The organism is Mesorhizobium sp. WSM4976, assembly GCF_029625685.1.
Classification (GTDB): domain Bacteria; phylum Pseudomonadota; class Alphaproteobacteria; order Rhizobiales; family Rhizobiaceae; genus Mesorhizobium.
In genome coordinates this window covers 1-110,347 of the sequence record NZ_JARTVT010000014.1, presented here as the reverse complement: position 1 = coordinate 110,347, position 110,347 = coordinate 1, and the positions used below count along the sequence as shown (strand labels likewise).

Annotated in this window: 125 protein-coding genes (1 of these 125 cut by a window edge); 94 read left to right on the top strand and 31 right to left on the bottom strand. The window is 63.5% G+C overall.

Going from position 1 to position 110,347, the window contains the following annotated elements; translation table 11 throughout:
- Positions 1-550: the 3' portion of a DNA methyltransferase gene (locus tag P9272_RS18560; protein WP_278161646.1), read on the top strand. It extends 158 nt beyond the left edge of the window; 550 of the gene's 708 nt are visible here — the last part of the coding sequence; the start codon falls outside the window, past its left edge; its stop codon occupies positions 548-550.
- 5 nt (positions 551-555) lie between these two features.
- Here P9272_RS18560 and P9272_RS18555 read toward each other — a convergent pair whose 3' ends face one another.
- Complete coding sequence (locus P9272_RS18555; RefSeq protein ID WP_278161707.1) at positions 556-768, bottom strand: DUF982 domain-containing protein; 213 nt, start codon at positions 766-768, stop codon at positions 556-558.
- 206 nt (positions 769-974) lie between these two features.
- Here P9272_RS18555 and P9272_RS18550 point away from each other — a divergent pair, with 206 nt between their 5' ends.
- The 24 genes from P9272_RS18550 (at position 975) to P9272_RS18435 (ending at position 25,468) form a co-directional block, all read left to right on the top strand.
- Positions 975-2,216, top strand: coding sequence for a P4 alpha zinc-binding domain-containing protein (locus P9272_RS18550; RefSeq protein ID WP_278161645.1), 1,242 nt, complete (start codon positions 975-977; stop codon positions 2,214-2,216).
- On the top strand, positions 2,213-3,958 hold the full coding sequence (locus tag P9272_RS18545) for a phage/plasmid primase, P4 family (protein ID WP_278161644.1): 1,746 nt from the start codon (positions 2,213-2,215) through the stop codon (positions 3,956-3,958). Before P9272_RS18550 ends, P9272_RS18545 begins: the two co-directional genes overlap by 4 nt.
- 314 nt (positions 3,959-4,272) lie before the next feature.
- Positions 4,273-5,109 (top strand): hypothetical protein, encoded by an 837-nt coding sequence (locus P9272_RS18540; RefSeq protein ID WP_278161643.1) that lies wholly within the window; start codon positions 4,273-4,275, stop codon positions 5,107-5,109.
- A gap of 96 nt (positions 5,110-5,205) precedes the next feature.
- On the top strand, positions 5,206-5,802 hold the full coding sequence (locus P9272_RS18535) for a phage tail protein (RefSeq protein WP_278161642.1): 597 nt from the start codon (positions 5,206-5,208) through the stop codon (positions 5,800-5,802).
- A gap of 173 nt (positions 5,803-5,975) precedes the next feature.
- Entirely contained in the window at positions 5,976-6,614 is a 639-nt protein-coding gene (locus P9272_RS18530) for a hypothetical protein (protein ID WP_278161641.1), read from the top strand.
- On the top strand, positions 6,611-8,725 hold the full coding sequence (locus P9272_RS18525) for a terminase gpA endonuclease subunit (protein ID WP_278161640.1): 2,115 nt from the start codon (positions 6,611-6,613) through the stop codon (positions 8,723-8,725). Before P9272_RS18530 ends, P9272_RS18525 begins: the two co-directional genes overlap by 4 nt.
- Positions 8,722-10,338 carry a phage portal protein gene (locus P9272_RS18520; RefSeq protein WP_278161639.1) on the top strand — a complete coding sequence of 539 codons (1,617 nt, stop codon included), beginning with the start codon at positions 8,722-8,724 and terminating at the stop codon, positions 10,336-10,338. The genes P9272_RS18525 and P9272_RS18520 overlap by 4 nt, the downstream gene beginning before the upstream one ends.
- A complete protein-coding gene (locus P9272_RS18515) occupies positions 10,338-10,610 on the top strand; it encodes a hypothetical protein (RefSeq protein ID WP_278161638.1) in 273 nt (90 codons plus the stop codon). Before P9272_RS18520 ends, P9272_RS18515 begins: the two co-directional genes overlap by 1 nt.
- Before the next feature lie 7 nt (positions 10,611-10,617).
- Positions 10,618-11,931, top strand: a complete 1,314-nt coding sequence (locus P9272_RS18510; protein ID WP_278161637.1) for a S49 family peptidase — start codon at positions 10,618-10,620, stop codon at positions 11,929-11,931.
- A 3-nt stretch (positions 11,932-11,934) separates the two neighbouring features.
- On the top strand, positions 11,935-12,324 hold the full coding sequence (locus P9272_RS18505) for a head decoration protein (protein ID WP_278161636.1): 390 nt from the start codon (positions 11,935-11,937) through the stop codon (positions 12,322-12,324).
- Between the two features lie 83 nt (positions 12,325-12,407).
- Positions 12,408-13,424 carry a major capsid protein gene (locus P9272_RS18500; RefSeq protein WP_278161635.1) on the top strand — a complete coding sequence of 339 codons (1,017 nt, stop codon included), beginning with the start codon at positions 12,408-12,410 and terminating at the stop codon, positions 13,422-13,424.
- Positions 13,425-13,523: 99 nt separating this feature from the next.
- Positions 13,524-13,892 carry a hypothetical protein gene (locus P9272_RS18495; RefSeq protein ID WP_278161634.1) on the top strand — a complete coding sequence of 123 codons (369 nt, stop codon included), beginning with the start codon at positions 13,524-13,526 and terminating at the stop codon, positions 13,890-13,892.
- A gap of 111 nt (positions 13,893-14,003) precedes the next feature.
- Positions 14,004-14,321: a hypothetical protein gene (locus P9272_RS18490; RefSeq protein WP_278161633.1), complete on the top strand. Its 318-nt coding sequence runs from the start codon at positions 14,004-14,006 to the stop codon at positions 14,319-14,321.
- A gap of 47 nt (positions 14,322-14,368) precedes the next feature.
- On the top strand, positions 14,369-14,749 hold the full coding sequence (locus tag P9272_RS18485) for a hypothetical protein (protein ID WP_278161632.1): 381 nt from the start codon (positions 14,369-14,371) through the stop codon (positions 14,747-14,749).
- A 406-nt stretch (positions 14,750-15,155) separates the two neighbouring features.
- Positions 15,156-15,977 carry a hypothetical protein gene (locus P9272_RS18480; protein ID WP_278161631.1) on the top strand — a complete coding sequence of 274 codons (822 nt, stop codon included), beginning with the start codon at positions 15,156-15,158 and terminating at the stop codon, positions 15,975-15,977.
- Between the two features lie 99 nt (positions 15,978-16,076).
- Positions 16,077-16,625 carry a phage baseplate assembly protein V gene (locus tag P9272_RS18475; RefSeq protein ID WP_278161630.1) on the top strand — a complete coding sequence of 183 codons (549 nt, stop codon included), beginning with the start codon at positions 16,077-16,079 and terminating at the stop codon, positions 16,623-16,625.
- A 134-nt stretch (positions 16,626-16,759) separates the two neighbouring features.
- Entirely contained in the window at positions 16,760-17,605 is an 846-nt protein-coding gene (locus P9272_RS18470; RefSeq protein ID WP_278161629.1) for a methyltransferase domain-containing protein, read from the top strand.
- A 99-nt stretch (positions 17,606-17,704) separates the two neighbouring features.
- Positions 17,705-17,890: a hypothetical protein gene (locus P9272_RS18465; RefSeq protein WP_278161628.1), complete on the top strand. Its 186-nt coding sequence runs from the start codon at positions 17,705-17,707 to the stop codon at positions 17,888-17,890.
- On the top strand, positions 17,887-18,279 hold the full coding sequence (locus P9272_RS18460) for a GPW/gp25 family protein (protein ID WP_278161627.1): 393 nt from the start codon (positions 17,887-17,889) through the stop codon (positions 18,277-18,279). The genes P9272_RS18465 and P9272_RS18460 overlap by 4 nt, the downstream gene beginning before the upstream one ends.
- 92 nt (positions 18,280-18,371) lie before the next feature.
- The gene (locus P9272_RS18455; RefSeq protein WP_278161626.1) at positions 18,372-19,235 is read left to right on the top strand and encodes a baseplate J/gp47 family protein; all 864 of its coding nucleotides are present in this window, start codon (positions 18,372-18,374) and stop codon (positions 19,233-19,235) included.
- A 130-nt stretch (positions 19,236-19,365) separates the two neighbouring features.
- Entirely contained in the window at positions 19,366-20,493 is a 1,128-nt protein-coding gene (locus P9272_RS18450) for a phage tail protein (RefSeq protein WP_278161625.1), read from the top strand.
- A gap of 39 nt (positions 20,494-20,532) precedes the next feature.
- Positions 20,533-23,781 (top strand): DUF4815 domain-containing protein, encoded by a 3,249-nt coding sequence (locus P9272_RS18445; RefSeq protein ID WP_278161624.1) that lies wholly within the window; start codon positions 20,533-20,535, stop codon positions 23,779-23,781.
- Positions 23,782-23,798: 17 nt separating this feature from the next.
- Positions 23,799-25,094, top strand: a complete 1,296-nt coding sequence (locus tag P9272_RS18440; protein WP_278161623.1) for a hypothetical protein — start codon at positions 23,799-23,801, stop codon at positions 25,092-25,094.
- On the top strand, positions 25,091-25,468 hold the full coding sequence (locus tag P9272_RS18435) for a hypothetical protein (RefSeq protein ID WP_278161622.1): 378 nt from the start codon (positions 25,091-25,093) through the stop codon (positions 25,466-25,468). The genes P9272_RS18440 and P9272_RS18435 overlap by 4 nt, the downstream gene beginning before the upstream one ends.
- Here P9272_RS18435 and P9272_RS18430 read toward each other — a convergent pair.
- A complete protein-coding gene (locus P9272_RS18430) occupies positions 25,458-26,039 on the bottom strand; it encodes a CatB-related O-acetyltransferase (RefSeq protein ID WP_278161621.1) in 582 nt (193 codons plus the stop codon). The two genes, P9272_RS18435 and P9272_RS18430, sit on opposite strands and share 11 nt — an antisense overlap.
- A 139-nt stretch (positions 26,040-26,178) precedes the next feature.
- On the opposite strand from P9272_RS18430, the gene P9272_RS18425 reads away from it, so the two are divergent.
- The 6 genes from P9272_RS18425 (at position 26,179) to P9272_RS18400 (ending at position 32,054) form a co-directional block, all read left to right on the top strand.
- Positions 26,179-27,711 carry a phage tail protein gene (locus P9272_RS18425; protein WP_278161620.1) on the top strand — a complete coding sequence of 511 codons (1,533 nt, stop codon included), beginning with the start codon at positions 26,179-26,181 and terminating at the stop codon, positions 27,709-27,711.
- A 68-nt stretch (positions 27,712-27,779) separates the two neighbouring features.
- Positions 27,780-28,313 (top strand): phage major tail tube protein, encoded by a 534-nt coding sequence (locus P9272_RS18420; RefSeq protein ID WP_278161619.1) that lies wholly within the window; start codon positions 27,780-27,782, stop codon positions 28,311-28,313.
- Positions 28,314-28,342: 29 nt separating this feature from the next.
- Positions 28,343-28,729, top strand: coding sequence for a phage tail assembly protein (locus tag P9272_RS18415; RefSeq protein ID WP_278161618.1), 387 nt, complete (start codon positions 28,343-28,345; stop codon positions 28,727-28,729).
- Positions 28,729-30,681 (top strand): phage tail tape measure protein, encoded by a 1,953-nt coding sequence (locus P9272_RS18410; RefSeq protein ID WP_278161617.1) that lies wholly within the window; start codon positions 28,729-28,731, stop codon positions 30,679-30,681. Before P9272_RS18415 ends, P9272_RS18410 begins: the two co-directional genes overlap by 1 nt.
- A 75-nt stretch (positions 30,682-30,756) precedes the next feature.
- Positions 30,757-31,515: a hypothetical protein gene (locus P9272_RS18405; protein ID WP_278161616.1), complete on the top strand. Its 759-nt coding sequence runs from the start codon at positions 30,757-30,759 to the stop codon at positions 31,513-31,515.
- A gap of 116 nt (positions 31,516-31,631) precedes the next feature.
- Positions 31,632-32,054 carry a phage tail protein gene (locus tag P9272_RS18400; protein ID WP_278161615.1) on the top strand — a complete coding sequence of 141 codons (423 nt, stop codon included), beginning with the start codon at positions 31,632-31,634 and terminating at the stop codon, positions 32,052-32,054.
- Between the two features lie 25 nt (positions 32,055-32,079).
- On the opposite strand, the gene P9272_RS18395 is transcribed toward P9272_RS18400, so the two are convergent.
- On the bottom strand, positions 32,080-32,436 hold the full coding sequence (locus P9272_RS18395) for a VOC family protein (protein WP_278161614.1): 357 nt from the start codon (positions 32,434-32,436) through the stop codon (positions 32,080-32,082).
- An 86-nt stretch (positions 32,437-32,522) separates the two neighbouring features.
- Between P9272_RS18395 and P9272_RS18390 the strand changes: the two genes are divergently transcribed.
- Positions 32,523-32,753, top strand: coding sequence for a tail protein X (locus P9272_RS18390; protein ID WP_278161613.1), 231 nt, complete (start codon positions 32,523-32,525; stop codon positions 32,751-32,753).
- Positions 32,750-33,766 carry a contractile injection system protein, VgrG/Pvc8 family gene (locus tag P9272_RS18385; protein ID WP_278161612.1) on the top strand — a complete coding sequence of 339 codons (1,017 nt, stop codon included), beginning with the start codon at positions 32,750-32,752 and terminating at the stop codon, positions 33,764-33,766. The genes P9272_RS18390 and P9272_RS18385 overlap by 4 nt, the downstream gene beginning before the upstream one ends.
- On the opposite strand, the gene P9272_RS18380 is transcribed toward P9272_RS18385, so the two are convergent.
- On the bottom strand, positions 33,763-34,008 hold the full coding sequence (locus tag P9272_RS18380) for a hypothetical protein (RefSeq protein ID WP_278161611.1): 246 nt from the start codon (positions 34,006-34,008) through the stop codon (positions 33,763-33,765). The genes P9272_RS18385 and P9272_RS18380 overlap by 4 nt on opposite strands.
- Before the next feature lie 74 nt (positions 34,009-34,082).
- On the opposite strand from P9272_RS18380, the gene P9272_RS18375 reads away from it, so the two are divergent.
- The 4 genes from P9272_RS18375 (at position 34,083) to P9272_RS18360 (ending at position 35,878) form a co-directional block, all read left to right on the top strand.
- Positions 34,083-34,931 carry a glycoside hydrolase family 108 protein gene (locus P9272_RS18375; RefSeq protein ID WP_278161610.1) on the top strand — a complete coding sequence of 283 codons (849 nt, stop codon included), beginning with the start codon at positions 34,083-34,085 and terminating at the stop codon, positions 34,929-34,931.
- Positions 34,932-35,047: 116 nt separating this feature from the next.
- Positions 35,048-35,341 (top strand): hypothetical protein, encoded by a 294-nt coding sequence (locus P9272_RS18370; protein WP_278161609.1) that lies wholly within the window; start codon positions 35,048-35,050, stop codon positions 35,339-35,341.
- Positions 35,313-35,492: a hypothetical protein gene (locus P9272_RS18365; RefSeq protein ID WP_278161608.1), complete on the top strand. Its 180-nt coding sequence runs from the start codon at positions 35,313-35,315 to the stop codon at positions 35,490-35,492. The genes P9272_RS18370 and P9272_RS18365 overlap by 29 nt, the downstream gene beginning before the upstream one ends.
- Positions 35,493-35,512: 20 nt before the next feature.
- Positions 35,513-35,878, top strand: a complete 366-nt coding sequence (locus P9272_RS18360) for a hypothetical protein (protein ID WP_278161607.1) — start codon at positions 35,513-35,515, stop codon at positions 35,876-35,878.
- A 13-nt stretch (positions 35,879-35,891) separates the two neighbouring features.
- On the opposite strand, the gene P9272_RS18355 is transcribed toward P9272_RS18360, so the two are convergent.
- Together P9272_RS18355 and P9272_RS18350 are read right to left on the bottom strand one after the other, a co-directional pair.
- A complete protein-coding gene (locus P9272_RS18355) occupies positions 35,892-36,176 on the bottom strand; it encodes a hypothetical protein (RefSeq protein WP_278161606.1) in 285 nt (94 codons plus the stop codon).
- Positions 36,177-36,806: 630 nt separating this feature from the next.
- Positions 36,807-37,118, bottom strand: a complete 312-nt coding sequence (locus P9272_RS18350) for a hypothetical protein (RefSeq protein ID WP_278161605.1) — start codon at positions 37,116-37,118, stop codon at positions 36,807-36,809.
- Positions 37,119-37,385: 267 nt separating this feature from the next.
- On the opposite strand from P9272_RS18350, the gene P9272_RS18345 reads away from it, so the two are divergent.
- The gene (locus P9272_RS18345; RefSeq protein ID WP_278161604.1) at positions 37,386-37,568 is read left to right on the top strand and encodes a hypothetical protein; all 183 of its coding nucleotides are present in this window, start codon (positions 37,386-37,388) and stop codon (positions 37,566-37,568) included.
- A gap of 164 nt (positions 37,569-37,732) precedes the next feature.
- Here P9272_RS18345 and P9272_RS18340 read toward each other — a convergent pair whose 3' ends face one another.
- Together P9272_RS18340 and P9272_RS18335 are read right to left on the bottom strand one after the other, a co-directional pair.
- Positions 37,733-37,936 carry a hypothetical protein gene (locus P9272_RS18340; protein WP_278161603.1) on the bottom strand — a complete coding sequence of 68 codons (204 nt, stop codon included), beginning with the start codon at positions 37,934-37,936 and terminating at the stop codon, positions 37,733-37,735.
- Positions 37,937-37,955: 19 nt separating this feature from the next.
- Positions 37,956-38,144, bottom strand: coding sequence for a DUF3606 domain-containing protein (locus tag P9272_RS18335; RefSeq protein WP_278161706.1), 189 nt, complete (start codon positions 38,142-38,144; stop codon positions 37,956-37,958).
- 123 nt (positions 38,145-38,267) lie between these two features.
- On the opposite strand from P9272_RS18335, the gene P9272_RS18330 reads away from it, so the two are divergent.
- The 6 genes from P9272_RS18330 to P9272_RS18305 all read left to right on the top strand — a co-directional run bounded on the left by P9272_RS18330 (position 38,268) and on the right by P9272_RS18305 (position 41,822).
- The gene (locus tag P9272_RS18330) at positions 38,268-39,140 is read left to right on the top strand and encodes an ATP-dependent DNA ligase (protein WP_278161602.1); all 873 of its coding nucleotides are present in this window, start codon (positions 38,268-38,270) and stop codon (positions 39,138-39,140) included.
- A gap of 109 nt (positions 39,141-39,249) precedes the next feature.
- Positions 39,250-40,257, top strand: a complete 1,008-nt coding sequence (locus tag P9272_RS18325) for an HWE histidine kinase domain-containing protein (protein WP_347404056.1) — start codon at positions 39,250-39,252, stop codon at positions 40,255-40,257.
- Positions 40,258-40,264: 7 nt separating this feature from the next.
- Entirely contained in the window at positions 40,265-40,642 is a 378-nt protein-coding gene (locus tag P9272_RS18320; protein WP_278161601.1) for a response regulator, read from the top strand.
- Between the two features lie 238 nt (positions 40,643-40,880).
- Complete coding sequence (locus P9272_RS18315) at positions 40,881-41,174, top strand: hypothetical protein (protein WP_278161600.1); 294 nt, start codon at positions 40,881-40,883, stop codon at positions 41,172-41,174.
- Positions 41,171-41,587 carry a hypothetical protein gene (locus tag P9272_RS18310; protein WP_278161599.1) on the top strand — a complete coding sequence of 139 codons (417 nt, stop codon included), beginning with the start codon at positions 41,171-41,173 and terminating at the stop codon, positions 41,585-41,587. Before P9272_RS18315 ends, P9272_RS18310 begins: the two co-directional genes overlap by 4 nt.
- The gene (locus tag P9272_RS18305) at positions 41,580-41,822 is read left to right on the top strand and encodes a hypothetical protein (protein ID WP_278161598.1); all 243 of its coding nucleotides are present in this window, start codon (positions 41,580-41,582) and stop codon (positions 41,820-41,822) included. Before P9272_RS18310 ends, P9272_RS18305 begins: the two co-directional genes overlap by 8 nt.
- 340 nt (positions 41,823-42,162) lie before the next feature.
- Here P9272_RS18305 and P9272_RS18300 read toward each other — a convergent pair whose 3' ends face one another.
- Positions 42,163-43,095, bottom strand: coding sequence for a YbhN family protein (locus P9272_RS18300; RefSeq protein WP_278161597.1), 933 nt, complete (start codon positions 43,093-43,095; stop codon positions 42,163-42,165).
- Between the two features lie 256 nt (positions 43,096-43,351).
- Between P9272_RS18300 and P9272_RS18295 the strand changes: the two genes are divergently transcribed.
- Positions 43,352-44,746, top strand: a complete 1,395-nt coding sequence (locus P9272_RS18295; RefSeq protein WP_128260448.1) for a Ppx/GppA phosphatase family protein — start codon at positions 43,352-43,354, stop codon at positions 44,744-44,746.
- Positions 44,743-45,456: an RlmE family RNA methyltransferase gene (locus tag P9272_RS18290; RefSeq protein ID WP_278161596.1), complete on the top strand. Its 714-nt coding sequence runs from the start codon at positions 44,743-44,745 to the stop codon at positions 45,454-45,456. Before P9272_RS18295 ends, P9272_RS18290 begins: the two co-directional genes overlap by 4 nt.
- A 66-nt stretch (positions 45,457-45,522) precedes the next feature.
- Here the strand turns inward: P9272_RS18290 and P9272_RS18285 are convergent, their stop codons facing one another.
- Positions 45,523-46,944 (bottom strand): MFS transporter, encoded by a 1,422-nt coding sequence (locus tag P9272_RS18285; RefSeq protein WP_128260446.1) that lies wholly within the window; start codon positions 46,942-46,944, stop codon positions 45,523-45,525.
- A gap of 207 nt (positions 46,945-47,151) precedes the next feature.
- On the opposite strand from P9272_RS18285, the gene P9272_RS18280 reads away from it, so the two are divergent.
- The 5 genes from P9272_RS18280 (at position 47,152) to P9272_RS18260 (ending at position 50,510) form a co-directional block, all read left to right on the top strand.
- Positions 47,152-47,397, top strand: a complete 246-nt coding sequence (locus tag P9272_RS18280) for a type II toxin-antitoxin system prevent-host-death family antitoxin (RefSeq protein ID WP_128260445.1) — start codon at positions 47,152-47,154, stop codon at positions 47,395-47,397.
- Positions 47,394-47,843 carry a PIN domain-containing protein gene (locus P9272_RS18275; protein WP_278161595.1) on the top strand — a complete coding sequence of 150 codons (450 nt, stop codon included), beginning with the start codon at positions 47,394-47,396 and terminating at the stop codon, positions 47,841-47,843. The genes P9272_RS18280 and P9272_RS18275 overlap by 4 nt, the downstream gene beginning before the upstream one ends.
- Before the next feature lie 140 nt (positions 47,844-47,983).
- Positions 47,984-49,486, top strand: a complete 1,503-nt coding sequence (gene guaB / locus P9272_RS18270) for an IMP dehydrogenase (protein WP_278161594.1) — start codon at positions 47,984-47,986, stop codon at positions 49,484-49,486.
- Positions 49,487-49,532: 46 nt separating this feature from the next.
- Entirely contained in the window at positions 49,533-50,081 is a 549-nt protein-coding gene (locus tag P9272_RS18265) for a hypothetical protein (RefSeq protein WP_278161593.1), read from the top strand.
- Positions 50,082-50,090: 9 nt separating this feature from the next.
- Complete coding sequence (locus P9272_RS18260) at positions 50,091-50,510, top strand: MAPEG family protein (protein ID WP_278161592.1); 420 nt, start codon at positions 50,091-50,093, stop codon at positions 50,508-50,510.
- Positions 50,511-50,552: 42 nt separating this feature from the next.
- On the opposite strand, the gene rnd is transcribed toward P9272_RS18260, so the two are convergent.
- Positions 50,553-51,704 carry a ribonuclease D gene (gene rnd / locus P9272_RS18255; RefSeq protein ID WP_278161591.1) on the bottom strand — a complete coding sequence of 384 codons (1,152 nt, stop codon included), beginning with the start codon at positions 51,702-51,704 and terminating at the stop codon, positions 50,553-50,555.
- A gap of 387 nt (positions 51,705-52,091) precedes the next feature.
- Here rnd and aspS point away from each other — a divergent pair, with 387 nt between their 5' ends.
- Positions 52,092-53,888, top strand: coding sequence for an aspartate--tRNA ligase (aspS, locus tag P9272_RS18250; RefSeq protein WP_278161590.1), 1,797 nt, complete (start codon positions 52,092-52,094; stop codon positions 53,886-53,888).
- Positions 53,889-53,977: 89 nt separating this feature from the next.
- Here the strand turns inward: aspS and P9272_RS18245 are convergent, their stop codons facing one another.
- Positions 53,978-55,168 (bottom strand): hypothetical protein, encoded by a 1,191-nt coding sequence (locus P9272_RS18245; protein ID WP_278161589.1) that lies wholly within the window; start codon positions 55,166-55,168, stop codon positions 53,978-53,980.
- Positions 55,169-55,192: 24 nt separating this feature from the next.
- Positions 55,193-55,495, bottom strand: a complete 303-nt coding sequence (locus P9272_RS18240; RefSeq protein ID WP_128260438.1) for a hypothetical protein — start codon at positions 55,493-55,495, stop codon at positions 55,193-55,195.
- A 79-nt stretch (positions 55,496-55,574) separates the two neighbouring features.
- Between P9272_RS18240 and parC the strand changes: the two genes are divergently transcribed.
- Together parC and P9272_RS18230 are read left to right on the top strand one after the other, a co-directional pair.
- Positions 55,575-57,830 carry a DNA topoisomerase IV subunit A gene (parC, locus tag P9272_RS18235; RefSeq protein ID WP_278161588.1) on the top strand — a complete coding sequence of 752 codons (2,256 nt, stop codon included), beginning with the start codon at positions 55,575-55,577 and terminating at the stop codon, positions 57,828-57,830.
- Positions 57,831-58,116: 286 nt separating this feature from the next.
- Positions 58,117-59,316 (top strand): AI-2E family transporter, encoded by a 1,200-nt coding sequence (locus P9272_RS18230; RefSeq protein WP_278161587.1) that lies wholly within the window; start codon positions 58,117-58,119, stop codon positions 59,314-59,316.
- Here the strand turns inward: P9272_RS18230 and P9272_RS18225 are convergent.
- The 4 genes from P9272_RS18225 to P9272_RS18210 all read right to left on the bottom strand — a co-directional run bounded on the left by P9272_RS18225 (position 59,304) and on the right by P9272_RS18210 (position 62,494).
- Entirely contained in the window at positions 59,304-60,200 is an 897-nt protein-coding gene (locus P9272_RS18225) for a DMT family transporter (RefSeq protein ID WP_278161586.1), read from the bottom strand. The genes P9272_RS18230 and P9272_RS18225 overlap by 13 nt on opposite strands.
- 126 nt (positions 60,201-60,326) lie before the next feature.
- Positions 60,327-61,091 (bottom strand): arginyltransferase, encoded by a 765-nt coding sequence (locus tag P9272_RS18220; protein WP_278161585.1) that lies wholly within the window; start codon positions 61,089-61,091, stop codon positions 60,327-60,329.
- 148 nt (positions 61,092-61,239) lie between these two features.
- Positions 61,240-61,710, bottom strand: coding sequence for an RDD family protein (locus tag P9272_RS18215; protein WP_278161584.1), 471 nt, complete (start codon positions 61,708-61,710; stop codon positions 61,240-61,242).
- A gap of 106 nt (positions 61,711-61,816) precedes the next feature.
- On the bottom strand, positions 61,817-62,494 hold the full coding sequence (locus P9272_RS18210; protein ID WP_128260432.1) for an isoprenylcysteine carboxylmethyltransferase family protein: 678 nt from the start codon (positions 62,492-62,494) through the stop codon (positions 61,817-61,819).
- A gap of 201 nt (positions 62,495-62,695) precedes the next feature.
- Here P9272_RS18210 and sthA point away from each other — a divergent pair, with 201 nt between their 5' ends.
- Entirely contained in the window at positions 62,696-64,084 is a 1,389-nt protein-coding gene (sthA, locus tag P9272_RS18205; protein ID WP_128260431.1) for a Si-specific NAD(P)(+) transhydrogenase, read from the top strand.
- Positions 64,085-64,152: 68 nt separating this feature from the next.
- Here the strand turns inward: sthA and P9272_RS18200 are convergent, their stop codons facing one another.
- Positions 64,153-64,752: an alpha/beta hydrolase gene (locus tag P9272_RS18200; RefSeq protein ID WP_278161703.1), complete on the bottom strand. Its 600-nt coding sequence runs from the start codon at positions 64,750-64,752 to the stop codon at positions 64,153-64,155.
- 265 nt (positions 64,753-65,017) lie between these two features.
- Here P9272_RS18200 and opgC point away from each other — a divergent pair, with 265 nt between their 5' ends.
- Positions 65,018-66,232, top strand: coding sequence for an OpgC domain-containing protein (gene opgC / locus P9272_RS18195; protein WP_278161581.1), 1,215 nt, complete (start codon positions 65,018-65,020; stop codon positions 66,230-66,232).
- A 130-nt stretch (positions 66,233-66,362) separates the two neighbouring features.
- On the opposite strand, the gene P9272_RS18190 is transcribed toward opgC, so the two are convergent.
- Positions 66,363-67,442 carry a LacI family DNA-binding transcriptional regulator gene (locus P9272_RS18190; protein ID WP_278161580.1) on the bottom strand — a complete coding sequence of 360 codons (1,080 nt, stop codon included), beginning with the start codon at positions 67,440-67,442 and terminating at the stop codon, positions 66,363-66,365.
- A gap of 174 nt (positions 67,443-67,616) precedes the next feature.
- Here P9272_RS18190 and P9272_RS18185 point away from each other — a divergent pair, with 174 nt between their 5' ends.
- A complete protein-coding gene (locus P9272_RS18185; RefSeq protein ID WP_278161579.1) occupies positions 67,617-67,760 on the top strand; it encodes a hypothetical protein in 144 nt (47 codons plus the stop codon).
- Between the two features lie 61 nt (positions 67,761-67,821).
- Positions 67,822-67,959, top strand: coding sequence for a hypothetical protein (locus P9272_RS18180; protein ID WP_278161578.1), 138 nt, complete (start codon positions 67,822-67,824; stop codon positions 67,957-67,959).
- 14 nt (positions 67,960-67,973) lie between these two features.
- On the opposite strand, the gene P9272_RS18175 is transcribed toward P9272_RS18180, so the two are convergent.
- A complete protein-coding gene (locus P9272_RS18175; protein ID WP_128260427.1) occupies positions 67,974-68,348 on the bottom strand; it encodes a DUF423 domain-containing protein in 375 nt (124 codons plus the stop codon).
- A gap of 35 nt (positions 68,349-68,383) precedes the next feature.
- Complete coding sequence (locus tag P9272_RS18170; RefSeq protein ID WP_278161577.1) at positions 68,384-69,631, bottom strand: MFS transporter; 1,248 nt, start codon at positions 69,629-69,631, stop codon at positions 68,384-68,386.
- A gap of 115 nt (positions 69,632-69,746) precedes the next feature.
- Here P9272_RS18170 and P9272_RS18165 point away from each other — a divergent pair, with 115 nt between their 5' ends.
- Positions 69,747-70,412 carry a GntR family transcriptional regulator gene (locus P9272_RS18165; RefSeq protein WP_128260425.1) on the top strand — a complete coding sequence of 222 codons (666 nt, stop codon included), beginning with the start codon at positions 69,747-69,749 and terminating at the stop codon, positions 70,410-70,412.
- A 115-nt stretch (positions 70,413-70,527) separates the two neighbouring features.
- Positions 70,528-71,499, top strand: a complete 972-nt coding sequence (locus tag P9272_RS18160) for a glycosyl transferase family 90 (protein WP_128260424.1) — start codon at positions 70,528-70,530, stop codon at positions 71,497-71,499.
- 13 nt (positions 71,500-71,512) lie between these two features.
- Here P9272_RS18160 and P9272_RS18155 read toward each other — a convergent pair whose 3' ends face one another.
- Positions 71,513-72,556, bottom strand: a complete 1,044-nt coding sequence (locus tag P9272_RS18155) for an aldo/keto reductase (RefSeq protein WP_278161576.1) — start codon at positions 72,554-72,556, stop codon at positions 71,513-71,515.
- A gap of 266 nt (positions 72,557-72,822) precedes the next feature.
- Between P9272_RS18155 and ppk2 the strand changes: the two genes are divergently transcribed.
- Positions 72,823-73,743: a polyphosphate kinase 2 gene (ppk2, locus tag P9272_RS18150; RefSeq protein ID WP_278161574.1), complete on the top strand. Its 921-nt coding sequence runs from the start codon at positions 72,823-72,825 to the stop codon at positions 73,741-73,743.
- A gap of 38 nt (positions 73,744-73,781) precedes the next feature.
- Here the strand turns inward: ppk2 and P9272_RS18145 are convergent, their stop codons facing one another.
- The 3 genes from P9272_RS18145 to P9272_RS18135 all read right to left on the bottom strand — a co-directional run bounded on the left by P9272_RS18145 (position 73,782) and on the right by P9272_RS18135 (position 76,697).
- On the bottom strand, positions 73,782-74,426 hold the full coding sequence (locus P9272_RS18145; protein ID WP_278161573.1) for a dihydrofolate reductase family protein: 645 nt from the start codon (positions 74,424-74,426) through the stop codon (positions 73,782-73,784).
- A gap of 196 nt (positions 74,427-74,622) precedes the next feature.
- Positions 74,623-75,654 (bottom strand): porphobilinogen synthase, encoded by a 1,032-nt coding sequence (gene hemB / locus P9272_RS18140; protein WP_128260420.1) that lies wholly within the window; start codon positions 75,652-75,654, stop codon positions 74,623-74,625.
- Positions 75,655-75,884: 230 nt separating this feature from the next.
- Positions 75,885-76,697 (bottom strand): DUF2066 domain-containing protein, encoded by an 813-nt coding sequence (locus tag P9272_RS18135; RefSeq protein ID WP_278161572.1) that lies wholly within the window; start codon positions 76,695-76,697, stop codon positions 75,885-75,887.
- A 176-nt stretch (positions 76,698-76,873) separates the two neighbouring features.
- On the opposite strand from P9272_RS18135, the gene P9272_RS18130 reads away from it, so the two are divergent.
- The 15 genes from P9272_RS18130 to P9272_RS18060 all read left to right on the top strand — a co-directional run bounded on the left by P9272_RS18130 (position 76,874) and on the right by P9272_RS18060 (position 89,973).
- Positions 76,874-77,917 (top strand): enoyl-CoA hydratase/isomerase family protein, encoded by a 1,044-nt coding sequence (locus P9272_RS18130; RefSeq protein ID WP_278161571.1) that lies wholly within the window; start codon positions 76,874-76,876, stop codon positions 77,915-77,917.
- Positions 77,914-78,336, top strand: coding sequence for a DUF6163 family protein (locus P9272_RS18125; protein WP_278161570.1), 423 nt, complete (start codon positions 77,914-77,916; stop codon positions 78,334-78,336). Before P9272_RS18130 ends, P9272_RS18125 begins: the two co-directional genes overlap by 4 nt.
- Before the next feature lie 251 nt (positions 78,337-78,587).
- Positions 78,588-79,103 (top strand): MarR family winged helix-turn-helix transcriptional regulator, encoded by a 516-nt coding sequence (locus P9272_RS18120; RefSeq protein WP_040983294.1) that lies wholly within the window; start codon positions 78,588-78,590, stop codon positions 79,101-79,103.
- A 480-nt stretch (positions 79,104-79,583) separates the two neighbouring features.
- Complete coding sequence (locus P9272_RS18115; RefSeq protein WP_128260416.1) at positions 79,584-80,837, top strand: L,D-transpeptidase family protein; 1,254 nt, start codon at positions 79,584-79,586, stop codon at positions 80,835-80,837.
- A gap of 77 nt (positions 80,838-80,914) precedes the next feature.
- Positions 80,915-82,555, top strand: coding sequence for a Na+/H+ antiporter (locus P9272_RS18110; protein ID WP_278161569.1), 1,641 nt, complete (start codon positions 80,915-80,917; stop codon positions 82,553-82,555).
- A 126-nt stretch (positions 82,556-82,681) separates the two neighbouring features.
- The gene (glyA, locus tag P9272_RS18105) at positions 82,682-83,995 is read left to right on the top strand and encodes a serine hydroxymethyltransferase (protein WP_278161568.1); all 1,314 of its coding nucleotides are present in this window, start codon (positions 82,682-82,684) and stop codon (positions 83,993-83,995) included.
- A gap of 96 nt (positions 83,996-84,091) precedes the next feature.
- Positions 84,092-84,682 carry a hypothetical protein gene (locus tag P9272_RS18100; RefSeq protein WP_278161567.1) on the top strand — a complete coding sequence of 197 codons (591 nt, stop codon included), beginning with the start codon at positions 84,092-84,094 and terminating at the stop codon, positions 84,680-84,682.
- A 114-nt stretch (positions 84,683-84,796) separates the two neighbouring features.
- Complete coding sequence (gene nrdR, locus P9272_RS18095) at positions 84,797-85,276, top strand: transcriptional regulator NrdR (protein ID WP_127300410.1); 480 nt, start codon at positions 84,797-84,799, stop codon at positions 85,274-85,276.
- A gap of 2 nt (positions 85,277-85,278) precedes the next feature.
- Positions 85,279-86,406 carry a bifunctional diaminohydroxyphosphoribosylaminopyrimidine deaminase/5-amino-6-(5-phosphoribosylamino)uracil reductase RibD gene (gene ribD / locus P9272_RS18090; protein WP_278161566.1) on the top strand — a complete coding sequence of 376 codons (1,128 nt, stop codon included), beginning with the start codon at positions 85,279-85,281 and terminating at the stop codon, positions 86,404-86,406.
- A 61-nt stretch (positions 86,407-86,467) separates the two neighbouring features.
- Positions 86,468-87,085 carry a riboflavin synthase gene (locus tag P9272_RS18085; RefSeq protein ID WP_278161565.1) on the top strand — a complete coding sequence of 206 codons (618 nt, stop codon included), beginning with the start codon at positions 86,468-86,470 and terminating at the stop codon, positions 87,083-87,085.
- Between the two features lie 70 nt (positions 87,086-87,155).
- Complete coding sequence (locus P9272_RS18080) at positions 87,156-87,416, top strand: ribbon-helix-helix domain-containing protein (RefSeq protein WP_128260411.1); 261 nt, start codon at positions 87,156-87,158, stop codon at positions 87,414-87,416.
- Positions 87,416-87,691, top strand: coding sequence for a type II toxin-antitoxin system RelE/ParE family toxin (locus P9272_RS18075; RefSeq protein ID WP_278161564.1), 276 nt, complete (start codon positions 87,416-87,418; stop codon positions 87,689-87,691). Before P9272_RS18080 ends, P9272_RS18075 begins: the two co-directional genes overlap by 1 nt.
- 79 nt (positions 87,692-87,770) lie before the next feature.
- Positions 87,771-88,265, top strand: a complete 495-nt coding sequence (locus tag P9272_RS18070; protein WP_278161563.1) for a 6,7-dimethyl-8-ribityllumazine synthase — start codon at positions 87,771-87,773, stop codon at positions 88,263-88,265.
- Positions 88,262-88,756: a transcription antitermination factor NusB gene (nusB, locus tag P9272_RS18065; RefSeq protein ID WP_128260408.1), complete on the top strand. Its 495-nt coding sequence runs from the start codon at positions 88,262-88,264 to the stop codon at positions 88,754-88,756. The genes P9272_RS18070 and nusB overlap by 4 nt, the downstream gene beginning before the upstream one ends.
- Positions 88,753-89,973: an MFS transporter gene (locus tag P9272_RS18060; RefSeq protein ID WP_278161562.1), complete on the top strand. Its 1,221-nt coding sequence runs from the start codon at positions 88,753-88,755 to the stop codon at positions 89,971-89,973. Before nusB ends, P9272_RS18060 begins: the two co-directional genes overlap by 4 nt.
- Before the next feature lie 46 nt (positions 89,974-90,019).
- Here P9272_RS18060 and P9272_RS18055 read toward each other — a convergent pair whose 3' ends face one another.
- Positions 90,020-90,592 (bottom strand): NADPH-dependent FMN reductase, encoded by a 573-nt coding sequence (locus P9272_RS18055; RefSeq protein ID WP_278161560.1) that lies wholly within the window; start codon positions 90,590-90,592, stop codon positions 90,020-90,022.
- Positions 90,593-90,835: 243 nt separating this feature from the next.
- Between P9272_RS18055 and P9272_RS18050 the strand changes: the two genes are divergently transcribed.
- Genes P9272_RS18050 through P9272_RS18035 form a run of 4 tightly spaced genes read left to right on the top strand, consistent with a single transcriptional unit; the run spans position 90,836 to position 94,631 of the window.
- On the top strand, positions 90,836-91,747 hold the full coding sequence (locus P9272_RS18050; RefSeq protein ID WP_278161559.1) for an ABC transporter substrate-binding protein: 912 nt from the start codon (positions 90,836-90,838) through the stop codon (positions 91,745-91,747).
- Between the two features lie 36 nt (positions 91,748-91,783).
- Positions 91,784-92,950, top strand: coding sequence for an ABC transporter permease (locus P9272_RS18045; RefSeq protein ID WP_278161558.1), 1,167 nt, complete (start codon positions 91,784-91,786; stop codon positions 92,948-92,950).
- Positions 92,947-93,885: an ABC transporter ATP-binding protein gene (locus P9272_RS18040; protein WP_278161557.1), complete on the top strand. Its 939-nt coding sequence runs from the start codon at positions 92,947-92,949 to the stop codon at positions 93,883-93,885. Before P9272_RS18045 ends, P9272_RS18040 begins: the two co-directional genes overlap by 4 nt.
- Positions 93,882-94,631 carry an ABC transporter permease gene (locus P9272_RS18035; protein ID WP_278161556.1) on the top strand — a complete coding sequence of 250 codons (750 nt, stop codon included), beginning with the start codon at positions 93,882-93,884 and terminating at the stop codon, positions 94,629-94,631. Before P9272_RS18040 ends, P9272_RS18035 begins: the two co-directional genes overlap by 4 nt.
- Positions 94,632-94,678: 47 nt before the next feature.
- On the opposite strand, the gene P9272_RS18030 is transcribed toward P9272_RS18035, so the two are convergent.
- Positions 94,679-94,837, bottom strand: coding sequence for a hypothetical protein (locus P9272_RS18030; RefSeq protein WP_278161555.1), 159 nt, complete (start codon positions 94,835-94,837; stop codon positions 94,679-94,681).
- A 60-nt stretch (positions 94,838-94,897) separates the two neighbouring features.
- Here P9272_RS18030 and P9272_RS18025 point away from each other — a divergent pair, with 60 nt between their 5' ends.
- Positions 94,898-97,039: a sodium-translocating pyrophosphatase gene (locus P9272_RS18025; protein ID WP_128260402.1), complete on the top strand. Its 2,142-nt coding sequence runs from the start codon at positions 94,898-94,900 to the stop codon at positions 97,037-97,039.
- 222 nt (positions 97,040-97,261) lie between these two features.
- Here P9272_RS18025 and P9272_RS18020 read toward each other — a convergent pair whose 3' ends face one another.
- Positions 97,262-97,783 (bottom strand): outer membrane protein assembly factor BamE, encoded by a 522-nt coding sequence (locus P9272_RS18020; RefSeq protein WP_128260401.1) that lies wholly within the window; start codon positions 97,781-97,783, stop codon positions 97,262-97,264.
- Positions 97,784-97,900: 117 nt separating this feature from the next.
- Here P9272_RS18020 and P9272_RS18015 point away from each other — a divergent pair, with 117 nt between their 5' ends.
- The 7 genes from P9272_RS18015 (at position 97,901) to P9272_RS17985 (ending at position 102,683) form a co-directional block, all read left to right on the top strand.
- Positions 97,901-98,458: a ubiquinol-cytochrome C chaperone family protein gene (locus P9272_RS18015; RefSeq protein ID WP_278161554.1), complete on the top strand. Its 558-nt coding sequence runs from the start codon at positions 97,901-97,903 to the stop codon at positions 98,456-98,458.
- Entirely contained in the window at positions 98,455-99,003 is a 549-nt protein-coding gene (locus tag P9272_RS18010; protein ID WP_278161553.1) for a DUF177 domain-containing protein, read from the top strand. Before P9272_RS18015 ends, P9272_RS18010 begins: the two co-directional genes overlap by 4 nt.
- A gap of 130 nt (positions 99,004-99,133) precedes the next feature.
- A complete protein-coding gene (plsX, locus tag P9272_RS18005) occupies positions 99,134-100,204 on the top strand; it encodes a phosphate acyltransferase PlsX (RefSeq protein ID WP_278161552.1) in 1,071 nt (356 codons plus the stop codon).
- Positions 100,205-100,213: 9 nt separating this feature from the next.
- Positions 100,214-101,185 (top strand): beta-ketoacyl-ACP synthase III, encoded by a 972-nt coding sequence (locus tag P9272_RS18000; protein WP_278161551.1) that lies wholly within the window; start codon positions 100,214-100,216, stop codon positions 101,183-101,185.
- 105 nt (positions 101,186-101,290) lie between these two features.
- Positions 101,291-101,614, top strand: coding sequence for an integration host factor subunit alpha (locus tag P9272_RS17995; protein WP_128260451.1), 324 nt, complete (start codon positions 101,291-101,293; stop codon positions 101,612-101,614).
- Between the two features lie 132 nt (positions 101,615-101,746).
- On the top strand, positions 101,747-102,286 hold the full coding sequence (locus tag P9272_RS17990; RefSeq protein WP_042640150.1) for a MerR family transcriptional regulator: 540 nt from the start codon (positions 101,747-101,749) through the stop codon (positions 102,284-102,286).
- A gap of 94 nt (positions 102,287-102,380) precedes the next feature.
- Entirely contained in the window at positions 102,381-102,683 is a 303-nt protein-coding gene (locus P9272_RS17985) for a hypothetical protein (protein ID WP_278161550.1), read from the top strand.
- 66 nt (positions 102,684-102,749) lie between these two features.
- Here the strand turns inward: P9272_RS17985 and P9272_RS17980 are convergent, their stop codons facing one another.
- The 3 genes from P9272_RS17980 to P9272_RS17970 all read right to left on the bottom strand — a co-directional run bounded on the left by P9272_RS17980 (position 102,750) and on the right by P9272_RS17970 (position 104,903).
- Complete coding sequence (locus tag P9272_RS17980) at positions 102,750-103,751, bottom strand: ATP-grasp fold amidoligase family protein (protein WP_278161549.1); 1,002 nt, start codon at positions 103,749-103,751, stop codon at positions 102,750-102,752.
- Between the two features lie 118 nt (positions 103,752-103,869).
- Complete coding sequence (locus P9272_RS17975) at positions 103,870-104,073, bottom strand: hypothetical protein (RefSeq protein ID WP_278161548.1); 204 nt, start codon at positions 104,071-104,073, stop codon at positions 103,870-103,872.
- A gap of 221 nt (positions 104,074-104,294) precedes the next feature.
- A complete protein-coding gene (locus P9272_RS17970; protein WP_278161547.1) occupies positions 104,295-104,903 on the bottom strand; it encodes a hypothetical protein in 609 nt (202 codons plus the stop codon).
- A gap of 296 nt (positions 104,904-105,199) precedes the next feature.
- Between P9272_RS17970 and P9272_RS17965 the strand changes: the two genes are divergently transcribed.
- From P9272_RS17965 to P9272_RS17940, 6 genes are all read left to right on the top strand, one after another.
- Positions 105,200-105,466, top strand: coding sequence for a helix-turn-helix transcriptional regulator (locus P9272_RS17965; RefSeq protein WP_128260393.1), 267 nt, complete (start codon positions 105,200-105,202; stop codon positions 105,464-105,466).
- A 153-nt stretch (positions 105,467-105,619) separates the two neighbouring features.
- Positions 105,620-106,078, top strand: a complete 459-nt coding sequence (locus P9272_RS17960) for a YbaK/EbsC family protein (protein ID WP_128260392.1) — start codon at positions 105,620-105,622, stop codon at positions 106,076-106,078.
- Positions 106,079-106,323: 245 nt separating this feature from the next.
- Positions 106,324-107,652 carry an NAD(P)H-dependent oxidoreductase gene (locus P9272_RS17955; protein ID WP_278161546.1) on the top strand — a complete coding sequence of 443 codons (1,329 nt, stop codon included), beginning with the start codon at positions 106,324-106,326 and terminating at the stop codon, positions 107,650-107,652.
- A 2-nt stretch (positions 107,653-107,654) separates the two neighbouring features.
- Positions 107,655-108,683, top strand: coding sequence for a thiamine pyrophosphate-dependent dehydrogenase E1 component subunit alpha (locus tag P9272_RS17950; protein WP_278161545.1), 1,029 nt, complete (start codon positions 107,655-107,657; stop codon positions 108,681-108,683).
- Positions 108,683-109,681, top strand: a complete 999-nt coding sequence (locus tag P9272_RS17945; protein WP_128260389.1) for an alpha-ketoacid dehydrogenase subunit beta — start codon at positions 108,683-108,685, stop codon at positions 109,679-109,681. The genes P9272_RS17950 and P9272_RS17945 overlap by 1 nt, the downstream gene beginning before the upstream one ends.
- 3 nt (positions 109,682-109,684) lie before the next feature.
- A partial coding sequence (locus P9272_RS17940; RefSeq protein WP_278161544.1) for an E3 binding domain-containing protein occupies positions 109,685-110,347 on the top strand: 663 nt, incomplete at its 3' end.

Genomic DNA, 110,347 nt, shown 5'->3' with positions numbered 1-110,347 from the left:
CAAATACGCGTCCAAATTTAACGGGGTGACCATCCGGGGCGATGACGCCCAGTTTGATCCGTCTCCGTGGCTCGCGGCAGCGCGGACAGTAGTGCTGTTCGGAGCCAATCATTTCGCAGACCGCCTCCCATCTTCGCCAAAATGGCTTGTCTGGGACAAACGCAGGGGGCTGACGCGCAATGATTTCGCTGATTGCGAAATGGCTTGGACAAACCAGAAGGGCTTCGCCCGTCTGATCAATCATTATTGGAACGGCATGATGAGGGACAGCGAGCGTGGGGTGCCGCGAGTTCATCCCACGCAAAAGCCAATAGCCGTGATGGAGTGGGTTCTACAGGAAACGACGAAGCCGGGTGAAAGCGTGCTGGACCCATATATGGGCTCGGGCTCGACTGGAATTGCATGCCTCAAGTTGGGGAGGAAGTTTACCGGTATCGAAATTGACGCTGGGTACTTCGAAATCGCTTGCGACCGCATTCGCAAAGCGCACGCGCCGCCGGACATGTTCGCGGACCGTCCCCCTGAACCTCGGCAGGAGACGCTGCTTTGACCCGCTCAGCAGATCTCGAAGATTCCGCCTTTCCGCACAGCCTCAAGTTGTCGCGTTACCGCGATATGCGCCATCCTCGCCCAGCTTTCAAAGGCAGCTCGGGCGTCCTCCACGGGCGTGCGTCCATCATAGGCAGCGCAACATGCTTCGCTGGCGGCGCGGTGCAGCTTGCAACGGCGTTGCAGCGGCCACTCCTCAAGGAACTCGATCGCGTCCATCGCGCAGCAGATTTCTCTCGCTCCGAATTCATCGTCCACCACGAGCGGTGGGTCAAACTGGTCAGCCATAGCTTCCTCCGCCCGGCTGCTTCAACGCGGCCAGAGAGCAAAAATTCACGAATTGTCGAAGGGCGCCTGTGGCGCTGTGGTGAAGATATCGGGACGGCCGCCGAAAGCTTCAAGACGTTGTCCGAGCAGGGGCAGAAATGATGGAAAGCCCTGTTGCCCTCTTCGTTGATGATGCGCGCGCTGTGTCGATCGAGGATGCAGCCAAGAGGCTCGGTCTGAAGTTCAGCGGGAGCCGGTACGAGCACCCGCAGCCATGCCCCCATTGCGGCGGCACTGACACTTTCGCCTTCAACACCGCGAAAAACAAATGGAATTGCCGCGCCGGCGGCGCCGGCGGCAATGACGGCATCGGCATGGTGGCGCATTGCGAGGGTCTGGATCTGCATCGCCGCGCTCATTTCCTGGAGGCCTGCTCGATCGTTCTCGGCCGGCCGATACCTGACGAGGCGGAACAGGAAAGCGCGGAAGAACGGAGCCAAAGGCTGAGGCGGATCGAGGAGCGCCGGCGACAAAACGAAACGCAGGCTGCCGGTAAAGGAACTCAGCTTCAGTTCCGCGAGCGGGAACGGCAAAGGGCGCGCGCGATTTACGACGCGGCAGCGCCAGTCGGCAGATACGGACGGCAGGTGGCCGACTATCTCGCCGCGCGGGGCTGCGGAGCGATCGGGTCGTCGCGATGGCTTCGCTATGCCTCCCGTCTTGCCTATTGGCATGGCCAGGACGCGCGAGAGCGTCCGGTCGCCCTTCATGCCGGGCCGGCGATGATCGCGCCGTTCATCGACCGTTCGCGTGTTGCGATCGGCTGCCACATCACCTGGCTCGATCTTGCCTGCGCGCCGAAATTCCGGCCGCAACTCGTCGACCCTGCTAGCGGCGAGCTGCTGCCGTCGAAGAAAATGCGCGGCTCGAAGAAGGGCGGATTGATCCCGCTGTTCGGCGATCCGTCGGCGCGGCGATGGGTCGGCGGCGAGGGGATCGAGAACGGCGCTGCCTTTGCCTGCTGGGAGAACTGGCGGCCCGACACGTTCTATTTCGCCGCCGGCGACCTCGGCAATCTGGCAGGCCCGGCTGACGCAGCCTCGCGCTTCGCGCATCCGACGCTGAAGAAACCCGACGCGAAGGGCGTGTTGCGGCCGGTCATGGTGGCGGGGCCTGTGCCTCGATCCGACCCGGGTGCGGAAGACGCCATGTGGGTCGGCGATCACGTCGAGGAGCTGGTGCTGCTTGCCGATGCCGATTCCGAACGCGTGATGACGGCGGCTGCCATGGCCCGAGCCCGCGCCAGGCATGCGCGGCCGGGCAGGGCAGTCCCGATCGTCTGGCCGCGCCCCGGTTGCGATTTCGCCGCGATGGCGGCTCGGGCAGCGAGGGTCGCGTGAGCCGGAAGAAATCCGGGATGCCCGAGGAGGTCGCCGCCGTGCTTGCGGAAGCGACAATGCAGGCGCGCGCCGCTGGGTTGGAGCCGGATGACGGCGAGCCTGGCACGGCGCCACGCAAAGGCAGCAAGGTGGACCTGGAGGTCGTCAAGGCCTGCGCGGCTCTCGACCATTCCGACACCGACAACGCCGAAAGGCTGCTGGCCCATTTCGGCGAGGACCTGCTGGTGCGCGCACAGTCCAAGGCGCGGCGGGCGGCCTTTGCCGTCTGGACCGGCACGCATTGGGATATCGAGACCGGCGAGCCGCGCGCCTTGGCGATCGCGCAGAATGTCGGCGGCCGCATCGCGCTCGAGGTCGATTTCATCGAGCCGACCGAGGCGGAGCGGCATGCGATCGAGAGCGGGCTAAAAGCCTGCAAGATCGCCGAGGAAGAGCGCACGCCCGCGCAAAAGCGCCTGGCGAAGCTGGCGGAGGCCGCGCAGGCCAATGTCGCCCGTCGGGTCAGCCGCCGCATGACCCATGCCGTGTCGTCGAAGAACAAGGCCAAGCTCGAAGCCATGCTTGCCTGCGCGGCGCCGCACATCCAGCGCGGCCCGGACGAGTTCAATGCCGACCCGCTCAAGGTCGCGCTGGCAAGTCACACGCTCTGCTTCCGCCGCACCCGCAGGCGCGTCCGCAATCCCGCCTATGACGATCCCGACGACAATCGCGAGCACGTGCCCGAATTCATCGAGGTTCCCGACGCCGAGCTGAAAGTGTTGGAAGGGCATCGCCGCCAGGACATGATCACGCAGCGCGTGCCGGTGGAATACGACCCGAGTGCCACATGCCCGAAATGGGATGAGTTCGTGCGCGACAAGCTGCCGATCGACGCCGTGCGCCGCATGGTCCAGGTTGCCTCCGGCCTGGGGCTCGTCGGGCTTACGGTGCAGAAGCTGTTCTTCCACTACGGCAAGGGCGCCAACGGCAAATCAGTCTACATGGAAACGCTTTGTCGGTTGCTGGGCGAGGTCGCGGTCACGCTGCCTTCGGAATCCTTCATCGGCGAGGGCAAGGCCGGCGGCGCGGCCAATCCCGACATGGCGCGGCTCTATGGCCGGCGTTTCCTGCGCGTGAAAGAGCTGCCCGAGGGCGAAGATCTGCGCGAGAACCTGGTCAAGGACCTGACCGGCGGCGAGCACTTCACGGTGCGCGACCTGTTCGAGGGCTATTTCGATTTCCGGCCGGTCTTCACGGGTCACATGTCCGGCAACGGCTATCCGCGCATATCGGGCACCGACAACGGCATCTGGCGACGCATGGCCGTCATCCACTGGTCGAAGATCATCGCCGAGGCCGACCAGCGCGAGTTCGAGGAGGTGGTCTCGGAATTCGTGCCTGAATATCCGGGCATCCTGAACTGGCTGATCGAAGGCGTGCTGATCTTCCTTCGCGAGGGGCTTGTCATCCCCGACGCCGTGCGGCTGAAGACGCAGGAGTATCGCGACGAGATGGACCGCACATCTGCGTTTTGCGCGCGCTGCGTGGTGCCAGATCCGGCGGCCGAGCTGACCGCCAAGCAGTTCTACCAGGCCTATGTCGACTTCACCGTGGACGAGGGCGGCAAGCCGATCTCGCTGACAGCGTTCGGGCTGATCATGAAGAAGAAATATGAGCGGGTGGATGGGCGCATCGTCGTCTACCGCGGCGTGCGCCTGGTCGACGTGCCGGCGTCGCGCTTGCCCGATCAGGAGGGGCGATGAGCCCCGTACCCCTCCAGAACGTCGGTAAGTCTGCGCGGTGGCGGGAGTTGCGGGAGTTCGCGACACGGCGCGATACCCCGATCAGCGGCGATAAAGGGAACAAAAACATTGCCTTGCGGGAGTCTGCACCAGTTTCTGCGCACGTAATGGGCGAAGAGCGGGGCAACGGGGAGCGGAAGCTTATGCAAAGCCTCCCAAAAACTGTCGCTGGTGTCGCGTCCACGCCCAACTCTCTGGAATCGCTCGCTTCGAGCTTGGCTCTGACTACCGCCTGACTCTCTCAGAACCATCGCGAACTGCTGCAGGAAGAAGACATGAAGACGGTAACGATTGATGAGCTGCTGACCTGGGCCTTCGTGCATGAATTGCCGAAAGGCGGCGGCGTGGAAGGACTGGACAATCCGCATTCGGCCTGGCGGTCTTTGCAGGCCTCGTCTTGGGGCAAGATCACCGGCTTTGGCGAGCTTGGCGCGCTGGTCGATGGCGGCCGCAAGGACTATGAGAACTTCTGGCTCGAGCAGGGCGAACCGCATGAGGATGCGGTGACCGTTGGCCGTGCGGTGGCAGCGCTGGCCGGTTGCGAGGTCTTGATCCCGGCCGGGTGGAATGCTTTGGCCGATTGGCCCGATACCCAGGGGCTGGCGGAACTCCATGTGGCGAGGGCGGTCGACCGCTACGGCAGACGGTCGCGCGAGCAGCGCGGCGAGGGGATTGTCTCGCTGATCGTCGGCACGGCGATCCTCGGCCGCGAACCGGACTGGGCGGCAGAGCCGTCGAAGATGCGCTTGACTGAACGTGCCGGTCGGCCGGCTTGGTTCGTCATGAAGACGGTGACCGACGAGAACGGCCAGACTTTCGACATCGAGGTGCATGGCTATGACGAACGCGCCAAGCGGCCGGTCAACGGCGCCTACCGGAAGTACGAGTTCTCCACCGACCCGGGCGGCGACATCATGGGCAGGCTCGACTACCAGATCTGGGTCGCGGCGCTGCGGCGGCTCGAGAGCGAGCTTGCCACGCAGTTGACCGCGCATCGGCTGGTGTTTTCCGATCGCTCCATGACGCCTTGGCTGGATATAGACAGGCCGGGCGTCTGGCTCTCTGCGCAGGCCGCCTCGCTCCACGTGAAAAAAACTGCCTCTGTCCGTTGACGCGCGGCAGAAACTTGACTTAGACCTGATCACGGTAAGAAAGAACTGGCCCCGGCGCTTCTCGCGACCGGGGCTTTTCATTTTCGGAGCGCGAGCGTGGCCGGCCTGCTGGAGATCAGGTGGGCCGACCTGTCCGGGCTGGAGCGGCTGGACAACGCGCTTGGCCGCTTGAGCGACCTGCAGCGCAGCGAAGTGCTGCGGCGCGCCGTCAATCATGTGGGAGACAGGCTGCGCACCAAGCTGACGCGCACGCTGTCGAAGCAGACCGGGCTGCCTTATCGGACCATCCGCAGGGCCATCAAGGTCGAGCGCCCCACATACGGCAAGCTTGCCTATGTCATGCGGACGCAGGGCGGCGACGTCTCGCTCAAATACTTCAAGCCCCGTGAGACGCGGGCAGGGGTGAGCGCCTCGCCATTCGGCAAGCGCCGGCTGTTCGCCGGCGATTTCACCAAAGCAGGGCGCTTCCCAAATCGTGTCACTGCCAACGGCTTGGGCGGCCACGTCTACGCCCCAGACAGGTCCTCGACCAAGTGGGGCAGGTCTGTTTCGTTCGTAAACTCGGGCGTCGTCATCCCTGCCGAGATGGTCAAGGGCGATACGGCGCAAGAGTTCACGTCGTTCGCCAACACTGAGCTGCCGCCTCGGGTCATGCAAGAGATCAGCTTCATGCTGCCCGGCTTCTTCGACTGATCGGGGCAGGACCGCCCGCCTCGACCTTGACTTTTAGGGACCGTATGCCGGACTCGGGCTCGGACGGGCAAACCGGCCCCTGAATTTTCGCCAGTAGACGGGTTGGAAACCGGTACACGCACGATGCGTGCTGCACGCGTGCTGCACGCACGGGTCAAAAATCGGAAAATCTCATGATGGAGGGAGCCGAGACCGGCGACGCCGGCGAGTGGATATCCATTACCGAAGCTGCGGCTCGGCTGACCGAGGCGGGCGACTTTGTCGAGCGTTCGACGCTGTCGCGCTATATCAAGCAGCACGCTGAAGCGCTGCCGACCCGGCAGGATGGTAAGTCGAACCTGGTCGAGTTCGGCGCGTTGCGTCAGCATCGATCGGAAAACATCCGGCTGAAGCCCGCGTCGGCTCGCCAAAACCTTCCAGCCCGGCTCCAGCCTGGCAAGCTGTCGCCGCGGTTCGCCGGTACCCAGTCGGACGGCTTGGCGCGCAAAGCGCAAGCCGATGCCGAGATGCGCGAGATGGATCTCGCGCTTCGCCGCGGCGAGTTGACGCCAACGTCGGAAGTCGACCGTGCCGGGCGCGACGCTGTGGCGCTAATGCAGAGCGCCTTCGAGCGGGCCGTCGAGGCCGAGGCGGCCACGCTCAACGTGCGCTACGGCTGGGAAGAGCGGCTGGTGCGCATCGCGCTGAAGGCATTCACGGCGAAAGGTCTCGAGGTGTTCCACCGCGAGATGCTCAAGCTGATCGACCAGCACGATCGCGAGACGCTCACGGATGCCGATCCTTCGACGGATCGGCCTGGCAGCTTGCAATGAGCTATCACGACACGCGGCTGCACTTTCCGGAGACGCCGCGAGGATCCGCGATCCTCTTCACGGCGCTCGCCGCGGCAAGCAAGCCGGTCGACGCGCTGACGATCAGCGAATGGGCCGACCGTTACCGCAAGGTGTCGGCGGAATCGGGATCGCCGTGGCCGGGCGATTTCCGCACCGACCGCGTGCCGTATCTGAGGGAGCCGCAGGACTGCCTGCATCCCGACCATCCGGCACGCCGCGTCACGGCCCGATGGGCGGCGCAGCTCGGTAAGTCGACCGCGATCGAGAACTGGTTCGGCTACACCGTCGACCAGGCGCCCGGTTCGATGATGATCGTGCTGCCGACGCTCGAAGAGGCGACCAAGTTCAACCGCGTCAAGCTGCAGCCGACGATCGACGCCAGCCCGCGCATCGCGCACAAGGTGGCGCCGGTGTCGAGCCGCGACGAGCAGGGCTCGACGACGGCATTCAAGCGTTACGCCGGCGGCTTCTGCCAGATCGTCAATGCAGGCTCTTCCAAGGGCCTGCAGATGGTGTCGATCAAGAACCTCGCCATGGACGAGGTCACCGGCTATCCGCGCGACGTCGACGGGCGCGGCAGCCCGCGCGACCAGGCGCGTGCCCGCCAGAAGATGTATGGCGACCTGGCCAAGGAATGGCAGGGCTCGACGCCCGGCATCGTCGGCGAATGCGTCATCAGCGCCGACTTCGAGGCCGGCGACCAGCGTTGCTATTACGTGCCGTGCCCGCACTGCGACGTGTTCCAGGCGCTGGCCTTCGAGCAGATGCGCGGGCCGGAGCCGGAACGCGGCCTGTCGGCGCATCTCGCCTGCCAGTCCTGCGCCGAGCCGATCGTCGACGGCCACAAGCACGACATGCTGGCGCGCGGCCGGTGGATCGCGACCCGTGTGCATGAGGGCGAGCCGCCTGTGCCGGCGCTGATCCCGGCGGCCGGGCTGGCGGACTGGATTTGCCCGCCCTGCGAGGGCCGCTGCCGCGACTGGCAGCCGAGCTACCATCTCTGGGCCGCCTATGCACCACGTGAGCGCTTCGGCGACATCTGGGCTCGCTGGAAGGACGCCGAGGGCGACACGACCAAGCTGCGCACCTTCATGCAGCAGGATCTCGCCGAGCCCTACGATCCGGGCGGCGTCGCCGTCGAATGGGAAAAGATCGTCGAGGCGGCGAAAGCGCACCGATACCCGATGCGGGCGATCCCGGCTGAAGCCGGGCTCGTGATCTCCGCCGCCGACGTCCAGAGCTACGGCATCAAGTGGACGGTGCTCGCGTTCGGTCCTGGCGACCAGTCCTGGCTGGTTGACCGCGAAGTGTTCGTCGGCGCGCCCGACCAGGTCGACGATGCCTGGATCGCGCTAGCCGACGCGCTGGGCCGGACCTACAAGACTGCCGGCGGCGGCGAAAAGGGCATCGATCTATCCGGGGTCGATTCGGGCTTCGCCACCGAGCGGGTCTACCGCTTCTGCGCCTCGAGGCCGAATTGCTTCGCGCTTGACGGCCGCCACGCTGCCGGCCTGCCGTGGCTGGGCACGCCGGTCAAGAAGGACATTCGCGATCAGCGCAAGCGCATCATCGCCAAGGTGATGCTCTATCCGGTCGGCCTCTATGACGTGAAGACCGCGGTGATGGCGGGGCTCGCCAACTTCGTGCTGGGGCCGGACAAGGCGGGAGCCTGGCCGCGCGGCACGCTGCACCTGACCGGCGATCTCTGCGACGAGGAATTCGCCAAGGAGCTGACCGCCGAGCGTCTGGTCGATCCGGACGAGGAAGCCCGCGCCACCGTCGGGCGTCGAGCCCGCAACCTGATCAGCCCGAAGGCGGCGCGGGAATGGAAGAAGATCCTCGGCCGCGCCAACGACTGGTTCGACGCCACCGTCTACGCCTTCGCGATCGGCTGGCACCTTCGCCACAAGCGCCGGCTCAACGCGGTGCGCTGGGCGGAGCTCCTGCTCGACGTGCACGGCAAGCCCGCCGAGCCTGACCTCTTCGAGGCGGCTGACGCCGGACCGTTCCAGAAGAAAACCAAACCAGGCGATCCGGACCGCGAAGCGCGGCGGGAAGCGCGCAGAAAGAAATGGGCCAGCCGCCAATGACCGGAACAGCGACGGAAAAGCCGCGCATCCGCGTTCCGGCCGGGCGCGCCGTCGCCGACATTGCTCGCCCGCGTTCGCATTCGGGATACCTGCGCGACACGCGCTCCGGCATCATCATGGCGCGCGGCGCGACGCTGACCGAGCATCGCGAGCAGGTCCGGGCCGTGTGGCGCCGCGCGGCAGCTCTTGTCGGCGACATCGTGCAGAATTCCGGTCGCCTCCGTGGCGCCGTCGACCAGGTGCTGGCGGACACGGTCGGCGAGGAGCTCGTGCTCACCCCGAAGCCGAAGCTCGCCAAGCTCGGCTATTCCGACCAGGAGACAGTCGAGTTCGTCGCAATGGTCAAGGATTGGTGGAAGCGGCGCGCCTGGAACCCGCGCGAATGCGATTTCCGCGGCAAGTTCATCATGCCGCAGCAGGTCGACATGGCGATCCGCTCCGACATCGTCTTCGGCGAAGCCATCGCGTTGCTCGAATATTGGCCCAAGGCCCTGCGCCGTCGCTATGGCGTCGTCAGCGGCACCAAGGTGCTCATGATGTCGCCGGCGACGCTGGTGCAGGACACCAACTCGCTCGAAGGGCTCTATCAAGGGGTCATTCACGACGAGAACGGCCGTCCAGTCACCTATCGCTTCCGCGAGAATCGCGACGGCATGATCGTCAAGAAGGATTATCGCGCCTTCGATCGGGAGGGCCGCCCGAACGTCGTGCATGTGTTCGATCCCGCCGAGCCGACCGACGTGCGCGGCATCTCTCGTCTCGCCGCGGCGATGCGCCGGTACCTTCAGCATGACACGCTGGTCGATACAACGATCCAGATGGGCATTCTGCAGACGACCATGGCGTTCGCCCTGACGAGCCCGAACCCGTCGAAGGACGCTTTCGAGGCGCTCGCCGCGATCGACGACGATGACTTCAGCGAAAGCTACATGGACTATTTCCATGGCGCGCTGGAAAGGGCGGAGAAGTCCAAGATCTCGATCTCGGGCGACCCCCAGATTTCGCAGCTCGGCCCGGGCGAGAAGCTCGAGCTGCTTTCGACGGGTGTGCCCGGGCCGCAGTTCCTGCCGGTCTCGGCCGAGCTGTCGCGCGATCTCGCCAGGGCGCTCGGCATCACCTATGGCGGCCTGACCATGGACAACACCTCGGCGACCTATTCGTCGGTGAACATGGACAACGCCTCGATCTGGCCGATCGTCACGCGCCGCCGAAGCCGCACCGCGGCGCCCATCTGCCAGGCCTATTACGAGGCCGGCCTCGACGAGGAGATCGGCGAGGGCCGCATCCCATTCAAGGGTGGCTACGAGGCCTTCAATGCCAACCGCGAGGATGTCCTGTGGACGCTGTGGAACGGCCCGGCCAAGCCCACCGCCGATGATGGAAAGTCCGCCAAGGCGGCGACCGAGCGTCTCATCAACGGCACCGGCACCTTCGAGGACGAATGCGCCGCGCGCGGGTTCGATCCGGAAGAGGTTTTTGAGAGCCGGGTACGCTGGCACAAGCGGTTCGTCGAGGCCGGCTTGCCGTCGCCCTTCGTTGCCCAGAACAAGGGTGGAGGCGGCGGCGATGCCGCAACGGAAGACACCCCGCCAGTGAAGCGGCAGAACGCCTGATGCCGACCATGGTCACCATCAACGGCGTCGCCGTCGACGCAGAGGATCCGTGCGCGCTCTACCAGGCGCTTTACGCGGTCAAGCTGGGCATCCTGGCCGGCGAGCATGTCGAGGAGCTGCAAATCCAGTCGCCGGTCACCCGCGAGCTGATGCGCGTTTCCTCGACCAGCATGGCCGCGCTCGACCAGGAGCTGATGCGGCTTTCACAGGCCTGCGCGGCCAAGACTGGCGGCCGGGTCCGCTACGCGAAGCGTATCCGCTTCACCTGCTGAGGTTGCCATGTCCTTGCTGCTCCATCTTGCCGACCGGGTGTTGAACCGGCCGCTTCTGATCACGCGCGACAAGGCCGAGGTCGTTCTGTCGGTGCTTGCCGGACGCATCGGCGTCAACGCGCCCGAGGCCTCCCGCTTCGAGGGCGCCTCGGTTGTCGAAGACGACAATGGAGCTCGGCGTGCCGTCCCATACCGTGTGACGCGGGAGGGCGTCGGCATCATCACCGTCACCGGCTCCCTGGTGAACCGCGGCGCGTGGGTCGGAGCGAATTCCGGCCTGACCTCCTATGAAGGCATCGGCTTTCAGCTCAAGTCGGCGCTTGAGGACCCTGCCGTCCGTTCGGTCATTCTCGACATGCACTCGCCCGGCGGGGAAGCAGTCGGCGCGTTTGAAACGGCCGCGCTGGTCCGCGATCTCGCCGCAAAGAAGCGCACCGTCGCCGTCGTCAACGGAATGGCGGCATCGGCCATGTATGCCATCGGTTCGGGCGCCACCGAGATCGTCACGACGGAGACCGGCATATCCGGCTCGATCGGCGTCGTGCTCCTCCATGCCGATTTCAGCCGCCAGCTCGATCGGGAAGGCGTCACGCCGACGCTGATCCATGCCGGCGCCCACAAGGTCGACGGCAATCCTTTCGAGCCGCTGTCCGACGCGGTGCGCGAGGATCTGCAGGCCGAGGTCGATGCCTTCTATGAGAGCTTCCTGGCCACCGTCGCCAAGGGCCGCGGCAAGCGGCTCACCGCCGATGCCGCCCGCAAAACGGAAGCCCGCACCTTCATCGGCCAGGCGGCCGTGGATGCCGGCATCGCCGACCGTGCCGGCTCGTTCGAATCGGTCCTCGCGGACCTGACCCGCGCCCCTGGGCGCTCCACCTCGCAACCAAGGAGAACTTCCATGAGCGAGAAAACCGGCGCGCCCGCAGCCGAAGATGATGCGGGCATTCCGAAGGCCGATCACGACGTGGCGGTGAAATCCGCGCGCGCCGAGGGTCGCGCCGAAGGCGAGGCCGCCGGCGCCAAGACGGCCACCGACCGGCTCGTCGCGGCGCTGTCCACCGATGGCGTCAAGGGCGATGCCGCCCGCATGACCGCCGCGCTCGACCTGGCGCAGAAGTCGCCCGGCATGTCGGGCGAGGACGTCGCCGCCTTCGTCTCGGCGAATGTCCAGCCCGCCAAGCCTGCCGCCGCATCCTACGAGGATCGCCGGCTGGCGGCGGCTGGCCTCGCCCAGCCGGGCCGCTCCGAGCAGCGGGGCGATAAGCCCGCAAGTCTCAACCCGGACGCGATCTACAAGTCGCGTGCCAAGCAGGAGGGCTGATCCATGCTGGACATCAAGACCATGGGCCCGCGCAATCTGGCCTTCGTCCTTTCCGAGCAGGAAGGGAACGGAGAAATCTCACGCGAGGTCGTCACGATCCTTTCCGGCGCCGGCAAGCTCGATCCGGGCTCGGTGCTCGGTCAGGTCACGGCTTCCAAGAAGTACATCCTGTCGCCGAACGCCCAGGTGGTCGGCAAGGAAGGCGCGGAGACGGCCTCGGCCATCCTTGCCTACGAGGTGGACGCCACCAGCGCCGACGCCGAGGCCGTCGTCATCAAGCGGATCGCCGCGGTCAAGAAGCCGATGCTGATCTTCGACGCAACCGTCAACGACGACACCAAGAAGGCCGCGAAGCTCGCGCAGCTCGCCGCCGTCGACATCATCGCTCGCTGAGCATCCCGCTCGGCTTCAACCCAACCGCATTCTTGCGAACACCGGGCCCGCACGCCCGGTCGCAAATGCTTCAGGAGGCCTAAATGGCTGGAGAAATGGCAGACATCTGGGACGGTGATGGCTTCACCGTCGAATCGCTCACGGCGGCGATCAACAACCAGCCGTATCGCCCGGGACAGGTCTCGGCGTCAGGCATCTTCGAGGAAGACGGGGTCACCACGACCCGCATTTCGATCGAGCAGCGCGACGGCAAGCTCTCGCTGGTCGAGCCGACCAAGCGCGGCGCCGCCGGCGAAACAGTCGATGATGACGACCGCTCGCTGGTCCCGTTCGACATCGACCACTTCCAGCGCGACGATTCCGTCCTGGCCGACGAGGTGCAGAACGTTCGTCAGTTCGGCACGACCGATCAGCTCGAGACTGTCGAAGCGCGCGTCGTCAAAAAGGGCGCCCGTCATGCCCAGGACCTGACGATGACGCTCGAGCATCTGCGTGTCGGCGCGTTGAAGGGCATCGTCACCTCGAAGAGCGGCAAGACCCTCATCGATCTCTACAATCGCTTCGGCATTGCCGTTCCGGCGGCGGTATCGCTCGAGCTCGATGTCGATACCACCAAGGTCGGATCGCTCTGGCAGGATGTCGTCTACTCGATCGAGGACGATCTCGACGAGCCTTACAGCGGCATCCACGTCTTCACGGGTCGTGACTTCCACAAGGCTCTGTGGACGCACAAGTCGGTTACCGAGACGTTCTTGTACCATGGCGGCGCCGCCGTGCTGCGCCAGGACGTGCCGGACGTGTTCCAGTTCGGCGGCGCGACCTGGGAGCGTTACCGCACCGGAGCGAAGGCGACGGCCGATCTCGGGGCGCCCTACATCGCTGCGAATGAGGCCCGCGTGGTCGTGAAGGGCGTCCCTCAGCTCTTCATCACCCGCTTCGCGCCGGCGGACTACGAGGAGACCGTCAACACCGTCGGCTTGCCCTTCTACATGAAGCAGGAGCCCAAGCGCTTCAACAAGGGCCGCGACATCCAGGTGCAGATGAACCCGATCAACCTGTGCACCAAGCCCAAGGTGCTGCGCAAGCTGACGCTGACCTGATCGGTCCGACCGAAACGGAAACCGGCGCCGCATCGGCGCCGGCTCCCGTCCGGCAAGTCCTCTCGGGAGGGCTTCCCAGACAGGAGCAGGAGAACCAGCATGAGCAAGTCAATTTGGATCGCCTTCAGGAATGGCGGCATCATCCCCGCCGCGGTCGCGGGCGGAAAAGAGAAGAAGGTCGGCCCGCATGAGCCGGTCGAGGTGCCGGAAAGCTATGGCCAGCATCTGATCGACGACCGCTTCGCGTACAAAGCCGAAAAGCCGGCCGCCACCAAGCCGGCGAAGGACCAGGTTGGCAGGGGTGCCAGGCAGGATGCCGGCAAGGCCGCGCGCGCCGCCGAACTGACGGGCACCATCGACGACCTGAAGAAGGCGGTTGAGGCTGCCTCCGATCTTGAGGCCAAGACCAAGCTCTCTGCGGAGCTCGCCGCTGCCGAAGACGAGCTCGCGGAGATCGGCGCAGGGTAAGTTCCACCCCGATAAAGGGCGCCCTCGCTATGCAGCGATCTGGAATTGTGAGGAGGTCCATGCCATTTTTGAAGGAATGGCACTGGTGGTTGTATAAAAGGCGGCGAGACAATGAAATATGAATGGGCTGATAATCCTCACTTGGTCCTGCCGATAACTGTTTGTTTCATAGTGTTGCTGCCGAGTTTTCTAGCTGCTTTTATCTCACTTTTGAGTATAATATTGCGCACCGATTTTTACGGCTCGATAGATGAACAAAATCTCCCCTGGAGCGAGCGCCTCGGGCGCCGCAACACCAGAGTATATTCTGAGTTCTTCTCACCGCGATTCCGCACGGCGCGCCGAATCTTTGCATATGGTGTCATCGGCTATCTCGTCGCCTTCAGCGCAATGGCGCTTATAGTCACTTTTTTTGGCCATCCGTCCTGATCCGCACTCAAGCTGACTGCTACGGATGAGCCTGACCGGAGCCTTTCATGGACATTCGTGCAGCCCGTTCGCGCCTTGTCCATGAGACGCGTTCCCGCCTCGGCGACCTGATCACCATCCGTGCCAAGCTACGGGGCGAGATGTCGGTTGCCGACGACCCGTCCCGGCAGGCCATGGTCGACCTCAAGGGCCGGTTCGACATCAGCCCCGACCTCGAATTCCTTGGCGGCCACGATCGCGGCATGGCGCCGATCCGGTTTGCCGGGCGGCTGTGCACGATCTCGATCCCCCGGGGCGACATGGCATGGCTGCCCAGGGCCGGCGACCAGTGCGAGGTCACCACGCGCCCGGCCGAGCCGATCTATGCGATCGAGCGCGTCGTCGACGACGCGGCTGAGATAATCGTGTTCTACCTTTCCGTGCTTTAGCTTGTCGTTTCAGTGTCGGAAAATTGAGGACAGCGATGCTTGTCCAGACTCACCCGAGCGGTTTGAGGGTAGCTTTCAGAAGCTGCATAAGGTATTATGCCTCTTTCCATAAATTATTAGAGGCGATCCGTGCCCCTTCCGATGTTTCTTTTTGCTTTCACGCCAGTTTTGATATTTATATATTTTAGCCTTTCGGACATAAGAAAAAATAGATGGCGAAATGAGAAAAGGCGATATCTTCTATACCTCTACCTGGCGATGCACATTGCCATAGTAATAGGGATAATCGTATTCTTTTTTGAATTATACATCAAAGCGTGACGACACGCCGTAGCGAGGGCACGCCAGCTTCTTTGTCCGTTAATTCGGGAACGTCGCAACCTCACTCGCGCCAAGGCCTGAGAACATGAGCCTCGTCAACGCCATGCTGCGCATGCTGGCCGTCCAGGCGTTGCGCGGCAATACGATCGCCGCAGACGGTGTCACCGACTCCTCGATCGAGGCGCTGTCCTCAATCATGAGCGACCGGCAGGCGCCGGTCATCCTGATGCGGATCGACGAAGCCAAGTACAGCGGGCAGAACGAGGGCTTCTTCGTCACGTCCGGCACGGTGACCTTCGCGCTCGACCTGATCGTCGCCAGCGCCGTCGCCTACCAGACCACGGACGGCCAGACGGTCAGCCAGATCGAAATCGCGGCCACGGATGCCGGCCTCGAATTCTCGCTCGACATGCTCGACCGCCAGTGGCGGCGCGTGCTGTCCGATCCGACCAACGCTTTCGCAGAATGCTTTCGGGGCCTAATCGCGGCCTATGGCCCGGTGAAGGCCGCGCGCGGCGTCGACCCGGAAGGCGGCCGCAAGCACGCCATCCGCATGGTCGAGATCGAGATCGAGCCGGTCTGCGATCCGGCGCCGGGCGCGCCGTTGCCGGCCGTCATCGACGCCGCGCTGACCAAGCTTGCGACCGTCGCGGACTATCAGGCGGCGGTTGCCATCATGCGCGCTGAGCTTGGCAAGGGTGCCGATCTCACGAGCTGGCAGAAAGTGCAGTCGACCCTGATGACCACGGCGGCGGTGCCCGGCATTTTGGGCGTGGCGCCTCCGGACGCGCTCCCTGGCCTCGTCGAGGCCGTCGATTTCGACAATGTCGGCACGGTGATCAACGGTGCCGAGACCGAGCTGACGGAAGACGTCCTGCCCGATCCCGATCTTGGCGGGTCCGCCTGATGCGCGACACCTCGGCCGAAGGCCGCAAGCCCGACCGGGCGTCGCGCCCCATGGCGCGCCCTGCCGGAGGGCCAGCGAGCGAAGCGAGCGGAGCGGCCCGTGAGGCATGATGCAGAGCTTGTGAAGGTCATTCTCGGCCTTCAGGCCGATATCGCCGCGCTCAAGCGCATGGTTGCCGGCAATCTGCGGTTCGGCACAGTGAAGAAGGTCGATCACGACGCCAAGCGGGCGCAGCTCCTGCTGTCCGGTTCCAACGGCCGCGAATTCCTCTCGCCGTTGCGGCCGTGGGTGGAGATCGCCGGCGATGAGAAATCATGGCGTCCGCCGACCGACGGCCAGCAGATGATGCTGGTCGCACCGCATGGCGACATGCGCCAGGCCGTTCTGTTGCCGCTCACCTTTTCGGATCAGAACGCCGCGCCGTCTTCCGATCCGAGCACGCGGATCCTGTCGAAATTCGGCGGCGCCTCCATGCTGTTCGACGGCGGCGGCGACCGGGCCGAGCTGTCGGCCTCGCGCGTCGACCTCGGCGCCGCCGAGGGGAAAAAGGTCGCCCGCGTCGGCGATCATGTCCACGTCATGTCGGGCTCCTCGACCGGCTTCTGGCCGATCGTCGAGGGGTCCTCGAAAGTCTTCGCGGCGGACTAGATCGCGTCTGAAGACCGGCGCGATTGAGGACCGGAGGCCACATCGTGCTTTTGTGGTCTTATGATGGTCCAGGGCTGACAGGCATGGTAGTTCGTGGCTCGAGCCACGGGCCAGCTCACGAGAGGAACAGCGCCATGATCACGGATCAGGGGCAAAAAGTGTCGGCTCTCTGGTCCAGGCTGGCCGTTACCGCAGACGGAGCGTTTGCTTTTCTTAAGGACAGAGGCATTGCACCCGACACGGCCCAGGCCGATGACCTCCATGCAATCGACATGATCCACATGGGTGGAGTCGCTGCCACCGACAAGCTTGCGGCTTTGGCCGGGATCACTGCAGGACAGCATGTCCTGGACGTTGGCAGCGGGGTGGGCGGCCCCGCGCGGCGACTGGCCAGCCGCTTTGGAGCGGATGTCTGCGGGATCGAGCTTAGTGAGGCTCTTCACGGCACAGGTGAAACCCTAACCCGGCTCGTCGGCCTGGCGGGTTCTGTGCGCCACGTTCGTGGCAACGCCTTATCTTTCCCCTTCGAGGATGCGATCTTCGATGCAGTCATCATGCAGCACGTGGCCATGCAGATCGACGAAAAGGACCGGCTGTTTGCCGAACTCGCCCGGGTCATAAAACCTGGTGGATGCCTCGCGCTGCATGAACTTTTTTCGGGCGCGGGCAAAATCCACTACCCGCTGCCCTGGGCGACCGAGCCCTCCATGTCGGCGCTGGAACCGATCGATGCCTGCACCAGCCGGCTCGCTGGTCTTGGTTTCACGGTCGGTCCGTTCACCGACGAGAGCGAGGAGGGGCGTCTCTATCACGCGTCCAACGTCGCTGCGTACGATCGTGCCTTGGCTGCGGATGAGGGGGCGCTCGGGCTTACCGTAGACGCCACCAAGGTTCGGCGGGCGGCCTCCGCTGCGATGGAGCACAATCTTGCAAGCGGATCGATCAAGGTTGGCCTGCTAGTCGCCCGGAGGGTTGCCTGAAGGCCAGGTCAGCGAGTCGACCTAGCTATGCCTGCTGCCGTGATCGAGTGGGGCGCAGCCGAGACTTGCCCTTTTCAGAAGCAACCCCAGGAGGCCTGCATGAAGCTCGTAGTCACCCGTCGCGCGCCGCACCTCGGCGCGGACGGAGCAATTGTCGAGATGACGCCATCGCAAGCCGCCTACGAACGCATGCGCGGGCACGTCGTTGAGTTGGCGGAGCTGAAGGATGGTCCAGAGGAATCGGCGCTGGAGCAGCCTCGCAAGCGCGGCAGGAAGCACTCTTGACCCAGTTTGGCATGGACCGCTCGACCGGCTTGCGCCAGAGCGGCTGGGACAATGTCACCCAGGCGATCGAGATCCTGCTGACCACGCGCTACTTCGAGCGCGTCCTGCGGGAATATGTCGGCAGCCCGGTGCCTGCATTGCTCGGCGAACTGGCGAATGTGCAGACCGTCATCCGATTCCAGTGGTCAGTCGCGGCCGTGATCCTGCTCTTCGAGCCGCGCTTCACGCCGACGCGCATCTCGCCGCTGACGCTCGACCGCACCGGCGCGTCCGACTGGGTCATCGAAGGCCTCTACCGCCCGCGCGCCCATCTCGGTGACATGACCCCGGCCGGAACCGTCTCGCTGCGCCTGGGCCAGGCTGGCGGCCAAATGATCGTAACGGGGTAGTTCGGGCGAAGCCCGCAAGCCCGACCGGGCGTCGCGGCTCGTGCCGCGCCCGCCGGAGCCGCGTTCGCGGCGTGAGGCAAACAGGAAACACGATGCTCGATCTGTCCACGCTCGAGGGCTTGCCGCCGCCGCAGGCCATCACCGTCACTTCGGAAGCAGATGCGCTTGCCGCGATCAAGGCCGTGTTCGTCGACCTGGCGACCAGCTATGGGCTCGACGTTTCGGGCATCATCGATCTGGAGGGCGAGCCGGGCAATATCCAGCTGCAGGTCGGCGCATTCAGAGAGGTCTTCTATCGGGCGGCCATCAACGACGGCGTCAAAACGAACCTTCTGGCCTTCGCTGCCGGCGCCGATCTCGACCATCTCGCCGCCTTCTATGATGTCATCCGCCTTGCCGGCGAGACGGATGCGCGGCTGCGCGCCCGCACCGTGGTCGCTATATCCGGACGCTCGACCGCAGGTTCCGAGGACTGGTACAAGAGCGCCGCCTTTCGAGCGAGCATCCGCGTCAAGGACGTCGCCGTCTACCGCGTGGGCACCGGCCCGGATATCCGCCTCGCGGTTCTCGCAACAGACAATTTCGGCGAGCCCGATGCGGCCTTGCTGGCGGCCGTCGACGCCGAGGTGCAGAAGAGCAGCGTCCGCGTGATTTCCGACCGCGTCACCGTCGTCTCCGCCACGAGCGCCACGGTGAACGTTGCGGCCGACATCTGGCTCCTGCCGACGACGCCGATGACCGTCTTCGACAGCCTCGAAACCCTCTTGCGCCAGGCGCTCGCCGACGAGGGCGGCCTCGGCTTCAACCTCACGCGCTCCTGGCTGGTCTCGAAGCTCCAGGTGCCCGGCGTGCAGAAGGTGTCGCTGACCGCTCCCGTCGCCGACACGATCGTGGATGACGGCGCCGCCGCGAAGCTCGGCACCGTGGCGCTGACCTACAAGGGCCGCGACCGGTGACCATCCAGCGCCAAAGGCTTCGGATGGCCGGGCGAAGCCCGCAAGGCCGACCGGCCGTCGGGCATGTTTGCCCGCCTCGCCGGAGGGCCAGCCGCGCCAGCGGCGGTGCGGCCCGTGAGGCAGGCAGACTATGAGCGATCGGCAGAACCTGCTGCCGCAGAACGCGACGGGCTTCGAGCGCGCGCTGTCGGAATCGCTCGACCGGCTGCCGGAGCTGCAGCCCGGCTTCGACGAGCTGCGCGGCTTCAAGGCGGCACCCGTGCAGCCTTCGATCCTGCCCTGGCTCGTGGTCGAATATGGGCTTGGCGGCATCACGCAATATCTGCCGGACCTCGCCTCGGTCATCGAATACGGGCTGCGCTGGCAGCGGGTGAAGGGCACGCCGCAGGGCGTCGCCGAAAGCCTGACATGGGTCGGCTACGCCTTCTCGACCTTCTACGAAGCGCCGCTGCGCCGCACGCGCTGGCACCTCTACGAGCTCGAGCTCGACCGCTTCCGCGACGGCGAGGATAACCTCGCCACGATCGAGGCCGTCGTTCGCCTGTCCGACCCTGTGCGTTCGGAATTCTACCGCGCCTGGAACGGATACAACGTTCGGGAGCATGATTGGTCCTGGTCCAGATGGGGCGACGGCATCTGGGGCGACAATTCCGGCGTCTTCTTGTCAGCCGGAGGCGTGAAATGGTCGTTCGGTCGCACCTTCGACGCCGGCTTTCACGAGCTCACCGAGGCCGAGCTGGCCGCGCTTGGCGCATGGGTCGAGCCGGTCGAACGCGGATCGATCAGTTGGGGTCCGTTCCCCTGGAACACGCCAGGGCTACAATGGGTCTCGGACGCGGCAGCATCTCGCGCGCAGATCATCGCGACCGCCCTGCTGGCTAAGACCTGCTGGGTCGGCGTCTATCGCCAGGACGGCTCGCCGATCGGCTTCCGCAAGGCGCGGGTCTACCGGCCGGTGAGCGCGCTCTTCGGCGGCTACTATCAGGCCGCCGGCCAAGGCTGGGTCGTCGCCGATGCCCCGGGCGCGAACATCTATGTCGAAGCCCTCATGGATTTCGCCGAGGGCGACGGCGAGACCATCCATTCATGGAGCGTCACGCTCGGCGGCGCGCCGGTCGGCGCGCATCCGGCCGGGATCATGTGGCTGCCGGGCGCTGGCGTCGCCGGCGGCGCCATCGTCGGCGGCTTCGATATTGCGCCGGCACTCCTCGGCAAGACCTCGCGCGAACGTTTCCGCGCAATTCTGAAAATCGCCTGACGCGCCCCGCGCGCACCTTCTTCTGAAAACAGAGGCAACATGGCTTACGAGCACAAGTCCGCGCTGTCGGGCGCATACGATCGCTCGGTCGCGTTTCCCCTTTGGGATAGCGTGCTGACGCGCGAGGGCAAGATCGGCCAGGCGGCCGAGATGTTCGAAGCGCAGCAGATCCTGCAGAGGAAGATCCGCTCGATCGGCAATCTCGTCGCGCGCGATGGCGATCGCGTCGAGGGCGCCGACATCATCATCGACGCCGAGGCCGGCACCGTCACGCTGACGGCCGGCCGGCTCTACATCAACGGCCGCGTGCTTGATGCGCCCGCCGCCGTGCTGACCGACGTTCCCATGGCCGGCGCGGTGCATATCGGCGTTCGGCTGATCGAGACCTATGTGACCGAACTGGAGGAGCCCGCGCTCTACGGCCTGATGCCTGGCTCGCTGTCGGAAGGCGAAGCGGGTGCCGCCCGCATCGTCCAGACGCTTTCCTGGGGCTTCTCCGGCGACGCGGGCGCGGGCGACCTCTATTCGGTCTACCTGCTCAAGGAGGGCGTCGCGATCGACCAGACGCCGCCGCCGAACCTGACCGGCGTCAACGCGCAGCTCGCGCTCTACGACTTCGACGCCAACGGCAACTATGTCATCGGCGACAAGGACTGCCTGGTCACCGCGCTCGGCAAGAACGGCACCGACCATGTCTTCTCGATCGCCGAGGGCGTGGCCAACATCAAGGGCCAGAAGCGCACCCGATATGCGGCGCTGCGCCACCGCGAGACGGAAACCTTCGACCTCTTCCGCATCCCGACCGAGGTGCACACCTTCGGCGCCAACCCCACCATCGTAACGCTCAATCATGGGCCGGTCGCCACCATCCGCGAAGTCCTGGTCGAGAAGGAAGTGACCGAAACTGTCGTGCGCGGCGGCGCGCCGAACGGCTCCGACGCGCTGGTGAATACCGGGGTGACAGCCATCCTCGAGGTGAAGCAGGGCGCCACGACCTATGCCACGCCGGCGGATTACACCAAGGCCGGCGACCTGGTGTCCTGGGCAGCCGGCGGCGCCGAGCCGGCGACCGGGTCGAGCTACACCGTCAAATACCGCTATCTCGGCATCGTCTCGCCGACCGACATCACGGCGACGAGTATCACCGTTGCAGGCGGCGTCAATGGCGGGCAAATCCAGGTCGATTACGATTTCAAGCTGCCCCGCGTCGACGTGCTCGGCATGGATAGCGACGGCAACTCGGTCTACCTGAAGGGCGTTTCGAGCCGCACCAACGCCCTGCCGCCGACGGTGCCGGCCGACGTGCTGCCGCTGGCGCTTATCGAGAACAACTGGACCGGCACGCCCGACGTGACCGACGTGCGTGTCCGCGCCTACACGATGGCGAAGATCGATCGCATGTACAACAGCCTGGTCGACGCGCTGGATCTGATCGCGCTGGAAAGGCTGCAGCGCGACATCGACAGCCGCGAGCCGATCTCGAAGAATGGCGTCTTCGTCGACCCCTTCACCTCCGACCGCTACCGCGATGAGGGCGAGCCGCAGACTGCAGCCGTATTCGGCGGGCTGTTGCGTCTCGCCATCGACCCGACGTTCCACCCGATCAACCTGCCGGGCGTCACGCTGCTCAACTGGACCGAAGCGGTCGCGGTCGAGCAGGCGCTTGCAACCCGCTGCACGAAGATCAACCCGTACATGAACTTCACGCCCCTGCCGGCGTCGATGACGATCAACCCGCCGGTCGACTACTGGACCGAGAGCGCCACCGAATGGGCGTCGGACAGCGCCGCCGCTCTGTCATCGCCCGTCGTCGTCACCACGACGCGGTCGACCAGCGGGCGCACCACGACCACCACGACGACGATGCAAAGGGAAACGATCCAGAGCTCGACACGCGAGGAGACGCTGGCCTATCTGCGGCAGATCTCGCTGCAGTTCACGATCAAGGGCTTCGGCGCTGGCGAGAACCTCACCAAGCTCGACTTCGACGGCATCGATGTCAATCCCGGCGGGCTGTCGGCCAATGGCGCCGGCCAGATCATCGGCAATTTCATGATCCCGGCCAACGTGCCTGCGGGCTCGAAGGGGCTCGTCGCCGAGGGCCAGGGCGGCTCGAAGGCCGCGGCCATCTTCGTCGGCCAGGGCACGATCGACATCGAGACGCTGCGCCGTGTCGTCACCACTACCGTCCAGCAGACGTCGGTCACCGCTCCACGAGAGACCGGCGGGTCTGGCGGCGGAGGTGGCGGCAATGGCGGCAGCCGGTCCGACCCGCTAGCGCAGACTTTCACCTTGACCGAAAGCCGGCATATTGCCGGCGTCAATCTCAAGGTCTGCCTCGTTGGCGACCCGGACAATCCGATCGTGCTCGAGCTGGTCGAGGTCGAGAACGGCATCCCCACGGTCAATGTGATCGCGCAGGCCTTCTACGACATGAACGGCGCGATCATCGGCCAATGGACCGAGATCCGCTTCCCCTATCCGGTCTGGCTGCCGGCCGGCGTCGAATACGCCTTCGTCGTCAAGACGAATGACGGCAACCATTCGATCAAGACTGCGAAGCTCGGCGATTTCGATGCCGAGCTTCAGCAGCCGGTGGCCGCGCAGCCTTACTCGGTCGGCGTCATGCTCTCGTCGTCCAATGCCGTGACCTGGACGCCGCACCAGGATGAGGACATCTGCTTCCAACTGATCGCCGCCAAGTTCGCGGCGACCACCAAGACGGTCAATGTCGGCACCTTCGCCGTCACCAACATGAGCGACCTCCTGATCCGCGCCGACGTCGAACTGCCGACCGCGGCTGCGGGCATGCACTTCGAGGTCCAGCTCGATGACGGCTCGGTCACGCTGCTCAATCCTGGCCAGGCATGGGAGCTGCAGACCTTCTACACCGGCAATGTCCAGGTCCGGGCGGTGCTTTCCGGCTCGGCGAAGGTCTCTCCGGTGCTGTTCCCGGTGATCCTTGCGATCGAGGGCGAATTGCGAACGACCGGCACCTATGTGACCCGGGCCTTCGACATGGGCACCGGCGTCGACATCCTGTCCTACCTGAAGACGAAGATCCCGACCGGCGCCACCATCGCCATGCACGCGGACGCGGCCAACGATGCATGGACGGCGATGCCGCAACTGACGCAGACACCGCTTCAGGACGCTGGCTGGATCGAGCGGAAGTACAACGTCCTCGGCTTGAACGCCAATCCGGTCGGCCGCATCCGGATCACGCTCACCGGCACGCCGGCGGCGCGCCCTATGGCCTATGACTTCCGCGCGATCTCGACCCCGTAACCCTTGCCAGGACCGCCATGCCCGTTGAAAACACCACGCCGAACCGGGGCTACCAGCTTCCGTTCGGCAGCAACAACCTCGAGGACGATGTCCTGCGGCTGATCGCGGCCTACTCCGCGATCGATGTCGACATCGCCGGTCTGCTCGTTTCTGTCGCTCAGCGCGCTCTGCTGGTCCATGGCCATGTCATCGCCGACACGACCGGACTTCAGGCGGCGCTCGACGCAAAGCAGGACGAGAGCGAGAAGGGCGGCGCTAACGGCTACGCTTCGCTCGGCTCGGATGGCAAGGTGCCGGCCGCGCAGTTGCCGTCGGCGCTCTTCGGCTCGCTCAACTATCAGGGCGACTGGAACGCCAACACCAACACCCCGACCATCCCGGCGGCCGCCACTGGGAACAAGGGTTGGTACTATATGGTGTCCGTCGCCGGCGCGACGAGCGTCGGCGGCATCACCGACTGGAAGGTCGGCGATTGGGCGGTCTCCGATGGCACCAAATGGGTCAAGATCGACAACACCGACGCCGTCGCGTCGGTGGCCGGCCTCACCGGACCGATCACCGCCGCTGCCCTGAAGACGGCCTTGGCGATTGCCGTCGCCGACATCACAGACGCCTCCGCGAATGGCCGATCGCTGATTGCGGCGGCCAACTACGCCGCGATGAAGACGCTGCTCGGCATCACGGCGGCGGACATCACTAACGCGTCGGCCAACGGACGCTCGCTGATCACCGCAGCCGACTACGCGGCGATGCGGACCCTTCTCGGGCTGGCAGCGGCAGCAGCCACGGCGACCGCCAACACGCTTGCGCAGCGCGACGCATCGGGCGATATCGTCAGCCGCCTGTTCCGCTCGGAGTATGCCGTGACCGGCGGCACGGCCTATTTCTGCGGTCAGAATGCGCTCGGCTCCGGCGCCGACAACTACATTCGGCCCATGACCCCCGCGCAGGCGGCGGCGCTGCTCGCCTCTTCGCTGAAGCTTCAACTCTTCTACGAGAGCGCGCAGCAGACATGGACTAACGGCGGCACCCTGACCTTGGCACATGGTTTAGGCGTCAAGCCAAAGATGTACCATGCATATGCAACCTGTATAGCTGCAGACGGTGGCTATTCCGTGGGTGATGAAATTCTTCTTGCCACATGGGCTTCTGATGCCGCCGATGGTCGTGGTGTGAGTTTACGACCTGACGCGACAAACATTACGGTCTATATGGGCGCAAATGGTCTCATAATGGTATCTTCCACCGGCGGATATAACTACAAGTCCAACCCTGCGTCGACTTGGAAGCTCATCATAAGGGCATGGGCATGACAAAGTTCTTCGTCGACAGAAACGGTTTCTATCTAGGAGGATTCGATGGCGCCGAACCCCCGGAAGGCGCGATCGAGGTGCTGGAAGCGCCCGAGGATGCCCGCCAGATCTGGCGGGATGGAGTCTGGGGCGCGCCGCAAATCTCTCCGCCCGATTCGGTCTCGGCGCGACAGTTCAAGCTGCAACTCCTCTATGCCGGTCTCTTGGATGAGGTCGAGGGATGGATTGCCGGACAGGCGACGGCAGTCCAGATCGCCTACGGCAACAGTGGCTCGTTCGTGCGCCAGTCTCCGATGATGCAGGCCGGATTTGCGTCGCTCGGCTTTACGTCTAAGCAGATCGATGAGTTCTTTGTGGCGGCGGCTATGCTTTGAAATGAGCGGCGATAAAGGCGTCGATCGGGCCAGTCAAAGTTTCGGCTTCTCGCTTGACCGTCTCAACGTCCCAGTCCCACCACCGGATCGTCATTAGCTTCGAGATGGTGCCTTCGTCAAAGCGATACCTGACCACGCGAGCTGGGTTGCCGGCCACAACGGCGTAGGGTGGGATGTCCTTGGTTACGACGGCATGTGCACCGATGACTGCACCGTCACTGATCGTCACGCCCGGTAAAATCGCAGCGTTCCTTCCGATCCAAACGTCGTTACCGACCCGGATGCCTCGACGTTTACCGAGACTCGCATCCGGTGACGGTTGCTTGAGAACGCAAAAATGTATCGGGAAGGAAGTCGCGCAGTCGTGGACGTGTCCACTCTTGCAGTAGAATTGAACGCCACTGGCGATCGAGCAATAGGACCCAACTACTAGCGGAGCGTCTTGTGAGGCCATCCATACGCTTTCCGTGTTAACCCCATATGTGTAACGGCCTACGGTGGCAAAATCTGGCAACTTCAACTGCATGCCGAATAGGCGGTTCTTTCTTAGCCATTGAGAAAGTTTCGACATTTGCTTCCGATACAAGTTCTCTGAACAGTATAAAATCCCTTAGCCGATAGCTACCTTAATGGCTAGAGCGATCGGCAAACAGCCCGCGGTCAGCGGGCTTTTTTATGCCCGCACTTCGCAACCCACAGGAGAGACTGTCATGACCGACCCCGTCTTCGGGATCACCATCCGTCGCGACGCCAACGAGGCGGCCGTGCCGTCCAATGCGCTGATGAGCGTCGTCGGCATCTGCATGCCCTTCGCCAAGGCCGCAACGGCCACGCAGGAAGCCTTCGACGCGGCGTTTCCCGTCGGCGTCGCCGTCCGCATGAACTCCAACGACACGACCAAGCTGGCGCTCTGCGACCCCGATTCGCTCTTCATCGACGCCGTCGAGGGGATCAACGCGCAGCTCGGCCCCTACCAGGTCGCCGCGCAGATGGTCGTCAACCGCGTCGCCGAGGGCGCCGACATCGCGGCCACCATCGCCAACATCGTCGGTTCGTCGGTCAACGGCACCGGCATCAACGCCTTCGTCAATGCCGGCGCCGATCTCGGCGTCTATCCGCGCCTCATCCTGACGCCTGGCTATACAACCCAGCAGTTCGGGGCGCTGACCGGGCTGGCGCTCACCACGCAGGGCACCAACATGACGGCCGCGCCCGACGTCGCCTTCACCGGCGGCGGCACCGACCCGAACAAGGTTCTGCCGACCGCGCATGCCGTCATGGGCACCGGGCCCGACGCGCAGAAGGTGGCCTCGCTGGTCATCGACAGCCCCGGCGCCTATCTCTCGGCGCCGCTCAACGTGACCTTCTCCGGTGGCGGCGCCGATGCCGGCAAGGTGCTGCCGACCGCGACCGCGACGGTCGAGGAGCTCGCCAACGCCGTCTGCGCGGCGTTGCCCGAGGTGCTGAACAAGATCCTAGCCGTGGCGATCGTCGACGGGCCGAACGGGCTCACCGCCTTCACCCAGTGGCGCGAGACCCTCTCGTCCGACCGCCTGATCCCGGTCACGCCCGGCGTCAAGCGCATCGACAAGGACGGCGATATCGTGACACGCCCGGCCGCGCCCCGCATCGCCGGCGTCGCCGTGCGCCGCGATTACGAGAATGACGGCCGGCCATTCCGCTCCTGGGCCAACCAGGCGCTTTATGGCATCGTCGGCCCCGAGCAGAACTATCGCTTCTCGCTCACCGACGGCTCGACCGAGGGGCAGGAGATACTCGCCGCCCAGGGCGGCATCATTGTGCGCGGCGACAGCGGCGACGACTTCGCCATCGCCGATGGCGGCTTCGTCTATATCGGTACCGACAATCTGTCGGCGCAGACGATCTGGCAGCAGTATCACAAGGTGCGCGGCCGCGACTTCATCGAGCTCACCTGCTTGCGCACGCTTCGCCAGTTCCTGGGTAAGTTCAACCTGACGACCCAGACCATCCAGTCGGTCGTCAACACCGTGCATGACATCCTCGCCAAGGCGGAAGCCAATGGCGACATCCTCGGCTTCAAGGTGCGCTTCGATCCGGAGCTCAACAACGCGCAGGATCTGCGCGCCGGCCATATCTATATCGACGCGCAATTCGAGGAAGCGCCGGTGTTCCGCCGCCTGACCATGACCAGCCGGCCTTATGCGCCCGCCCTGCAGGCGACGATTGACGAGCTAGTCGCCAGGCAGAACCTCATCTCCTGATCGCGTCGGCGCCTTGCGCGCCGGCTCGCCTCTTCATCCCAACTCCCGCCTGAAAAGGAACGCCAGCCATGGCCGAAAAACTGCTGCTGCTCGAACAGGTCAACCTCTTCGTCGGCGACCAGGACCCGGAAGATTCGAACCACATCAAGCTGCAGTCGCTGGGCTTGCCCACGCTGGAGCAGGTGACCGTCAACCATCTCGGCGGTGGGGCGCCCGGCGAGGTGGAATGGGGCATGAATGCCATCAAGGCGCTGCAGCCGACCTTCAAGCTCGCCGGCTTCGCCGAGTCGAGCTACCGCGCCATGGGCGTCGGCACCAACCAGCCGCTGAACTTCACCGGCTACGGCGTCCTGAAGAACAAGCAGACCGGCGACGCTTTCCAGGCGAAGACGGTCATTCGCGGCATCGTCAGCCGGATCGCACCGGATGCCTTCGACCGCTCCTCGGCCTTCGGCCACGATCACCAGATCGGCGAGGTGACCCACTACGAGCTCTCGGTCGACAACGAGGAATGGTTCTACTGGGACTATTTCACGACCCGCCGCCGGCAGTTCGGCGTTGACGAGTTGACCCGGGCCCGCGTGCTGCTGGGCATTGAATGATGCCGCCGAAGAACGCGATAGAGGACTTCATGACGGGCGCCGACGAAGCGCCCGTCACGGCCGCCGACGAAGCGCCCGTCACGGCCGCCGAGCCGCCGCCGGCAGAGGCCGCCATCGAGGAGTGGGAAGTCTCGCTCGACCTGACCGATGCCGATTACCGCTATCTCACGCTGCGGCGCGCCATCACGCGCGGCGGCGGGAAGATCGCGCGGATCAGGATGCGGCCGGCCATGCTCGAGGATATCGACGACTGGTCGAATGCCGAGATCAGCAATCGCGAGCTGCTGGCGCGGCTATGCGATCTTCCGCCCGCCGTGCTGAAGAAGCTCGCCTGGGACGACGCGGAAGCCTTGATGGAGATGTTCCACCAGGTCGTGCCGGAATTCGTCTTTGCCGCCGTAAAGGATGATGCCTGATGGCCAAGATGTCGGCGGAGCTGATCGTCAGCCTGCTCGATCGCGTGTCGGGCCCGGCCGCGAAGGCGCGCACCAGCTTGACCGCCCTGCAGCGTGCCGAGCGCGACGTATACCTTGCGCGCAACAACACACGGCTGACGCGCACCCAGGTCGCCGAGGAGCGGCTGCTGGCGGTGCAGGATGCCGAACGGCAGAAGCGGCTGGCGCAATGGGCGACCTTCGGCAAAGTCGCCGGCGTTGCCACCGCCGCTGCCGGTTATGTCGCGATCCGCACGGCGCGCGACTATGCGCAGCTCGAGCGCACGATCGGCCGCATCGTCATCAATGCCGACAAGCCGGCGACCGCGATCAGGCCGACGATCGCCGTGCTGCAGGAACTTGCCGATAAATCGAAGATGCCCTTCGACAATGTCGTGCAGGGGCTTGAGACGCTTATTGCTTCCGGCCGGTCGCTTGAGGACGGCCTCGCATTCCTGCCGACTGTCGCCCGCACCGCGCAGGCATCCGGCGCCGAGATTTCCGATATCGCGCTCACAGCCGATGCGCTCTCCAATTCGCTTGGCATAACCGCCGACAAGATGCAGGAGGCCTTTGACATCCTCGCCGCCGAAGGCAAGGCCGGCAAATTCGAGCTGCGGGACATGGCGGCGGAACTGCCGGCAATCACGCCCGCTTTCGCCGCGCTCGGTTACAAGGGCACGGAAGGCCTGAAGCAGCTTGCCGCGATGCTGGAGATCGTGCGCAACCAGACAGGATCCTCGTCCGAGGCAGCGACAAACTTTTCGAACATCCTGCAGAAGGCCTATGGCAACGAAGTCGCCAAGAACTTCAAGAAGTACCATATCGACATCCGCCGCGAGATGGACCAGACGCGGAAGGAGGGCGGCAACGTCATCATGACGCTGGTCGAAGCGACGCAGAAAGCCCTCAAGGGCGACCTTTCGAAGCTGCCGCTGATCTTCACCGACATCCAGATGCAGCAAGGCATGCGGGCGCTGCTCACGCAGTTGCCGGAATTGGAGCAACACCTTGCGGCGCTCAAAAATGTCTCCGGTACCGTAGCTAGCGACTTTGCCCAGATCACGGGAGATTCCGAGGGCAACTGGCAGCAGTTGATCAACAACATCCAGAAGACGGCGACAGCGCTTGGCGACCTGTCGGGCAGGGCGCTCAACCCTACCCTTGAGAAGGTCAATAGCCGCCTGGACGACATGATGGCGGTCGACAAAGGCTACGAGGCTTTGCGCGGCAGCGGCCGTGATCCACTGGCCTATGCCGCCGAATTCAAGGAACGCTTCAACAAGCAGCATCCTGAACTCGGCATGTTCGATCGCTTCACCGGCGCCTCGGCCGAGAAGGCTTTTCGCGATGCCCTGGCGCAGCTCGGCCGCGGTGAGATCAAGAGCGTCTTCGACGCGCTGCAGACGAAGATCCTCGAGGATCGCCAAACGCGAGAGTCCAACGCCGGGATGTCGACGGCGAGCGCTCCTGTGCCAACGCCTCGGCCTAAGAGCTGGGCGGAAATGACGCCCCAAGAGCGGCAGTATCAGATTTACGCCCAGGGTCGGCATGCGCCGGCCAAGGGCGGTCAGGCCTATGTGCCGCCCGCGCCGGGCAATCCCGGCATCGGCCCGAACGTCGCCGGCTTCGACGCCGACGAATTCGAGCGCCGACTGCAGTCCGGCGGCGCCGACGCCGGCAACAAGATCGCCGAAGGGGGCACGCAGGCCGGCCAGAATGCCGCGCAGACATTCACGTCCGGCGTGGCCGGGGCCGGGTCGTCGTTCGGCAAGAGCGCCGCGGCGGCCTTTATCGCCGGCGTCAGCGGCTTCCTCTCTTCCGCCAAGGCGGACCTGATGCGGCCGGTCGGCTCGCTGGGTGGCAGGACGACCGGCCAGCAGGTGCAGTCCGATACACGCGGACAGGCGATCGACTTTGGAGGGCCGCGCTGATGGACCGAGAACCCGCTCTGTCAAGCGGAGGTTAAGGCTTTAAGCATATTCGAGAGATGCGGGAGAAGCGAAAACTTGAAGCGCCGTTGGGAACTTAGGTACGAAGACAACCACTGGGCGGCTGCTGCTTCTGCCACTATTGTCGCCGTGCTCTCTGCGTTCATTTACGCCTTCTTCTCTCAAGCGGACCCTGGGTTTGCAACGTCGTTTTCAAGCGCTTTTTTGCTCAGTGCCGATCTCGGAAAGTGCTCTTCGTCATTCTCCGCGATCGTTATGGCGCAGATCGTCTATTCCATCGTTGTCACTTTGCTTTTGGTGTCTATTGCTGGAAGGTGCGTGTTTGGTGCGATCACAGATGCCGGAAGCCGAAAGTCGTTCTTATGGATCGCTGTCGGGGCGCTGCTTTTCGGTGGGTTCCTCATCGGGATTGCAACGGCCGAAAACGGATGGTGGTTCTCCGGAAGCCGCAGATCAATCAATAGGGCGCTTTCGTTTCAACAAGCATGCTTGAACAGCCATCAAATTCTCTATCCGCAGCTCTATCTCATGAGTATCTGGCTTGCCGGGATAACCTGGATGGCTTTACTGATGCTACTCACGCTCACGCGGAAAGCGGCATATCACCGTGAGTACGAAGACTTGCCCAGGGATCCGCAGCTTCGGGAAGAAATCCTCAGAATTCGAGCGAAGTATCCTCCCATTCACTTGACGAAAGCGAAGAAGATCCTCGGCATGGTAGGCATAGTTATAGTTATTGGATGCTGCCTCGTCGGTCTGGCGCATGGTCTTTACAAAGCAGGTATCGCATTCGAGCTGTTGGCCTTGGGACGCTAAGCAAGGCATTGCGCTATCGAAAACGCGGCACCGGTTCCGGCGCATCTGCCTTCCGCAGATGGTTAACTCGACTGCAGATCGCTTCGATCACCACAAATGGACATTAAGAGGCATCCATGCTGATGAAAGTCGGGTTGGTCGAGTTCGACTTGGCCTTCAACATCGACACACATTCGCGCGAGACCACGCACGACTATGCGGAAAAGCCAGTGGTCGGCGCGATGCCGCCCCTTGAGGATGTTGGCGTCGGGTCGGAAACGCTCACCGTCTCCGGTCGCCTGATCCCGTCGAAGCTTGGTGGGCTGGGCACGTTGAACATCCTGCGCAATGCCCAGCTCGCCGGCAAGCCGCAACTGGTGACCCGTGGCGATGGCAGCGTCTTCGGCTTCTACGTCGTGCAATCGGTCAACGACGAGCACACCTTCCTCGATCGCGACGGCGTCGGCCAAGTCATCGACATCACCGTCAAGCTGCAGAAGTCGGCCGCTCCAGCGCCGGCTGATTTCTTTGCCTCGCTGTTCACTCTGCTCGCAGGGTAGATTGGAACGTTGCCTATAGACCGATCTATGTGTGAAAAGGCCGCGACGGTGGCTCTGCAAGAGTGATAAGGTTGCCGTCAGGGTCTGTGACTTGCGCGATCTTCCCATAGTCACCCTGCTTTTCCCCGACGATGCTCACGCCAATTTCTTCGAGCGATCGGCGGGCTTGGTCCATTTTCGGCACCACAACCGTCATCCTTCCGGAGCCTGCATGCTCCTCGTCATGGAAGATCTGGATGTTGGCGCTGGCGACACCGCGCCACTGGATTAGACCATCCATGGGACGATCGTCAGGCCTTCTTTCGAAGAGTTGAGTGTAGAACTGCTCCGCGCGATCCATGTTTGCCGTCGCAAGCGCGGCATAGATTGCTTGAATGTGCATTCGCTGTCTCCCTTCTCGCCGCTCAATGAGCAAGGGAGCGGTCTTGTTCCAAGATCCCCGGTATCCCCCCCCGAAAGGCTCCGATCATGACAGAGACTGTCACCGTGAAGACGGAAGGCACGACGCTGTCCGCGCTGCTCGCCCGTCACTACCGCAAGGTCTATGCGGGCGTGATCGCAAAGACCTATGCCCTCAACCAGGACCTGTCGCAAAGCGGTCCATATCTGCCGGTCGGCCGCGTCATCACGGTGATGGCGCCGGCGGAAATGCAGGCGGAGGTCGCCGCGGCCAGGCCGGTGGTTGATCTGTTCGCATGAGAAAGGGCCACTTCCGCGTCGTCATCGGCGGGCAGGACGTCACCTCGCGCTTCGTACCGCTGCTGATCTCGCTGTCGATCACCAAGAGCGGCACCGAAGCGACGCAGTCGGCGAGCTTCACGCTTGACGACAAGGAGTCGACGGTGCGGTTTCCGAAGACCGGCACGCCGGTATCGATCGAACTCGGCTGGCAGGGGGGCGCGATGCGGACCTTCGAGGGCGAGGTCGACACGTGCGACTGGTCGACCGACAGAGGATCCGGCAGCGTCCTTTCCATCACCGCACGCTCGGCCAGTCTGAAGGGCAAGGTCAAACAACCGGCCGACCGGCACTGGGAAAAGAAGACGCTCGGCCAGGTGCTGCAGGACGCCGCGCAAGATGTAGGCCTGTCGATCAAGGTGCATCCGTCGCTGGCCAGCCGGCAGTTGGAATACGAGGCGCAGGACAATGAAAGCTTCTTCGCCTTCGCCGACCGGCTGGCGCGCGAGCATGGCGCGACCTTCGCCATCAAGGGGACGCAGGCGGGCTTCGTGCCGCGCAACGCCAGCGTCTCGGCGACCGGCCAGCCGCTGCCGACTGTTCGTATCACCCGCGGCATGGTGATTTCGGCGAGCGGCCTGACGCCAGTGACCGACCGGCCGCGCTTCAAGAAGAAGAAGGGCCGCTGGTACGACATAAAGAAGGCCAAGCAGATCATCGAAGAGGTCGAAACCGGCGACGATGTCGAGCCGGAAGACGTGCTGCGCTTCATGGAGCCGGACGAGACGGCGGCTAGGACCCGCGCCGATTCCGATCGCGTCGACGGCGCGCGCTCGAAGGGCGCCGGCTCGATCATCATCGAAGGCGAGCCGACCGCCGAGCCGGAAGGCACGGCGATCATTGAGCTGCGGCCCGGCGTCGACGGCAGCTACACCATCGCCTCGATCGCGGACACGCTCGACCGCGGCAGCGGCTACACCACGCAGATCTCGCTCGGCAACCCGCAGGGCTCGGCCGGGGCTGACAGCCGCTAGGTCGAGAGCAGTCTCACCCTCGTCAGGCGCATGCGCGCCAGTCTTCGTGCCGAACTGTGGAATGCCTCCCGCTCGGCTTCGATCAGGAATTCAAGCGTCATCAGGTCGAGCAGGAATTCATCCACGGCTTGAGCCAGTTCGTGCGACTTGCCTTTGATTTGACCAAGCAGCGCGCGCGCCTCCGCGACCAGGTTGGCGCCGCCGGCGTCGATCAGCTGCTCAAGCTTGCTGAAGCAATCCAAATCTGAAGTTCCCCCTGCCGCGGCCCTCAATCGCCGACGAGCCGGAAAGTTCCCCAAGCAAAAGGAAAATTTACATGACCGCATCTCGCGAGCAGGAATCGCTCGCCCGCGTGCTCGCGCATGAGGGCGGCTACAGCAATCATCCCGATGACCCTGGCGGCGCCACCATGAAAGGCGTGACCCAGCGCGTCTATGACGCCTATCGCAAGAGCAAGGGGCTGGCGCTCCGCTCGGTGAAGAGCATCACCAGCCAGGAACTCTTCGAAATATACGACCGCCAGTATTGGGACGCCGTGAAGGGCGACCAGCTCCCCGCTGGGATCGACTATGTGGTTTTCGACGGGGCGGTGAACTCCGGGCCGAAGCAGTCGATCATGTGGCTGCAGCGCGCCCTCGGTCCGCTCTATCAGGGCCGTGTGGACGGTGTAATCGGTCTCGGCACTATCGCCGCAGTTCAGGCATGCAACAACCATGACGCCCTGATCGACCGCATCTGCGACCAGCGCCTCGCCTTCCTGCAGCACCTGAAGGGCTGGAAGACGTTCGGTCGCGGCTGGTCTTCGCGCGTGGCCGAGGTTCGCTCGATCGGTCAGGCCTGGGCCACCGGCGCGATGCCGCAAATGGCGAACTTCGTCGACGGTGGTCAGGCCAAGGCCTTCGTCGAAGATGCAACGACTGCCCCCTCGACCGCGCCGGCCGACGCGGCGGCTGGTGGCGGGGTCGCCGGCATCGGGCTTTCGGGCACGCTGGCCGAGCTGCAGAGCCAGCTTTCGCCGTTCTCATACACCAGCGAGTGGATCGGCAAGGTCGTCGCAGTCCTCGCTTTGGTCAGTGCCATCTTGGCGATCGGCGGCCTCGCCTATGGCCGGTACGCCCGCCGCAAGGCCGCACGCCTTGCCATCGCCACCGGCACGGCGGGCTGACCCATGGAGAACCTGAAGGCAGTTCTCACCCTGGTCATCGAGCAGGCGGTGCCGGTCCTCGCCGGGTTCGCGGCCGGGGTGCCCGTGGGCATGGCGATCATCTGGTGGGTTTTCCTGTGAGCCTGCTCATCACCTTCATTGCCGGCCGACTTGGCGTCACGCGCCTGATGGGCGGTCTGATCGCTTGGGGCGCAATCGCGCTCGTCGTCTCGGGCGCGGCGCTCGGGGCCTACCAACTCATCAAGCACAAGGGCGCCGACGAGCTGCGCGCCAGGATCGAAAAGGAGAACCAGCATGCGATCAACGAGGGCATTGATGCTCGCCTGTCTTTTGACGACTGCATCGACGCTGGCGGCGTGTACGACTTCCGCCGTCAGCGGTGTGCCAGCCCTGCGCTCGGCCCTCGGTAACAGCCTGGCCGGCGCGCAGGGCAAGACGCTGGCCGACCAGAACAGGATCGACCGGACCATGGCGCCCGGCTGCGCCATCGGTCTCTACACGCCGGCCGAATGCGACCGGCACACCAAGGCAAGCGCGGCTCGCCGCGGCGAACTGAACTAGCCGGGGTGAGGACAGGCCGGATGACGGACTTCAATTCGAACGTCGTGTTCCTGATCGCCGTCATCGGCGCCGTGGGCGGGCTGTGGTGGCGCATCGAGGCGGCGATCAAGGCCGCGCGCGACGAGGTCAAGAAGGATGCGCGCGATGCGCATTTCCGCGCCGACACGGCGATGGCCGCGATCTCCCTGCTGACCGAGCAGCTCGCCGCGCACAAGCTCCACGTTGCAGAGACCTACATCACAAAGGCTGGCCTTCGTGAATTCCGTGACGAGGTGATGACCGGTGTTCGCGACCTGAAAGGGAGCGTGTCGACACTGCACGAGCGCATGGACCGCTTCATCGAAGGCGACAAGATGGCCAGGCGACGGTCACCCGAATCACAATGACATCGCCGCTGGCTCAAGCCGACGGGGTTTTTGTTTCGCGCTCGCGTGGAATATAGAAGGCCTCTCCTGATGGGACCTTTGCGACGAACTGGAGAGTGAACAAAAGCCGATCTTGGTCATCGGTCACGTTCATGATCCACGGGGTCATATGCTCCCAGAAATGCTGCTTGCTGTCGTTTATCATCTCGCCGGCAGCCCGCACCGCCTCCTGCCGCGCGGCGTCCAGATCGGGGAGGTCGACCCCTTGATCATCGGGGTTGAATTCGCCGTTGTCGACATGGAAATGGAAAATGGGCATATCGCTGTCCCTACTGAACAACGGGACAACTCTCGGCCCGGCACTTTGTTTCGCAGTGGTGCCGTCTCGTCATCGCCAATGCAGCTTGATGTAGCAAAGTGGAACACTTTGCACGCCGCCGAGTTATCTGTGCAGCGGTCGGCCCTCCGGGGGTGTTAGCCGCTGGACTGGAAAAAGTCGCAGGGAGCCCGTCGCTTACGCTTATTAGCTGCGACGGGCTTTTCTTTAGCGAGAACTAAAATTGTTAGTGCGTGACCGGGGCTTAAGGCGCATGATAGCTATCTGCCCCGGGTGAAACCGGGGTAAGGGCCCGGCCTGTCCCTGAAGTCCCCCGACTCACCCCGCAGGCCGGGTATCGTGTGTCTGCTAATTCAGCCTGGATCCAGCGGCGCACCCGCCCTAGTCAACAATCAGAGATGTCACGGGTCAATTTTGTCCCGTTTGAGGGATCAACCGGGGGATACCCATGAAGAAGACTTATGAGAAGCCAACTCTCCACAAGCGCGATCGCCTTGGGGCCATCGCAGCACAGGTGATCATTGTTTCTGGCCCTGTCGGGTAGACCTTAGCGCCTGGCAGCACATCAAGCCCGCGGGCTCCGGCCGGCGGGCTTTTTGCATCCCAAAGGCACTAATTTGCCTTGTTAGCCAATGGTCTCTTCCTCTTGGGTGCAACGTAGCTCGTCACAAGGCGCACAGCGCTCGCCTTGACTGTGATGCCAAGATCCTTGCCCCCAACCGTTACAGTGTCGTCGTCGACGCGTGTGACCTCGCCCGTTAGCTCGATCTTCTGCCCGCTGCTGATGTGTGGCGTCCGATCAACGATCGAATGCGGTTGACCATAGGAGGGGATCAATACAGCGACCCTGTCCTCCGTCACCCGCTTGCGAATCGTTGCGGTGATCGCAACCCTGTCTCCGACCTTGATGCTGCCCTTCGCCATATAGCGAGTCTGGGGCGGCTCATCGGTCAGTCAAGCTTGTTCTAATGTACATAAAATTGTCTGCAACCAGGCTCTCGGTTCAGCGTTAATATCGGCGAACCCTCAGGGGTGTAGCCGCTCCCACAGGTAGATCGCAGGAGCCCGTTGCCAATCTCTCCCGAGTGGCAGCGGGCTTTCCATTTCGGACTCGAAGCGACAGCCGGTACGCGGTATAATTTCGCCGTGGCGCGGGAATTGTTTTCGCCCTGCGCTTTTGAGGGTAGTCCCATGGCGAAATCACACTTAACAGCAATGGATGTCGAAATCATTCGATCAGCGTTCCGCAACGAAGTCCACGACAAGAAGCTGCCGGAAAGCGAGTGGCGGCAACTGGCCGCTGACCTGATCGAGACCTACACCGGCAATAAGGTGGTTGATCCACAGATGCTCGAATGGATCATGCGGAAATAGCCGGGAGCGGCACGGCCGGCAGAGCGCTCAAGCCGGGACATGGGCCATAATGGCCGTTTACCTGCTCCTTGCTCTCAGGACACCTCGCGGGCAATACTCCTCGATCGTCGCGCGGATTAGGCGCAGGGCGGCGCGGCAGTCCGGATCGTTTATTCGGCTGCCGCTCATTTCGAGAAATCCCGCGCCACGGGCTCAGCCGCGCTGAACTCCGAGATGCTGCTCGCCTGTTCGTCGATCACTCGGAACCAGTGCTCCTGCAAAGCTCTCGTAGAGACGGGCGCGGCAGCGACAAGCTCCACTGCCTTTAGCGGCTCTTCGGCGTCAACAATTTGCGATGAGACGACTTCTTCGCCGTAAAGCTCTTCCACCTGGTATCGGGGCATTCCCTCACCTTTGTCCGAGGGCCTTCGCCGCGCGCTCGAGAGTGGCCCGATCATTGCCGTGCTTTTTGATCAGTTCGCGAACCTGTTGGGCCGTCAGCCCAACCTTCTGGGCGAAATACTCCACCTCATAGTCCTCGTCGGCCGAGACCCTGTCCCGGTCTCGGAAGTCCCGCTTGCTCTTGTCATCTGCCATGGTGTGCTCCTCCTGAATGTTGAAGAACATTGATGACGCCTTGAAAGTTCCCGCTTTCTTTAGCCACCGCTAACGGAACCGAAAGAACGCTGCGCTATTGAATCGCCGTTCGGGGATGTGTGCATGCGTAGGGACGGCGTCAGGCTCAGCTTCATCAAGCCGATGGAGCCGGAGCGATTCGACAATCCGCCGGCCGGCGCCGAGTGGTGCCACGAAATCAAATTCGACGGCTACCGGACGCAGGTGATCAAGGATGCCGATGGCATCCGCCTCTACACCAAGAGCGGCATCGACTGGACGGCAAAATACCGGCCGCTCGCCGCTGAAGCCGAGAAGCTGAACGCGGAAAGCTTCATCATCGAGGGCGAGGCGATCGTGCTCAATGAGAGGGGTCTGTCTGACTTCCACGCGCTCCGCTCGGCCATCACGCGCAGGCCGCAAGATCTCTATCTCGTCGCCTTCGACCTTCTCCACCTCAACGGCCACGACTTGCGTGATATTCCGCTCAAGGACCGGCGCGAGGTGCTGCAGGCGCTTGTTCCGGCCGGCGGGCGCATCCAGTTCAACGAGGCGCTGCCTGGCACGGGCGACACCGTCTACCATCTTGCTTGCGAGGCAAACCTCGAAGGCATCGTCTCGAAGCGGCTGGACAGCGTCTATCGCAGCGGCCCGACGACGATCTGGCGCAAGATCAAATGCTTCGACGAAAAGGTGATGGAGATCATCGGCGTGCAGCGCGAGCGCGGCAAGCCGGCGATGGTGCTGATGGCCGACAAGGGCCGCTACATGGGCGGCGCCTTCGTGACGTTCAAGGCGGAAAAGCGCCAGGCTCTGTGGGATCGCGTACAAGGGAAGGCTGGCGCACCGCCGCCGAAAGGGCTCGCCAAAGAGAAGGCCGAGTGGCTCAAGCCGGGTCTGGTGGGGCGGGTCAGGTTCCTCAAGGGCGAGGAGAGGCTCCGCCACGCGTCGCTAAAGGACTTTTGGTATGAGCCCTAAAGGCAACGCCGCGCCACAAGGCGGTCGGGAAGGCCATCGCCTTGCCGGCGTCAGGGTTGTGGATTGACCCGCTGCCTAATACCGTAGGTCATCTTGTCTGGGCGTAACCATGGTGAACTTGGAAGACCTCTACCGGATATTGCGGACAGGCCATGTGCAGGCACAGGGGATCGTGGATACGGTCCCTGTTCCTTTGCTGGTGCTCGACGGCGCACTCTGCGTCCAGAGCGCCAACCGTGCGTTCTTCCGAACATTCAAAGTCCGGCGCGACGATACTATAGGGAAGCGTATCTACGATCTGGGAGATGGTCAGTGGGATATTCCCGAACTGCGTCGCCTGCTCACGGACGTGATCCCGAAGAGCGCCGCTGTTATCGACTACAAGGTGGAGCACGATTTCCCCGGCATCGGGCGGCGGACCATGCTGGTTACGGCTCGCACCATCAATCAGGAAGACGACGGCACCATCATGTTGCTGTCGCTGGTCGATGCCACTGAACGAACCCGCAGAGAGGCCGAGTTTGAAGTTCTCTTCGGCGAGCTTCGCCATCGGATGAAAAACCTGCTCGGACTGGTCAGGGCACTCGCCAACCAGACCAAGGCTGAAGGCGTGTCGGGGGAGGCATATCGAGACGCGTTCCTTGGCCGGCTTACGGCCGTGGTGGACGCGAATGACCAAGGGTTTGTCGGCGGCGGCGATGGCGACCTCGCCGCGCTGGTAGCACATGCGCTCGAACCGTTCACGGTCAGCCCCAACGCTGTAAAGATCGACAACGGACCTCCTGTTAAACTGGATAGCAAGAGATTGATGTCTCTCGGGCTTGCGCTACATGAGCTGTCGACGAATGCTCTCAAATACGGGGCACTGTCGAAAGCAGGCGGACAGATCCACGTCCACTGGGAGGTTGAGGAAGCAGAGCCCCGGCTCCTCCGGCTCACGTGGACTGAAACCGGAGGCCCCAGAGTGACCCCGCCGGTTTCGACCGGCTTCGGGACCCAGTTGATCCAGTTCGCCATAGCATACGACCAAGGGGGCAAGGTGGAACCTACCTACGCGCCCACCGGTTTAAAGGTACGGATGATCCTTCCGCTCACGAGGGTGAGCCAAGCAGATTGAACTCCGGGTGCACAAGACGGTCCTCATCGTGGAAGATGAATTTCTGATCGCGATGGACCTCAAATCCATACTCGAACGGCAGGGCTGGCGTGTGATTGGGCCAGTTGCGTCCGTAGCGGCAGCTTCCCGGCTGTTGGAACGCGAACTGCCCTCTGTCGCATTGCTCGACGTAAATGTGGGCAATGAACTGGTCACCCCAGTGGCGGAAAAGTTGAGCAGCCTCAATGTGCCATTCGCCGTGGCGAGTGCTTATGACCGGCCGGAGCTTGTCGGCGGGGTCGTTCTAGCGGGTGCGCCAAATGTCGGGAAGCCTACCCCGGAGCGGCGCCTTCTGGAAGTGTTGACGAAGTTGCTGGAACCTCACGCCCTGCGGCCGCGTACCTAAAGGTAATGCTCGCCCTCTGCCCGGTGTTGAAAGCAGAACCAGTGGGGCGCCTGCGTCGGCTTGGCAAAGCCCCAGCCGGCATCCTTGCCGCAACCGGCGTGTTCGCAGACATGGCCGAGGACTGCTACGCGCTCGCGCGGTCGGGTGGCCTCAGAAGGGCGTGTTGGCTCGTCGCTCATGGCGAAAAGATTCCATAAACCGGCTTGACGGACAAGGAATTTGTTCTCATTTCGTTCTCATGGCGCACGAGAAGGTCGATACGCTGGGCAAGGCGACCCGGCACAATTTGCTGCTGAAGGTGGAGTGCGCCTGCGGCAACGTGCGCTACTGCCGGTCGGCCGACCTGATGATGGTCTATGGCGGCGGCGCCGACCCTTTCAAGCTGAAGTTCGACTGCAGCCGCTGCAGGCCCGACATCAAGCTGACGCTGCTCGAGCTGCACCCCGACCACCTGCCGAGGAAGCTCGTCATCCACAAGCCGACGAAAGTCGACGGCAAGATCGTGTGGCACACCGAGCGGTTCCGGCCATGAAGGAGCGCTTTGAGGTCGAGGCTACCGAGAACGGCTACCGGGTGCTCGACCCGGCCGGAAAGGTTGTCGCCACCGTCGAGCGAAGGCCGCAGGCCTTTGAATTCGTCCGCGACCGCGGCGGCCGCGTCCACCTGCAATGGGCAAGGACAGTGATCGGCAAGCAATCTTACCCGCGCGATTTTTCAGCAATGCACACCGGCTTTGGGGCCGGTCGCATCATGACCGTGATCAGCGGGGACCAGCGCGGCCGCTGGGCCTGGTTCGTGAATGGACGGGATCCCGATACCGGCCGTACTGGAGGTTTTTCAGGACGCGAAGACACCAAGGAGCAGGCCGTTGCTCAGCTCGAGGTCTCCTATACCGAATTCATCGCCAATGCCGACAGATATGGAGCTGACAAACGTCATGGCTGAGATCGCGACTGTTCTGCAGAAGTTGCTCGCCGACAACCCAGGCCCGGTCTCGATCGCCGCAGGCATGGCCGCGCTGCGTGCGATCGGAATGGATGAGACGGACGGAGACCTGCAATCGACCGTGGGCACGTTCGCGGCCGAACGGGGCAGGGCGATCAGGTTCGATCGCTGGGCGACCCGGGCGCCTTTAAACAATCCCGTCAAAGGCGGAAAGATCACTCCGAACGCGCTCTGAAAGTTAGACAATTCAGCCGCTAACGCCTTGATATTCTACAAGCGGTTAGACAGGAGATGCAGGTCTAAATATTTGAAAATAAACGGATAGAGGAGGAGTCAGAGTCCGTGGGTCTACCGTTAACCTATTCCCCAGCAGGCGCGTCTGGTATCGCGCTAGCCAAGCGGCTCATGTGCCGCGAGCGCTGCCTTGTAGCCGCCATCGGAAAATAGTCAAGCCCGCAGCTGAGTTCAATCGCAGGCTTTTTTGAGCCTTTGTCGGATGCATGTCGTTCGACCAAAATCCGTCTGCGCTTTTGGGCGACATGGATTGGCTCTCTTGCTGAGACGGAGGTAGGGGTTCAACTGCTCCCCTTGCTGTACTGCGAATGCTCGAAATACAGCACTAGGCAGAGGCCGATCAGAAGCGGAATGATGAGATAGAACAGGCGGAACACCAGAAGCGCGGCGAGCACGCCCACGGGATCCATGTCGGAAAGGCCGGTGAGGAAGACGACCTCGAAGACGCCAAGCGCGCCCGGCGCATGCGACAGGAGCCCGATCGAGAACGAGACCATGAACACGCCGAGCACGACAAAATAGCCGGGATTGCCGGCCTCCGGCAGGGCGAAATAGATGATCGCAGCGGCGGCCAGCAGCTCGACCGGCCCGACCAGCAACTGTCGCGCCACGATCGGCAGCGCCGGGTAGTGGAGCTGGAAGCTGCCGATCTTCAGCGGTCTCAGCCGAAGCCAGCTGCCGAAGGCATAGGCGCCGACGAGGATGAGCATGGCGAGCCCCGCGGCGAAGGCGGCGCCGTGATGCGGCGCGCCGCTGAAGCGATCGATGATCTGCGGTTCGAACAGCAGAACGAGGCCGCCGAGGAAAACGCTGGAGAGGATGAAGGTGAACCAGCAGATCGCCACCAGCACTCCGACCTCCTGGCCAGTCAGTCCGCGCGTGGCGTAAGCGCGATAGCGGATCACCGCGCCGGAAAACACCGAGCCGCCGATATTGTGCGACACCGCGTAGGTGGTGAAGGAGCACAACGTGACGAACAGCCACGATACTTTTTTGCCGATATGCAGCAGCGCTATGTGGTCGTAACCGGCGAGCGAGGCATAGGCGACGACCGAGCTCATCGCCGCCAGCACCCAGTCGCGCGGAGGGATGGCGGCGATGCCGATCCAGACATCGTTCAACGAAATACCGCGCAGTTCGTGGATGAGCAGCCACAGTGAAAACGCGACGGCTGCGATGCCTATGACCGGCCAGAAATAGCGCCTCCAATTCATGGCGTCGTCATCATGCGTTGCAGCTCATTGATTTGATATTGCCATCGCCCAACCCCTTCGAACCCGCATTTGAGACATGCCTGATTGAAGCCGGCTATTCAACCGGCAAGACATTGCCCCAACGTGATGCTGCCAAATTTAGAGCCTCGCACTCTTGGTGATTGCGAACGGCACTGCTACTCTGTTGCCAACTTGAAACAGATCGAGGTGCCTGCTGCGTCCGTTCCCGGTTCGCGCGGCGCCGGAAGGAACTGAAGTGGAAGACCACGATACCGGCGCGGGCGCGTCGGCAGTGGGCATGTCCGGGGCATCGCCGGCGCAGTCGGCGAGCCCGCACCCGGTGCGATTCAGCCGCCATGCGGGTTCGCACCAGAGACATGCCGACCCCCGACGCACCGGCCCCAAACATGCCGGCCCCAAAGATGCCGGCCAGAGACAAACTGGCGCAAGTCAGGCCGATCAGCATGCCGATCAGCCGAAAGGCAAGACGCGAAAGCGCCGCAAGCGCAAGCGCGGTCGCAAGGTGTTCGCGCGTGACGAGAACGGCGCCGTGCAGCCTGCCGCGCCCGCCAGCACGACGGCAAGCCAGCCTCAGAGCCCGCCCTTGCAGGCTGAGCGAAGGCCGCCGCCCCAATCTCCGCCACGTCCGCCCCAGCAGGAATTGCCTGTCTTCGCCGCGCTCGACCTGGGCACCAACAATTGCCGGTTGCTGGTCGCGGTGCCTGGACGTCACGGCCAATTCCGGGTCATCGACGCTTTCTCGCGCATCGTCAGGCTAGGCGAGGGGCTGACGGCCAGCGGCCGGCTCGGCCAGGCGGCGATGGATCGTGCTGTCGAGGCGCTGAAGATCTGCGGCGAGAAGCTGCGCAACCGCAAGATCAGGAAAGCCAGGCTGATCGCCACCGAGGCCTGCCGTTCGGCAGCCAATGGCGTCGAGTTCCTGGATCGCGTCGAGCGCGAGGCCGGGCTGAAGCTCGAGATCATCGACCGCCAGACCGAGGCGCGCCTTGCCGTCTCCGGCTGCGGCTCGCTGGTTGAGCGCGATACGCAGGGCGTGGTGCTGTTCGACATTGGCGGCGGCTCGTCCGAAATAGCGCTGATCGACTTGACGGGACGGCGTTCTCCACGGCTCGCAAACCACATCGTCTCTTGGACGTCGCTGCCCGTCGGCGTCGTCTCGCTCGCCGAGCGCTTCGGCGGCCGCACTGTCACGCGCGAGACCTTTGCCGCCATGGTCGACGACGTTGCGGCGCGGCTGAAGGCCTTCGACGGCCGCGACCGGCTCGCGCATGTGCTGGCCAGCCCCAACTTCCATCTGCTTGGCACCTCCGGCACGGTGACGACGCTGGCCGGCGTGCATCTCGATCTCGAGCGCTACGACCGCCGCCGCGTCGATGGGCTGTGGATGGACCGCGACAGCGTCGATCGCATGATCGAGCGGCTGATCGGCTGGGATTTCCAGCAGCGTTGCGCCAACCCTTGCATCGGCGCCGACCGCGCCGACCTCGTGCTCGGCGGCTGCGCCATTCTCGAGGCGATCCGTGGCGTGTGGCCGTCCGAGCGGCTGCGTGTCGCCGACCGCGGCTTGCGCGAGGGAATCCTGAGCGAATTGATGGCCGATGACGGCGTTTGGCGTGGCGGCCGATCGTGAGCAAGAAGCCTGAAAAGTCGGGTTCGGGAAGCATTCGCGTTCTCAAGACCCGGATCAAGAAAAAGAGCGGCCTGAAGGAATCCTCGCGCCGCTGGCTCGAGCGCCACATGAACGATCCTTATGTGCAGCGCTCCAAGGCGGACGGGTATCGCTCCCGCGCGGCCTACAAGCTGATCGAGATCGACGATAAGCATCATCTGCTGAAGCCCGGCATGAAGGTCATCGACCTGGGTGCCGCCCCCGGCGGCTGGTGCCAGGTGGCGGCAGCGCGGACGAAGTCAACAGCCGAGAGTCCGCATGTCGTCGGCATCGACTATCTCGAAATGGATGCCGTTCCGGGCGCCGTCATCCTGCAGATGGATTTCCTCGACCCCGATGCGCCGCGGAGGCTTGCCGAGGCGCTGGGCGGCCGGCCGGATGTGGTGCTGTCCGATATGGCGGCGCCGACCACCGGCCACCGCCGCACCGATCATCTGCGCACCATGCATCTGTGCGAAGTCGCAGCCGATTTCGCGCTGCACGTGCTCAGGCCCGGGGGGCATTTCCTCGCCAAAACCTTCCAGGGCGGCGCCGAGAACGAGCTCTTGTCATTGCTGAAGCAGAATTTTCGGTCCGTCCATCATGTGAAGCCGCCGGCCTCGCGCGATGAATCGGTGGAGCTTTACCTGCTGGCCAAGGAGTTCAAGGGTCCCGGGACCTCGTCACTCTAGGGTCTGCGCTCCGTTTCGCGTCGCTCCGCCCTAAAATGACGATGTTACGGGAGAGCGCACCGCGCTCTACTTCCCTGCCGTGCCCACCGATTCCAGCGTCTTCGGCGTGATCAGCCGGCCGTGTCCCGAGACGGCATTGCCGGCCTCCGGCGCGAGCCGCATGAAGGTGATCGATGAGGCCGCCGAGACGGCCGCTACGATGAAAAAGGCGATGTGGAAGTCGCTCAAGGTCAGTGGCCCGCCATGGATGGAGGTCGACACTTCGAGGATGCCGCCGGCCAGCGCCACGCCCATGGCGATCGACAATTGCTGGAAGACCGCCGTGATCGGTGTCGCCTTGCTGGTGTCGGCGGGCGTGATCTCGGCATAGGAGAGCGCGTTGACGCCGGTGAAGAACATCGAGCGGATGAAGCCGCCGACCAAAAGGATAGCCAGCATCAGCGTGTAGGGCGTGTCGGGCGTGAACAGGCCGTAGATGGCGATCGAGACGGCTGCAATCAGCGAGCCCCAGATCAGCACGCGGCGGAAGCCGGCGAGCCGGAAGAGCAGCGCCGTCGCGAACTTCATGCCGATGGCGCCGATGGCCGAGACGAAGGTGATCATGCCCGACTGGAACGGTGTCAGCCCGAAACCGATCTGGAACATCAGCGGCAGAAGGAACGGGACCGCGCCGATGCCGATGCGAAACAGCGAGCCGCCGAGCACCGAGGATCGGAAGACCTGGTTGCGGAATAGCTCCAGCGCCAGCAGCGGGTTCTTGGCGCGGCGGGCGTGGATGAGATAGAGCACCCCGGAGAGCACTCCGACCGCCACCGTGATGAATCCGGCCATCGGCGGCAGCGCCGGCAGGCTGACGACGGAAAGGCCGAAGACGACGCCGGACGCCGCGAGACCGCTGAGCACAAATCCGGGGAAATCGAGCGGCGGTGTCTCCGCAGGCTCGGTCTCGGGCAAGAACCGCGTGGCGAGCCAGATGCCCAGCAGCCCGATCGGTACGTTGATCAGAAAGATCCAGTGCCAGGTCAGATAGGTGGTGATGAAGCCGCCGATCGGCGGGCCGACCAGGGGGCCGACCAGCGCAGGCACGGTCAGCCAGGACATCGCCGCGACCAGCTCGCTTTTTGGCGTGGCGCGCACCAGCACCAGTCGGCCGACCGGCGTCATCATCGCGCCGCCTATGCCTTGCAGGAAGCGCGACACCACGAAAGCCGGCAGCGAATTGGAAAACGCGCAGGCGACAGAGCCGGCAATGAAGACGCCGATAGCGGAGCGAAACACGGTCTTGGCCCCGAACCGGTCCGCCATCCAGCCGCTGATCGGAATGAAGATCGCCAACGACACCAGATAGGCCGTCAGCGCCAGTTTCAGCGCGATCGGACTGGTGTGGATGTCGATCGCGATCGCCGGCAGCGACGTGGCGATTACGGTCGAATCCATGTTCTCCATGAAAAGTGCGACCGCTAGGATGAGCGGGATGATGCGGTTCAAGGGAACGCCCTGATTGTCTTCGCGAATCTGCAGCCTGGCTTGGGGGCGAGCCGGCAAGCTCGGGCGGTTATCACGCCTTGGCCCGGGTGTCGCATTAAATTGCTGTCACTTTTACGCGAACGCACCGCTGTTGGTCATTGCTACTGCTTGCCGAGAGTGATGCTGATCATTATTGTAGTGTATATAACTACAATCTAGGCGCAAGTCGTGGATGAAGCCGTTTCTGCTGCCGACGCCAATCGCAAGTTTTCCCTCATTCTTCGCGGCGTGCGGGATGGCCAGAGCTATGTCGTGACCAGTCATGGCCGGCCTGTGGCTCGGATTGTGCCCGCCGAGAAGAGCGAAGGCGTGGCTTCCCGCTCGCGGGCGTCCCTGCTGTCGCGTCTCAGGCGCCAGCCTGTTGTTGACGCGGAAAAATGGACCCGCGACGAACTTTATGAGGACGACCGGTGAAGGTCGCAATCGACACCAATGTTCTTGCCTACGCGGAAGGTGTGAACGACGCGGAAAAACGCGAGGTCGTCCTCGAACTGCTGGCTAACGTTCCGCAAGAGGGGACGGTCATTCCTGTTCAGGCTCTTGGCGAATTGTTCAATGTGTTGGTGCGCAAGGCAGGTCGATCGCATCCAGAAGCCCGGGACGCACTTTTGAACTGGCGCGATGCGTTCCCGGTTGCCCGAACGACGCCCGAGGCGATGATGATGGCCGTAGACTTGGCCGCCGACCATCGCTTCGGTATTTGGGATGCCGTCATTCTGTCCACAGCCTCGCTATCGGCTTGCCGGTTACTCTTGTCGGAGGACCTGCAGCATGGCTTCACTTGGGGCGGCGTCACCATCGTCAATCCCTTTGTGTCACCGCGCCACGAGTTGCTCCACGATCTGCTGGGCACCAAATAGGAAGCATGTGCGCCGCGCAACGACCGGCTTTTCTTCCGTCCCGGGACGTGTTACCAGCCACCGCCAATCCTGAAAGGGAAGATGAGAGTCGGCGCTGGCCAATCGGTTCAGCGCCTTTTCCGCATTCAAAAGGACTGGCCATGGGAAAAATCATCGAAACGTCCACCGGCGCGCTGGCGCTGACCTTCGACGACGTGCTCCTGCAGCCCGGCCATTCCGAGGTGATGCCGGGCGAAACCGACATCCGCACCCGCATTGCCGGCGATATCGACCTCAACGTGCCGATCCTGTCTGCGGCCATGGATACCGTCACCGAGGCCCGGCTGGCGATCGCCATGGCGCAGGCCGGCGGCATCGGCGTCATCCACCGCAATCTGACGCCCGCCGAGCAGGCCGAGCAGGTCCGGCAGGTCAAGAAATTCGAATCCGGCATGGTGGTGAACCCGGTCACCATCGGTCCGGACGCCACGCTTGCCGACGCGCTGGCGCTGATGCGCTCCAACAGCATTTCCGGCATTCCGGTGGTCGAGAATGGCGGCACCGGCGGCCACACGGTCGGCCGCCTGGTTGGTATCCTCACCAACCGCGACGTGCGCTTCGCCTCGGATCCGGCGCAGAAGGTCTATGAGTTGATGACCCGTGAGAACCTGATCACGGTCAAGGAGAATGTCGACCAGGACGAGGCCAAGCGCCTGCTGCACAAGCACCGAATCGAGAAGCTGGTGGTGGTCGACCGGAAGGGCAACTGCGTCGGCCTGATCACCGTCAAGGACATCGAAAAGTCGCAGCTCAATCCGCATGCCACCAAGGACGCGCAGGGCCGCCTGCGCGCCGCCGCCGCCACCAGCGTCGGCGATGATGGTTTCGAGCGCGCCGAGCGTCTGATCGACGCCGGGGTCGACCTGCTTGTCATCGACACCGCGCATGGCCATTCGCAGCGCGTGCTGGACGCGGTGGCGCGGGCCAAGAAGCTGTCCAACTCCGTGCGCATCCTGGCCGGCAACGTCGCCACCGCCGACGGCACAAAGGCGCTGATCGACGCCGGCGCCGACGCCGTCAAGGTGGGCATCGGCCCGGGCTCGATCTGCACCACGCGAATCGTGGCCGGTGTCGGCGTCCCGCAATTGTCGGCGATCATGTCGGCGGTCGAGACGGCCAGCAAGGCCGGCGTGAGCGTCATTGCCGATGGCGGCATCAAATATTCGGGCGATCTGGCCAAGGCGCTCGCCGCAGGCGCGAGCGCTGCCATGATCGGCTCGCTGCTTGCCGGCACCGACGAGAGCCCGGGCGAGGTCTATCTGCACCAGGGCCGCTCCTTCAAGGCTTACCGCGGCATGGGCTCGGTCGGAGCGATGGCGCGTGGTTCGGCCGATCGCTATTTCCAGGCGGAGGTCCGCGATACGTTGAAACTGGTTCCGGAAGGCATTGAAGGGCAGGTTCCCTACAAAGGACCTGTGGCTGGCGTTCTGCACCAGCTTGCGGGCGGCCTGAAAGCCGCTATGGGTTATGTGGGTGGACGTGACCTTGCAGACTTCCGCGAGCGCGCCACCTTTGTGCGCATATCCAATGCCGGACTTCGTGAAAGCCACGCCCATGACGTCACGATCACCCGCGAAAGCCCCAATTACCCGGGCGGAATTTGATCGGGAGGCCGACCAGTCCGACCGACAGGGGGGACTGTGGCGTGATTTGAGCGTGGCGGTGCTGCGGCTGTCGCGGCACGCGGCGGCACTTTCCATCGCCTCGATTGCGCTTTTCCTGGTCATGACGGCGCTGGAGTTCCTCTATTTCCAGCGCTTGAGCGGCGGCTTGGCCTCGCTCGACATCCGCGTCGCCGGCTTCACCCCCGACGAAGGCATGGCCTGGCTGACCGCGCTTGGCCGGCGCGGCGGCGAGATCATCATCGTCTGGCACTGTTTGACCTTCGATCTCTTGTTCCCGGCGCTGCTGTCGCTGACGCTCGTCAGCCTCATCCTCGTCTTCGGTCGCCGGCTCAGCACGTTCCGTGCCATGCCGGCGCAAGTGCAGGCATTGTTCTCGCTGGTGCTGGTGCTTCCTTATGCGGTCGCCGACTACGTCCAGAATTTCACCGTGGCGCGCTTGCTGTCCGATTTCCAGTCGGCCAATCCCGATTCGCTGGCCTTCGCCTCCTCGCTGACCGTCACCAAATTCGCGCTGCTGGCGATCCCGGTCTTCGTCATCGCCGTATTTGCGGTGGCCGGCCAGCGGCGGCGCTGAGGGCGGCAGATGCGCCAGACGACGATCTTCTGGCCGATGCTGGCGCATGTGCTGTTGGTCTACATCGTCTATCTTGTGATGCTGAAGCGGCGCTATGAGGCTGTGAAATCGGGTGAGGCCAAGGTCAGCCAGTACAAGGTCCGCTCGACCGAGCCGGCCTCGAGCGTCACCGTCGCCAACAATCTGATCAATCAGTTCGAACTGCCCGTTCTCTTTCACGTGCTCTGCCTGGCGATGTTCGTCACCAACGGCGTGAACTATCTGACTCTCGCGCTGATGTGGCTGTTCATAGTCACGCGCTATGTCCACGCCTTCGTGCATCTCGGCAGAAACTACTTGCTGCACCGCAGCCGCGCATTCTTCCTCGGCGCGGGCATCCTTTTCGTCGCCTGGATCTGGTTCGCGCTGCACCTGCTGGGCGGGGTGTGATGCGCTCTTTCCTTTCTTCTGCAAGGGGAGAAGGAAGAGGCTCTACAGATCGAACACCGCGATCCTGCGCTTGTCGAACTTGATGCCGATCTCGCCGCGCACCAGCCTCAGCGCCTGGTCGCCGAAAACGGCGCGGCGCCAGCCTTGCAGTGCCGGCACGTCGGCTTCGTCGCCTTCGGCCGCTATGCGGTCGATATCGTCGCTGGAGGCAAGCACCTTGGTGGCGACGCCTTCCCTCTCGGCGACGATCCTGAGCAGCACCTTGAGCAGCTCCGCGGCCGCGTTCGATCCTTCCGGCGGCTGCACGCTCTTCGGCAGTTTCGGCATCGCCTCCTTGGGCAAGGCAAGGGCGGCATTGACCGCGCCGAGCAGCGCGCTTGCCGTGGCGGAGCGTTCCCAGCCTTTCGGGGTAGTGCGCAGCTTGCCGAGAGCTGCTGCATCGCGCGGCGCCTGTTGCGCGATCTCGTAGATCGCATCGTCCTTGAGCACGCGGCCCCGCGGCACGTCACGCTCGCGCGCCTCGCGCTCGCGCCAGGCGGCCACCGCCTGCACGATCGCCAGCTCCTGCGGCTTGCGCAGCCGCATCTTCAGCCGCTTCCAGGCATCCTCGGGATGCGGATCATACGTCTCGCGCGAGGTGAGGATATCCATCTCCTCGTTCAGCCAATGCGCGCGGTCCTCGCGCTTCAGCTCGGCGCTGAGATGCTGGTAGACCTTGATCAGATGGGTGACGTCGGCAAGCGCGTATTCGAGCTGCTTGTCGGAGAGTGGCCGGTGGCGCCAGTCGGTGAAGCGCGAGGACTTGTCCAAGCGCGCTCCCGTGACCTTCTGGACGAGTTGGTCATAGGAAACGCTGTCGCCGAAGCCGCAGACCATAGCCGCCACTTGGGTGTCGAATACCGGATGCGGCACGAGATTGCCGAGATGGACGATGATTTCGATGTCCTGGCGCGCCGCGTGGAAGACCTTCAGCACCGCCTCGTTGGCCATCAGCCGGAAAAACGGCTTCAGGTCGATGCCGGGCGCCAACGGATCGATAAGCGCCTCAATCCCAGGCGAGGCGATCTGGATCAGGCAGAGGATTGGCCAGAAGGTCGTCTCGCGGATGAATTCGGTATCGACGGTGACGAATTCCGACTTTTCGAACGCCGCGAGAACGCTCTCGAGTTCTTCTTGTGTGGTGATGACGCGCATCAAATCGCTTTGGCACAATATTAGGCCTCTTTCAATTTCAGCCGCGCGCGCTTTCGTCAAGCGCCGCAACGCCGCCGGGCACCGCTAACTTTCGCGAAAGCGCAATTCCGTTGGAAGGGCAGGGCGGTTCGGGCCTAGCCAGCCGGCGCCTCCGCCACGACGCTGTATCGCATGGCGACTGCCGATGCGATCCGCCATCTCGTGGTGGAAAAGACCGCCCCTCCCGCCATACTCGCCGATTTCCAAAGCCAGGGCGCGCAAATCCACTTTGCCTGAGCAGCCGAAGCGCGCCTGTGTGACCGCTTGCCTTGACAAAGCCGGCCTCTCATGCGCTTTTCGCGCCAATTTTCGAGCCGGGCTGGTGCCCGCAATTTCCGGACTTTACCCATGACCACGCATCGTTACCGCAGCCACACCTGTGCCCAGTTGAGAAAGAGCGACGTCGGCAATTCCGTCCGCCTGTCGGGCTGGGTGCATCGCGTGCGCGACCATGGCGGGCTGCTCTTCATCGACTTGCGCGACCATTACGGCCTGACCCAGATCGTCGCCGATCCGGATTCGCCGGCTTTCAAGGTGGCCGAGACCGTGCGCGGCGAATGGGTGATCCGCGTCGACGGCGAGGTGAAGGCGCGGCTGCCGGAGACGGTGAACGCCAACCTGCCGACTGGCGAGATCGAGATTTTCGCGCGCGAGATCGAGGTGCTGTCGGCCGCCAAGGAACTGCCGCTGCCGGTATTCGGCGAGCCGGAGTACCCGGAAGACATCCGTTTGAAATACCGCTTCCTCGACCTGCGCCGCGAGACGCTGCACCGGAATATCGTGGCGCGCACGAAGATCATCGCCGAGATGCGCAAGCGCATGGGCGAGGTCGGTTTCACCGAGTTCTCGACGCCGATCCTCACGGCCTCGTCGCCAGAAGGCGCACGCGACTTCCTTGTGCCGTCGCGTATCCATCCCGGCACCTTCTACGCGCTGCCGCAGGCGCCGCAGCAGTACAAGCAGCTGATCATGGTCTCCGGCTTCGACCGCTATTTCCAGATCGCGCCTTGCTTCCGCGACGAGGATCCGCGCGCCGACCGGCTGCCCGGCGAATTCTACCAGCTCGACCTGGAGATGAGCTTCGTCGAGCAGGACGATGTGCTCTCCACCATGGAGCCGGTGCTTCGCGGTGTCTTCGAGACGTTTGCCAACAGCAAGCCGGTGACCCAGGAGTTCCGCCGTATTCCGTACGACGAGGCGATGCGCACCTACGGCACTGACAAGCCGGACCTGCGCAACCCGATCGAGATGCAGGCGGTCTCGGATCAGTTCCGCGACTCCGGCTTTAAGGTGTTCGCCAACATTCTGGCGAACGATCCGAAAGCCGAAGTCTGGGCCATTCCGGCCAGGACCGGCGGCAGCCGCGCGTTCTGCGACCGCATGAACTCCTGGGCGCAAGGCGAGGGGCAGCCCGGCCTGGGCTACATCTTCTGGCGCAAGGAAGGTGAAAAACTCGAAGGCGCCGGTCCGATCGCCAAGAACATCGGCGAGGAACGCACGGAGGCGATCCGCCAGCAGCTCGGCCTTGCCGATGGCGATGCCGCCTTCTTCGTCGCCGGCGACCCGAAGAAGTTCGTCACCTTCGCGGGTGCCGCGCGCACCCGCGCCGGCGAGGAACTGAACCTTGTCGACCGCGAGCGCTTCGAGCTCTGCTGGATAGTCGACTTCCCGTTCTTCGAATGGAACGAGGACGAAAAGAAGATCGACTTCGCCCACAACCCGTTCTCCATGCCGCAGGGCGGCATTGACGCGCTGAACGGCCAGGAACCGCTCGGCATCAAGGCGTTCCAATACGACATGGTCTGCAACGGTTTCGAGATCGCGTCGGGCGGCATCCGCAACCATCTGCCGGAGACCATGGTCAAGGCATTCGAGATGGTTGGTCTCGACCGCGCAACCGTGGAAGAGCGCTTTGGCGGCCTCTATCGCGCCTTCCAGTACGGCGCGCCGCCGCATGGCGGCATGGCGGCCGGCGTTGACCGCATCGTCATGCTGCTCGTGGGCGCCAAGAACCTGCGCGAGATCACCATGTTCCCGATGAACCAGCAGGCCTACGACCTTCTAATGAACGCGCCGTCGGAAGCGACCCCGCAGCAACTGCGCGAACTGTCGCTGCGCGTCGCGGTGACGAAGAAGGAAGGCTAGGACCCAGAGCCAAGCCCTTATTTTCTCATGGAAATCTACTAAAAGCCCGGCATCGCTGCCGGGCTTTTCGTTTGGGACGAACCGATCTCTCAGTCCTGGTTCGCCTTGACCTTGACGCCGAGCGTCTTCGGCAGGTCGAGCGGGTTGGACATGGCGCCCGCCATGATCAGCGCGAACGGCACCGACGACGGCGGCTCGGCCGATATTTCCAGGCTCTTCGGATTGTCGAGGAAGGTGTTGACCGCCGACGAGACTTCCGCAGTGAGCTCCGGATTGTTGAGCTGCGCCATGCCGAAGGGCACGATCGCCTTGGCCTGGTTGGCGACGTCTTTGGCCGACATGCCCTGCTGTTTGCCGACATAGTCGAGCACCTTGCCGGTGAGCGAATCGTCTTGATAGCGGATCGAGGCGCCGTTGAAGGAAAGCTGCTGCATGAGGCCGAGCATGGCCATGCCCTGCGCCGATTTGTCGGCGCCTTCCGGCTGTGAGGCGAGTTGCTTCTGCATCGCCTGCATCGACTTGATGAAATCGACAGTGTAGCCGCCGAGGTTGAAGGTCATGCCTAGCGTGCCGGCATTCTCAACCGAGATGTCGTATTTCGACAGCTCCATCTTGCCGTCGCTCGGCTGCCAGGTGCCGGCCATGGCGATGTTGCCCGAGATGTTCTGGTAGCCGAGCGCGTCGATCGCCTCCTTCGACTTGGGATCGTCGATCAGCGACAGGTCGGCGGTGAATTTCTGGGTATTGGCGGTGAAGTCCATCGCCTTGCCGTCAGCCGGAGGCGTGATCTGGACGGCAAGCCCGTCCATCGCGAACGCCGTCTTATCGCCGACCTTGACCGTCATGTTGGACAGCTCGGCCGACTTGTACATCATCAGCGAGCCGAGCGTGTCGGTGCTGCCCTCGGCCGGAACCTTCATGTCGTGGATGATCACCGGACTGAGGTCGAGCGTCACGCCGTCCTTGCTGTGTTGGAAGGGCGAGGTCGAAACAGTGGCTATCTGATAGCCGTCGTTGGCCTGGGTGACACCTTCCAGCTTCACGTCGCCGATCGGCAGCGCTTCCTTCTCGGCGGCCGGCTTGATGGAGACACCCTGCAGCACGGCGTTGGAATCATCGCCTGAGACCCCGGTCCAGGAAATATCGACACCTTGGGCGGCAAGGGCTGCCTTGATGCGTTCGGCGACCGCCGGGTCGGCGGCGAAGGCCCCGTTGAGCGGCAGCGTCAGCAGAAAGGTCGAAAAAGCCAGTTTCTTGAGCGTTGAGCGTTGGATTGTCATGGCGAGTTCCCTGTCCTGATTTGGCTATGATGAAAACTGTTTTGAAACCTGCTCCATCACCATTCCGTGACGAACGGGACGGGAAAAAGGCATTTCCCGGCACATGTGTCGAAAATGGCGACGAAAAGCAAACGCCGGCCGGCAGCCTTTGTGCGATGCGGTGAATTTGTCATGAAGATCGCGGCTTTCCTCCGCCAGCGTTGCATTGCCAGATAGACGGCGCATGTAACGGATTGATGTTGGGCGGCGTAGCGTTGCCGCCGCGACCTGTTGCAGATCGGCGGCAAATTGCAGCCGCCGTCCCGAAGCTTCCGTGAAGCCGTTCACATCGGGGGGCGGCCGCGACGAAAGCGCCGGTGTTAACGCAGCGCTTGCCGCGAATCATCCGCTCGGATAGTCCAAACCCATGGGAAAAAGGCTTTTGCCGCCCGATGACAATGGCGGCGGCGACAAAATCGAACCAGTCGATCTCAAGGAAGCGCTTGAGCGGCGCTATCTCGCTTACGCGCTGTCGACCATCATGCACCGGGCACTGCCGGACGTGCGCGACGGACTGAAACCGGTCCATCGCCGCATCATGCATGCCATGCGGCTGCTCAGGCTCAACCCCGATCAGGGTTTCGCCAAATGCGCCCGTATCGTCGGCGACGTGATGGGCAAGTTCCATCCGCATGGCGACCAGTCAATCTACGACGCGCTGGTGCGCCTGGCGCAGGATTTCTCGATGCGCTACCCGCTGGTCGACGGGCAGGGCAATTTCGGCAACATCGATGGCGATAACGCCGCCGCCATGCGCTACACCGAAGCGCGCATGACCGAGGTGGCGAGCGAGCTGCTTGCCGGCATCAATGAAGACGCGGTCGACTTCCGCCCGACCTACAATGAAGAGGACGAGGAGCCGTCCGTCTTGCCGGGCGCCTTCCCGAACCTGCTCGCCAATGGTTCCTCCGGCATTGCCGTCGGCATGGCGACCTCGATCCCGCCGCATAATGCCGCCGAGCTTTGCGATGCGGCGCTTCATCTGATCGAGCATCCGGACGCGCCGGTGGTGAAGCTGATGGATTTCGTCCAGGGGCCGGATTTCCCGACCGGGGGCATCATCGTCGACAGCCGCGCCTCGATCCTCGAAGCCTATGAGACGGGCCGCGGCGGCTTCCGCGTGCGCTCCAAATGGGGCCAGGAGGACCAGGGCAGGGGCACCTGGAGCATCGTCGTCACCGAGATTCCTTACGGCGTGCAGAAAGCCAGGCTGATCGAGAAAATCGCCGAGCTGTTGATGGCGCGCAAGCTGCCGCTGCTCGAAGACATCCGCGACGAGAGCGCCGAGGACATCCGTATCGTGCTGGTGCCGAAGAGCCGCACCGTGGATCCCGGCCTGCTGATGGAATCGCTGTTCAAGCTCACCGAGCTCGAAAGCCGCTTCCCGCTCAACATGAACGTCTTGTCGCGCGGCAAGGTGCCGAACGTGCTCTCGCTGAAAGGCGTGTTGAAAGAGTGGCTCGACCACCGCCGCAACGTCCTGATCCGCCGCTCGAAATACCGGCTCGGCGAGATCGAGAAGCGACTGGAAATCCTCGCCGGCTATTTGATCGCCTATCTCAACATCGATGAGGTCATCAGGATCATCCGCGAGGAGGATGAGCCCAAGCAGGTGATGATGGCCCGCTGGTCCCTCACCGACACCCAGGCCGAAGCGATCCTCAACATGCGCCTGCGCGCCTTGCGCAAGCTCGAGGAGATCGAGATCCGCAAGGAGTTCGACGGCCTCACGGCCGAGAAGAAGCAGATCGAGGCGCTGCTCGCGTCCGACGCCAAGCAATGGGCCACGATCAAGTGGGAAGTCACCCAGCTTCGCGACAAGTTTGGCCCCGAGACCGAGCTCGGCAAGCGCCGCACCCAGTTCGCCGACGCGCCGGAGCACGATCTCACCGACATCGCGCATGCGATGATCGAACGTGAGCCGGTCACGGTCGTCGTCTCGGAAAAGGGCTGGCTGCGCGCCATGAAGGGCCACCTGACCGATTATTCGCAGCTCGCCTTCAAGGAAGGCGACAGCCTGAAGCTCGCCTTCCATGCCCAGACCACCGACAAGATCCTGGTCTTCACCACCGGCGGCAAGTTCTACACCATCGGCGCCGACCGGCTGCCGGGCGGCCGCGGCCATGGCGAGCCGATCCGCATCATCGTCGACATGGAGAACGACCAGGACATTGTCACCGCCTTTGTCCATGATCCGAAGCGCAAGCTGCTGCTCGTCTCCTACGACGCCAATGGCTTCATCGTTTCGGAGGAAGAAGTCGTCGCCAACACCCGCAAAGGCAAGCAGGTGATGAACGTCAAGGCGCCGGACGAAGCCAAGCGCTGCATTCCGGTCTCGGGCGATCACCTCGCCATCGTCGGCGAGAACCGCAAGATGCTGGTCTTTCCACTCGGCGAAATTCCGGAAATGGCGCGCGGCAAGGGCGTGCGCCTCCAGAAATACAAGGACGGCGGCGTGCTGGATCTCAAGACCTTCACGCTGGAAACCGGGCTCTCCTGGCAGGATTCGGCCGACCGCACCTTCACCAAGTCGCGCGAGGAACTGGCCGAGTGGATCGGCGCCCGCGCCGCCGCCGGCCGCATGGTGCCGAAGGGTTTTCCAAGGACGGGGAAGTTCGGGTAGCGAGGCGCTCGACCTTCTCCCCCTATGGGAGAAGGTGGACGAGCGAAGCTCGGCCGGATGAGGGCTGGTGGAAGGATCGCCACTCGGACGTAAGCGCATAAATTCCTTGGATGTTTGGCGCCGCACTGCGCTGGAACACCCCTCGTCCGTCTCGGCGCTGTGCGCCGAGCCACCTTCTCCCACAAGGGGAGAAGGAAAAGGCACTATTTGGACTATCGTCACGATTGCTGCACTATGATGGTGCATAAGCCTCATGGAAACCACAGGGCAGGGGAGAAACGCCGGGTTGAAGCGGGCTGAGATCCAGAAGCCGGGGCAGCGCCTGTTCGGCCTGTCGACGCCGCTGAGGGCGGCCGTCATCCCGCCGCTGTCGGCGGCGCGCTGGCTCCTGGTGCTGATCGCCGCCGCCGGCGTCTATTTCTTCCACGGTTTCCTGTTTCCGGTTCTAGCCGCCCTCGTCATCGCCTTCGGGAGCTGGCCGCTCTACCGCCGGCTGCTCGTCGCCGTCGGCGGCAACCGCACCGTCGGCGCGACGCTCGCGATCCTCTTCATCCTCACCTTCCTGGTGGTGCCGATCGCGCTGGCCGGCACCTATGCCATCAACGAGCTGCGCGAGTGGGTCACCTGGGCGATCGAGACCAACCGGCACGGCGCGGTGACGCCGCAATGGATCGCCACCATGCCGGTGGTCGGCGAGTGGCTGAACGAGCAGTGGACGGCCTATCTCGGCCACCCCGGCGGCATCGGCGAACTTATTCAGGCGGTCAGCGGCTCCAATATCGGAAATATCTATCGCGGAGCTTTGGCTGCTGGCGGCAGTGCCTTCAGCCTGCTGCTGACGCTCTTGTTCATGATGATCGCGCTATTCTTCGCCTATCGCGACGGCGAGTCTTTCGCGGCCCAGGTCGATCGCTTGGGCGAGCGCATCCTGCCGACGCGCTGGGAGCGCATCTCGCGCGTCGTGCCGGCGACGATCTCCTCGACCGTGACGGGTATGACCATCATAGCCATCGGCGAAGGCCTGGTGTTGGGCATCGCTTATTGGCTCGCCGGCGTGCCGTCGCCGGTTACGCTCGGCGCGCTCACCGGTATCATGGCACTGATCCCGGGCGGTGCGCCGCTCTCCTTCACACTGGTCTCTATCTACCTCGCAGCCAGCGGCAAGCTGTTCGCCGGCCTTGCATTGTTCACATGGGGCGCGGTGGAGCTCTTCATTGTCGACAAGACACTGCGGCCCAAGCTGGTCGGCGGGCCGATCAAGCTGCCCTTCCTGCCGACTTTTTTCGGACTGATTGGCGGCGTCAAGACCATGGGCTTCCTCGGCCTGTTTATCGGCCCGGTGCTGATGGCGCTGCTCGTGGCCATCTGGCGCGAGTGGCTGCGCGAGGTGGAATTGATGGACGAGATTCCTCCGGTCGCCGACCATACCGGCGCGCCGCCCAAAATCGAGGCGACCGCCGAACCGAGAAAAATTCAGGCCGGGTGAACCACCGCAAGCGCGGCGCGGCGCTTGCGGCCCTCATGCAATTGCCACAGCGAATGCGCCACCAGCGTCACGATCAGGATCGTGCCGCCGATCAGGCTGTTGCGTGTCGGCGTCTCGGAGAAGATCAACCACACCCAGATCGGGGCGAACACGGTTTCCAGCAGGTAGAACATCGCCACTTCGGGCCCTGAAATGTATTTCGGTCCGTTTGCCAGACAGAAGAACGAGATCGGCATGATCACGGCGCCGTTAAGGACGATCCACCACGGCGCGTCGACGCGAAAGCCGGTATTCGATACCATGAAGGCGGCCACGGCGAATGGCAGGACCACCCCGATAAGCGACGTGAAGCCCATCTCTTGGCCGCTGGCGCGCGATATGGTGATGGCGGATGCGACGCAAAGCGCCGAGCATAGCGCCATGATGTCGCCGAACAGATTGCCGGTGCCGATCGAATCGCCAACGATTATGCCGACGCCGACGATCATCAGTGCCAGCGCCGCGAGCGTCGCAGGTCGCGGGGTCTCCTTCAGGAAAAGCCACGACAGTAGCGCCGAGAACATCGTGGTGAACGCCAGGATGAAGACGAGGTCGGCGGTCGAGGTGTGATAGACCCCGGTGATGAAGGCGATCGAGCCGAGCCCGTAAAGCGTGGCTACGACCAGGCCCGGGCGTCCGGGAATGAGCTTCGGCACCTTGTCGCTCAGCAAGCGCCAGACCACCCAGATGACCAGCGCCGCGGTGAACATGGATCCGGTGCGCAGCAGCAGGATCGACCACGCCTCGCCATGCGCGAGCCGGATCAGTGGTATATCGACGGTCAACGTGACCCCGCCAAGCGCCGTCAGCAGCAGCCCCCTGGTGTGAGCATTGTGGGAAGACATGCGGCAGTATCTCGAAATGAAGTGGAAGAAGGCGGCCGACGGCGTGATTGCACACCGTTCCGCCATCGGCGGGAAGGCCAGCATCTCCCACCCTGAAACAGTTTAATGGCGGAGTTTTGAGAACTATCAGCGAATGACCGCTTCGTGGTCGTAGCGTTCCCAGCCTTTCGGGCCGAGATGCTCCTGCGGCATGAAGCGCATCTTATAGGTCATCTTGCGCGAGCCGTTGACCCAGTAGCCGAGATAGACGTGGGGCAGGCCCATCGCCTTGGCGCGGGCGATGTGGTCGAGGATCATGAAGGTGCCGAGCGAGCGGTCCTCGAGGTCGGGATTGAAGTAGGAATAGACCATCGACAGGCCGTCGGCCATCTTGTCGGTGAGCGCGACGGCGATCAGTTCGCCCTGGCCTTTGCCAGTGATGAAAGTGTCCGGGCCACGACGCCGGTATTCGATGATCTTGGTGTCGACATGCGTGTCCTCCACCATCATCGCATAGTCGAGCACGGTCATGTCCGACATGCCACCACGGCGATGGCGGGCGTCGAGATAGCTGCGGAAGAGCGAGTACTGCTCCGTCGAGGGCTGAGCGTCATGCATGGCGCCGACGAGATCGGCATTGTGCTGGATGACGCGGCGCATGTTGCGGCTGGGGTCGAATTCCTGCGCCAGGATGCGCACCGACACACAGGCGCGGCAAGACTCGCAAGCCGGGCGGTAGGCGATATTCTGCGAGCGCCGGAAGCCGCCTTGCGTCAGCAGGTCGTTCATCTCAGGCGCCTTGTCACCGACAAGGTGCGTGAACACTTTGCGCTCGAACTGTCCCTCCAGATAGGGACACGGCGACGGCGCGGTCAGGAAGAACTGCGGCGACTGGGTCGGATGCTGCGTCATCTAATCTTGGATACGCTCCTGCGAATCGCCCTACCTTTGGCCCGGCCGGCGAAAAATTCAACAGGATTGTGCTGCCGCGACGTCTGCGGCCTGTTCATATTTAGGGGCAGGCGGCTTGGTCGTTCGATGGACGCGGCTGTCGGCACCGTCAGATGTCGGTGCGGGTGACCACGGTGCCGAGCAGCAGGTCGTGCAGCGTGCGCTTGCGGTCGGAAAACAGAGTGACCAGCAGCACCAGCGGCGTCAGGATGACGTTGCCGGCCCAGAACAGAACGGAATGCACCACCGCCGTCATGCCGTCGATGCGGCTACCGTCGAGCTTCTCCAGGCGGATGCCCATGATCTTCATGCCGGTCGTCGCCTGGTCGCGGCTGCCTAGCGTGTTCCAGATGTAGAGGATGGCGACCATCGGCACCAGCACCGAAAACAGCGCCCAGCCGAGGCCGAACGTCAACAGCCCGAGAATGGCGACCAGGATCGCGAAGGGTATGGTCAGCAGTGCCACGAAGAAATAATCGAGCAGGAAGGCAAGGATGCGCCTTGTCCGCACACCGCGATAGGCGCGGGTGTCCTCGAACCTGGTCGTGATGATCTCGCCGTCCAATACGCGTGCGTTCATGTCCGTTCCTCGGTCGCGGCGCCCGCATCGGGACGCCTGCCGCCTTTTCAAATGGTGAGGGCGGCCAGGAATTCAAGGAACGTGCCCGCCGGCGGCCGGCGTGCTCTCAGAAAATGCCGGGACAGAGCCTGTAGCGAACCCGTCCGAGATAGTCGCGATATTCCTGCGTCAGTGCCAAGATGCGCTCCTCGCGAAGGATGCGATGGATCTGGAACAGGGTGATGATCGCGTAGACGGTGAAATTGTAGACCGAGAAGCTCGACAACAGGAACAGGATGTGCCCCGCCAGGTAGCCCGCATAAATCGGGTGCCGCACGAACCGGTAGGCCCCGCCGGTGACGACCCCGCGATTTGCGGGCAGAATGGCGAAGGAGCGGCCGAGCGACATCTTGCCCCAGATCACCAGCCACAAGGCCAGGAACTGCAGCGGCGCCGCGATAAAGAGCGGAATGATGGCAGTGCCTTCCTGGAGCGACACGAAGCCGGAGCCGAAACCGGCGGTCACCGCTATAAAGACCGTGAAAGGGCTCCAGTCGCGGACCAGCGGTCGCCGCGCCAGAAGCAGCCAAATGAAGGTGAGCGTCTCGGAGATCGTCAGCAGCAGGACGTTGAGGCGTCCCGGATCGACGATGACATTGTGCACCCCACGGTAGACGAATATAGCAGCCACAACCAGGGCGATGAAACGGAACAGGCCTTCCCGGAGATCCACGACGACTGGGTGCGACTGTAGCTCGGCCAGAAATCCTGTCGCCGTGCCGGGCAAGGTATCGCTTTTGGACATGGACAATCGGCTAGCCTGTGGTTGCCTCGCGGGAGACCATTGCATGCAAGCGTTGCCGCGGGGTTAAGTTCATCGGTGTATGTGGTTGCATCTTCCAGATTTTTCGCAATTGGCCAGAAATCTCGATAGGCAGTTGAATATGACGCGGCCGTCAGCTTAGCTTGCTGCGGCGCACAAGATGCATCCGAGGGGCGGCAGTTAATGGACTACGATATGCTGGTCATTGGCAGCGGACCTTCCGGGCGCCGCGCCGCTGTGCAGTCGGCCAAGCTCGGTAAATCGGTGCTGGTGGTAGACCGGGGCAGGCGTCTGGGCGGTGTCTCGGTGCATACCGGCACCATCCCATCGAAGACGTTGCGCGAGACCGTGCTCAATCTCTCGGGCTGGCGCGAGCGCGGCTTCTACGGCCGCGGCTACCGGGTGAAGCAGGACATTTCGATCGGTGATCTGGTCGAGCGGTTGCACAAGACCCTCGACCACGAGGTCGAGGTATTGCAGCACCAGTTCATGCGCAACACTGTGAGGAGCGCGCGCGCCGCGGTTAAATTCCTCACGCCGAACAAGGCCAGCCTGACCGCCGACAATGGTGATTACAGTGAGATTGGCTTTGCCAACGCCCTGATTGCCGTCGGCACCCGGCCGCACCGGCCTGCCGACGTGCCCTTCGACAGGAAGCGCATCTTCGACAGCGACGAGATGCTGGAACTCCACCACCTGCCGCGAACGCTGACGGTGATCGGCGCCGGCGTCATCGGCGTTGAGTATGCTACCATCTTTTCGGCGCTCGACGTGCCGGTGACCTTGGTCGAGCCGCGCAATTCCATCCTGGATTTCATCGACCGCGAGATCGTCGACGACTTCATTCACCAGATGCGCGACCGCGGCATGACCATCCGGCTCGGCAGCCCGGTAAAGGAGATCGCCTCCAAACCCGACCATGCCGAGGTTACGCTCACCGACGGCCGCACCATCCGCTCCGAGATGGTGCTCTACGCTGCCGGCCGCACCGGCAACATAGCCAGCCTCGGCCTCGACTCAGTCGGCATCGAGGCCGACGCCCGAGGCCGGGTAAAGGTCGATCCGCAGACTTTCCAGACGAGCGTGCCGAACATCTACGCGGCCGGCGACGTCATCGGCTTCCCGAGCCTTGCCTCGACCTCGATGGAGCAGGGCCGGGTGGCGGCATGCCACGCCTTCGGCGTCAACCTGCCGCCGCCGCCGGAAAGCTTTCCCTATGGCATCTACGCCGTGCCGGAGATATCGACGGTCGGCCTGTCGGAGGAGCAGGTGCGCGAGAGCGGGGATGCTTATGAGGTCGGCCTGGCACGTTTTCGCGAGACATCGCGCGGCCATATCATGGGCGTCTCAAGCGGTTTCCTGAAGCTGTTGTTCTCTGTCGAGACGCGCCGCCTGCTTGGGGCCCACATCGTCGGCGAAGGCGCCACCGAGCTCATTCATATCGGCCAGGCGGTCATCAATCTTGGCGGCACGGTCGACTTCTTCGTCAACAACACCTTCAACTACCCGACGCTGGCCGAAGCCTACAAGATCGCGGGCCTGGACGCCTGGAACCGGATGGGACGGGGGTAGAATTCTCTTGAGCCGCCACGTGCCAAGCTTGCCGCCTAAAGCCAGTATTGCCGGGCTGGCGGACACGGTCAGGTCGCCGGCATAGGACCAGCCAGCCACTGCCGCGCGATCGCCGCGTCCGCATCGCCGAATTCATGACCCGAGGCAACGATGCGCGCGTCGACCTCGGCCCGGCGCTCGCTGAACAGCGTCACCAGCGCCGGCGCGAACGGGCCGTAGGTCTGGTCGGCGGCACCGGCGATGATCAGCACACGCGCTCCGCCGAGATCGGTCATCGGCGAAGTGTCGAGCACCGGCATCGCTCGTAGAAGCGCCGCCTGCCGGACCAGGCCAGGATGGAGCAGCATCAGGCTGGAGACGACGTTGGCGCCGTTCGAGTAGCCAAGGAAGGTCGCGCGCCCCAGGTCGAGGCCATGGTGCTTCGCTATCTCCACGGCGAACTCGGCATAGGCGGCGGTCTCGTCGCGGATGCTGGTCTGTTCGAAACTTGTCGGCGTGATTCGCTCGAACCAGCGAAAGCCGTCGTCCTGGGGGATGCGTCCGCGCGCGGCGACCAGCGTTGCATCGGGCGCGATCTTCCTTGCAAGAGGGATGAGCGTCGTTTCGTCCACGCCCGATCCGTGAAGCACAAAAATGCATTTGCCGGTCGACTTTGCCGGTGTCGCCATCCGATAGCGAAAGGCAAGATCGCCGTACAGGATACTGTTTTCGTCGCTATATTCGAACACGCTCACATCCATTTGATTCCATGAGAGATTTGTTGATTTGCCGGCTTCAAAACAGAATATTTTCGCGCTCCGCGAAAGTTGATTGAACCGGGCGCATTTCAGTCCGTTTCAGCGCCGATACACCTCCCCTTGGGAGGAATCGAAGCGGTGCGCCCCGGGGGTCGCATTGCTGGCTATGAACAACCAGCTTTGAGGCCTTTTGTCGATGACCACCCCTGTTTCCAACCAGCGCGACCAGCGCATCGGGGAGCGTGACAGACGCATCAACGATCGTGACACACGTATCGATGTGCTGCGCGCGCTCGCGCTGCTCACCATCTTCGTCGACCACGTGCCGGGCACGGTCTTCGAGAACTGGACCTACAAGAATTTCGGCTTTTCCGACGCGGCCGAAGCCTTCGTGCTGATCTCCGGCATCTCGGTGGCGCTGGCCTACGGCGCGAAGTTCAAGCCGGGCGACCGATTGCTTGCGACCTTGAAAATGTGGCGGCGCGCTGGCGTGCTCTACATCTCCCACATCGTCATCACGATGGTTGTAATCGCGCTTTTTTGCGCCGCGGCGGTGTTCGCGCATCGCCCGGAAATGCTCACCATGATCAACATCGAGCCCCTAATGAAGAACACGCCGCAGGTGTTGCTCGGCATCGTCACGCTAGGCCACCAGCTCGGCTACAACAACATCCTGCCGGTCTACGCGGCGCTGCTTTTGGCGGCGCCGGCCTTCGTGCTGTTCGTCGGCTATCGGCCGGTGCCGGCGCTGATCGTGTCCGGCCTGCTCTGGCTCGTCGCCGGCATCTGGCAGATCGCGCCGCCGAACTACCCGGAGCCGGGCCTCTGGTTCCTCAACCCGTTGTCCTGGCAGTTCCTGTTCAACATTGGCCTTGCCGCCATGCTGCATGTGAAGCGGGGCGGGCGGATTCCGGCCAATTCGTGGCTGTTGGGTGCCGCCGGCATCTATGTGGTCGGTGCAGCGATCTGGGTGCACAGTCCGCTCTGGGGGCAGATAACCTGGTTCAACCTGCCGGTGGTGATCGGCGGCTTCGACAAGACTTTCCTGTCGTTGCCAAGGTTGTTGCACATCCTGTCGGTCAGCTTCCTGATCGTCGCGTTGCCGGCTGTCTCGAACCTCTTCCGCGTCCGGCCCGACAATCCGCTGGCCATTCTGGGCAAGCGCTCGCTGCCGGTGTTCGTCGCCGGCACGCTGCTTGCCATGGCGGCGCAGGTGCTGAAGCTGATCAACCCCGGTGGTCCGGCTTACGATACGCTGCTGATCTCGGCCGGCATCGCCATGCAGTTCGCGCTTGCTCTCTATCTTGAATGGCTCGCCGGCCTCGGCCAGTCCCGCGCCAAGGCGGCGCCTGAGGAAGTTCCGCACAGGCGATTCGCGCACCCGGTACCGGCGAGGGCGGGAGGATACTGAGTTCGCTGAAAGCCATTCCAGGAAAAGTGCGCGCAGTTAGGCTCGGCGACTTCGCCGTGGCCTTCCGTCCGGAATTGCCTAAAGACAAGAAGGTAGGACGTTCACCGTTTCCGTGAAACGGTGAAACGCCCTATCCTTTGCGGGCCGGGCCGGTCGAGGCCCTGACGATCAGCTCGACGCCCATGGTCTCGCGCCGCACCGCGCCGTCATGGTCGAGGATCATGCGCGCGGCGCGGCGGCCGATCTCGGTGATCGGCTGGGCGATCGTGGTCAGCCCGGGCGTGCACAGCGCGCCGTCCGGCACGCCGTCGAAACCGACGATCGAGACATCCTGCGGCACCTTGATGCCCCGCGCGGTCAGCCAGTTGATGGCGATCAGGGCCATGCGGTCCGACATCGCCAGGATGGCGGTTGGCGGTTCATCCTTGGCGAAGATCGCCTCGAGGCCGGCCTTGGTGCTTTTTTCGTCGTTCTCGGTCTCGTAGACTGGGATTTTCGTCGTATCAACGCCGAAGCGGGCAAGCTCCTCGAAATAGCCGGCAAGGCGATCACGTGTTCCGGTGTAGAGCGCGCCGCGCACGATGTCCGGCGTGGCGAAGCCGGTGCGGCCGTCGGCAAAGGCCAGCGACAGCACCGCGAAACGGCGATGGCCGAGCTCGGCGAGATGGCGCGCCGCGAGTCTTGCGCCCGCGACGTTATCGACGCCGATGGCCGAGACGGTCTCGTCCTGGAAGCCGAGTTCCAGCGCCACGAAGGGCAGCCTTCGCTCGCGCGTCAGGTCGACAAGGCGCGAGCCGCCTTCAATGCAGAACAAGATGAAGCCGTCGACAAGCGCGCTCTGGATATTCCAGGCAAGCTTCTCCTGGTTGGCCGCCGACACCAGCGCGATGCCCGCGCCGGTGGCATCGCAGGCTTCTGAAATGCCGCCCATCATCGCGCGCGCGAACGGATCGTCGAAGAAATAAGAGAGGGGCTCGGTGGTTGCGACGCCGATGGCGTTGACCTTGCCGGCGCGCAGCAGCCGGCCTTTCGGGTCCGGCCCGGCATAGCCCATCTGCTCCGCCACCGCCTTGACCCGCTCACGCACTTCAGCGCGCACGATCTCGGGCCGGCTGAAGACATTCGAGGCCGTGCCATGCGAGACGCCGGCGGCCCTGGCGATGTCCGCGAGCCTGATCGGCCTTGCCTGGCCTTCAAGGAGTGAAGCCATGTCGTTCCTCCGAATCCGGTCACGGCACGACCATGACCGCTGAATTGTCGCCGGTCACCTAACATTTTTGTTGGATCGATTCAAATTCTGCTTGACGTCCCGCGATTGAGGAATATGATTTGAATCGATCCAATAATTTCCGCTTCGCAGCGGGGCGGTCGGCAGGAGGGTTTCATGCATCCGGTGAGCTATTTGTTCGAGGATATCTACCGCAACGATTGGTGCATCGCCTCAGCCGCCGTCAGTCAGAAGCGGCGCGGCAATTTGAGTCCCTGGCGCCGCAAGCCGCGCTTCCTTGTGGAGCGCAATCGCGGCTGAGCCGCAATCATCTTTCGCATCCATGTATTGGAGCGATTCAAACATTGAAGGAGAAGCGATCATGCATCCGATCGGCCATCTGTTTCAGGACATCTATCGCAACTACTGGGGCATCACGCCCGGAGCCGAGCAGCCTGAACGGCGCCGCGCCGGCGAACCGCCCGCGCGCAAGCGGAAGCGGCGTGGCGGCGGAAAGTAGTCGCCGGAAACAGGCTATGACCGCGAGCGCCACAGCGCCGACACGGCAATCGCCACCCAGCCGGCAATCAAAAGGGTGCCGCCGATCGGCGCCGACATCGGGAACAGCCGCGAGCCGAGAAAGTCGCGGGCGAGCAGATCGCCACAGAACAGCAGCAGGCCCGCGAGCAGCACGAGGCTGGCGATCCTGAGGCAACGGTTGCCGCCGGCAAGACCGATGGCAAGAAAGGCCGGCGCATGCATGAGGAGGAAATTGGCGGCAGTGCCGGTAAAGGCGCCGCCGCGATGCGCCGCCGCCGCCGACAACGCCACGCCGGCCGCGCCGACGAGACCGGCTGCCACCACGAGGACGCGGCTCCCGCTGTCCGATGCTTGCCCGGTGAGGCTCATCCTGGATGCTCCATGGCGGTTGGGCGGAAGGCCGATCAGGACTCGCCGGCCTCCAGCAGCATATGCCGCGCCCGCCGCGATTGGACAATCCAGTTGTAGGCCGCACCCAGCGCCATCAGCACCGCTGTGCCCAGAAACACCGATCGCATGCCGAAATGGCCCCCGACGAAGCCCCCCGACAGCGGTCCCGCGACCTGGCCGACATATTGCGCGGAGATCGCCAGGCCAAGCACGTTGCCGCCGATCCCGTCGGGGATGTTGTGGCGGATGACGCTGGTGATGCAGGGCAAGAGGCCACCCAGCGCCAGGCCCATCAGGAAGCGCAGGCCGATCAATTGCCAGCCATTGGTGACGAGGGCTTGCGGAATGAGCAGTAAGGCCGAGACGGCAAGGGCGCCGACCACGACGTTCCAGTGGCCGACGCGGTCGGCAAGCTTACCCAGCCAGGATGAGGACAGGATGGTGCCGAGCGCCGCCGCCGACATGACAACGCCGGCGACCATGGTCACCTTGCTCTGGTCCTCGATGAGTTGCTGCACATAGACGGTAATGATCGGCTCGATCGACATGGTGGCGAAGGCGAGCAACATGCCCGTGGCCAGCATGGCGACGATCGGCCGCTTGTCGGGAATCTGCGACCAGCCGCTTTTCGGCTTCGCCGCCGAGACCGGCTTGCGCGCCGGGGTGCTTTCCTTGATCAGGAAAGTCGTCGCCAGGAACGCAAGGAATATGACGGCGCCGGAGAGCAGGAAAGTCGCGCGGATGCCGATCAGCGGCGGCAGGAGGCCGCCCAGCAGCGGTCCGACCAGCGAGCCGGCAGTGATGCCCGCCGCAAGCACGCCCAGCGCCCAGCCCGAGCGCTCCTTTGGCGTCTGCATCGCCACCAGGATCGTGGAACCCGACGAATAGCCGCCGGCAAAGCCGATCAGCAGCCGCAGCAGCACCAGTTGCCACACGCTCTGCACCATGCCGGTCAGCGACATGCAGATCGCCATGCCGAAAGACGCGCGCACCAGCATCAGCTTGCGGCCGTAGCGGTCGCCCAGTCGGCCCCACAAGGGCGCAACCAGCGCCGCCGCGAAGAAGGTCGCACCATAGGCGATTCCCGACCACTGCACGATCGCCGCGTGGCCTTCGGCGCCGAGTTGCTCGACGTAGAGCGGCAGGAACGGAAGAAGCAACGTCATGGCGATGAGCGTGCTGAAAGAGCCTGCGAAACAGACGGCGAGATTGCGCCGCCAGTGCATGTTCAAGCCGCTCTGTCCGGATTCGTTAGGCGTCATGTCACGCGTGCCAATGCAAGGTTGTTGCGGATACCAAAATGGGATACCAAGTTGGTATTCTGATGGACCTGGCAGTTGCTGCTTGTCAATGCGGCTTTGGAGAGCGGGACGACAAATGTCGCAGATGCAAAATGTCGAACGGCAGCTTCGCGAGATGATCCTCGGCCTGGAGATCGGCCCGGGCGAGCGGCTGACCGAGCGCTGGATCGAGAGCCGGTTCGGCGCCTCGCGCACGCCAGTGCGGGCCGCATTGCTGCGCCTCGAAACCGAAGGGCTGATCGGTCGCGATGGCCGCGGCTGGACGGTGGCGCCCATCAATCTGGCCGAACTCGGGCAGATCGCCGTCTACCGCGAGGCGGTCGAGGTCGCGGCGGTCCGCCTGACGGCGGCGCTCGAGGACCGCGCCGGGATCGATGTGATCGCTGCCATGCTCGATTCCTGCGATGCGGAAACACCGCGCGAGGAGTGGCATCGCGTCGGAATGGATTTCCACATCGAATTGGCGAGGCTTTCCGGCAATGAGTTCCTGCTCAGGGCGGTACGCGATGCGATGACCAGGCTGTCGCGGGCGCGTTGGCTGGAAGTGCGGGACGAGCAGGCGCTTGGCCGCGCCTGGGCCGAGCACCACGCCATCCTCGCCGCCGTCAGAAACGGCGATGCCGAGGAAGCGGCACGGATGCTTTCGGCTCACATCGGGGGCAGTCGCGATCGGCTTGTCAGCTCCTTGCATGACGACCGGCGCGGCTTGCGCGCCAGAGGCTTCGCCGTCGTCGCGGCGTAAGTTGTCGTGTGGCCATTCGCATTAGCAGGCTTGCAACATGGCCGAGAGAATGCTGTAGGAGACGAGGGGGATGAAGGCAGATTACCATTGACCATCTTGCTGAACTCGCGGACGCATGGCCACACTCTCTCGAACCGCCGCAAAGCTGTTCTACTACGCGCGCAATTTCGCGCGTGACCGCGCACCGCAGTCCCTGTTCCGCGACCGCCTGGCCCGCCGGCTGGAACAGGCCCGGCTTTCAGGCAAGACGGTTCGCGACCGGCTGAACTATTACAACAAGCTGGAAGAGCCGTTCGCGCCCAGTCCCGACGCCATAGCCGTCGGCGAGCTGCCGACCTCTTCCAGCATGTACTACTACGACCTCAAGGAATTCGCGCGTTACTTCGATTCCGGCCTGCTGATCGATTTCGAATTCGGCGATGTCGTCGGCGTTCCGGAGGTTCCGAGGATCGTCAAGGACCGGCCCATCGGCGACGACAACGCCAATGGCGTGCTGATGAAGCTGAACAAGTTCCGCCACTTCCACATGCCCCCCGACAGCCTGCCTTTCGCAGCCAAGCGCCCGATGGTGGTGTGGCGCGGTCATCTGAACAATCCGATCCGCACCCGCTTCGTCGAAATGGCCGCCAGCCTGCCGATCTGCGATGCGGGGTCCCACAGGGCCGATGCGCCGGACGGATACCGCAAGCCGTTCCTGAACATCGAGCAGCAGCGGCGTTATCGCTACATCGTCTCGCTGGAGGGCAACGATGTCGCGACGAACCTGAAATGGATCATGAGCTCCAATTCGCTTTGCCTGATGCCAGAACCGACCTACGAAACCTGGTTTGCCGAGGCTAAGGTCGAGCCCAACATCCATTATGTGCCCCTGCAGCGGGATTTCTCCGACCTTGTCGAAAAGGTTGCCTATTTCGAAAAACACCCCGCCGAGGCAGAGCGGATAACCGCCGCCGCCAACGACTATTGCCTCAAATTCGGAAATGAGCAGGACGAGCAGGCGATCTCGCTGCTCGTCCTTTACAAGTATTTCGTGCTGAGCGGGCAGATCAAGCCCGACGCGGAAGTCTGGCGCTTTATCGCCGGCTAGGTTCGGCCGCGCTCTAGGCGTGGGAGCGGTCGAGCACCTTGTCGGCAGACCCGAAACGGTCCCTGGCCGTGAACTGCTGGTGCCAGTAGGGGTACAGCACCGGCGGTCGGCTGACCGCGTCAAGGCGTTGCCGCTCCTCTTCGGTGAGGGAAAGGCTTGCCGCGGCGAGATTGTCCTTGAGCTGCGTCTCGTTACGGGCACCGATCACGAGTGAGCTGACGGCCGGACGGCCGAGCAGCCAGGCCAGCGCCACCTGCGCCCCTGAAATGCCGCGCGCCTTGCCGATCTCGTTGAGCACGTCGACGATGCGCCACAGCCGGTCCTCGTCGCGGATCGGCGGCTCCGTCCAGCCGCCGATCTGGCGCGCGGTCGGGCTGTCGCGATGATATTTGCCGGAGAGTAGGCCGCCCGCCAGCGGACTCCAGACCAGCACGCCTAGGCCCTGGTCGACCGAGATCGGCAGCAGTTCATATTCGGCCTCGCGCGCTTCCAGCGTGTAATGGATCTGCTGGGTGACGAAACGGGCCTGGTGGCGGCTGTCGCTGGCGGCAAGTGCCTTCATCACCTGCCAGCCGGACCAGTTGGAGCAGCCAATGTAGCGGATCTTGCCTTGGTTGACCAAAGTGTCGAGCGCCGCGATCGTCTCCTCGACCGGGGTGAGCCCGTCCCACTGATGGACGAAATAGATGTCGATGACATCGGTTCTGAGCCGCTTCAGGCTCTTTTCGCATTCCCGAATGAGATGGTGCCGCGACAGACCCTCGTCATTTGGGCCTGTGCCGATGCGCATGCGCGCCTTGGACGCGATCAGCACGTCGTTCTTGCGCTTGCCGCCGAGCGCCTCACCGATGATCTCCTCCGACAATCCGTTCGAATAGACATTCGCGGTGTCGATGAGGTTGATGCCGGTATCGATGCAGGTATCGATGATGCGCCTCGCTTCTGAAAGATCGGAGTTGCCGACAGCGGCGAACGGGCCAGTGCCGCCGAAGGTCATGGTGCCGAGGGTCAATGTCGAAACCTTGAGGCCGGAGCGGCCAAGGGTGCGGTATTCCATGTCGGGTCCTCGCGATTTTGTTTTGGAGAGCCGCCGCAGCGGGCGCGGCAAAGAGGCAAGGGGATTTGTAGGACAATTTGAGCTGCTTGTCGCCCCGCTATCGATACGGGCCGATCACATATCTTCTATCGAGGCTGGGCTGATCGCCTTGCAATAAAACCGTCATCGCGCCTCTGTATCTCAGTCGGCTTACGGAGTGGCGTATCCGGCCGGAGCCGCGGCGCAATTCCGAAGCGGTGATGGCTGACAGGCGACGGAGCTGCGCGATGAATGAGGTGAATCCGAATTCCGGGGGGAAGGACTGGCTCGAAGCCGAGCTCGAGGACACGCTCGACGAGGACTATGAGCTGGAGCTTTCCGAACCGGCGCTCTCGCTCGAGATCGCCAAGATCTACAAGAAGTCGCATCCGCCTTCCATCGAGCGGATGACCTACTTTCGCGAGCTGCTGAGGCTCCAGTCCGAACTGATCAAGCTGCAGTCCTGGGTCGCCTACCACAAGAAGAAGCTGGTGGTGATCTTCGAGGGCCGCGACTCCGCCGGCAAGGGCGGCGTCATCAAGCGCATCACGCAGCGGCTCAACCCCCGCATCGCGCGCGTGGTGGCGTTGCCGGCGCCGACCGAGCGCGAAAAGTCGCAATGGTATTTCCAGCGCTACGTGCCGCATCTCCCCGCCGGCGGCGAGATCGTGCTGTTCGATCGCTCCTGGTACAACCGCTCCGGCGTCGAGCGGGTGATGGGATTTGCCAATGCGGATCAGGTCGAGGAGTTCTTCCGCGACGTTCCGGAATTCGAACGCATGCTGGTCCGCTCCGGCATCACGCTCGTGAAATACTGGTTCTCGATCACCGACGAGGAACAGCAGATGCGCTTCCTGATGCGCATCCATGACCCGATGAAGCAGTGGAAGCTGTCGCCGATGGATCTGCAGTCACGCGTGCGCTGGGAGCAGTACACCAAGGCCAAGGAAGAGACATTCGCCCGCACCAACATCAAGGAGGCGCCCTGGTTCATCGTCGAGGGCAACGACAAGAAGCGCGCGCGGCTGAACTGCATCGACCACCTGTTGCAACAGGTGCCATATGAAGACGTGCCACATGAGGAGATCACGCTGCCGGAGCGCGTCTTCAACCCCTCCTATGAGCGTCAGGTGCTGCCGCGCGAGCTTTACGTGCCGGAGAAATATTGAGCCATCTTCCCCTTCTCCCACAAGGGGGAGAGCCTAGCCTACGCCCGTCCGATCATCACATGCGTCGCATCGGCGGTCGCCACCTGCCCGGTGCAGGTGTATCCCAGCTTCAGCATGTCGAGCCCGGCGAACAGATGCTCGCCCGAGCCGAGCAGAAGCGGCGACACAACCAGGTGCATCTCGTCGATCAGGCTCTCCTGCAGATACTGCCGGACGGTCGAAACGCCGCCGCCGACGCGCACATCCTTGCCGCCGGCGGCCGCCTTCGCCTGTTCGAGAGCCGAGTAGATGCCGTCGGTGACGAAATAGAACGTCGTCCCGCCTTCCATCTCGATCGGCGCGCGCTTGTGATGCGTCAAAATAAAGGTCGGCACGTGGTAGGGCGGGTTGGGACCCCACCAGCCTTTCCAGTTGTCGTCCGGCCATGGGCCCCGGCTCGGCGCGAACATGTTGCGGCCGAGGATCCATGCGCCGACATTCTCGAAGCTGCGCACCGCAAAATCGTCATCCGTATCCGTTGTTCCGCCTTCCTTGCCGATCATCTGGTAAAACGCGCGGGTCTTGGTCATCCATTTGTGCAGATTTTCGCCCCCCACGCCGAGCGGGTGTTCAAGCGTTTGATCGGGACCGGCGCCGTATCCGTCGAGTGACAGGGTGAAAGCGTTGATACGCAGCTTGGACATGATCCCTCTCCACAACCAATTGTCTTTTGCAAGCAGTTATCGAGTAGCGTAACCGATTGCAGATTGCAAACGGTTGTTGTCAGATCGAATGACTTCTTCTACACGCTGGTGAAGTCAACTGACTACGACCACAAAGGGAACTGTCGCCAGCGTCGACAGATCGAAAGCTGATGGCGGCGTTGTTCGAAAGGCGGGCTTAGCCCCGCAACATCTCCGCCACGGTCGGCGCGAAATAGGTCAGCACGCCATCGCAGCCGGCGCGCTTCAGTGAAAGCAATGATTCAAGCATCGCCTTCTCACCATCGATCCAGCCATTGGCTGCGGCTGCCTTGATCATCGAATATTCGCCCGAGACCTGATAGGCGAAAGTTGGCATCTGCAGCTCGTCCTTCAGCCGGCGGATGATATCGAGATAGGGCAGGCCGGGCTTCACCATCAGCATGTCGGCACCCTCGGCGAGGTCCTGTTCGGCCTCGCGCACCGCTTCGTCGGAATTGGCGTGGTCGATGTAATAGGTCTTCTTGTCCCCCTTGAGCAGGCCGGCGGTGCCGACCGCCTCGCGATACGGGCCGTAGAAGGCAGAAGCGAACTTCGTCGCGTAGGACATGATCGCCACGTCCTGGAAACCGCTGGCGTCCAGCGCGTCGCGGATGGCGCCGATGCGGCCGTCCATCATGTCGGACGGCGCGATGATGTCGGCGCCGGCGGCGGCCTGTATGACGGCCGCCGCAGCGACCTGCTCCACCGTCTCATCATTGACGATGATGCCGTCGCGCAGAATGCCGTCATGGCCGTGGCTGGTGAAGGGATCGAGCGCGGCATCGGTAATGATGCCGATCTCCGGCACCGCATCTTTGATGGCCCGCGTCGTGCGGTTGATGACATTGTCGGGGTCGAGGATATGCGAGCCGGTCTGGTCGCGCAGCGCAAGCTCGACATTGGGGAAGGTAGCGATCGCCGGAATGCCGAGCTTGGCGGCGCGTTCCGCTTCCTTGACCGCGAGGTCGACAGAGAGGCGATAGACGTCTGGCATGGCGGCAATCGGCTCGCGTATGTTCTTGCCGTCAACCACGAAGATCGGCCAGATCAGGTCGTTCACCGAAAGCTGGTTCTCCTGCACCAGCCGTCGCGACCAATCGGCCTTGCGCATGCGCCTGAGCCGCCGGCTGCCGGTGATCTCGTCGACGCTGCGCGCGCCGGCAGGCTTTGCGGGGGTGAATTTGTTCATCGCCGAAACTCTCTTTTGGGCCGGCTTTTACCACGCGTCTTGGCCGCTGACCAATGCGACACGATTGTGCCAGCCTCGCTCCGACGCAGGGTGGGTTGAGATTCAGATCAGGCCGAGCCGAAAATGGCGGGTTCCGAGAACCGGAGCGGAGCGTAGATCCGGGTACGCGAGCACCGAAAACGCAGGAAGCCGCCGTTTGCAGACCGGCATCACCTGAATATCAACCTGCCCTAAGGCTGCCCGTGCCCCGACAGGATCTGCGCCGCGCCCCTGATCGCCACCCGGAACGCCTCGTCGAAGCTGACGCCGCGCACCTGCCAGCGATAGATCTTGCCGCGATCGGCCAGCCACCAGTCGGCGATCCAGCCGAGTTCCTTGTCGCTCCACACGATGCTGCCGGCGAGCGCCCGGGCTGCTCCCGCCTTCTTCGCCAGTCTGTCGAGCTTTGTGATGTCAGCTCCAGAAAGCGCCTTCTCATCGACGCCACCAAGTTGCCCGGTTCTTGGAAAGGTGACGCGCATCAGCAGCGGACCGGCGGCGCTGGCGAAGGATTCGCGCATCGCGTCGCCGCGCTGCTCGTCTTGCGTCAGCAAGAAATGCCGCGCGCCCTGCTCGGCGGTCATGAACACAGCGATCGGCGGCCGCTCGCCGACCCAGGGCCTGCTGCCGAGCTGCGCCAGCAGCTTGTCGACGACAGCGGGCTTGTAGAGGCAGGTCAGGTCGTGCGGCCGGTCATGCGTGCCTTGCTCGTCATGGACCGGAATACCCTCGAGCCGGTCGTGGTAGCGGAAGGATACGACGAAATCGGCCGCCTTCTCGCGCAGCGCCAGCATCTCCGCCTTCTGCGTCACCCGCTGATCGCCCGAGACCTTGACCAGCACCTTGTCGAGGCAATCCTTGAAACCGATCTGCCGGTTCTCCTCTCCGGTGCCGGTGACGATCGTTTGCGCTTGGTAAAGCTCGGAGGGCGTCGCAGCGCGGACGGGCACCCCAAGGCACAGGAGACCGACCAATCCAAGCACGAAGCGGGAAATTCCAGGCATGTCGATCTGCTCGAAAACCAGTCGGGTGCGGGCATAGTGCTTTGCCGGTTACCTAACATCTGGCGCGGCCGCCCGCCAGCGCAAGGAACGCTGCCCCTGGACCACCACCATTGACGCGTCTCCATGCCGCCTTTAGCACTTCACCTCCCGCAAGCGCGGGGGAGGATTCTCTGACGATGGATTTTGGCGGAGGCGACGAGATCCGCTTCGAGCGGCTGGGCAGGGCGGGCGTGGTCACATTGACCCGGCCGAATGCGCTCAACGCCGTCACGCACAACATGGTCAAGGCACTCGGCAAGGCGCTGGACGCGTGGGAGCAGGATCCGGCCGTCGGCGTGGTCGTGGTCAAGGCCGAGGGCAGGGCGTTCTCCGCCGGCGGCGATATCCTGCACATCTATGAGGCGGGCCGCGCCGGCAAGCCGCCTGTCGACTTCTTCGCCGACGAGTATCGGTTGAACGCCCGCATCGCGCGCTTCAAGAAACCCTATGTCGCGCTGATCGACGGCATCGTCATGGGCGGCGGCGTCGGCATTTCTTTTCACGGCTCGCATCGCGTGCTGACCGAAAACGCGCAGTTCGCCATGCCCGAGGTGGGCATCGGCTTCTTCCCCGATGTCGGCGCCAGCCACCTGCTGCCGGACCTCGGCGGCTCCTTTGGCATGTATCTCGGGCTGACGGGAAACCGCATCCGCCATGGCGACGCGCTGTGGTCGGGGCTCGCCACCCACACCATGAAGGCCGAAGACCAGGCGGGCCTGCTCGACGAGTTGGCGACGAGCGGTGACGCCAATGCGGAGCTGCGCGATTTCTTCGTGCCCGTAAAACGCGAGACCGAGCGGCAGGACCTGGAAGCGATCGCGCGCCATTTTTCGCAAGGCTCGCTCGCCGGCATCGTCGACAGCCTGGAGCGGGCAGGGGCGGAAGACGCTTTCGCCGCAAAGACGCTGGCGACCCTAAAAACCCGCTCGCCGACCAGCCTCAACGTCGCCTGGCGCCAGATCAGCGCAGGATCGACGCTGTCGATGGACGAATGCATGAAGATGGAATTCCGCATCCTCAACCGCATGCTGGCCGGCCATGATTTCTACGAAGGCATCCGCGCCGCCATCATCGACAAGGGGGCGACACCCGAGTGGCGCCCGGCGAGCCTGGATGAGGTCAGCACCGCCGAGGTCGACGCTTATTTTGCGCCGCTCGGGGATAAGGAACTGGCACTGTGAGCGAGGTAACCTCCAGGCGGGTGGTTCTGCAGCCCTCGACCACCGAAGTCATCTTCGCCTGGTTCCAGCGTGTGATCGCCGGCTACTGCCTCCTGTTCGGCATCCTCTATTGGATCCGCCTGATCGGCATTTATCCGGGCGAATTGTGGCGCTTCGACCTGATGCCGGTGCACTGGCAGGTGGCTGCGGCCACGCTTGCCGTCTTTTTCCCCTTCGCCGCGGCGGGGCTTTGGATGCTGGCCTCCTGGGGGCCGGTAATCTGGTTCATCTGCGCGGTGACCGAGACGGTGATGTATGCCGGTTTCCCGAACCTCTTCGGTCATCGGCTGCTGATTGTAATCTCGCATGCCAGCGTGGCGTTGCTTTATATCGTTTTCCGCGTCACCATCTGGCTGCAGAAGCGCCAGCTTCGCCAATAGGCCGACGAGGTCTCGTGCCCTGTCTTCTTGGGCCGGTTTCGCGGCCAGATTTCACTGCAAAATCCGTTGGCTAAATCTTTAGGTTAATTGTTCTTGCTCGGGTGACCGATCGTTAAGCGTCTTCCGAAACCTCTTACCGGTAAGCTCTTGTTAGCCCTGGCGTTTAAGTCGAATTTTATGAGTATTCGATAGTGTCGCGATCAAGGTGAAAAACAAAAAATCACCAAGGCGACAAACGAGAGGCAAAGACAATGATCAATTCGCGTCCGGCGGCGAAGACCGCAAACGTATCCGACGATCGCCGCGAGGCTATCCGCTCGCTGTACATGGAATCGCTGCAGCTGGTGGAGCGTCTGCACCGCCGTCTGCTTGACGTGATCAAGGACGAGTTCGACCGCAACGGCCGTTCCGACATCAATGCCATCCAGGCGCTGCTGCTCTTCAACATCGGCAATTCGGAGCTGACCGCCGGCGAGCTGCGTTCGCGTGGCTACTATCTCGGCTCGAACGTCTCCTACAATTTGAAGAAGCTGGTCGACCTCGGCTTCATCAACCACCAGCGCTCGCGCATCGACCGCCGTTCGGTCCGCGTCTCGCTGACGCCGAAGGGCAACGAGGTGGCCGACGTCGTCGCCGGCCTCTACGAGCGCCATGTCGGCTCGATCGAAGCGGTCGGCGGCATCAACACCGACGAGTTCAAGCAGATGAACCGCGCTCTGCAGCGCCTCGACCGCTTCTGGAACGACACCATCGCGTATCGGATGTAAGCGCCACGAATTGGGACGGGAAAGCCGCGCCGAAGAAGCGCGGCCAAGGGGAGAGAGTAGGGGGCCGGAGCCGATCGCGCCGGTCCTTTCCTTTTTGCGAAGGCGGCATCCACTGGAATTTGACCATCGCTCCGCGCGCGTTGAAGCTGCGTGCCTGACGGGAGGGGCGCGACTTCGCAAGGGCGCGCTGGCATCCCGCCGATGCAAAAAGGCATCGCACCCATTTCTTTCAGCTTCCCGCCCCGAGCAAATCGCGGGCGAAGGCCACGTTGCCGCCATAATCGCGGTGGAAGCGGATTACGGGTGACGCTGCGGGCCTATGCCCTGCGCTCCTTGGAACCTGCGTGGCGGCAGCGCGTTTCTGGCAGCCGGTGAAGCGGGGTCATGGTTGGCGAATTGTTAAGTTTGCCGACCCTAGAGTGCGGACAAAGCCGCCCGGCAAGCGATTGAGCGAGAGCGATTAAGCAAAGAATGTCTGCCATGAGAACCAGCCGCCGTTTCTTCCTTACTGGAGCCTCCGCGCTCGCCGCCGCCGTGGTCGCCGGCCATGCGAGCGCCCAGGATGTGGTCGGGGATATCCTGAAATCCTCGACGCGCGGCAATTGGGACGACCAGTTTGACGCCCGCGCCAACGACACCAACAAGGTCGCCTCGACGCTGCCGATCTTCAGCCAGCAGACGGTGGCCTTCACCGAGCAGGCCGTGGCCCAGTACCAGAACATCGTTTCGCAGGGCGGCTGGGAACAGGTTCCGGCGACCAAGAAACTGCAGCTCGGCGACGACGACCCGGATGTCGTGCCGCTGCGCAAGCGCCTGATGGTCTCGGGCGACCTGCCGCAGAGCGCCGGCATCTCGACGGCCTTCGATTCCTATGTCGACTCGGCGGTGAAGCGCTTCCAGCTCCGCCATGGCCTGCCGGCCGACGGCGCCATGGGCAAATACACCTATACCGCAATGAACGTTTCGGCGCAGATCCGGCTCGGCCAGCTGCAGACCAACCTGCAGCGCCTGAAGGAAAAGGCCGGCACGCTCGGGAGCCGTTATGTGCTGGTCGACATTCCGGCGGCCCAGGTCGAAGCGGTCGAGAACGACCGAGTCGTGCTTCGCCATACCGCGATCGTCGGCAAGATCGACCGCCAGACGCCGATCGTGAACTCCAAGATCAACGAGATCATCGTCAATCCGTATTGGAACGCGCCGGTCTCGATCGTGCGCAAGGACATCATTCCGCTGATGCGGAAGGACCCCAATTACCTCAAGGACAGCCACATCCGCCTGTTCGCGCCGGACGGCAGCGAGGTCGACCCGATGACCATCGACTGGTCGACGGACGATGCCGCGAAATACCGTTTCCGCCAGGATCCGGGCAACAACAACGCCATGGCCTCGGTCAAAATCAACTTTCCGAGCCCGGACGGCGTCTATATGCACGACACGCCGCAGCAGAGCCTGTTCGGCAAGCTGATGCGTTTCGACTCGTCGGGCTGCGTGCGCGTCCAGAATGTGCGCGACCTCGTCACCTGGATCCTGCGCGACACCCCCGGCTGGGACCGTCAGCATTTCGAGGCGGCGATCAAGACCGGCGAGAACACGCCGATCCAGGTCGTCAACCCGGTGCCGGTCCACTTCCTCTATCTATCGGCCTGGTCGACTGCTCCCGGCGTCGTGCAGTTCCGCGACGACATCTACGCGCTTGATGGCGCCACCGAGCTGCAGATCAGCTCGGCTCAGTAAGCAATGATATAACACGAAAAAGGCCGCTCCAGCAGCGGCCCTTTTTTCGTTTGGGCAATGCGCGCCTAGAACACGCCATGGACGTCGCCGTCTTCATCCTCGTTGTGCTCGCCTTCGTCACCGTTTCGGGCGCGCTGGTTCGGCTGGTCCGCGTGCCGCTGCCTGTGCTGCAGATCGCCATCGGCGCGGCCCTTGCCTGGCCGGCAGGCGGCCTACATGTCGAGATCGATCCGGAGCTTTTTCTCCTGGTGTTCATCCCGCCGCTTCTGTTCGGCGACGCCTTTTCGGCGCCGAAGCGTGAGCTGGTGGCACTCCGCGGCCCGATCCTCGACCTCGCGCTCGGGCTGGTCTTCTTCACCATCGTCGGTTTCGGCTACGCCTTGCATTGGCTGGTGCCGAGCATTCCGCTGGCTGTCGCCTTCGCCCTGGCCGCCGTGCTGTCGCCGACCGACGCGGTCGCCGTGTCCTCGATCGTCGACCGCAATCTCGTTCCTGCGCGGCTGATGCACATATTGGAAGGCGAGTCGCTGCTCAACGACGCGTCCGGCCTGGTGATGTTCCGGTTCGCCGTCGCGGCGGCGCTGACCGGCAGCTTTTCGTTCGCCGCGGCTTGCATGAGCTTCCTCGTCGCGGTGGCGATCGGCATCCTCGCCGGTATCGCGGCGCTGTTCATCGCCGCGAAGTCGTTGCAGATGCTCAGCCGCATGACCAGCACGCCGGCCGAAACGCAGGTGCTGGTCATGGTGCTGCTGCCCTTCGTCGCCTATCTGCTCGCCGAGCATTTCGGCGCTTCCGGCATCCTGGCGGCGGTGACGGCCGGGCTTTTGACCGGATATTCCGGCATCGTCCGCCACATGGCGGTTTCGGCACGTATCCAGACGATTTCGCTCTGGTCGATGCTGATCTTCATGTTCAACGGCTCGCTCTTCATCCTGCTTGGCCTGCAGCTGCCGGACATCATCCGGAACGTGCCGCCGGAACTGACCGCCCGCCACTGGCTTTTCGAGCCGGCATTGACCGTGCTCTTGCTTACGCTCTGCCTGATCGGCCTGCGCTTCATCTGGATCTGGATCGGCGACACCGGCGCCGTGCTTGCCGCGCGGTTCGGCAAGCGGAAGGCCGATCCCTTCGGTTTTCGTGTCAGGCTCGCCGGCTCGATCGCCGGCGTGCGCGGCGCCGTGACGCTGGCCGGCGTCTTGTCCTTGCCGCTCACCTTGCAGGGCGGCACGCCCTTTCCGGCTCGCGACCTCGTGATCTTCCTCGCCGCCGGCGTCATCATCTGCTCGCTGGCGATTGCCAGCCTTGCCTTGCCGGCGGTCGCGCGCGGTCTGGTCGAACCGGGCGAACACCCGGGCGCGGCCGAAGAGCGCAGGGCCCGGGTCGGCGCCGCCAACGCGGCCATTGCCAGAATTGAAGGCCTGGCCAGTGACGGCAACGAGGGGGAGATGGCTGAGATGAAGCTCGCCATTGCCGAGAGTGTCGCATCGATCTACCGGCGCCGCGTCTCGCTCTCCGACGGCGCCGATGAAGCGCGCACCGAGGCGCGCGAATCCAGCCGGGTCGAGCTTGAAGTCAGGCTTGCCGGCATCGAGGCCGAGCGCGCCGAACTGCAGGCGATGCTGCGCCGTGGCGAAATCAATGACCGTACGGCGCGCAAGCTGTTGACCGAGATCACCTTCTCCGAAGCGATCCTCAGGGGCCGCGAGCCGCGGGATTAGAGTCGCACGGGTCCGTCTTGGCGCAAACCGGCCAGCAAATTTCGCGCCGCAAACGTGGCGGCCCGAAAACAACTGTGTTAATGCGCGGCGACCTCGCAGACCTCCGGCCCCAAGGGAAAGCAAGCCATGTCAAATGCAGCGGCAGCCTCCAGTAAATTCGAATCCTTCTTCGAGACCACGCTTGCCGACGCCGATCCGGAAATCTTCGGCGCCATCCGCAACGAGCTTGGCCGCCAGCGCCATGAGATCGAGCTGATCGCGTCTGAAAACATCGTGTCGCGCGCCGTGCTCGAAGCGCAGGGCTCGATCATGACCAACAAATATGCCGAGGGCTATCCGGGCAAGCGCTACTATGGCGGCTGCCAGTTCGTCGACGTGGCCGAGGAACTCGCCATCGAGCGCGCCAAGAGGCTGTTCGGCTGCAACTTCGCCAACGTCCAGCCGAATTCGGGCAGCCAGATGAACCAGGCGGTGTTCCTGGCGCTGCTGCAGCCAGGCGACACCTTCATGGGCCTCGACCTGAATTCGGGCGGCCACCTCACGCACGGCTCGCCGGTCAACATGAGTGGCAAGTGGTTCAAGGTCGTGTCCTATGGCGTGCGCAAGGACGACCACCTGCTCGACATGGACGCGATCGAGAAGACCGCGCATGAGACGAAGCCGAAGCTGATCCTGGCCGGCGGCACCGCCTATTCGCGCATCTGGGATTGGAAGCGTTTCCGCGAGATCGCCGATTCGATCGGCGCGTATCTCATGGTCGACATGGCGCATATCGCCGGCCTCGTCGCAGGCGGCGTGCACCCGTCGCCGCTGCCCCATGCCCATGTCGTGACCACGACGACCCACAAGTCGCTGCGCGGCCCGCGCGGCGGCATGATCCTGTGCAACGACGAGGAAATCGCCAAGAAGATGAATTCGGCGGTGTTCCCGGGACTGCAGGGCGGCCCGCTCATGCATGTCATCGCCGCCAAGGCGGTGGCGTTCGGTGAGGCTCTGAAGCCGAGCTTCAAGACCTATGTCGAAAGCATCGTCGCCAACGCCAAGGCGCTGGCCTCCAGTCTGCAGGAGACCGGCCTCGATATTGTCTCGGGCGGCACCGACAATCACCTGATGCTGGTCGACCTTCGCCCGAAGAACGCCACCGGCAAGCGCGCGGAAGCAGCGCTCGGCCGCGCCAACATCACCTGCAACAAGAACGGCATCCCGTTCGATCCGGAAAAGCCGTTCGTGACGTCGGGCGTGCGTCTCGGCACGCCGGCCGGCACCACGCGCGGCTTCGGCCAGGCCGAATTCCGCGAGATCGGCAAGCTGATCGCCGAGGTGCTGGATGGGCTGAAAGTGGCGAACTCCGACGAAGGCAATGCGGCGGTCGAGGCCGCGGTGAAGGCCAAGGTCACGGCGCTGACCGATCGCTTCCCGCTTTACCCCTATCTCGGTTGATCCCTCCTTCGGTTGACCGGGCGCCGCGCCTCATCTTTTGTCCTCGCGCTTCGCGTCGCTCCTTGATTGGCGGCGCGGCTTACTGGAGACTTGTTGATGCGCACTTTCCGTCTTGCTGCCCTGGCCTTGTCCGGCTCGCTGGCCGTTTTCGGCCTGTCCGGCGCGGTTGCGCAGGAGCAGACGCAACCTGCGTCCGACATGCCGGTCACCAATACCTTCGGCAGGTGGACCACCATCATCGACACGCTCGATACCGGGCAGGATGCGCACAAGACCTGCGCTGCCTCGACGGCCTTCGTTGATGGCGACGGCAACGCGGGCTCCCTGACGCTGTCGATCTCGACCGGAGATGCGCTGCCGCCGGACGCCTATCCGACCATCATGTTCATCATCGACAACAAGACGCTGCCTACGGGCGACAAGATCGCCGCGACTTTCGGTGATCCGGGCATTAAGGTCGCCGCGACCGTCAGCTCCACCGCGACTGCGGGCGGCCGTCCGAGTTGGATGGTCGACAACCAGCCCAAGGCCAGCCTTGCCCTGTTGCGCGCCATGCGCAAGGTTACCTCGCTCGATGTGACCTTCGGCAAACAGCAGGTCACTAGCATTCCGATGGACGGCTTCACCAAGGCCTATCGCAATCTTGGCGCGTCCTGCGGGTTTTCAACCAAGGATGTCGCACCCTGACACTTGCCGGCCGGCGGGGCAGGGGCGCTGGCAATCTTGCTTATGCCTCGCTATCTCTGAGCCATAAAAGGCTCTAAGCCTTTCGCCCACAGAATCGCGAACCCAAGGCTCCCTATGCGCTGCCCCTATTGCCAGTCCGAAGATACGCAGGTGAAGGATTCGCGTCCCGCCGAGGATGGCGCGGCGATCCGCAGGCGGCGGGTGTGCCCTGATTGCGGCGGCCGCTTCACCACCTTCGAGCGCGTCCAACTGCGCGACCTCGTCGTCATCAAGAAGTCTGGCCGCAAGGTGCCTTTCGACCGTGACAAGCTGCTGCGCTCCGTCGAGATCGCCGTGCGCAAGCGCAATGTCGATCCCGAGCGCATCGACCGCGCCGTCACCGGCATCGTGCGACAGCTCGAAAGCTCCGGCGAGACCGAGATCGCTTCGGGCGAGGTCGGCCGGCTGGTCATGGAGGCGCTGAAATCGCTGGATGATGTCGCCTATGTGCGCTTCGCCTCGGTCTATCGCAATTTTCGCGAGGCCAAGGATTTTCACGAGCTGCTGGGCGAATTGAAGGGCGACGAGGAAAAGACCGAAGAGGATGCCGGCTGATCATGGCGGGACAGCGACTGGACGAGGCCGCGCAAGGGGCGCTTGATCGCCGGTTCATGGCCGCAGCCATCAGGCTGTCGCGCCGCAATGCCGGCCGCACCTCGACCAACCCTTCCGTCGGCACCATCCTCGTGCGCGACGACGGCGCCGGTCCGATGATTGTCGGCACCGGCGTGACCGCCGTGGGCGGCCGCCCGCATGCCGAGACAGAGGCGCTGGCCGAGGCCGGGGAACTCGCGCGCGGCGCCACGGCCTATGTGACATTGGAGCCTTGCGCCCACCACGGCCGCACGCCGCCTTGCGCCAACGCGCTGGTCAATGCCGGCGTGGCGCGCGTCGTTGGTGCTGCCAGCGATCCCGATCCGCGCGTCTCCGGCAAGGGCTACGCCATCCTGCGCGGCGCCGGTGTCGAGGTGGTGGAGAAGGTGCTGGCAGCCGAAGCCGCCGAGCAGATGGCCGGTTACCTGACTCGCTCTCTGAAGAACCGCCCGGAAGTAACTCTGAAGCTTGCGCTTTCGAGCGACAGCAAGATCGGCCGCAAAGGCGCCGGCCAGGTCGCCATCACCGGCGAGATCGCGCGGCGCGACGTCTATCTGATGCGCGCCGAGTCCGACGCCATCCTGGTCGGCATCGGCACCGTGCTCGAGGACGACCCGGCTCTGACCGTGCGACTGCCGGGACTGGAGAACCGCTCGCCGGCGCGCATCATCCTCGATCGGCAGATCCGGTTGCCGGAGACGTCCAAGCTGGTTTGCGGCGTCGACCGCGTACCTCTCTATGTCGCCGCATGTCTGGAAGCCGACCCGCATCGGCGCGCCGCGCTCGAACGCGCCGGCGTGCGCTTTATCGGCACCGAAACACATGACGGCGTCGTCGCCCTGCCGGAATTACTGGAAGACCTTGCCGCGCTTGGCATGGCAAGCGTTTTGGTCGAAGGCGGCGCCAAGGTGGCCAAGGCCTTTCTCGAGGAAGACCTGGTCGACCGCATCGTTCTGTTCCAGGGGCCGGACGCCATCGGCGAAGATGGTATTGCATCGCCGATTGACGCCGACCATATCCCGGCTGGATTTCATAAACTACGCGACATGCGCTTCGGCGAGGACAGCTACGCCGAGTGGGTGAGACCATGAGCCCAAAACGTGGCGACCGGTTTTTGGATTAGATCATGGTCAAAACGAAAGAAACTCTCTGATGTTTACTGGGATTGTCACGGACGTCGGCACTGTTGCAACGGTGAAGCCGTTGGCTGAGGGCGTCGGCCTGCGCATCGAGACGGCCTATGATCCCAAAACGATCGCCATCGGCGCTTCGATTTCCTGCGGTGGCGTCTGCCTGACTGTCACGGCGCTCCCCGAACATGGCTCGAACGCGCGTTGGTTCGAGGTGGAGGCCTGGGAAGAAGCGCTCAGGCTGACCACCGCGTCGAGCTGGAAATCCGGCACCCGGATCAATCTGGAAAGAGCGCTGAAGATTGGCGACGAGCTCGGCGGCCACATCGTCTCCGGCCATGTCGACGGCATGGCCGAGATCATCGAGCGCAAGGAGGAGGGCGATGCCGTGCGCTTCACGCTAGAAGCGCCGCGCCATCTGGCGAAGTTCATCGCGCCGAAGGGCTCGGTCGCGCTCGACGGCACATCGCTCACCGTCAACAAGGTCGAAAGCACCCGCTTCGACGTGCTGCTCATCCATCACTCGCTGAGCGTCACCACCTGGGGCGAGCGCCAGGCCGGTGACCGCGTGAACATCGAAATTGACACCATGGCCCGCTACGCCGCGCGCCTGGCCGAGGCGGCGAAGGAAGGGCTTTGAGGCAAGGCTCAAAGCTTTTCTCGACTTAGTCAGATTCAATCATTATGATTAAACCTGATTGCGAGGTTATATGGACACCAAGGTCATCACCGCTCACGTTCCTTTGCCACTCGCTGAAAAAGTGGACCAACTTGCTGCGCGTTTGGAGCGTCCGCGCGGCTGGATCGTCAAACAAGCCCTTTCGGCTTGGGTCGATCTGGAGGAAGAGCGCCACAAGCTCACGCTTGAGGCACTAGCTGACGTGGACGCTGGTCGGGTTATAGACCACCAAGCGGTCCAAGCCTGGGCTGACAGCCTTGGAACTGAAAACCCATTGCCGGTGCCGCGTTGATGGAATTGAAGTGGACCAGCAAGGCATTGTCCGATCTGGTCAGGCTTCATGATTTTCTCGCGCCAGCTAATAGCCAAGCCGCTGCACGCGTGGTGCAGTCGCTCACCGCGGCGCCGAAACGGTTGATCGAATATCCGCGCATCGGTGAGAAACTGGAACAGTACGAGTCGCGTGAGGTGCGTCGCATTTTAGTAGGCAACTACGAAATTCGGTACGAAATCCAGAACACCACAATTTTGGTGCTGCGTCTGTGGCATGCCAGAGAGGATCGATAGGACGATCATCTCTGCCAATCTTCCGCTTGCGATCAACTCCGCTTCGGCCTAAGTCACCGGCAACCCCCCGGAGACTTCTATGGCAGGCACATCCCAACACGGCAAAGCGTTCATTCGGCCGAAGGCGAAGGCGCATCTGCTCATCGTCGAAGCGCGTTTTCACGACGATCTCGCCGACGCGCTGCTCGAAGGCGCGACCGGCGCGCTGGACGAGGCAGGCGCCACCTATGACGTGGTGACGGTTCCCGGCTCGCTGGAGATACCGGCCGTCATCACCTTCGCGCTCGACGGCGCCGCCGAGGGCGGCACGCATTATGATGGCTTCGTAGCGCTCGGCACCATCATCCGCGGCGATACGTATCATTTCGACATCGTCGCCAATGAATCGAGCCGCGCGCTGATGGACCTTTCGGTGCAGGAGGCGATCGCGATCGGCAACGGTATACTGACCACCGAGAACGACGCGCAGGCATGGACGCGCGCGAAGAAGACCGAGGGCGACAAGGGTGGCTTCGCCGCGCGCGCGGCGCTGACCATGATCGCGCTCAAAGAGAAATTCGGAGCCCAATCGTGACCGAGCCTGCCTCGACCGGAGCGGTCCGCCACGCAAACAAGCGCGGCGCCGCCCGTCTTGCCGCCGTCCAGGCGCTTTATCAGATGGATGTGGCCGGCAGCGGCGTCTTCGAGATCACGGCCGAATACGAGGCCTTCCGCCTTGGCAAGGAAGTCGACGGCGCGCTCTATCGCGAGGCGGACGCGCAATGGTTCCGCGCCATCCTGACCGGCGTCGTCGAGAACCAGAAGACCATCGACCCCGTCATCCGCCAGGCCCTGACCGAGGACTGGCCATTGTCGCGGCTGGATTCGACGCTGCGTGCCATCCTTCGTGCCGGCGTCTACGAATTGATGAAGCGCGAGGACGTGCCGGTGGCCGTCATCGTCTCTGAATATGTCGATATCGCCAAAGCCTTCTACGAAGAGGACGAGCCGAAGCTGGTGAATGCGGTTCTCGATCGCGTCTCGCGCCGGGTTCGCGGCGAGGGGCGCGGTAAGGACGCTCCGTGACAATCGCGACGGCGGCGGTCGTCGAGGCCGGCAGGGAAGGGCGCCGCACAGCCGTCCTGCTTGCCGCCGCGCAGGCAATCGTCGGTTCGGCTGCTCCGATCGCGATTTCGCTTGGCGCGCTAGCCGGTCAATACCTGCTCGGTCCGGACAAGTCGCTGGCGACGGCGCCAATCACCGGCTTCAATCTCGGCGTGGCGCTCGGAGCATTGCCGGCCGCCGCCATCATCCGAAGCCTCGGCTATCGCGGCGGTTTCATGACCGGCACGATCGTCACTGCGTTAGGCGGCCTGATCGCAACGCTCGCCCTCTTCAAAGCTAGTTTTTGGCTGTTCGCCTTCGGCCTCTGCGTCATCGGCGTCGGCGGCGCCTTCGTGCAGCAGTTCCGCTTCGCCGCCGCCGACAACGCGCCGCCCCAATTCAAGGCGCGAGCAATCTCCTTCGTGCTGGCGGGCGGCATCGTAACCGCCATCCTCGGGCCGCAGATCGTCATTTATACCCGCGAACTGCTGGCTCCGGTAATGTTCGCGGGATCCTTCGCTTCGATCCTGCCGCTTGCGGCGGTTGGTGCGCTTATCCTGTCGTTCCTGCGTGTGTCTTCAACGACCAACACCGTCACTGAAACCGCTGCAAGCGATGCCAGGCCGTTGGCTGAAATCGTCACCCAGCCGCGTTTCGTCGCAGCACTTTTCTGCACTGTCGGCAGCTACGCTCTGATGAGCTTCGTCATGACCGGCGCGCCGCTCGCCATGGTCGGCTGCGGCCTGTCGGAGGACGATGCGACGCTCGGCATTTCCTGGCACGTCATGGCCATGTTCGGGCCGAGCTTCTTTACCGGCGCGCTGATCCATCGCTTCGGCGCCGAAAGCATCGTGGCCACTGGCCTCGTGCTCCTGATCGGCTGCGCCACGGTGGCGCTTTCCGGGTTGCACCTGTGGCAATTCTGGACGGCGCTGATCCTGCTCGGGCTTGGCTGGAACTTCGGCTTCATCGGCGCCACGGCCATGGTCGCGGCAAGCTACCGCTCCTCCGAGAAGAGCAAGGTGCAAGGGTTCCACGACTTCGTCCTGTTCGGCTCTGTCGCGTTCTCCTCGCTCATGTCAGGCGCGATCTACAATGCATGGGGCTGGACGATGCTGAACTGGGTCGTCTTCCCGGTTGTCGCGCTTTGCTTCGTCGCGCTCGGCACGTTGAGGATCATCGGCCCACGCAAAGTGTGAAGAAGGTGCCAAGGCCATCCCGGCGACAAGTCCGAAACGACCGGCGTCAGGCATCCGGCGGCAGCACCTGCAGGACCCGCGCGATGAACATGTGGAACTCGCCCATGTAGTTGCGCAGGAATGTTTCGGTCGACTCCACGGTCACTTCGCCATCGTCGGTGATCAATCCCGGGGTGAACTGAATATAGGCTTCGGGAGAGTTCATCTGCGGCGCGTTGCAGAAGCTGAGCACGCTGCGCAGGCTCTGCTGGGCGACCGCCGTTGCGATGGCGCCGGGCGACGTCCCGATGACCGCAGTCGGTTTGCGGGCGAAAGAGTTCTTGCCGTAAGGACGGCTCGCCCAGTCGATTGCGTTCTTCAAGCCGCCGGGGATCGAGCGGTTGTATTCCGGCGTGACGAAAAGCACTGCCTGGACGGACGCGATGGCCTTCTTGAACTCCAGGGCAACCGGCGGAAAGTTCGCGTCATAATCGTAACTATAGAGCGGCAGGTCCTTGAAGGGGATCTCCGTCACTTCAAGTTCGGGGGGCGCGAGTTTGACGAGGGCCTTCGCAAGCTTGCGGTTGATCGAGCCCTTGGCAAGGCTGCCGATGAGGTAGCCGACCTTATGCTTGGCCATGACACACTCCTTTTTTGGCCGCCGACCCGCCTAGCCTAATATTCCCCAGAACAGGGCAGGCCGCCAGCCGACCTTTAGGTCGGGCATTGCCATGTTGGAGTGTGGCCAGGGCATTCGTCCGGGCCGAACAAAAATTATTGCGTGTATCCCCTTAGTTATGAAACCGTATGCCCCGACTGGCCGTTGAACCCGTGCTCATATGCGGCCACCGATCAATCGGTTCATTGCAAGGGATTTTTCACAATGTTTTCAGTTAGAAAGCTCGCCTTCGCGGCGATGGCGCTCGGCATCGCGACAGCTTCGGCAAATGCGCAGGTTGTGGTGTCTTCCAAGATCGACACGGAAGGCGGCGTGCTGGGCAACATTATTCAACTCGTGCTCAACGCCAACAACATCAAGACCACCGACCGCATTCAGCTCGGCGCGACCCCTGTCGTGCGCAAAGCGATCACCGCCGGCGAGATCGACATCTATCCAGAATATACGGGCAATGCTGCCTTCTTCTTCCAGCAGGCCGACGATCCGGTCTGGAAGGACGCCGCCAAGGCCTATGAAACCGCCAAAAAGCTCGACTATGACGCCAACAAGATCGTCTGGCTGTCGCCATCGCCGGCCAACAACACTTGGGCGATCGCGCTGCGCAAGGAAGTGGCTGACGAGAACAAGCTCGCCACGCTGACGGACTTCGGCAAGTATGTCGCCGGCGGCGGCAAGGTTGTGCTCGCGGCTTCGGCCGAGTTCGTCAATTCGGCGGCGGCACTCCCCGCCTTCCAGACGACCTACGGCTTCACGCTCAAGCCGGACCAGTTGATCACGCTCTCCGGCGGCGACACCGCGGCGACCATCGCCGCCGCCGCCAACCAGACCAACGGCGCCAACGCCGCCATGGTCTATGGCACCGACGGCGGCATCCAGCCCTCCGGCCTCGTCGTGCTTGAGGACGACAAGGGCGTGCAGCCGGTCTACCAACCCGCCCCGATCATCCGCGAAGAAGTCCTGAAGCAGCATCCCGAAATCGAGGCGCTGCTGAAGCCGGTCTTCGCCAAGCTTGATCTCGTCACACTGCAGGACCTCAATGGCCGCGTGCAGCTGGGCGGCGAACCTGCGAAGGGCGTGGCTGAGGATTTCCTGAAGAAGAACGGCTTCCTGAAGTAGGGTGGACACGGCGCGCTGGCTCGGGTGGGGACGATCGTGATCATCCGCCTCGACAAGCTCGGCGTCGTGATCGCCGCGATCGTCGCCTACGCTGCCCTGGCGGCTCCCTTTGCCACGTTCCGCGCCAACCGCATCGTGCCGGGGCAGGCGCGTTCGATTATCGAAGCATTGCCGCCGACACTTGGCACGCTGCTGCTGGCGATCGTGATCGCGGGGGCCGTCATTGCCCTGCTCAGGACGACGCTGATCCTCAGGCTGGCCGCCAGCATCATCGTGCTGGTCGCCCTTGCGATCCTCATCGGCGTCGCCGGAGGTTTCCTGACCCCCGCCGGCAACACCTTCGCCCGCGTTTCACCGGCCTCCGGTTTCTGGCTGCTGATCTTTGCCTTCACCTTGCTTCTCGCTGACGTGCTAACCAGGCTGAACCTTTCGCCCTGGGCGCGCGTCGGCGTGCTGGTGCTTGCCGCTTTGGCCATCGCGGCGCTGCTTGTCTCGGGGAGCTGGGACAGCCTCTCCATCCTCAAGGAATATGCCAGCCGCGCCGACAGTTTCTGGGCGGAGGCTTCCAAGCACTTTAGCTTGGCGCTTGGCTCGCTGGCCGGCGCGGTGATCGTCGGCATACCGCTCGGCATCCTTTGCCACCGCGTCGACAAACTGCGGGCTGGCGTGCTCAATGTGCTCAACGTCATCCAGACCATTCCATCGATCGCGCTGTTCGGCCTGCTGATCGCACCGCTCGGCTGGGTCGCCCTCCACGTGCCGGGCGCTGCTGCGATCGGCATCAGGGGCATCGGCACCGCGCCGGCCTTTGTCGCGCTTTTCCTCTATTCGCTGCTGCCGGTGGTGGCGAATACGGTGGTTGGGCTGGCTGGTGTACCCCGCGCGGCAAACGACGCCGCGCGCGGCATGGGCATGACCGACCGCCAGCGACTGTTCGACGTCGAGTTCCCGCTCGCGTTTCCGGTGATCCTTACCGGCATCCGCATCGTGCTGGTGCAGAATATCGGCCTTGCCACCATTGCCGCGCTGATCGGCGGCGGCGGCTTCGGCGTGTTCGTTTTCCAGGGCGTCGGCCAGACGGCAATGGATCTGGTGCTGCTCGGCGCGCTGCCCACTGTGGCATTGGCCTTTGCGGCTGCCATTATCCTCGATGCGGTGATCGAGATGACCGCCACCAAGCGCAGGGTAGTTGAAACGGCATGATCGAGATCGAACGCATCACCAAGCGCTATAATGAGACCACGGTGGTCGACGATGTTTCGATGGTCATCGAACCCCGGACCATCGCCACCATCGTCGGCACGTCGGGATCAGGCAAGACGACGCTGCTCAGGATGATCAACCGGTTGGTTGAGCCGACCTTCGGCGTCATCAAGCTCGACGGCGCCGACAACCGCTCCGTGCCCGGTTATCGGCTGCGCCGCAGCATCGGCTATGCCATCCAAGGGCACGGCCTGTTTCCGCATCGCACGGTGGCGCAGAACATTGCCACCGTGCCGTTGCTGCTCGGCTGGGACAGGGATCGCATCGAGGCTCGCGTCGACGAGTTGCTGACGCTCTACCAACTGGAGCCCCAGGCCTATGGCCCGCGTTACCCGCACGAGCTTTCCGGCGGCCAGCAGCAGCGCGTCGGCGTCGCGCGTGCCTTGGCCGCCGAGCCGAACGTGCTTTTGATGGACGAGCCTTTCGGCGCGCTGGATCCGATCATCCGCACCAAGGCGCAGGAAGATCTGCTGGCGATCCAGAAACGTTTCGGCACCACCATCATCCTCGTCACCCACGACATGGAAGAGGCGGTGCATATGGGGGACAAGATCGCCGTGATGGATGCCGGCAAGCTGGTGCAATACGCCAAGCCTGCCGAGATTCTCGCGAGACCCGCAAGCGGCTTCGTCGAGACACTGGTCGGCGCCAGCGAGAGGCCGTTCCGGCTGCTCTCGCTTGGCCATGTGCGAGACGCCGTGGAGCCGGGTAGCGCGGAGGGGGAGGCGATCCCCGGTGACGCCACGCAGCGCGACGCGCTGGCCGAGCTACTGTGGTCGGGCCGCCCCGCGCTGCCGGTGAAGGACGCCGACGGCAAGCTGCTCGGCCGCGTCACCATCGAAGGCTTGGTGAAACGCGCGGCGAGGCCGCAATGAAAGCCTGGCTGCCTGCGCTGTTGAGACTGGCTGTCCTGGCGCTGCTGGTGATTTTCGTCACCAGCCCCGGCTGGTTTGAGCCGCTGTTGAAACCGCTGACGGAGAACGGCGCGCCGGCTATCTACAACCAGGGCAGCCTGCTGGCGCTGACCCTGCAGCACCTGCGGATCGTCCTGGTCGCGACGGTCGCGGCAACGATCGTCGCCGTGGCTTTAGCTATCCTGGTCACCAGGCCCGCAGGCGCCGAATTCCTGCCCTTGTCGCGCAGCCTGGTCAATATCGGCCAGACCTTTCCGCCGGTTGCCGTGCTGGCGCTTGCCGTGCCGGCCGTCGGTTTTGGCGAGAAGCCGACGCTTATAGCACTTTTCCTTTACGGCCTGCTGCCGATCTTCGAGAACGCGCTGACGGCGCTGACCACGCTGCCTGGGAACGTGATGGAAGCGGCGAGCGGCGCCGGCATGACCGGCTGGCAAAGACTGATGAAGGTCGAGCTACCGCTCAGCGCCCCGGTGATCCTGGGCGGCATCCGGCTTTCGGTCGTCATCAGCCTCGCCACCGCGACGATCGGCTCGACCGTTGCGGCCAAGACGCTCGGCGAGGTGATCATCGCGGGGCTGATCTCAAACAATCTCGCCTTCGTTCTGCAGGGTGGCCTGATAGTGGCAGCGCTCGCGGTGCTGATCTATGACGGCCTGTCGGCGATCGAGCGCTACGCCGCGCGGCGCATGGGGCAGGGGGCGGAATAGCCGATGCGGGAGGGCTGGCGGGCAGGTTGCCCTGTGATGCCGTTGCGTCATTTCAATCGATCTAATTTCCCGATCACGCTGGCATAACAAATCCCCCCTTCTTCTTTTGGGCGAAAGCCTAGCAAAAACCGAACAATATCTTGACGTTCCAAGCCCTGTTTCGCATACACCCCAACCAAGGGGTGGATTCCGCGCGCGGCATCCATCTCCGTTCCAACGGCCCAGGGAGGGGTTCTTTTGGGCCAACAATCGAGGAAAATCCGGCAATGACCATCATTACCGCCGTCATCGCCTGCGGCTTGCTGTCAGTTCTGTACGCCATCTGGGCTACACGCTCGGTCCTTGCGTCCGATCAGGGCAATCAGCGCATGCAGGAAATCTCCGCCGCCATCCGAGAGGGTGCCCAGGCCTATCTGGCGCGCCAGTACACCACCATCGCCGTTGTGGGCATCGTCGTGCTCCTGCTTGCCTGGTGGCTACTTTCGATCACCTCCGCGATCGGTTTCCTGATCGGCGCCGTGCTTTCGGGCGCCGCCGGCTTCATCGGCATGCATGTCTCGGTGCGCGCCAATGTTCGGACCGCGCAGGCGGCCTCGAACAGCCTCGCCGCCGGCCTCGACATCGCCTTCAAGTCCGGCGCCATCACTGGCCTGCTGGTCGCTGGCCTGGCGCTGCTCGGCGTCTCGATCTACTACGCCATCCTGACCGGCCCGATGGGTCTCCAGCCGAATGACCGCGTCGTCATCGACTCGCTGGTCTCGCTCGGCTTCGGCGCTTCGCTGATCTCGATCTTCGCCCGTCTCGGCGGCGGCATCTTCACCAAGGGCGCGGATGTCGGCGGCGACCTCGTCGGCAAGGTCGAGGCTGGCATTCCCGAAGATGATCCACGCAACCCGGCTACCATCGCCGACAATGTCGGCGACAATGTCGGCGACTGCGCCGGCATGGCCGCCGACCTTTTCGAGACCTATGCGGTGACCGTCGTCGCCACCATGGTTCTGGCCGCCATATTCTTCGGCGGTACAGCCGCGCTGGGCGCGGCCATGCTCTATCCGCTCGCCATCTGCGGCGCCTGCATCCTGACCTCGATCGTCGGCACCTTCTTCGTCAAGCTCGGTTCCAACGGCTCGATCATGGGCGCTCTCTACAAGGGCCTGATCGTCACCGGCCTGCTTTCGATCGTGGGTCTTGCCGCCGCGACCTCCGCTACAGTCGGTTGGGGCGAGGTCGGCGCCGTCGCCGGCATCGCCATCATCGGCAAGAACCTGTTCATCTGCGGCCTGATCGGTCTGCTGGTGACCGGTTTGATCGTGGTGATCACCGAATACTACACCGGCACCAACAAGCGTCCGGTGAACTCGATCGCCCAGGCTTCGGTGACCGGCCACGGCACCAACGTGATCCAGGGTCTTGCCGTTTCGCTGGAATCGACGGCGCTGCCGGCCATCGTCATCGTCGGCGGCATCATCGCCACCTACCAGCTCGGAGGCCTGTTTGGCACCGCGATCGCCGTCACCACCATGCTTGGCCTCGCAGGCATGATCGTGGCGCTCGACGCCTTCGGCCCGGTCACCGACAATGCCGGCGGCATTGCCGAAATGGCCGGCCTGCCCAAGGAAGTGCGCCACTCCACCGACGCGCTCGACGCGGTAGGCAACACCACCAAGGCGGTGACCAAGGGCTATGCCATCGGCTCGGCCGGCCTCGGCGCGCTTGTGCTGTTCGCGGCCTACTCGAACGACCTGAAGTTCTTTGCCGCCAACGGCGACAAGTACCGCTACTTCCAGGGCATGGGCGACGTCTCCTTCGACCTCTCCAACCCCTATGTCGTCGCCGGCCTGATCTTCGGCGGCCTGATCCCTTATCTGTTCGGCGGCATCGCCATGACCGCCGTCGGTCGCGCCGCCGGCTCCATCGTCGAGGAAGTGCGCAAGCAGTTCCGCGAGGACAAGGGCATCATGGCCGGCACCTCGAAGCCGAACTATGCGCGCGCCGTCGACATCCTGACCAGGGCGGCGATCAGGGAAATGATCGTCCCGTCGCTGCTGCCGGTGCTGGCGCCGCTCGTCGTCTATTTCGGCGTGCTGCTGATCTCGGGCTCCAAGGCCTCGGCCTTCGCGGCGCTCGGCGCCTCGCTGCTCGGCGTCATCGTCAACGGTCTCTTCGTCGCCATCTCGATGACCTCCGGTGGCGGCGCCTGGGACAACGCAAAGAAGTCGTTCGAGGACGGTTTCACCGACAAGGACGGCGTCAAGCACCTGAAGGGCTCGGACGCGCACAAGGCCTCGGTCACCGGCGACACCGTCGGCGACCCCTACAAGGACACCGCCGGCCCGGCCGTCAATCCGGCGATCAAGATCACCAACATCGTCGCGCTGCTTCTTCTCGCCGTGCTCGCGCACGGCTGATCGCGGCGGCTATTCCAGGACAAAGCCCGCGGGAGCGATCCCGCGGGCTTTGTTTTTTCGCATGACATCCTTCATGCATTCCGTTGCTTGGTGGGGCACTCAGTTTGCTTCGGGCCCCGCTGCCACGGCGGAAGGGGCCTGCTACGCGTCGATGTCGGGCTCTCGCACAAAACCCGCCGGCGAGGCGGCGGGTGCTGATTATTCTTCGAGCCGTCGATGGAGTTACGGCGTGCCGCCGCCACCGCCGGGGACGCCGGGTGCCAGCTTGCTGGCGCCGTTGATGACCTGGCTCAGGAAGTTCTGGTCCTTGCCGCCGGTCGGTGTCGTCCTGGAGATGAAGTCGAAGATCTTGCCATCCTTCAGGCCGTAGTTGGCGATCTGCGTAACGCGACCGTCAGCTCCGAAATACACCGCGAGCACATGCTGGTCGATGATATGCGGGTTGTCGAAGGCGACGTAGCGCTTGCGCGTCTGCGAGATGTAGTAGAAGGCCTCGTTGTCGAAGGTCGCCGTCGTCGACGGCGTGCCCAGCGCCAGCAGCACCTGTTCACGGCTCGATCCGACCGGCACCGAATCGATTGCCTGCTGGTCGATGACGTAGCCTTTCGTCAGCGTCTCGCTTGGATGGAGATCGCCGAACATCTTGGACGAATTGCAGGCGGAAAGCGCTGATACGACCATCAGCAGTGAAGCCACGCCCACCGGGGCTGGCGCAAGAAACGACTTGAATTTCAGCGCACCCAACAACAATTCTCCATCACATCCCCGCAACTTGCGCTGGGCCGCAAAACCGGTAAACCAGCTTGCATGCCGATGCAACAAGGCCAAATCAAACAACAGGTCCCCGGGAGACCGCCCTCAATGTTCCAGCGCCTTTTTGGCCGCGAACGCAATGCCAACCGCGCTATCACCGACGCGCTCTACGCACAAATCGTGGCGGCGGCGCGGCAAACGGTGTTTTATTCGGACTGGAATGTGCCGGATACGCCGCTTGGCCGCTTCGAGATGCTGTCGCTGCATATCTATCTCGTCCAGCACCGGCTGCATGGCGAGCAAGGCGTGGCGGCCGAGGTCGCGCAAGTGCTGATCGACGAGTTCTTCCTCGACGTCGATCATTCGCTGCGCGAACTTGGAATAGGCGATGTCGGCGTGCCCAAGCGCATGAAGAAGCTGGCAAGGATGTTCTACGGCCGCACGGCCGCCTATGATGGTGCCCTCCGGGAAAACGACCGGGTGGCGCTGGCGGCGGCGCTTGCCCGCAATGTCAGGCCGGACGCGGGCCGCTGGCCGCAGGCGTCGCTGCTGGCGGACTATGTCTGCGAGGCGTCGCAAAAGCTGGCCGCGCAGCCGACCGAATCGCTTGCCGCCGGCATGGTCGCGTTTCCGGTCGCAGGGGCCGCTTCAAGGAGGCCAGCATGAAAGACGCTGAATCGCGCAGCCCGGTGTCCTTTGTCGCCAATGTCGCGCGGCTGCCGCAAAGGGGCCTGCCTGTCCTGGTCGAGGCCGATCAGCGCCAGCGCGAAGCACTTGCCACCGAATATGACCTGCTTTCGGTCGAAAGCTACCGCGCCGAACTGCTTGTTGCTTCATGGAAGCGCAATGGCGTCAAGGTTACGGGCCGTGTCGAGGCCGACATCACGCAGGCCTGCATCGTCACGCTGGAGCCGGTAAGCGCGCATATAGACGAGCCGGTCGAGGCTCTGTTCCTGCCCGAGCAGTCGAAGCTTGGACGTGAGGGTTTCGAAGGCGGCGGCGAGATCATTCTCGACGCCGACGGACCCGACAGCCCGGAAACATTCTCCGGCGACACGATCGATGTCGGTGCGCTGGCCGAACAGTTCTTCGGCCTGGCGATCGATCCCTATCCGCGCAAGCCGGGAGCCTCGCTCGACGTCGCCGGCGACGATCAGCCCGAGGAAAGCGAATTCCAGAAGAAGCTGCGTTCGCTGCTTGGAAAATCCTGACAGTGGTCCGGATTTTGGAAAAGTTGGTTGTGCGCAGGCACAAAACCGCTATTTTCGCCGAACCTTCGCGAGCCCCTTTACCTCGGCAGGCGTCCGCCGCTAGCCAGGCAAACCGTGAGAAAAACACCGAGTGATCAGGATTTCCATCGATGCCATGGGCGGCGATCACGGACCCAGCGTGGTCATCCCGGCGCTGATGACGGTCGTCATCCGCCGCCCCGACATCCGCTTCGTCATCTATGGCCGCGAGGACGTGGTGCGTCCCGAACTCGCCAAGTTCCCGAAACTCGCCGAAGTAAGCGAGTTCGTCCACTGCGAGATCGCCGTGCGCATGGACGATAAGCCGAGCCAGGCGCTGCGCCACGGCCGCTGGAAGTCCTCGATGTGGAAGGCCGTCGAGGCGGTGAAGAGCGGCGTCGCACAGGCCTGCATCTCGGCCGGCAACACCGGCGCGCTGATGGCGATGTCGAAATTCTGCCTGCGCACGATGGCCACCATCGACCGCCCCGCGATCGCGGCGCTCTGGCCGACGACGCGCGGCGAAAGTGTCGTGCTCGATGTCGGCGCCACCATCGGCGCGGACGCGCATCAGCTGATCGATTTCGCCATTCTGGGCACCGGCATGGCGCGCTCGGTGTTCGGCATCGAGCGGCCGAGCGTCGGCCTGCTCAATGTCGGCGTCGAGGAGATCAAGGGCCAGGAAGAGGTCAAGGAGGCCGGGCGCATGCTGCGCGAGGCCAACATGGCCTCGATGAATTACCGCGGCTTCGTCGAAGGCGATGACATCGGCAAGGGCACGGTCGACGTGGTGGTCACCGAGGGCTTTGCCGGCAATATCGCGCTCAAGACCGCCGAGGGCACGGCAAGGCAGATCGCCGGCTATCTTCGCGCCGCCATGAGCCGTACGCTCATGGCCAAGATCGGCTACGTCTTCGCCAAGGGCGCCTTCGACCGGCTGCGTGAGAAGATGGATGTCGGCCGCTCGAATGGCGGCGTCTTTCTGGGCTTGAACGGCATCGTGGTGAAAAGCCATGGCGGCGCCGATTCGGATGGCTTCGCTGCGGCTATTGAGCTCGGCTACGATATGGTGCGCAACAATCTGCTTGACCGGATCGAGGCCGACCTCGATCTGTTCCATGCGCGCAATCCGAACGCCCAGGCAAACAGGAAATCCGGTGTCTCCGCCGACGCCGAGGAATAGGAACGGACCTTGATCAGATCAGTCGTGCGCGGCAATGGTGCCGCGCTCCCCCGCCGCATTATGAAGAATGCCGACTTCGAAGGCATGGTCGAGACCTCCGACGAGTGGATCGTCCAGCGCACCGGCATCCGCCAGCGCCATGTCGCGGCCGATGACGAGACGACGGCCTCGTTGGGCGAGGCAGCGGCGCGCGCCGCGCTCGACAGCGCGGGTATGACGCCAGCCGATATCGACCTCATCATCCTGGCGACTTCGACGCCCAACAACACGTTCCCGGCAACCGCCGTCGAGATCCAGAACAGGCTCGGCATGCATCACGGCTTTGCCTTCGACATGCAGGCGGTGTGCTCGGGCTTCGTCTATGCCGTCGCCACCGCTGACCTTTACATACGCGGCGGCTTGGCCAGGCGTGTCCTGGTGATCGGCTCGGAGACATTCTCGCGCATCCTCGATTGGAACGACCGCTCGACCTGCGTGCTGTTCGGCGACGGCGCCGGAGCGCTTGTTCTCGAAGCCCAAGAGGGTGCCGGTGCGATCACCGACCGCGGCGTGCTGGCGGCGAGCCTGCGCTCCGATGGCGCGCATAAGGACAAGCTGTTCGTCGACGGCGGAGCTTCGACGACGGGAACCGTCGGCCATCTCAGGATGGAAGGTCGCGAGGTGTTCAAGCATGCCGTCGGCATGATCACCGATGTCATCGAAGCGACCTTCGGCGAGGCCGGCATAACGGCGCAGGACCTCGACTGGTTCGTGCCGCATCAGGCCAATAAACGAATTATTGACGCTTCCGCCAGGAAGCTCGGGATAGCCGAGGAGAAAGTTGTGGTCACCGTGGATTTACACGGTAACACCTCGGCTGCCTCGGTGCCGCTGGCTCTCTCGGTGGCCGTCGCCGACGGCCGCATCAAGAGGGGCGATCTTGTGCTTCTCGAGGCGATGGGTGGAGGCTTCACATGGGGCGCGGTATTGCTCCGCTGGTAAGTGCCGAACGCGCCGGTTCGGTCCTTGACCTTGCCGGATCAATTACTTAGGCTCTGTCTTTGGCTGTATCGATTTACATTTTCTGCGAGCAGATGGGACGGTCGCATGGGGGGAAAGACACTGACGCGTGCCGACCTTGCTGAAGCCGTTTATCGGAAGGTTGGTCTGTCGCGGACTGAATCGGCGGAACTCGTCGAAGCTGTGCTGGACGAAATCTGCGAAGCCATCGTTCGGGGCGAGACGGTCAAACTTTCGTCTTTTGCCACCTTCCACGTCCGCTCCAAGAACGAGCGCATCGGCCGCAATCCCAAGACCGGCGAGGAAGTGCCCATCCTGCCGCGCCGGGTGATGACGTTTAAATCGTCGAATGTGCTCAAGAGCCGGATTCTGCGTTCGCACCAGACCAGCAAAGGCAAAGGCGGCAAGTAGTTTGCTGGCGAATGCGGTTGAAAACCGCCGGCCGTTTTGACGCTGGGCTTGAATATCCTTTCATAAATCGCTGAAATAAGGCGCGATTCGGCATCATGCGCCGGGTCGTGGTCCAGTGTGGAGGATTGGCCCATGGACAAGAGCCCCGATGCATTCCGCACCATCAGCGAAGTCGCGGAAGATCTCGACCTGCCGCAGCACGTGCTGCGTTTCTGGGAGACACGCTTCACCCAGATCAAGCCGATGAAGCGCGGCGGCGGGCGTCGCTACTACCGGCCGCAGGATGTTGAACTGATCAAGGGCATCCGGCACATGCTTTATGATCAGGGTTATACGATCAAAGGCGTGCAGAAGCTGTTGCGCGAGAACGGCAACCATTTTCTGGTCGCCATCGGCAATGGAGACATGGCCGCCGTGGAGGCGATCGCCCAGCGCCGTCAGGCCGAGCAGGTACCGCTGACGGCGGCCGCGCAGCCGCGCGGCGACGAGGATGCGCTCGTGGGCCAGCCGAAGGTGAAGCCCAGTCGGCGTTTCTTCGGCCTTGGCAAAAGCGACGACGAAGGTCCGGTGCAACCGGACGCTTCAAAATTGTCGCGTGACAATCGCGCCCTGCTGCAGGAGGCGCTGTTCGACTTGCTGGAATGCAAGCGCCTGCTTGACCAGGTACGTTGAACGGGCATCATTCCACGTGATGCCGCGCGGTCGGGCCGCCGGAACTGGCCTGTCGTCCGTGCGTTAGGCCTTCTCGAAGAGAAGGACAATCAGCATGGCATCGTTTTCGAGCCTCTCCGACCTCGACATCGAGAAGCAGGTCGCTACGCTTACGCGGCAATTGAACGACCTTAAGAAGGTTTTGGCCAGGCGCGGTGACGCCTATTACGAGGATGGCCGCGAGGCGGCCTCAGACTATTATTCTCAGCTATACGATCGACTTCACGAGGCGCTGCCTGCAATAAGGCGCAGGGGCAGGGTGATTGAGCGGACGGCGCGCGACCATCCGGCGACGACCGCCGCCGTCGGACTTTTGGTGGTGGGACTGCTTGCCGGCCTTTTGATCAGCCGCCGCTGATCGATGAACGCGATTTGAAACAGAAATGGGCGGCCGTCCAGCACGACCGCCATTCCCGTCATTGGGCTATGCGCGGTCAGTCAGGCGCGCATTTGTTTTCGTGTTGCGCGCGCCGCATCTGGCACGCAGCGCCTCGGCATAGAGGCGGCTTACACCGCGATGCCGTCGCCGGATATAGGCCGAGTCTTCGAGCCGCCAAAACCGTTCGAGCCGCTCGGCGATCTCAGGATTGGTCCAGGTGCCGTAGCCGGCGGCGGAATAGATGCATATCTCGCCCGAATACAGGCCCTTATCCGTTACCAGGAAATCGACCCTGGCATGATCGAGGTCGCCGGCGATACGCGGCGCCAGCGCTATCGCCTGCCGGACAAAGTCGAGCAGTGCGGGACTGACAGGCAGGGACTGATCCTCCCGCGGATAGTCGGGATCGCGTCCGGGTAACGGACGGCCGTCGCCGTCGAACAGGTGCGAGCGCGCGGCGAGCTTGTCTTCGGCCCAAACGTGACTGATGTCGCCGCTGCAGACATGAACCTTGATGTCGGTGGCGATCAAACCGCCGCTGAGTTTCAGCTGCTCCTCGACGAAAACGACGGGGGTGATAGGCCAATACGCCCATTCGCCGCTGCGTCGTCCGAACCGTTTCTTGAGCCACCGCTTTGTCTTGCGCATGATCTCCGCACGCTCGGGCCGGCCGCCGGAAACGAATATGTTCATCTCGCAGCCATGATTGGTTTTGACGACGACCTGGCCGGCAAGCAGTTCCGCCGGGAGGTCTTCGGGGTGCCGGCCGGACCATAGTGTTTTGGGTATCGGCAACTCAGGGCAGGCGGCGCGGATATAGGCTTTCGCCGCCAGCTTGTCGGTCAGCGTCACGAAGAGCGGATTACGGTCGACGATCTTCCGCCACAGCATCAGTTCGTTGTAGCGCGAGGGAGCGGCGGGATTCGGCAGATAGCCGAGCCTCATGGCGAAGCGGGCAACAAGAGCCGGATGACGAAGCGTCAGTACAGTTCGCGCGACCATCAGAACCAAGCGGTGTCTGGCCGGCAGGTCGGCGTAGTTTCCCATCAGACGCGGTCCGGGCGGCGTTTCGGCATCACCGGATGCTTAATGAGAAGAGACTCCGAAGGGAAGGCAGGTCGCTCGAACAACGAAGGCCTGCCCTCCCGTCGGCGAGAAGGAAGGATCAGGCCTTCTTCGGAGCCATCTTCTTGTGGTGGTGACGATGATGGTGGCGATAGAAATGATGGTGGACGCGGTGATGCCTGCGATGATGATGACGATGATGCTTCGTCATCGGAGCCGCATCAGCGCTCGTGGCACCGAGGATCGGCATGGTGAAGGCCAGGGCCAGAGCCAGCCCGAGCGCAGAGAGGAGTGACTTCTTCATGACTTCGTTTCCTTACGCGGGCGTTCCGAGATTCACCGGACCAATCGGTGACCCAAGCCCCGCGAGCCGGACTATCCTCTTGGTTTTTTTCGCCAATTTTTCCCAAGTGTAGATTTTTGTTTCTCGAATGTTTCCGAGGATCCTCATGCTCGCGCGTGCCCGGCGTTGGGCGGTCTCCGGAAATCGGGAGTGCGAACGGGCCGGATGAAGTCCGCCCGGCTTCACATGGGCGGCGCGACGCCGTGATTCCCGACCACGACCCGGTTCGCCACGAGCTTGCGATCGCCACCTCGCTTGGCGTTGACGAACACCGCGGCGCCCGGCGTCAGATCCGCCGGCGTAGCCGTGGCGAATGTCACGATCGGTGTCGTCTGCGGGATGGCGATCTGCTTCTTCTGGCCGTTGTCATAGGTGAGCGTGACCGTGCGGCCTTCGATTTCGGTGACGTCGGCAACGGTACCGTTGGTCATACGGCTGTTGGGCTGCAGATCCCAGTCGCGGTCGCCTTCTCCCGTGCCCTTCAGCGCCGCGGGAAAGATCACGACTTCCAGCGCCCCGCTACCGCCATCGGCTTTCGAAATCGAGGCGATGCCCAGGAAATCGCCTTGCTTGATATCGGCGGCCGAAGCCTTGGCGACGCCCGAAATCTTCCAGCCGTCGGCAAGCGTGATCGCATCGGTCTTGCCGTCGCGGTCCTTCACCGTCAGCGTCGATCCGGCAACGCCGACAACAGTGCCTCGAACACGCGCGGCATCCGCCGCCCAAGCTTCCGCCGCGCCAATGACGATCGAGACGACGCCGAGCACAATTGCGAATAATTTCAAAATCATCACATCAGATCCTTTCGTGAGATGGCCGCCGCCCCTGTCGGCTGCCGACGACAGCAAGCTAACGAACCGAGCCGTCGAAAATGCCGGCGCATCCGGTCGCGAGACCTTCAAAAGAACTTGATTGAGCGCCGCGCCTTCTTACATGTGTCGAGCCTGGTGGCATTCGGCTGGGCGCCGCTTCACGATGGCGTGACGCCGCATCGGTGCTCTTGGCAAATCATTCGTTAACGAGCATTCTCCCGCCCGTCTCAGGCAACACCATTTCATCAGACCCTGTTTCATCCCAAGGAGTTGCCATGCCCAACACCGCACGAAACGCTGTTTCCAACGACATCATTGCCGCGCCCGGCCTCAATCCATTGAAAGCTGCTCGCGAAACCAGGGGATACACGATCGAGGAACTCTCTTTGACCTGCGGTCTGGCCGTGGGCGAGATCGTCGACATCGAGGACGGCAAGGACGCCGATCCCGCCAAGCTCCGGCGCATCGCTACCGCGCTGCAGATGCCGGAAGAGGAATTGATCACGGTGACGGACGCCGAGAACCGGCCCACGCATCAGTAGAGGCGCGAAAAGCGTCCCATTCGAGCCCGCCGAGATTTCGCCCGGCGGGCTTTTTGATGCCTGAAGGACGGAAGCGCTGGCTCTTGCCAACACTGGTTTAGCCGTGCGAATCGCCGACCACTGCTATCCGACAGACCTGACGAGGGGGTCACCATGAGCTTGGAATCGGTTCGCGCCTTCTTTGCGCGGCATGCGCCCGACATCGAGGTCATCGTCACCGAGGCCAGTTCGGCAACCGTGGCGCTGGCGGCGGAAGCCCATGGGGTGACGCCGGCGCAGATCGCCAAGACGATCTGTCTGCGCGTCGGGGACGAGACCATGCTGGTCGTCACCAGTGGCGTCGCCAGGCTCGACAACCGCAAGTTCAAGGACAGGATGGGCGGCAAGCCGCGCATGCTTGGCGCAGAGGAGGTGCTTGCGGCCACCAGCCATCCGCCGGGTGGCGTCTGTCCGTTTGGCCTGCCGGCGCCGCTTCCCGTCTATTGCGATCTGTCGCTCAAGTCCTTCGACGATGTCGTCCCCGCTGCCGGCGCCACCAATGCCGCGGTGCGCATCGGGCCGCAGCGCATGGCCGATCTGGTCGGCGCCATATGGGTCGACGTTTGCCAGTAACAATTACCGCCTAGATATCTCCCTGTGGTCCGTCGAGCGGCCTTGGCCGGCATTCGGCCGCAGTCGCTCGCTCGCATTCGGTTTGATGCGGCGCTCATTGTCCATGCCTTTCGCGGCCGCGCGTCGACCAATCCGAAAAGTGTCGACTAGCGCCCAAGGACGTGGACATTAGTCTTGACAGAAATACAGATGTTCAATACCGGTCAAGCTACCAAACAGCATGCTATATGGGAGGAATAAGCGGTATGGCTTCCAATATCTCGTTGACGGGCCTAGCCCGGGATCTCGAGGAACGCGGCAAGTCCGGCAAGCCTATCCGCATCGGCCTGATTGGCTCCGGCGAAATGGGCACCGATATCGTCACCCGCGTCGCCCATATGTCCGGTATCGAGATCGGTGCCATCTCCGAATTGAACCTTCCCGCGGCCAGCAAGGCCGTCGATATTGCTTTCCAGGAAACCGGACACGCGCGGGAGGTATCGAACGCGTCGGCAATGACCGCTGCCATGGAGGCAGGCAAGATCGCCATCACTAACGATTCCAGCCTTGTCATCGGCAACGACCTCATCGACGTCGTGATCGACGCGACCGGCGTCCCGGCCGTCGGCGCCGAGATCGGCCTGCGCGCCATGGAGCATGGCAAGCACCTGGTGATGATGAATGTCGAGGCTGACGTCACCATCGGCGCCTATCTCAAGGCCGAGGCCGACCGGCTCGGCGTGACCTATTCGCTGGGCGCCGGCGACGAGCCGTCTTCCTGCATGGAACTGATCGAGTTCGTGTCCGCCATGGGCCACCCGATCGTTGCCGCGGGCAAGGGCAAGAACAACCCGCTCAACATCGACGCCACGCCTCCGGACTATGAGGAGGAGGCGAAGCGCCGGCACATGAACGTGCGCATGCTGGTCGAATTCGTCGATGGCTCCAAGACCATGGTCGAGATGGCGGCGATCGCCAATGCGACCGGGCTGGTCCCTGACAAGCCCGGCATGCACGGCCCATCGGCCACGCTCGCCGAATTGTCGAAGGTGCTGGTGCCTCAGAAGGACGGCGGCGTGTTGTCGAAGGTGGGCGTCGTCGACTATTCGATCGGCAAGGGCGTCGCTCCCGGCGTCTTCGTCGTCGCCGACATGTCGCATCCGCGAATCTCGGAGCGCATGGAAGACCTGAAGATGGGCAAGGGCCCGTACTTCACCTTCCATCGCCCCTATCACCTCACTTCGCTGGAAGTGCCGCTGACCTGCGCCCGCGTCGTGCTCTACGGCAAGGCCGACATGGTGCCGCTGGCAAAACCGGTCGCCGAGGTCTGTGCCGTCGCCAAGAAGGACCTGAAGCCCGGCGATAAACTCGATGCCATCGGCGAATATTGCTATCGCGCCTGGATCATGACGGCTCCTGAAGCCCGCGCGGCGCGCGCCATCCCTTGCGGCCTGCTGCAGGGCGGCTCGGTCACCGCGCCCATCGAGAAGGGCGAGCTCATCACCTATGCCAATGCGGCGCCCGCGCCGGGCTCGAAGATCGCCGAACTGCGCGCCCGCCAGGACAAGCTCGTTTACGGGACCGTGGAGGCGTGATCATGGCCGGAGCCAGCAAAGCCGTCGTGGATAGCCGGGCCAACCTCCCTTTCATCTATCGCCAGTACAGCCCCGAGCAGCTCAGACAGGTGCTTCACACGATGTATCTCATCCGCCGTTTCGAAGAGGGCGCGGAAGAGTGTTACATGCGCGGCCTCATCCACGGCACCATGCACCTGTCGATCGGCCAGGAAGCGAGCGCCATGGGCATCTGCATGCCGCTCGCCGAGGATGACCAGATCACCTCGACGCATCGCGGTCACGGTCATTGCATCGCCAAGGGCGCGGAGGTCAGCCGCATGTTCGCGGAGTTCTTCGGCAAGACCACCGGCTACTGCAAGGGCAGGGGCGGCTCCATGCACATCGCCGATGTCGCCAAGGGCAATCTAGGGGCCAACGGCATCGTTGCCGGCGGCATTCCGATCGCCGTCGGCGCGGCGCTTTCGTCCAAGATGATGAAGACCGGCAAGGTGGTCGTCTCCTTCTTCGGCGACGGCGCCAACAATGAAGGCGCCTTCCACGAGGCGCTGAACATGGCGGCGATCTGGAAGCTGCCGGTGATCTTCGTGTGTGAGAACAACGGCTACGGCATGTCGACCTCGACGGCGCGTTCCACCGCAGTGAAGAACATCGCCGAGCGCGCGGCCGCCTATTCGATGCCTGGCGTGATCGTCAACGGCAATATCTTCTCCGAGGTCGCCGAGGCGTCCTTCAAGGCAGTCGAGCGGGCGCGCGCGGGCGAGGGGCCGACGCTGATCGAGTCCAAGACCTACCGCCACCGCGGTCATTCCAAGAGCGACCGCAACCGTTACCGCACCAAGGAAGAGATCGAGGATTGGATGGCGAACCGCGATCCGATCACGCTCTTCGAGACCGAGCTGCGCGATTTCGGCTTCATTGACGACCGGGGCATCCAGGCGATCCGCGACGCGGTCGCCAAGGAGATCGCCGATGGCATCGAGTTCGCCAAGGCGAGCCCGGCGCCTGAGATCGCCACCCTTGGGAATTATGTTTACACGGAGCAAGCGTGATGGACGCTGCGGTGCGTGAACTGAGCTACGCCCAGGCGATTCAGGAAGCCATGGCGATCGCGATGGACATGGACGACCGCGTCTTCCTGATGGGCGAGGACATCGGCGTCTATGGCGGTGCCTTCCAGGTGACCGGCGACCTGGTCGAGCGCTACGGCACCGACCGGGTGATCGACACGCCGATCTCCGAACTGGGCGGTGCCGGCGTCGCGGTGGGCGCGGCCGTCACCGGCATGCGGCCGATCTTCGAATTCCAGTTCTCGGATTTCGCCACGCTCGGCATGGAGCAGATCGTCAACCAGGCGGCCAAGATGCGCTTCATGCTGGGCGGCGAGGTTTCGGTTCCAGTGGTGATGCGTTTCCCGGCCGGGTCCGGCACGGGTGCCGCCGCGCAGCACAGCCAGAGCCTCGAAGCGTGGCTCGGCCATGTACCTGGCCTCAAGGTGATCCAGCCGGCGACGCCGCACGATGCCAAGGGGATGTTGCTCGCCGCCGTTGCCGATCCGGATCCGGTCATGATCTTCGAGCACAAGCTGCTCTACAAGATGAAGGGCCATGTGCCGGAAGGCCACTACACGGTCCCGATCGGCAAGGCCGAGGTCCGCCGCGAGGGCCGCGACCTCACCATCGTCGCGACATCGGTCATGGTGCATAAGGCACTCGACGCCGCGTCCGCGCTGGAAGGCGAGGGCATCGACATCGAGGTGGTCGACCTGCGCACCATCCGGCCGATCGACAGGCAGACAATCATCGACAGCGTGAAGAAAACCTCGCGCCTGCTCTGCGTCTACGAGGCGGTGAAGACGCTCGGCATCGGCGCGGAAGTGAGCGCTCTTGTCGCCGAAAGCGAGGCCTTCGATTATCTCGATGCGCCGATCGTGCGGCTGGGCGGCGCCGAGACGCCGATCCCCTACAATCCGGACCTTGAAAAGGCGACGGTGCCGCAGGTTCCAGACATCATCGCCGCCGCGCGCGACCTCGTGAAAGGGGTCCGCTGAGCGATGCCGACAGAAGTCATTCTTCCCAAGGTCGACATGGACATGGCGACCGGCCAGATCTCGCGCTGGTTCGCTGAAGAGGGAGCCAAGGTCAAGAAGGGCGATGTGCTCTTCGAGATCGAGACCGACAAGGCGGCGATGGAGATTGACGCGCCGGCCAGCGGCACTCTGCGCGATGTCACCGGCAAGGAGCGCGTCGACATTCCCGTCGGTGAGCCCGTCGCGTGGATTTATGCCGATGATGAGCTCTATGACGTCAAGCAGGGTGAGGCGCAAATCTCTCCCCTCGTGGGGGAGCTGTCGGCGCGGCCGACAGAGGGAGGCGCTGTCTCGCCAAAGTCTCGTTCCTTCGCGCCCCCCTCTGCCCTGCCGGGCATCTCCCTCACAAGGGGGGAGATTGGCCAATTGCAGGGCGCGCGCGCAACGCCGCTGGCGCGCCGCTTGGCTCGCGAAGCCGGTCTTAAGATAGCCGAAATACAAGGCAGCGGGCCGCGCGGCCGCGTCGTGCGAGCCGACGTTGAGGCCGCAGTCGCCGCGAAAGGTCTGACCACCCTTGTTCAGCCGACCGCCGAGATTCCGGTCGAAGTCTCGTCCGTTCCGGCGCCCGCGTCCAAGCCGATGTCGGACGATCAGGTGCTGAAGCTGTTCGCGGAAGGCTCCTACGAG

Bases quoted from the DNA above. Each gene is read 5' to 3' on its own strand.
- P9272_RS18555 (WP_278161707.1), bottom strand. From the start codon at position 768: ATGGACGCGATCGAGTTCCTTGAGGAGTGGCCGCTGCAACGCCGTTGC.
- P9272_RS18550 (WP_278161645.1), top strand. From the start codon at position 975: ATGATGGAAAGCCCTGTTGCCCTCTTCGTTGATGATGCGCGCGCTGTG.
- P9272_RS18540 (WP_278161643.1), top strand. From the start codon at position 4,273: ATGAAGACGGTAACGATTGATGAGCTGCTGACCTGGGCCTTCGTGCAT.
- P9272_RS18530 (WP_278161641.1), top strand. From the start codon at position 5,976: ATGATGGAGGGAGCCGAGACCGGCGACGCCGGCGAGTGGATATCCATT.
- P9272_RS18525 (WP_278161640.1), top strand. From the start codon at position 6,611: ATGAGCTATCACGACACGCGGCTGCACTTTCCGGAGACGCCGCGAGGA.
- P9272_RS18520 (WP_278161639.1), top strand. From the start codon at position 8,722: ATGACCGGAACAGCGACGGAAAAGCCGCGCATCCGCGTTCCGGCCGGG.
- P9272_RS18515 (WP_278161638.1), top strand. From the start codon at position 10,338: ATGCCGACCATGGTCACCATCAACGGCGTCGCCGTCGACGCAGAGGAT.
- P9272_RS18510 (WP_278161637.1), top strand. From the start codon at position 10,618: ATGTCCTTGCTGCTCCATCTTGCCGACCGGGTGTTGAACCGGCCGCTT.
- P9272_RS18505 (WP_278161636.1), top strand. From the start codon at position 11,935: ATGCTGGACATCAAGACCATGGGCCCGCGCAATCTGGCCTTCGTCCTT.
- P9272_RS18500 (WP_278161635.1), top strand. From the start codon at position 12,408: ATGGCTGGAGAAATGGCAGACATCTGGGACGGTGATGGCTTCACCGTC.
- P9272_RS18495 (WP_278161634.1), top strand. From the start codon at position 13,524: ATGAGCAAGTCAATTTGGATCGCCTTCAGGAATGGCGGCATCATCCCC.
- P9272_RS18490 (WP_278161633.1), top strand. From the start codon at position 14,004: ATGAAATATGAATGGGCTGATAATCCTCACTTGGTCCTGCCGATAACT.
- P9272_RS18485 (WP_278161632.1), top strand. From the start codon at position 14,369: ATGGACATTCGTGCAGCCCGTTCGCGCCTTGTCCATGAGACGCGTTCC.
- P9272_RS18480 (WP_278161631.1), top strand. From the start codon at position 15,156: ATGAGCCTCGTCAACGCCATGCTGCGCATGCTGGCCGTCCAGGCGTTG.
- P9272_RS18470 (WP_278161629.1), top strand. From the start codon at position 16,760: ATGATCACGGATCAGGGGCAAAAAGTGTCGGCTCTCTGGTCCAGGCTG.
- P9272_RS18465 (WP_278161628.1), top strand. From the start codon at position 17,705: ATGAAGCTCGTAGTCACCCGTCGCGCGCCGCACCTCGGCGCGGACGGA.
- P9272_RS18455 (WP_278161626.1), top strand. From the start codon at position 18,372: ATGCTCGATCTGTCCACGCTCGAGGGCTTGCCGCCGCCGCAGGCCATC.
- P9272_RS18450 (WP_278161625.1), top strand. From the start codon at position 19,366: ATGAGCGATCGGCAGAACCTGCTGCCGCAGAACGCGACGGGCTTCGAG.
- P9272_RS18445 (WP_278161624.1), top strand. From the start codon at position 20,533: ATGGCTTACGAGCACAAGTCCGCGCTGTCGGGCGCATACGATCGCTCG.
- P9272_RS18440 (WP_278161623.1), top strand. From the start codon at position 23,799: ATGCCCGTTGAAAACACCACGCCGAACCGGGGCTACCAGCTTCCGTTC.
- P9272_RS18435 (WP_278161622.1), top strand. From the start codon at position 25,091: ATGACAAAGTTCTTCGTCGACAGAAACGGTTTCTATCTAGGAGGATTC.
- P9272_RS18430 (WP_278161621.1), bottom strand. From the start codon at position 26,039: ATGTCGAAACTTTCTCAATGGCTAAGAAAGAACCGCCTATTCGGCATG.
- P9272_RS18425 (WP_278161620.1), top strand. From the start codon at position 26,179: ATGACCGACCCCGTCTTCGGGATCACCATCCGTCGCGACGCCAACGAG.
- P9272_RS18420 (WP_278161619.1), top strand. From the start codon at position 27,780: ATGGCCGAAAAACTGCTGCTGCTCGAACAGGTCAACCTCTTCGTCGGC.
- P9272_RS18415 (WP_278161618.1), top strand. From the start codon at position 28,343: ATGACGGGCGCCGACGAAGCGCCCGTCACGGCCGCCGACGAAGCGCCC.
- P9272_RS18410 (WP_278161617.1), top strand. From the start codon at position 28,729: ATGGCCAAGATGTCGGCGGAGCTGATCGTCAGCCTGCTCGATCGCGTG.
- P9272_RS18400 (WP_278161615.1), top strand. From the start codon at position 31,632: ATGCTGATGAAAGTCGGGTTGGTCGAGTTCGACTTGGCCTTCAACATC.
- P9272_RS18395 (WP_278161614.1), bottom strand. From the start codon at position 32,436: ATGCACATTCAAGCAATCTATGCCGCGCTTGCGACGGCAAACATGGAT.
- P9272_RS18390 (WP_278161613.1), top strand. From the start codon at position 32,523: ATGACAGAGACTGTCACCGTGAAGACGGAAGGCACGACGCTGTCCGCG.
- P9272_RS18385 (WP_278161612.1), top strand. From the start codon at position 32,750: ATGAGAAAGGGCCACTTCCGCGTCGTCATCGGCGGGCAGGACGTCACC.
- P9272_RS18375 (WP_278161610.1), top strand. From the start codon at position 34,083: ATGACCGCATCTCGCGAGCAGGAATCGCTCGCCCGCGTGCTCGCGCAT.
- P9272_RS18360 (WP_278161607.1), top strand. From the start codon at position 35,513: ATGACGGACTTCAATTCGAACGTCGTGTTCCTGATCGCCGTCATCGGC.
- P9272_RS18355 (WP_278161606.1), bottom strand. From the start codon at position 36,176: ATGCCCATTTTCCATTTCCATGTCGACAACGGCGAATTCAACCCCGAT.
- P9272_RS18350 (WP_278161605.1), bottom strand. From the start codon at position 37,118: ATGGCGAAGGGCAGCATCAAGGTCGGAGACAGGGTTGCGATCACCGCA.
- P9272_RS18345 (WP_278161604.1), top strand. From the start codon at position 37,386: ATGGCGAAATCACACTTAACAGCAATGGATGTCGAAATCATTCGATCA.
- P9272_RS18335 (WP_278161706.1), bottom strand. From the start codon at position 38,144: ATGGCAGATGACAAGAGCAAGCGGGACTTCCGAGACCGGGACAGGGTC.
- P9272_RS18330 (WP_278161602.1), top strand. From the start codon at position 38,268: ATGCGTAGGGACGGCGTCAGGCTCAGCTTCATCAAGCCGATGGAGCCG.
- P9272_RS18325 (WP_347404056.1), top strand. From the start codon at position 39,250: ATGGTGAACTTGGAAGACCTCTACCGGATATTGCGGACAGGCCATGTG.
- P9272_RS18315 (WP_278161600.1), top strand. From the start codon at position 40,881: ATGGCGCACGAGAAGGTCGATACGCTGGGCAAGGCGACCCGGCACAAT.
- P9272_RS18310 (WP_278161599.1), top strand. From the start codon at position 41,171: ATGAAGGAGCGCTTTGAGGTCGAGGCTACCGAGAACGGCTACCGGGTG.
- P9272_RS18305 (WP_278161598.1), top strand. From the start codon at position 41,580: ATGGCTGAGATCGCGACTGTTCTGCAGAAGTTGCTCGCCGACAACCCA.
- P9272_RS18300 (WP_278161597.1), bottom strand. From the start codon at position 43,095: ATGAATTGGAGGCGCTATTTCTGGCCGGTCATAGGCATCGCAGCCGTC.
- guaB (WP_278161594.1), top strand. From the start codon at position 47,984: ATGGGAAAAATCATCGAAACGTCCACCGGCGCGCTGGCGCTGACCTTC.
- P9272_RS18260 (WP_278161592.1), top strand. From the start codon at position 50,091: ATGCGCCAGACGACGATCTTCTGGCCGATGCTGGCGCATGTGCTGTTG.
- rnd (WP_278161591.1), bottom strand. From the start codon at position 51,704: ATGCGCGTCATCACCACACAAGAAGAACTCGAGAGCGTTCTCGCGGCG.
- aspS (WP_278161590.1), top strand. From the start codon at position 52,092: ATGACCACGCATCGTTACCGCAGCCACACCTGTGCCCAGTTGAGAAAG.
- P9272_RS18245 (WP_278161589.1), bottom strand. From the start codon at position 55,168: ATGACAATCCAACGCTCAACGCTCAAGAAACTGGCTTTTTCGACCTTT.
- parC (WP_278161588.1), top strand. From the start codon at position 55,575: ATGGGAAAAAGGCTTTTGCCGCCCGATGACAATGGCGGCGGCGACAAA.
- P9272_RS18225 (WP_278161586.1), bottom strand. From the start codon at position 60,200: ATGTCTTCCCACAATGCTCACACCAGGGGGCTGCTGCTGACGGCGCTT.
- P9272_RS18220 (WP_278161585.1), bottom strand. From the start codon at position 61,091: ATGACGCAGCATCCGACCCAGTCGCCGCAGTTCTTCCTGACCGCGCCG.
- P9272_RS18215 (WP_278161584.1), bottom strand. From the start codon at position 61,710: ATGAACGCACGCGTATTGGACGGCGAGATCATCACGACCAGGTTCGAG.
- P9272_RS18210 (WP_128260432.1), bottom strand. From the start codon at position 62,494: ATGTCCAAAAGCGATACCTTGCCCGGCACGGCGACAGGATTTCTGGCC.
- sthA (WP_128260431.1), top strand. From the start codon at position 62,696: ATGGACTACGATATGCTGGTCATTGGCAGCGGACCTTCCGGGCGCCGC.
- P9272_RS18200 (WP_278161703.1), bottom strand. From the start codon at position 64,752: ATGGCGACACCGGCAAAGTCGACCGGCAAATGCATTTTTGTGCTTCAC.
- opgC (WP_278161581.1), top strand. From the start codon at position 65,018: ATGACCACCCCTGTTTCCAACCAGCGCGACCAGCGCATCGGGGAGCGT.
- P9272_RS18190 (WP_278161580.1), bottom strand. From the start codon at position 67,442: ATGGCTTCACTCCTTGAAGGCCAGGCAAGGCCGATCAGGCTCGCGGAC.
- P9272_RS18185 (WP_278161579.1), top strand. From the start codon at position 67,617: ATGCATCCGGTGAGCTATTTGTTCGAGGATATCTACCGCAACGATTGG.
- P9272_RS18180 (WP_278161578.1), top strand. From the start codon at position 67,822: ATGCATCCGATCGGCCATCTGTTTCAGGACATCTATCGCAACTACTGG.
- P9272_RS18175 (WP_128260427.1), bottom strand. From the start codon at position 68,348: ATGAGCCTCACCGGGCAAGCATCGGACAGCGGGAGCCGCGTCCTCGTG.
- P9272_RS18170 (WP_278161577.1), bottom strand. From the start codon at position 69,631: ATGACGCCTAACGAATCCGGACAGAGCGGCTTGAACATGCACTGGCGG.
- P9272_RS18165 (WP_128260425.1), top strand. From the start codon at position 69,747: ATGTCGCAGATGCAAAATGTCGAACGGCAGCTTCGCGAGATGATCCTC.
- P9272_RS18160 (WP_128260424.1), top strand. From the start codon at position 70,528: ATGGCCACACTCTCTCGAACCGCCGCAAAGCTGTTCTACTACGCGCGC.
- P9272_RS18155 (WP_278161576.1), bottom strand. From the start codon at position 72,556: ATGGAATACCGCACCCTTGGCCGCTCCGGCCTCAAGGTTTCGACATTG.
- ppk2 (WP_278161574.1), top strand. From the start codon at position 72,823: ATGAATGAGGTGAATCCGAATTCCGGGGGGAAGGACTGGCTCGAAGCC.
- P9272_RS18145 (WP_278161573.1), bottom strand. From the start codon at position 74,426: ATGTCCAAGCTGCGTATCAACGCTTTCACCCTGTCACTCGACGGATAC.
- hemB (WP_128260420.1), bottom strand. From the start codon at position 75,654: ATGAACAAATTCACCCCCGCAAAGCCTGCCGGCGCGCGCAGCGTCGAC.
- P9272_RS18135 (WP_278161572.1), bottom strand. From the start codon at position 76,697: ATGCCTGGAATTTCCCGCTTCGTGCTTGGATTGGTCGGTCTCCTGTGC.
- P9272_RS18130 (WP_278161571.1), top strand. From the start codon at position 76,874: ATGGATTTTGGCGGAGGCGACGAGATCCGCTTCGAGCGGCTGGGCAGG.
- P9272_RS18120 (WP_040983294.1), top strand. From the start codon at position 78,588: ATGATCAATTCGCGTCCGGCGGCGAAGACCGCAAACGTATCCGACGAT.
- P9272_RS18115 (WP_128260416.1), top strand. From the start codon at position 79,584: ATGAGAACCAGCCGCCGTTTCTTCCTTACTGGAGCCTCCGCGCTCGCC.
- P9272_RS18110 (WP_278161569.1), top strand. From the start codon at position 80,915: ATGGACGTCGCCGTCTTCATCCTCGTTGTGCTCGCCTTCGTCACCGTT.
- glyA (WP_278161568.1), top strand. From the start codon at position 82,682: ATGTCAAATGCAGCGGCAGCCTCCAGTAAATTCGAATCCTTCTTCGAG.
- P9272_RS18100 (WP_278161567.1), top strand. From the start codon at position 84,092: ATGCGCACTTTCCGTCTTGCTGCCCTGGCCTTGTCCGGCTCGCTGGCC.
- nrdR (WP_127300410.1), top strand. From the start codon at position 84,797: ATGCGCTGCCCCTATTGCCAGTCCGAAGATACGCAGGTGAAGGATTCG.
- ribD (WP_278161566.1), top strand. From the start codon at position 85,279: ATGGCGGGACAGCGACTGGACGAGGCCGCGCAAGGGGCGCTTGATCGC.
- P9272_RS18085 (WP_278161565.1), top strand. From the start codon at position 86,468: ATGTTTACTGGGATTGTCACGGACGTCGGCACTGTTGCAACGGTGAAG.
- P9272_RS18080 (WP_128260411.1), top strand. From the start codon at position 87,156: ATGGACACCAAGGTCATCACCGCTCACGTTCCTTTGCCACTCGCTGAA.
- P9272_RS18075 (WP_278161564.1), top strand. From the start codon at position 87,416: ATGGAATTGAAGTGGACCAGCAAGGCATTGTCCGATCTGGTCAGGCTT.
- P9272_RS18070 (WP_278161563.1), top strand. From the start codon at position 87,771: ATGGCAGGCACATCCCAACACGGCAAAGCGTTCATTCGGCCGAAGGCG.
- P9272_RS18055 (WP_278161560.1), bottom strand. From the start codon at position 90,592: ATGGCCAAGCATAAGGTCGGCTACCTCATCGGCAGCCTTGCCAAGGGC.
- P9272_RS18050 (WP_278161559.1), top strand. From the start codon at position 90,836: ATGTTTTCAGTTAGAAAGCTCGCCTTCGCGGCGATGGCGCTCGGCATC.
- P9272_RS18040 (WP_278161557.1), top strand. From the start codon at position 92,947: ATGATCGAGATCGAACGCATCACCAAGCGCTATAATGAGACCACGGTG.
- P9272_RS18035 (WP_278161556.1), top strand. From the start codon at position 93,882: ATGAAAGCCTGGCTGCCTGCGCTGTTGAGACTGGCTGTCCTGGCGCTG.
- P9272_RS18030 (WP_278161555.1), bottom strand. From the start codon at position 94,837: ATGGATGCCGCGCGCGGAATCCACCCCTTGGTTGGGGTGTATGCGAAA.
- P9272_RS18025 (WP_128260402.1), top strand. From the start codon at position 94,898: ATGACCATCATTACCGCCGTCATCGCCTGCGGCTTGCTGTCAGTTCTG.
- P9272_RS18015 (WP_278161554.1), top strand. From the start codon at position 97,901: ATGTTCCAGCGCCTTTTTGGCCGCGAACGCAATGCCAACCGCGCTATC.
- P9272_RS18010 (WP_278161553.1), top strand. From the start codon at position 98,455: ATGAAAGACGCTGAATCGCGCAGCCCGGTGTCCTTTGTCGCCAATGTC.
- P9272_RS17995 (WP_128260451.1), top strand. From the start codon at position 101,291: ATGGGGGGAAAGACACTGACGCGTGCCGACCTTGCTGAAGCCGTTTAT.
- P9272_RS17990 (WP_042640150.1), top strand. From the start codon at position 101,747: ATGGACAAGAGCCCCGATGCATTCCGCACCATCAGCGAAGTCGCGGAA.
- P9272_RS17985 (WP_278161550.1), top strand. From the start codon at position 102,381: ATGGCATCGTTTTCGAGCCTCTCCGACCTCGACATCGAGAAGCAGGTC.
- P9272_RS17980 (WP_278161549.1), bottom strand. From the start codon at position 103,751: ATGGGAAACTACGCCGACCTGCCGGCCAGACACCGCTTGGTTCTGATG.
- P9272_RS17975 (WP_278161548.1), bottom strand. From the start codon at position 104,073: ATGAAGAAGTCACTCCTCTCTGCGCTCGGGCTGGCTCTGGCCCTGGCC.
- P9272_RS17970 (WP_278161547.1), bottom strand. From the start codon at position 104,903: ATGATTTTGAAATTATTCGCAATTGTGCTCGGCGTCGTCTCGATCGTC.
- P9272_RS17965 (WP_128260393.1), top strand. From the start codon at position 105,200: ATGCCCAACACCGCACGAAACGCTGTTTCCAACGACATCATTGCCGCG.
- P9272_RS17960 (WP_128260392.1), top strand. From the start codon at position 105,620: ATGAGCTTGGAATCGGTTCGCGCCTTCTTTGCGCGGCATGCGCCCGAC.
- P9272_RS17955 (WP_278161546.1), top strand. From the start codon at position 106,324: ATGGCTTCCAATATCTCGTTGACGGGCCTAGCCCGGGATCTCGAGGAA.
- P9272_RS17950 (WP_278161545.1), top strand. From the start codon at position 107,655: ATGGCCGGAGCCAGCAAAGCCGTCGTGGATAGCCGGGCCAACCTCCCT.
- P9272_RS17945 (WP_128260389.1), top strand. From the start codon at position 108,683: ATGGACGCTGCGGTGCGTGAACTGAGCTACGCCCAGGCGATTCAGGAA.